Source organism: Paenibacillus piscarius (assembly GCF_022234545.1).
GTDB classification, from domain to species: domain Bacteria; phylum Bacillota; class Bacilli; order Paenibacillales; family Paenibacillaceae; genus Paenibacillus_AQ; species Paenibacillus_AQ piscarius.
This window is the reverse complement of the sequence record NZ_JAIEUI010000002.1, coordinates 343,998-459,340: the sequence shown is the minus strand read 5'-3', so window position 1 is coordinate 459,340 and position 115,343 is coordinate 343,998. Positions and strand designations below refer to the sequence as shown.

Sequence of the window (115,343 nt, the reverse complement as noted above, 5' to 3'; positions counted from 1 at the left end):
TTGGGAGCGGCAGAAGGTTAGAATGTGGTGCACTAATGCACCTGAATCCGGCGAAAGTCGGCCGGAGCCCGGAATGAGGAGCACTAGTGCACCCGAATCCGGCGAAAGTCGGCGCAAAGATCCGCCGCCTCCTAATCGCCCCAATCCCGCCAATAGTCCGCCGAATCCCACCGATAGAGCAACCTAAACCCAGCCCGTCCGGCCAAGTTGTGTCTACAATATGGCAGAATCCCCAGCCCAAAGATAGCGCTTACTTTAATAATTTACAAAACCCCTTTATTACTTTCATAAAAACAAAAGCGCTTTCAAAGCCGCTATGATGAGTGTGTAGAAGAGTTAAGGAGGTTAGGTTAATATGCAAAAAGCAATTCAGGCTCCACTGTCAGTACCGGAGCAGCAGGTTCAACCGGAAGCTGAGCAAAGCTTCGTCCAGAAGGTCCTGCACTTGAAGGTGGGGGTCATTCCGCTCCCGCTGTATGTGGTCTTTGCACTCATCATTTTTGCGGCATCGGTGTTAGGTGAACTGCCAAATGATATGATCGGCGGCTTTGCAGTCATTATTGTACTCGGGGTACTGCTAAGCGATCTCGGCTTCAAGCTTCCCATTCTCAAGAATATCGGCGGTCCGGCGATCCTCTCGTTGATGATTCCATCGTTCCTGGTGTTCTGGAATGTGCTCGACCCTTCGGTGCTCGAATCGGTCAACACGCTGATGAAGACATCGAACTTCCTCTACCTGTACATCTCGATTCTGGTAGCCGGAAGCATTACGGGGATGAACCGAACCACGCTTATCAACGGATTCATCCGCATCTTCATTCCGATGATGGCCGGAACGATCGCCGCCGTAGCTGCGGGCATGGGCGTAGGAATGCTGCTCGGCTACAGCGCACACCGGACGTTGTTCTACATCATCGTGCCAATTATCGGCGGCGGCGTCGGTGAAGGGATTCTCCCGCTGTCCATCGCATTCTCGCAGATTCTTGGCGGCGAATCCGGTTCATATGTAGCGCAGATGATTCCGGCGGCGGTCATCGGCAACGTGTTTGCGATTATCGGTGCAGGGCTGCTTAAGCGGATGGCTGACAAAAATCCGTCCATCACCGGTAACGGTGTACTCGTGAAGGCGAAGGACGGCCAGAAGCTGGCCGGCAGCACGTATGACAGCATGAAGCCTGACTTCCTGCTGATGGGTGCGGGCTTGCTGTTCGCCTGCGGCTTGTTCATCACCGGACATCTGCTGTCGCCGTTCGTCGGCATTCCCGGACCGATCCTGATGATCTTTGCAGCGGCGCTGCTGAAGATTTCGAAGCTGCTGCCTGCCAAAATTGAACAGGGTGCTTATCAGCTCTACAAGCTGGTCTCCGGTACTTTAACCTGGCCGCTGATGGTTGGCCTCGGGATGCTGTACATTCCGCTGAAGGATGTCGCGGCCCTGATCTCGCTTCCTTATATTATTGTCTGTGCTACCGTGATTGTGGCGATGACCATCACCGGTTACTTTACCGGCAAATGGGTCAACATGTATCCGGTCGAAGCGGCGATTGTCACCGGATGCCGCGGCGGCCTCGGCGGAACTGGCGATGTAGCGATTCTGTCGGCCTCCGGTCGCATGGAGCTGATGCCATTCGCACAGATTTCCACCCGGATCGGCGGAGCAATTACGGTGGTAGTAGCCACGCTGCTCATCGCTGTATGGGGCGGCTAAGCAGGCGCGTCTCAGCAGCAGACGATTCACTTGAATCACATGAAATCGCCTTCAATCGTGTCTAAATCATGGACAATTCGCAGATGTCAGCTTTTGTATTGCCAATCGGTTCATTATCGCGGAGAATGACTACAGAAGCATAGAAAACGAAGAGTTGAGGGGCTGCAAGCGGGCCTGGAAGGGTTCCGTATGCCGGAAGCTCCGATGAATATAATGAAGATAAGTGAAATATGGAACTAGCGGTGAACCAGTTGAACGGAGGAGATCATCATGGAATTATTAGAAGAAATCATGCTGCTGCACAAGGGCGGCAAGCTGGAGACAACTCTGAAGAACCCGATCCGGTCCAAAGAAGACCTGTCCAAGGTATACACCCCGGGAGTAGCGAAGGTCTGCCAGGCAATTGCCCAGGATCAGGCACAGGCGTATGAGCTTACCACGAAAAAAAATACGGTAGCTGTCGTATCCGACGGAACCGCTGTGCTGGGACTTGGCGACATCGGCCCGAAGGCGGCCATGCCGGTAATGGAAGGTAAAGCGGCACTCTTCAAGCAGTTTGCGGATGTGGACGCTGTGCCGATCTGCCTGGACACCAAGAGCACGGAAGAGATTATTGCCATTGTTAAGGCGCTGGCCCCAACCTTCGGCGGCATTAACCTGGAGGATATCTCCTCCCCGCGCTGCTTCGAGATCGAGAGCCGGCTGAGAGCGGAGCTGGACATTCCGGTCTTCCATGATGACCAGCACGGGACGGCGATTGTGGTCACGGCCGGACTGTTGAACGCGCTGAAGGTCTGCGGCAAGGATATTAAGGATGTGAAGATTGTAGTTAACGGCATCGGTGCAGCAGGGATTTCTGTCTCCAAAATGCTGCTGCACGCCGGAGCCGTGAACCTGATTGGCGTGGACCGGGAAGGCGCAATCAACCGGCTGGCCGAGTATGAGCGCAGCCACTGGAGCGATTATGCCCAGATTACGAATCCTTATATGGAAATCGGAAGTCTGTCCGATGTCATTAAGGGTGCAGATGTCTTCATCGGAGTCTCTGCACCGGATGTGCTGAAGCTCGAAGATGTGCTGAACATGGCCAAAGACCCGATTGTGTTCGCCATGGCGAACCCGACCCCGGAGATTGATCCTGTGATTGCCGCGCCGCATGTAAGAGTGATGGCGACTGGCCGCTCCGACTTCCCGAACCAGATTAACAATGTACTGTGCTTCCCGGGAATATTCAGAGGGGCGCTGGACTGCGAGGCTACAGACATCAATGACGATATGAAGCTGGCAGCAGCAGAGGCCATTTCCTCAGTGATTGACCCGGCCGAGCTGCATGAGAATTATATCATTCCCGATGCCTTCGATCCGCGCGTGGTCGAGAGAATCCGCATGGCTGTAGCCGAAGCTGCCTTCAAAAGCGGCGTAGCCCGCAAAAACCTGATGGTTGGCATTAACTGATACAGATACGGACTTAGACACAGATAAGCAAGCACACTATATGCACACTTAAGGCAGGCTCACGGATGAGCCTGCCTTTTTTTGTAACTGATGGAGTTGTCCCCGCCCCCACCCCCACCCCCACCTCAAGAAGCCTGCTCAAACTGGCTGTTATACAGCTCCGCATAGAAGCCGTTCTTCGCCAGCAGTTCATTATGGCTGCCGCTCTCCAGGATGTCGCCGTCCTTCAGCACAAGGATCACATCGGCATTCTTGATCGTGGACAGCCGGTGGGCAATGACGAAGGAGGTCCGGCCTTCCATCAGCTGGTCCATCGCCTGCTGGATCAACAGCTCGGTCCGGGTATCCACAGAGCTGGTGGCTTCATCCAGAATGAGCATCGGCGCATCCTTCAGCATGGCGCGGGCGATGGTGAGCTGCTGCTTTTGTCCGGCAGACAGATTGATCTTGTCGTTCAGAACGGTGTCGTACCCGCCGCTTAAGGTCTGAATGAAGTGATGCAGGCCCACAGCCTTACACGCTTCCTCCAGCTTAATGTCCGTAATATTCTGCTGATTATAGACCAGATTCTCGCGGATCGTGCCCTCGAACAGCCAGGTATCCTGCAGCACCATGCAGAACTGGTCATGAATATTCTCTCTGGTCAGGCTGCTGATTGGCATATCATCAATATAAATCTCCCCGCCGGTCAGCTCATTGAACCGGGTCAGCAGATTCACAAGCGTGGTTTTGCCTGCACCGGTTGGACCGACGATGGCTACCTTTTGCCCGGGCGCGACTTCTGCCGAGAAATCCTTGATCACCAGCTTCTCCGACCCTTCATAAGCGAATTTCACCCCGTCGAACCGGACCTTGCCTTGGGCAGCAGGCAGCTTCTGCGTTTTGCCGCTCTCATCGGCCATTTCCGCTTCTTCCAGGAATTCAAATACGCGTCCTCCGGCGGCGGAGGCGAGCTGCAGATTCTGCGCCGCCTGGGCGATCTGCGACAATGGCTGGGTGAAATAGCGCACATACATAATGAATGCGACGATCACCCCGAAGGAGATGGTGCCCTTCAGCGTCAGCACCGCGCCCACGATACAGACGGCGACGTAGCCGAGATTCCCGATGAAGTCCATCAGCGGCTGCATCAGCCCGGAGAGAAACTGGGCCTTGAACGCGCTTCTCTTCAGCCCCTCGTTCAATTCCTGGAAGGTGCCCTGCATCTGCGCTTCGCCGTTATAGGCTTTTACCACCTGATGTCCGGTATAGACCTCTTCGACATGACCGTTGATTTTCCCCAGATATTCCTGCTGCCCGGCAAAATACTTCTGCGATTGCTTCATAATCACCGTAATCAGGGCAAAGCCGGTGATAGTCGCTGCGATAGCGGTCAGGGTCATTACGACATTCGTGCGCAGCATCAGAATCATCGAGCCGGTGAACATGGCTGCCGCAGTTACGATCATCGCCACACTCTGGTTCATCGCTTGCCCGATGCTGTCCACATCGTTCGTCACCCGGGAGAGAATATCCCCTGTAGCGGATTTGTTGTAGTAGGAGAGGGGGAGGCGGTTTATTTTGTGCGCCAGATCGGTTCGTAACCCCTTCGTGACCTTCTGGGTCACATAAGACATGATCAGCCCCTCAGTAAGTGACAACACCCAACTGATGCCGTAAATCACAGCAAGGGTCAAGCCAATGGCGGCAATCCCCTGCATATCGATCCCGCCTGCGATACCAGCCGTAATCTTGTCGGTAATCTCCGCCAGCATCTCCGGGCCGAGCAGCGTCAGCACCGTTCCGCCAGCCGCGCTCAGCAGGGCAATCGCCATGACCGGAACATATTTGCGGCAATAGCGGAGCAGCTTGCTCCAGGTGTTCTGTCTTGTGTTCTTAGTTCGCATTAGGCAAGCTCCTCCTTGGTCAGCTGGGAATAAGCAATCTCCTGATAGACGGGGCAGGTCTGCATTAATTCGTCATGGGTGCCTTTTCCGGCGATCCGCCCTTCTTCGAGCACAATGATCGTGTCGGCGTCCTTGATCGTCCCGATGCGCTGGGCTACGATCAGCTTTGTCGCGCTTCGGGCGTCCTTCTTCAGCCCGCTGCGCAGCTTGCGGTCGGTCTTGTAGTCCAGCGCCGAGAACGAATCGTCGAAGATGAGCAGCTCCGGCCGCCGGGCGATCGCTCTGGCAATAGATAAACGCTGCTTCTGTCCGCCGGACAGATTGGAGCCGCCCTGCGCGATATGGGCATCATAGCCGCCCTCCAGCTTGTCCACGAACTCTGAGGCTTGCGAGGTGTAGGCGGCATCTGTGATATCCGATGAGAGAATCTCCCCGGAACCGGAGCCCTTCCCGCCAAAAGCAATATTAGACGCAACCGTCCCGCCAAACAGCACCGCCTTCTGCGAGACATAGCCCATGATGCTGCGCAGCATCTGCTGGTCATATTCCTTGACATTGATCCCCTTGATCAGCACCTCGCCTCCGGTAGCATCGTAGAAGCGGGGGATTAGGTTGATGAGTGTGCTTTTGCCGCAGCCTGTTGATCCGATAAAAGCCACCGTCTCCCCGCGCTTCACCGTGAAGCTGATGTTCCTAAGCACCTCCTCCTCCGCACCAGGGTACTTGAAGCTGACCTCCCTGAACTCCAGCTCCGTCTCACTATCCGCAGGGAAGCGGGTAACCGGTCCGTTCTTCAGGCGGGGTGCCGTCTCCAGCACCTCCTGAATGCGCACAGCCGATACCTGGGCCCGGGGCAGCAGAATGAAGATCACAATCAGCATCATAAAAGCCATCACCACCTGCATCGCATACGATGAGAACACGATCATATCCGAGAACAAGCCCAGCCGGGCAGGCACATCTGCGGCCTGGATAAGCAAGGCCCCGATCCAATAGATCGAGAGGCTGAGTCCGCTCATGATCAGCGAGATACTTGGCATCAGCGTGGTCATGACATTGTTCGCGAACAGATTGGTGCGGGTCACCTCGTCGTTCACAGCAGCGAATTTCGCTTCCTGATACCGTTCGGCATTGTACGCCCGGATCACCTGGAGACCGTTCAGATTCTCTCTGGAGGCCCGGTTCAGGTTGTCGGTCAGCTTTTGCAGCTTGGTGAATTTAGGCAGCGCCAGCGCGATGCTGACGGCGACGAGCAAGACCAGCAGGCCAACCGAGACACCTGTGGCGAGCGACCATTGCCAGCTTTTCCCCGTAATCTTCAGAATCGCCCAGACGGCAAGGATAGGGGCCTTGACCAGCATCTGCAGGCCGATCACAATCAGCATCTGAACCTGGGTGATATCATTTGTGGAGCGGGTTATCAGGCTGGGTGTGGAAAAGCTGCTGATCTCCTCCATCGAGAAGGACTGCACCTTGTCGAACAGTTTCGCGCGCAGTCTTGCAGACAAGCCGGAGGCAATCCGGGCGGCAATCCCGGCCACCACGATGGAGGTGGCGACGCTGCCGAGCGCGCATAACAGCATCCAGGTACCGGCGGTCAGAATCTCGCGCAGCTCGCTGCCCGGAGTCTGCACCAGCCGGGTAATCTCGCTCATGTAGCCGGGCAGCTCCAGATCCAGCCACACCTGCGCGCTAATGAACATCAGGCTGATGGCAAATAAGAACCATTCTCCGCGCTCCAGATTCTTCAGTATTCTCAGCATAAGAATGACTCCTTTACGTTAGGTTGCTGTAATCGTAAGGGAGAATGATAAACTGAACATTAACTTTGCGGGCTGTGCGGCTGGTTATGGAGATGGGAAATCGGGTAATGAACGGGAGATTTATGAAGCCGGATTGTCCAAAAGTACATAATTATAGAAAGCGGAGTGAACACAATGAGCGAAGAAGTGGAAGCGATCGGCTGGGATGCCATCGAGGAACAGATGACGAGACTGTACGGGGAACAGAAGCCGAAGCATTATGCGGCTATGCTGCCGTATTCGCTGGGGGGCAATGATCCGCTGAACGGAATCAGCGCGTATGAAGCGGAGCGGCCGTATCCGCATTGGCATTTCGTGACCTTCGGCTTCTCCGAGCTGTTCGAGAAGGAGTCCGAGGACCCTGAATACAGCGGCTACGGCTTCGAGCTGACCTTCCGGCTGGCGCGCAGCCCCGGTGAGCAGGAGCCTCCCGCGTGGGCGATTAATCTGCTGCAAAACATGGCCAGATATGTATTCTCCAGCGGCAACGTCTTCGCCTCCGGCCATCATCTGGACGCGAATGGTCCCATCTGCCTGGGGGCAGATACGCAGTTGACGGCGCTGGCCTTCACCGATGACCCGGAGCTTCCCGCCATTGATACACCTAACGGCCGGGTAGAATTCCTGCAGATGGTGGGAATCACCGCAGAGGAGCTGGAAGCGATGATGACCTGGAATACGAACGCCTTCCTCCAGGCCAGCCAGGATGTGCTGCCATTGCATATCACCGATCTTGCCCGGGATTCACTGCTCCGGTTGCCGGCGATCCAGGAGGCGGTGCGCCAGGGGATAACGCGTGACGGTTCGAAGACAGGTATGCTGTATGTGGATGAACTGGGCTATGAGCCTGCCAAAAACCGGCTGCTGGGCGCAGCCCCAGCCGTCCTGACTATCGGTGCTCGGCAGGCACCGGTCATTGCCAAGCTGCTGCGCGGCCGTCTGCTGAAGGGCGTGCCGCTGACGCTGACCAGCAGGCAGCTGCAGGTGATGCTGGAGCCGAGACCACAAAATGAGAGTGTGGTCAACCCGGAATTCGTCAGCATCGGCCTCACAGACGAGGCGGTCCTGGAGCTGGAGACAAAGCTCCAGCCCAAGGAGGGTGAGTTCCGGCTGTCCGCCGCCAAAGACCTGAAGATACAGATCCGCAAGACGTACATCAAGGATCAGGAGGGCAATGTCGTCGAGGTTATCGGCTGACCGGTGCTGACGGAAGCTGTGTGGAAGCGGGGAGCAGCAGCGTGAAGGTGGTCCCCTCACCGGGAGCACTGTCACAGCGGATGCTCCCGCCGTGCAGCTCTGTGATTTTGCGGACAATAGACAACCCCAGCCCGTTCCCGGAAGCTGTATGCGTATCGTCCTGCTGATAGAACTTGTCGAAGATCCGGGGCAGAGCGTCCGGGCTGATGCCCGCGCCGTTATCCTGGAAAATGAACTCCATCCAATCCCCTGTATGCCTCATTGACACCCCAATCTCCCCATGCTCCGGAGTGAACTTGATCGCATTGTCCAGCAGATTGAGCCAGACCTGATTCAGCAGCTCTTTGTTCCCGTATAACATATATTCCTTGATGTTGGCTTGAAAAGAAAGCTGCTTCTGCTCGATTCGGGAATGCAGCAGCAGAATACACTGGCGGAGCTGTTCTCCGGCATTGAAGGACTCACGGTCGGTCAGAATTCTCTGGGCCTCCACCTTGGATAGGTTCAGGACATTCGTAGCCAGTGAGGCGAGGCGGGTGGATTCCTCAATGATAATGTCCAGATATTCATCCCGTTCTTCCTTGCTTAACGCGTCATCCTTAAGAATCTCCGCGAAGCCCTTAATCGACACAATTGGGGTGCGGAACTCATGCGAGAAGTTGTTCACGAAGTCCGTCCGCAGCAGCTCAATGCCGCCCAGCTCATCGGCCATCCGGTTGAAGTTGGCGGAGAGCAGCTTGAATTCCGGCGGCTTCTTCAGCTCCAGGCGGGTGGAGAAATCCCCTGCCGCCAGCCTTTCGGTTGCATCGATGAAGCTGCGCATTGTTCTCAGCATCTGGCGGCTGGCGAAGATCGAGGCGACGGTGCCGACGATCAGACAGGCAAGCACGATGATGAGGGTTAGGATTCTAATGTCCTGGAACACCGCTATATTCAGCACCCCAAAGGCGGTTAACAGATAGAGCAGAACTCCGGTGGTCAGCACAATATAGAGGAAGATTACAAATACACCGGCCGAAAAATACAGCGGATTCCCGACCCGCTCTCTCAGCTTCCTGATCATGTCCGCACCGCCTTATAGCCGAGTCCCCGGACGGAGACCAGCTCGAACTCGGGATACGTATCGAACCGCTTGCGCAGCCGGTTGATATGCACATTTACCGTTGTATCTGTTGATTCGCTGTCCATTCCCCAGATTTCGTCCATGAGCTGGATGCGGGTGAAGATCCGCTCCGGGTAGGATAACAGCTTATATAGAAGATAGAATTCCTTCTGCGGCAGCGTCTGCTTATCCCCGCCCCGGGTCACAGTTAACGTATCATAATCCAACTGAACCTGTCCGATCACCAGCTTGCGGGCGCTCGCGATCTGCGAACGGCGCAGCAGTGCCTGGATTCGCAGCAGCATCTCCTCGGTATCTACTGGCTTGGTCATGTAGTCGTCGGTTCCGAGCCGGAAGCCTTTCTTTTTATCTTCAGGGAGCAGCTTGGCCGTCACCATCAGCAGCGGAATCCGGCTACCCGCCTGCTTAAGCTCTTCAGCGAAGGCGTACCCGTCCATCTCCGGCATCATAATATCGAGTATAATCAGGCCGATGTGCCGGACTTCAAGCACCTCAAGGGCCTCGATACCATTTCCGGCGGTGACCACTTCGTAGCCTTCGCGCCGCAGGACGGCATTCATCAGCTTCCTGATATGCTTATCATCTTCTACCACAAGGATCGTTATCATAGGTTCACTCCATCGCTTGCCGTATTTCACCGCTTCTGCCCACCATTCTAATAGAAAGAGGGGCAGAAGACAAAATCTTTAGCTTATCTTTAGGCCGGGTTTAGTCTGAATTAAGATTCAGTGACTATATTAATGAGAATAGGTTGACCGCTCAAAATATAGAAACGGGAGTCGATTATGGCCAAACTGAATCTGTTCATCCGTATCTGCATCGCCGTGCTGCTGGTGCTGGGTATTATCTATGTCGGCACACTGGTGAATTTTATTTTCACGCCGGTGATTTCATTGTTTAATGTAGTGATTATTCCGTTAATGCTGGCGGTGTTCTTCAATTATCTGCTGCGGCCGCTGATCGATTATCTGGCCTCCCGCAGACTGAACCGGACGCTGGCTATTCTGCTGGTCTATCTGGTCATTGGGATTCTGCTTCTTGTGTTCACGGTGGGCGTCTGGCCTTCCCTGAGGGACCAGCTCGTGCATCTGGTCAATAATATGCCGGGCGTCCTCAGAGCGGTGGGCGACCAGTTGAACAAGCTGGAGAACAGCGATTTGCTGTCGAAGCTGATCCCGGAGGATATGAATCTGGCCAGCCAATTAATGGAATATTTGAACAAAGGCTTCTCGCTGGCTACGGGGTATGTGACGGGGCTGTTCTCTTTTGTATCCAACTTCGCCATTGTGCTGTTCACGTTCCCGATCCTGCTGTTCTACATGCTGAAGGAGGGCGGGAAGTTCGGCGGCCGGCTGGTGAGCTTCATTCCACGGCGTTACCACGAAGAAGGTGTGGGAGTGGTGGCGGAGATCGACGGCGTGCTGAGCAGCTTCATTGTCGGCCGGGTGCTGGTGAATCTGGCGCTGGGCGTCCTGATGTATCTCGGCTTCCTGATCATTGGCCTGCCGTATGCGCTGATCCTGACTCTGATCGCCGTCATCATGAATTTCATCCCGTTCATCGGGGCGATTCTGTCGACGATCCCTATCTTTATCTTCGGCCTGATCGAGTCGCCGTCCACGGCCATCTGGTCGATTGTGGTCGTGCTGGTCGCGCAGCAAATTCAGGATAACCTGGTGGCTCCTTATATTTTCGGCAAAAGCATGGACATCCACCCGATCACGACCATCCTGCTGGTCCTGGCCGGGGGCGACTTCGGCGGCATTATCGGCATCCTGATCATTATCCCGGTCTACATGATCCTGAAGATCATTGTGACCAAGATCTACGAGCTGTTCATCCGCAAACGGTGGGAGGACGAGCCGGAGCCGGCGGTGCCTATGGGACCGCCAGCGCCGGAACCGGGGCCGCAGCCGGAGGCATGAGTAATTGACACGGCAGGGAGCTGCCAGAAAAGGACCGGAACCGCCGTTGTGGCGTTCCGGTCCTTTGTTTGTAAAGACGAGATACAGTATGCTGGTGCGCGGGCCAAATGTAATCGAAAAACCGATCACATTCTACTGAGCTTACTCCCGCATCAAAAACGCCCGCGTCCGCTCCAGCTTCGGGTTGCCGAAGAGCTCCTCCGGGGTGCCTGCTTCGGCAATTTCGCCGTTGTCCATGAAGAAGATGCGGTCGGCGACATCGCGGGCGAAGCTCATCTCATGCGTGACGATCATCATCGTCATGTTCTCCTCGGCCAGCTGGCGGATGACGCGCAGCACCTCACCGGTCAGCTCGGGATCAAGCGCCGAGGTCGGCTCGTCGAACAGCAGGATCTCCGGGCTCTGCATCAGTGCCCGGGCGATAGCAACCCGCTGCTTCTGTCCGCCGGACAGGGTGGAGGGGTAGACATCAGCCTTGTCGGCCAGGCCCACCTTGGCGAGCAGCTCCCGGCTTGCCGCCTTAATCTCCTGGACGCTTTTCCGCTTCAGGGTTCGCGGGGCCAGCTCCAGATTCCCCCGCACCGTCAGATGCGGGAACAGATTGAAGTGCTGGAACACCATGCCCATGCCTGCGGTGATGTCCTTAATCGCAGCGCCGCTGGCATAATGGCCGTTCTCGACCAGTGCTTGTCCGCTGATGCGGATGCTTCCCTTGGTCACCTCTTCAAGGTGGACCAGACTGCGCAGCATGGTGCTTTTGCCGGAGCCGGAGGGCCCGATCACTGCAACCACCTCTCCAGGCTTCATATCGAAGCTTATATTTTTCAGCACACTTAGGCTGCCGAACGATTTCTGCAGTTGCGAGACTTCTATTATATTACTCATGCTGCTCATAGCCATAACAGCCTTTCTACTCGAATTTGAAACGCTTCTCCAGCGCCTTGAAGAACAACGTCAGCACCAATGTCATCAGCAGATAAATTATCCCCGCGACGACAAAAGGAACGACAGTGAAATCACGGTTCACCGCCGTTTTGGCGAAGTTCAGCAGCTCAGGCACGGCCACGGCATACAGCAGTGCGGTGTCCTTGACCAGCGTAATCGACTCGTTAGCGACCGCAGGCAACGCTACGCGGAACATCTGGGCCAGAATGACCTTGCGCAGCGTCTGCCATCTGCTAAGCCCGAGCACCTTGGCGGCTTCATGCTGGCCTTTGTCGATGGAGAGCAGGCCGCCCCGGAAGATCTCGGCGAAGTAAGCGCCGTAGTTCAGAATGAAGCCCAAGGCAGCCGCCACGAAGCGGTCCATAACCAGATATTGCCCGATCACGGGAATCTGCGGCAGGCCGAAGCAGAAGAAGAGCAATTGCAGCAGCAGCGGTGTGCCGCGCATGACGTAGATATAAGTATGGGCGATCCAGGCCAGCGGCTTGAACCGGCTTTTGGCCATCAGGGTGACCGCCATTCCGAGCGGAATGGACAACACGATCACGATGAGGAATAGCAGCACTGTGGTGCGTGCGCCTTCCAGCATCGGCCCGGAAATCTGGATAATATAATCGATATTCATGGCTTAACCGGCTCCTAAACGAACAATCTGTTGTTGGTTCACCTGACAGGTTAGTCGTGACTCCAGAGAATATTTGGACTTCCGGCCGCTGTTGTCCCCAGATTTCTTGATTAAAACCGCTGTTCGCGGATGAAATCCGGTGACTGCTGATGCTTCCGAAGCGAGCTTTCCTGCGGAAAGCTTTCAGGCGGACGCTACCGCTCCTACAGTTCCCAAATTCCCCTCCGCCACTTTCCCTGTCAGTTTAATTTCAATCAGCTAGTTCAATACTTTGTTCTCTCCGAACCATTTGGTGGAGATGTCGGCGGCGGTGCCGTCGCTGTTCAGCTCGTCCAGCGCTTTTTGCAGCTCATTCAGCAGGGCTTCATTGCCCTTCTTGATCCCGATACCATACTGCTCAGGGGCCAGCGATTCTTCCATCAGCTTGTAGGTATCCGGCTCCTTGGCTATGTAGTATCTGGCGACTACCTCATCGATGACCACTCCGTCCACACGGCCGGACTTCAGGTCGGTCAGCGCCAGCACATTATCGGTGTATTCGGACACGCCCTTCAGCGAAGCCTTCACCGGATTCGCTTCCAGGGCATCGGCAGCGGAGGAGAGGCTCTGCAGTCCGACCTCTTTGCCGGCCAGATCCTGAAGCTTGGTCAGCGAAGAGCCTGCCAGCACGACAACCACCTGGCTGTTCTCCAGATACGGCTTGGTGAATAACACCTTCTCTTTGCGCTCATCCGTAATCGTGTATCCGTTCCAGATCATATCAATCCGCCCGCTGTTCAGCTCGGATTCTTTGGCTGACCAGTCGATCGGCTGGAAGGTGACTTCCTTGCCCATTTTCTCAGCAGCCGCTCTGGCATAGTCAATATCGAAGCCGACAATCTCGTTCTTATCATCCCGGAAGCCCATCGGCGCGAACTTGTCGTCGATTCCGATCACCAGCTTGCCGTCCTTGTTCCCGGAACTGGAGCAGCCGGACAGCATGGCGACAGCCAGCACTATTAATAGTAGTAACCCTAATCCTTGCTTCTTCATCTCTCTAATCCTCCTAGTAGATTGCGTGCCGCATCCGTTGCTTTAGTTCGTTAATACGTTATCAGGCTATCATAATAGCATACCATGTGAGCTTATGTCGATAGAGTTCATAGAGACAGATGTGTCCAAAATAAATCCAATTCGCCCGCTCACGCCATACGCAAACCGCCCCCATCCCTACAGGAGCAGAGATGAAGGCGGTTACCTGAAACGGCTGGGTTAGTGTATCAGCTTACGTCTGTGTTCCACTAGTATTGCGTATTACCCGATTGACTGGTCTTGCCCGAGGCAAAGCCTTTGAATAGGGTAGGGACATTGCGGTAGCGTGTGTTGGTAATTTTGGCGGCGCTGCTGCTGCTGTCTGTACGGAAGATGGAGTCCTTCACATTCGAGATGTCGGAGCTGTCCAGCGTGAAGTTGACGGTGAAGGAGGTACCACCGTTCTGGCGGGCCAGCTTGCCGATGTCATCCGCCCTGAAATTCTTGATATTGATCGTGCCCGCAGCGTTGATCTGGAACACTTTATCGTAGGCTTTGTACGCACCTCCGCCGGTAATATTGACGGTGCCGGACGCCTTCAGCGTCAGGGCATCCTCGCCGACATCCAGCCAGGTCACATTGGAGATGGTAGCGTTGCCGTAACAGTGCACCCCGTCTGCGCCGGGAGCGCCGATGATTACATTTTTGAGCGTAGCATTCTTCTCCAGCCGGAAGATCGGCTTCTGATTCTCGGCCTGGCTGCCGTCTCCAAGCGTATTCGGGTTGGCGACGAACGTCTGGCCATTACCGTTATACGTCTGCCCTGCCGGAACGACAATCGTCGTACTAACCACAATCGGCGAGGCAGCAGAGGCCTTGGGAGGTGCAGCAACATAGAACGAGGACAGCAGGACAGCCGACAGGAGCAAGCTCATTACCTTTTTCAAAAACATTCCGCCCTTCAACATATAGTAATGGGTCCGGTTCGCCGGACCTGCCGGGAACAGAGCAGATGTGCACCTCTGCCTGCACCCGATATATAGGATATTCGGAACACGTGTGCATAGAACAATTTCCTTGTTATGAAATCAATTACCATATTTTCGACACAATTAGGCGCGGGTGGGCAGCAGGTCCAATAAGGATAACTGCCGGTGGAGGGGAACAATGGTAGAATAACAGAATAGCAGAAATGGAGGCGATCAGATTGACTCAGGAAGAGCTTATCAACGAGATCATGGATGAACAGATGCAGCGGGAGAAGGAAGACAAGGTCCGCAAGTACAAGGTGCTGAATGCCTATGTCCGCAAAGGGCAGACGGTAATGGCGGGGTCCTCGCTGATGGAATTTTTTCCGATTAATGAATTGCAGCAGACGCTGGAGAGGCAGACGATCATCTACAATCGCGGCATTGCCGGGTATGTGACCCGGGAGTTGTTGGGCGCAATGGAGGAATGTATCTTCGAGCTGGAGCCGGCGAAGCTGTTCATCAATATCGGTACCAACGACATCAGCTCTGCGGACGGGGAATACGAGCTGGAGAAGCTGCTGGCGAACTATAATGAAATTCTGACGGAGATCGGGAATAGACTGCCGGAGTGCAAGGTGTATGTCATGGCCTATTATCCGGTAAACGCCAAGGCCGATTTTCCCGGCATGGATCAGGCGGCGAAGGACAGTTACTTCCGGACCAGAACGAATGTGTCTCTGCTGGAGGCGAACCGGGCTGTGGAGCAATTAGCGTTGAAGCACGGCTATGCGTTCATTAATGTGAATGACGGGCTGACGGATGCCGAAGGGAATCTGAAGGAGGAGTACACGATGGACGGGGTTCATATGTACGGGAACGGGTACTCCGTGGTGCTCGATAATCTTAAGGCGTATTTGTAAAAAGGCAAGAGCAGAGCGGCAGGGCCTTCTGCCTTGCCTGATTCCATCAGAGCTCAGATCAGCTCCTGCCGCCGCTTTAAATACACAAACAGTACAACGCCCGCTACGGAGCAGACGGCTGCGCATAAGCCGATGAAGCCGTACCCGGCCTGAAGGCCGCGCAGCAGTCCGAGGGCGGTGGTGCGGCCATACATGGCTTTGACGGCCTCGATGACCCAGCCGATCATGTAGTTGCCGATGACGCTCCCGAGGCCCATGATGGTCACCACGAAGGTGATCGCGGTGTCGCTTCCCTTCGGGTAACGGCGGGCGATGAAGGCCATCACGGTAGGGTAGATGATTGCAATTCCTGCGCCGGATACGGCGAACAGGACGGCGAGGCGCTCCCCGCCCGCCAAGGCGGCGAAGGTGCAGACTGCGGAGAAGCCCGAGAAAATGATCAGCGACAGCACGAACCCGATCCGGTCCGTCAGCGCACCGAGCAGCAGCCGTCCGAGGGAGAACAGCAGGAAGAACGCCGACAATAAGCCGGAGGCCCGGACGGTGTCCCAGGCGTAAGCTTTTTCCAAAAAGTTCACCAGCCAGCCGCCGACCGCCAGCTCCGAGACCACGCCGAAGGTGAGGATCATCACCATCATCCACAGCGCCGGATCACGCATCAGCGTGCGGAAGGAGGTGCGGTCTTCGTGCGGCAGATCATCTCCGGGATAGGTGCTGCGCAGCGCGGTTATAATCGGCAGCAGGCAGAGCGACAGCATGACCAGATACATGCCCCGCCAGTCGAGCACATGCCCGTAGACGCTCAGTGACATCACCCCGGTCGCCAGCAGCGGCGCTACGGTCGAGCTTAATCCATAGAAGAAGTGGGATAGGTTCATCATTAGCCCGGTGTTTTTGACGAAAATACGTGCTCCCAGAATCGCCAGCCCGATCTCCAGCATCCCGTTGCCGATATACATCAGGAAGTAGGAGGAGGCGAACAGCGGATAGGTATGCGACAGGAAGATCAGCACCCCGGAGAGCACCATGGAAGCAAATGAAATAATAGTGACGGCCTTAATGCCCCATTTGCGGACCAGAATCGCGGTGAAGGAGCAGGCGATCAGATAGCCCAGAGCGTTCAGCGAGAGCAGGGTGCCGAGCTGTCCTTCATCTAACTGGAAGGCGAGCTGAATGCGCGGGATGGCGGGCCCTTTAATATTTTCTGAGATGCCAAATACCACAAAGCCCAGGAAAATAGTCACAAGCTGCATAATATAGACGGTGCCCCGTTTCTTGCCGGGTGTGCTGGCGGAATTGCCGGGTTGATCGTTCACAATAATATCCTCCTGGGTCATAATTCAGGCAATAAGTGCATTGTAGTCAGTTTCCGGTGAAAGGGCAAGAGGTAATTATCTCGTCGTATAACGCATTAAAAGCTCCTATTGGCAGGGTTCACTGACTTCCCTTCCAATACGAGCCTATAATTATGATTAAGTGAAATTCAACTGCATTGTTGCGTGATACTCAGGTTCAGGAGATTTTGACGATAGTGATCATTGCATAATTTGGAGTTCTTCCATCATAGGTCCCGGTTAGCATCGTAACACTGACATTACCGCCATTGCTAACGGCAATTTTGTCGTTGGCGTTTAAGGAGAAAATCTCTAACATGGTAACAGAATCAGAGGAACTTGCATATGCGATCGACCTGCTTACAGCTGATGGTCCAGGCCCGCTCATGAACTCAAACACTCCGTCCGTACCACTTGCAATAAAAACAGTACACGTTACTTGATAAATCCCATCTGCAGGAACTGTAAAATCTTTTGATGTGGCATCCCATGTAATACCAAGAGACTCAACTGGTGTGGCGAAATTGATTTTTTCATTTGAAGCAAGAATAACGGCTATAGCGGGAGAATCTGCAAAGCTAACGGCGTAAGCTGTTGAAAGGGTACCCGTAGCTCCGGTGACTCCTGTAACGCCGGTAAGTCCGGTTACACCCGTGAGTCCGGTGACGCCGGTAAGTCCAGTGACACCCGTGAGTCCGGTTATGCCTGTCATCCCAGTGATGCCAGTAGGCCCGGTATGGCCTGTAGCCCCTGCCCCTGAGCCTGCTGGTCCTGTTGATCCTTGTGGACCTGTTGATCCGGTAGCACCCGTTACTCCTGCTCCGGTGGGTCCAGTCATTCCAGGAGGACCTTGCTCTCCGGCAGGTCCTGTCGCTCCAGTAGCTCCTTTCTCTCCGCCGTTACCATCTCCAAGCAGTTCTTCAGAGACTAAGCGGTGTGCGGTTACCAGCTCACCTGTACTACTCTTGCCCCATACCGATATTTGGACAGGTTCAATCATATCGAAAAGATTATCAGGTGTTACAAATATAAATTCAAAACTATTAAAATCTGCGTAATAATCCTTCGTAATGACTTGATTCTCAGCAATAAAGAGTACTTCGTTAACATACATGACTCTGGCTCCTGTATTTAGATAAAACCCCTGAATGGATACTGAGGAAGCCGAGATATCATTGTTGTTAACAATTTTAACAGTAACCTGCTGAGTGGGCCTCGTCCCGTTAACCGGATTATTTTCGATCGGTCCTGTTGATAAAATGGCCATTCCTTTATCACTTCCAGTCTGTATATTTGGATTTTGTTTCAGGACACCTGCTGAGTCAGCGGCATAATCAATGATTACTATAAGCCTATTCAGGCTTCACGATTCGGTGCAGATTTAGGAGCAGGAGTGGCTATAAGCTATAAACTGACATATGAATAACATAATCAAAAACTTACTTTATAAAGGAAAGCGATCAATGAACGATCAGCCAACCTCTAGAGTAGAGGCAGCGGAATACTATCGCAGCTCGCTCGGTGTCCGCAGCTTGACCTGCTTAAATACACGGTTGAAGGTGCGGATGTTGGTGAAGCCGCATTCCAGGGCGATGTCCAGAATGCTTTTGTCGGTGGCGAGCAGCAGACGTTCCGCCTGGTTGACGCGGATGCTGTTCAGGTAGGCGACGTAGCTCATGCCTGAGATGCTTTTGAAGAAGCGGGAGAAATAGAATATGCTCATGTTGGCGTGCCTTGCGGCGTCGGCCAGGGTGATGGGCTGCATATAATGGACGTCGAGATATTCCAGCACCTCCTGCATGATCTTCATATTCGTAATCCGCCGCTTATCCTTGTGGGGATCGATGATATCCAGCGGCATATGCCTCAGAATGAGGGCACACAGCTCATGCAGCAGCCCGGTCATTAACTGCTCGTGATACGGAAGCTTGCGGGTCCGCTCCTCCAGCAGTTCCTGCATGATCGTGTGCAGCCGGCCAAGGACAAGCTCTTCTTCAGGACTGGACGGGGTGTTCTCCAAAAAAGGGGACTCCAGCCGCATATTCAGCGGCCACCCGGCCGGATACCCGATCAGCGAAGGGTTGAAAATAATCATCAGCAGCTTGGACTCGCTATTCTTGCTGTCATAATAATGGATATCGCCGCTGCTGCACACGGCCATGTCCCCGGCGCTGAGCACCTTCGTCTCCGAATTGATCCCCATGCGGATCGAACCCTCCAGCACATAGACGATCTCCAGATCGTTATGCCAGTGGGCCAGGAAATCGATATTGTGGCTGACGAAGGCGGTGAAGGGGAACGCGGACCCGTAGGTTCTGTTCTCATGAAAAGCTCTCATACCTGCTCCTGTTCTCACCATTCCCTGATTATCAGGAAGCGGTTTCAATGATTACCTGCTTTTAGGATGATGCAATCTTAAATTTAGCAAAAAATGACCACTCCTACAAGCAAAATGGCGAGATGGACTGCCCGCTATGGATTACAATGTTGACAAGAAGATTTCTGCACAACAAAGGAGAACGTGTTATGACTAAGAAGGCACTGATTGTAAAAGGCGGATGGGACGGACATGAACCGAATGAGGTGGCGGCGATTTTTGCCGGTGTCCTGATGGAAGAAGGCTTCGAGGTGGAGGTATCCGATACGCTGGACAGCTTCAACGATGCAGAAGCGCTGAAGGCGCTGGATCTGATTGTACCGGTATGGACCATGGGCGAGATCAAAGGGGAGCAGGTGTCAGCAGTGCTGGCGGCTGTCGCATCGGGCGTAGGGATTGCCGGCTGCCACGGCGGAATGTGCGACTCCTTCCGTAATAATACAGAATGGCAATTTTTGACCGGATCGCAGTGGGTGGCCCACCCGTTCAACGACGGAGTGGATTACGAAGTGAACATCGTGAAATCCGGCTCCAGCCCGATTGTCGAAGGAATGCATGACTTCAAGGTGAAGTCCGAGCAGTATTATCTGCATGTGGACCCGGCTGTGGATGTGCTGGCGACCACAACTTTTGTGATGAGCGAAGGGGAGCATTCCGCTAATGGAGTGATCACGATGCCGGTCGTCTACACGAAGAGATGGGGACAGGGCAAGGTATTCTATAACTCGCTGGGGCATCACGCGGATGTATTCGATATCCCGGAAGCCAAGGAACTGATGCGCAGAGGTTTCATATGGGCCGCAAAATAAACAATCCGGGACAAGGTGGGAAACAGCGTGCGTAAAGTAAAAGTAGGGATTGTCGGCTGCGGAAATATCAGCGGCATATATTTCGAGAATTTGACCGGAACGTTCGTGAATACGGAGGTCTATGCCTGTTCCGACCTTAATCTGGAGCGGGCTCAGCAGGCCGCCGAGCAATACGGGGTGCCGAATGTCTGGACGACAGCCGAGCTGCTGGCTTCCGAAGAGATTGAGATTGTGGTCAACCTGACCACGCCGAATTACCATTTCGATGTGTGCAAGCAGGCGCTGCTGGCCGGCAAGCATGTCTATGTGGAGAAGCCGCTGTCGCTGACGCTTGAGCATGGAACCGAGCTGGTGGAGCTGGCCAAGGAAAAAGGGCTGTTCATCGGCTGCGCGCCAGACACCTTCCTGGGAGCGGGTCTCCAGACCTGCGCCAAGCTGATTGCGGACGGTTACATCGGCGAGCCGGTGGCGGCAACCGCCTTCATGCTCTGCCACGGGCATGAGAGCTGGCACCCGGACCCTGAGTTCTATTATCAGGCGGGCGGCGGCCCAATGTTCGATATGGGCCCGTATTATCTGACAGCACTCGTATCCTTGCTGGGTCCGGCGACTACCGTATGCGGTATGACTAAGACTTCGTTCCCTACGCGGACGATTACGAGCGAGAAGAAGTTCGGCAAAGTGGTGGAGGTCGAGGTGCCTACTCATGTCGCTGGAACGATTCAGTTCGCCAGCGGTGCAGTAGCTACGATGATTACGAGCTTCGATGTCTGGCACAGCACGCTGCCGCGGATTGAAATCTACGGCTCGCTGGGCACCCTGATCGTACCGGACCCGAACACCTTCGGCGGTCCGATCCTGCTCCGTCCGGCGCACAGCGCGGAATTCCGCGAGATTCCGGTGGTCCACAGCTATTCTGAGAATAGCCGGGGTATTGGCGTGGCCGATATGGCCCGCTGTATCGAGACCGGGGAGACCCCGCGCGCGAACGGCGAGCTGGCGAACCATGTGCTGGAGATGATGCACGCCTTCCACACCAGCTCTGACTCCAAGCGCTATGCGGAGCTGACCACCACCTGTGAGCAGCCGAAGCTGCTGCCACTGGGCTTGGTTAAGGGGTATTTGGAGTGACTTTGGATTAATAGACAATTTGGAGTAACAGACAAGAGATAGCAGCACCTTTTGGCAGCGTTCTGTCCCCGGTAGCGGGGGATGGGGCGCTGTTTGTGCTGGTTTGGGACGTCCGATTTTCCTGGCCCGCATCCGCTTTTAAAATTCCCCGCTCGTCCACCTGTTTGAACTTGTATATACAGGTTTAATGAACAGCAACAAAACTTTTACTCATAATGGCGGTGTGGCTGTAAGTTCTCATATTGTTGGCGTGGCTGCAAGCATCCGTGCTGGCGATGCGGCAGGAACGTACAAAAACTGCGGAGGTGATGGGATTGAGCGAGTCCCGGCAAGCGGAGTGGTGGCACCGGTCTACGGTGTATCAGGTGTACCCCAAGAGCTTCAATGATACGACAGGGAGCGGAACGGGTGACATCAGAGGGCTGACGGAGAAGCTGGATTATCTGCAGCAGCTGGGCATCGACATTGTCTGGCTGCAGCCGGTCTATGTCTCGCCCGGACATGATAACGGTTACGATGTGGCCGATTATGAGCGGATCAACCCGGAGTTCGGTACGATGGAGGATTTCGAGGAGCTGGTGCAGGAGCTGCACCGGCGCGGCATGAAGCTGATGACGGATATTGTGGTCAATCATACTTCAACGGAGCATGAATGGTTCAGGCAGGCGATCTCCAGTAAGGAGAATCCTTACCGCGATTATTATATCTGGCGGGACCCGGCCCCGGATGGAGGCCCGCCGAACAACTGGCAGTCGAAGTTCGGAGGACCGGCCTGGCAGCTGGATGAGACGTCCGGCCAATATTATCTGACCCTGTTCGACAAGACCCAGGCGGATCTGAACTGGGAGAATGAACGGGTCCGCCGTGCGGTGAACGAGATGATGCTGTTCTGGGTAGGCAAAGGCGTGGACGGCTTCCGCATGGACGTCATCAACCTGATCTCGAAGGACCAGCGGTTCCCGGACGATGACGGAAGTGTGCCGCCGGGAGACGGACGGAAGTTCTACACTGACGGTCCCCGGGTTCATGAATTCATCCGGGCGATGTATGACGAAGTGTTCGGCCCGCATCAGATGGTTACGGTCGGGGAGATGTCCTCGACAACACTTGCGGAGTGCATCCGCTATTCCAATCCGGAGCGGCGGGAATTCTCGATGACCTTCAATTTCCATCATCTGAAGGTGGATTATCCCGGCGGCCGCAAGTGGGAGCTGATGCCTTATGATTTTGAGGCGCTGAAGCGGCTGTTCAGCGATTGGCAGACCGGGATGCAGCAAGGTGGGGGCTGGAATGCGCTTTTCTTCAATAATCATGATCAGCCGCGCGCACTTTCCCGGTTCACAGACGATGGCACTTACCGCGAAGAGAGTGCCAAGCTGCTGGCGACCACGCTGCACGGGCTTCAGGGAACGCCTTATGTCTATCAGGGCGAAGAGATCGGGATGCCCAATCCGAGATGGAGCAGCATCCGGGAATTCCGCGATATTGAGTCGCTGAACATGTACCGGATTCTCTGTGAGCAGGGAACAAGTCCTGAGGAGGCGCTGGCCGTTCTGCAGGAACGTTCCCGGGATAACGCCCGGACACCGATGCAGTGGGACGACAGCCCGAACGCCGGCTTCACCGCCGGCACGCCTTGGATTAAGGTGGATGAGCGGTACAAGGAGATCAATGTGCGCCAGGCGCTGGAGCGGCCGGATTCGATCTTCCATCATTACCGCAAGCTGATCGCGCTGCGCAAGACCTATGGCATCTTCAGCGAAGGCCTGTACCGCAGGCTCGACGAAGAACATCCTGAGGTGTACGCGTATGCGCGGACAACCGGCGGTGAGGCGCTGGTGGTGGTCTCGAACTTCAGCGCGAAGCAGCTCACGTTCCGGCTCCCGGATCAACACTGGGCGGACCTAAGCGCCTTAGGCGAGGGTAAGCTCCTGATCGGCAATACCGGGGAAGAGCCTGCTTTTGCCCAAGAAATATCCCTAAGTCCTTATGCATCATACCTGTGGCTGATCAGCCGGGCCTAGAAGAGACCGAAATTGCGGGAATGTACTTCGGACGTATTTTTGACGTTGAGCATGAGCCCCGTGGAGTAAAGAATGTATTCAGTTCGTAGCGAATCATCAGGGATAAGTGTATTCTGTGCAACTAAAAACAGTCAAATGGAAGGCTTTCCTGATCTAACTGCAGTCTGTACAACTATATTTGCCCGAATGGGCGAAAATCCAGGTATAGAGGCAGTTTAATTGCACGAATTACAGCTAAACAGAGATTCGGCGGCATCTCCGAGGATTTAGTTGTACAGATTGCAATTAAGCCTGCTCCATTCACCCTAGTTAAAGTAATTTTCACCAGTTGACATCAGATGGGCTACTAAGCCTTCATCAACTATAAAAGGAGTGAGAATATGGCGATAGACCGCAAGCAGGTGGAGGATATTGTCCGGGCGGTAGGCGGCAAGGAGAATATCGAGGTAGCGACGCATTGTGTTACCCGGCTGAGGTTCTCGCTCTATGACGAGAGCAAGGTGGATGCGGCCGCGCTGGACCGCAATGAGCTCGTCAAAGGGCAATTCTCGTCCCAGGGGCAGTTCCAGATTGTGATTGGACCGGGAACGGTCGAAAAGGTATATGATGAGATGATTGAAATCACCGGCGGCGCCCGCTCCTCCAAGGATGAGGTGAAATCGGCCGCCGCCCGCAAGCAGAACCCGCTTCAGCGGGCGATTAAGACGCTGTCCGATATCTTCATCCCCATTCTTCCGGCTATCGTCACAGCGGGCCTGCTGCTGGGGATCAATAACCTGTTGACGGGACCGGGTATCTTCTTCAAGGACTCGCTGGTGGATGTCTATCCGCAGTGGAAGGACATTGCCGCCATTATCAACACCATTGCCAGCACGGCGTTCACCTTCCTGCCCGCGCTAATCGGTTGGGCGGCTGTGACCCGCTTCGGGGGCAGCCCGCTGCTCGGGATCGTGCTTGGTCTGATTCTGGTTCATCCGGATTTGTTAAGCGCTTACAGCTATGCCAACGCTTCTACGGAAGGAACTGTTCCGGTCTGGAACCTGTTCGGCTGGCATCTGGAGCGGATCGGTTATCAGGGGCAGGTGCTGCCGGTCCTGGTGTCGGCGTACCTCTTGGCCCGCATCGAGAAATTCCTGGATAAGAGGGTGCATGATTCCGTCAAGCTGCTGGTGGTTGCGCCGGTGACGCTGCTGATTACCGGATTCCTGGCCTTCACAATTATCGGCCCGGTGACATTCGGTATTGCCAATGCCATCACTTCAGGCCTAGTGTATATATTTGATCACTTCGCGATTCTGGGCGGCTTGATCTATGGCGGATTCTATTCTCTGCTCGTGATAACGGGGATGCACCACACCTTCCTGGCCGTTGACGTTCAGCTGATCGGCAGCGAAGGCGGCACCTTCCTGTGGCCGATGCTGGCACTCTCCAACATCGCTCAGGGGGCCGCAGCTCTGGCCATGATGTTCGTGGCCCGAGAGCAGAAGACCAAGGGTCTGGCTGTAACCTCCTCGGTCTCTGCCTTCCTCGGAGTCACGGAGCCGGCAATCTTCGGGGTGAACGTGCGCTACAAGTATCCGTTCATCTTCGGGATGATCGGTTCCGCAGCGGCCGGGATGCTGCTGACCATCAATCAGGTCCGTGCTACCTCCATCGGGGTAGGGGGCATTCCCGGCTTCCTGTCGATCTTCCCGAACCAGTGGGGTGTGTTCTTCATCGGGATGGCTATTGTACTAGTCGTGCCGTTTGGAGCTACGGTGCTGTATGGCCGCGCCGCCGTGCGGCGCGCCGCGAAGCAGGCAACGGCTGAAACACAGGTGGCGGCCGCCACGACGGACAGCAGCCGGGAGCTGAACAGCCGCAGCTCGGTTCAAGGCTCACAGGAGCCGGTCAACATTCTGGAGCTGGCATCACCTATCAGCGGAACGGCCGTGCCGCTGGAGCAGGTGCCTGATCCCGCTTTTGCCGAGAAGCAGATGGGGGAAGGAATTGCCATAGAGCCTGCCGAAGGTAAAGTGTATGCTCCGTTTGATGCGACAGTAGCCCATGTAATCAAGAGCAGGCATGCGCTGATTCTGGAGCATGCAAGCGGCGTGCAGGTGCTGATCCATGTCGGGATCAACACCGTGTCGCTCAAGGGCAGCGGGTTCACTACCCGCAAGAATATCGGTGATCAGGTCCGCGCCGGCGAGCTGCTGCTGGAATTCGACATGGAGGCTATCCGCGCCGCAGGTTACCCTCTGATTACACCGGTGATTATTCCGGCGGGGCAGGAGATGGTGGAGCGGATTGAAGAGCACAGCGGACCGGCCACTGCGAAGCAGACCTCCATTCTGACGATTCACCTCAAGGACTAAGCCGGGCCGGACAGACAGGAAGACCAGGAGAGAGAGCAGCCCTGCAGGGCTGCTCTCTCTGTAAGGAAGGCGATGAACGATGAGAGAGAATAAATTTCTGCAGATCTATGCGGAATACAGCGGGCAGATTCAGTCCGGGGAGCTGGTGCCCGGAAGCAAGCTGCCCTCCGAGAGTGAGCTGGCGGAGGCTTACAGCACTTCACGGGAGACGGTGCGCAAAGCGCTGAATCTCCTGTTCCGCGAAGGGTACATCAATAAAATCAAAGGCCGCGGCTCCTTCGTGCTCGATATCGCCCGGATGGAATTTCCGGTCACGGGGCTGATCTCCTTCCGGGAAATGTCCGAGCTGCTTGCCGTCCCCGCCCGGACGCTGGTTGAGGAGACCGTTCTGGCGCCGGCCGGTGCTTATGCGGCAACACAGCTTCAGCTTGCGGAAGACGCGCAAGTCTGGAGGGTGATCCGTGCCCGGGAGATTGCAGAGGAACGGATCATTCTGGACAAAGACTATTTTCGCGCCGACCTTGTCCCCTTTTTAAGCAAGAGTATTGCCGAGGGTTCGATCTACGACTATCTGGAGCAGGAGCTGGGGCTGAAGATCAGCTATGCCAAAAAGCAGATCACGGTGGAGCCGGTGACGGAGGAGGATCGGCGTCTGCTTGACCTGAACCAGGATACGCATATTGTCGTGGTGCGCACCTACGTCTATCTGGAGGATACTGTACTGTTCCAGTATACCGAGTCCAGACACCGGCTGGACAAATTTCAGTTCGTGGAATTCGCCAGAAGGGTAAGGCGGTAACAGGGGCCCAGTTCCATCAGGCGAAGCCGGATAATCCTTAAATTAGACTTGTCCATCCTGAAGTTAAGCTATACTATGAACAGAGCTGATAGATTATCAGTCCAGTTAATCGTTGAACTTAATCATAGGAGTGGACTGGGTGTATACTGTCGTAATATTGGATGATGAAATTCCAGCTCTGGAAATGCTCGAAAGTCTGGTGAGCCGTCATGAGAGCTTCAGAATCACAGCCACCTTCACTAGTCCGGCAGAGGCGCTTGAACAACTGCCCGGGCTGCTGCCGGATTTAATTTTTATGGATGTCGAAATGCCGCAGATGAACGGGCTGGATCTTGCCCGGAGAATCCGCGAGGTGTCGGAGCATTCCCACATTGTCTTCACCACCGGTCATACGCATTATGCCGTCCGGGCCTTCGATGTGCAGGCTATGGATTTTCTTGTGAAACCGATTACTCCAAAAGCGGTAAATCGGGTATACGAACGGCTCGCCAGACAGCAGTCCTACCAGAGAAAGCCGGAGCGTCCGGCAGCCGATACCATAGTGCCGGTTACGGCCCCAACAGTCACGGGATTCGGCCGGCTGGAGGTACGGGATGCTGCAGGAGAACTGATTCAGTTCCCGACCCGCAAAGCGGAGGAGCTGTTTGCCTATCTGCTCTGCCATCCGAACCGTGAAGCTGATAAATGGATGCTGGCCGATCTGCTCTGGCCGGATATGGACGGAGAGCGGGCATTGCGCAGCTTACATACGGCCATCTACAGAGTGAAGCGGGTGATGGAGTCCGCTGGTCTCCCCATGAGAATTATGAAAACCTCAGAGGGCTATACTCTGCATACAGAAGCTTTTGTCTATGATATTCTGCAGTACGAGCAAGCCGGACCGCTTCTGATGGGAGAGCACCCGGAGCTGGAGCAGCTGGACCGGCTGTTTGGCCTTTACAAGGGGCCGCTGCTTCATGGCAAGCCTTATGTCTGGAAAATTTCGCTGGAAGAGAAGCACCGGCTGGTGTATGAGAAAATCGGCCTGAGGCTGATCAGCCATGCAGTGTCCAGCGGGGCCTATGAGGCAGCGGAGGAACGGTTCTATGCCTGTCTTTTGGCGGATCCGCTGAATGAAGAGTTCTACCGCTTGCTGCTTGCGTTATTTCCTGACATGGAGCAGAGACAGCGTATCCAGCAGTTATATACCCGGCTGCTTGAGGATCATTCCTGAAATACAACTCAACCGAAGTGCGAAGCAGGGCGTTCACAAATTGTGCGCTCTGCTTCTTTTTTTTGCATTTCCGCTAGAACTATCGACATTTTTCGATCATTTGTGAGAATTTTGTGAGAATGATTTGGTTTTATATGTATATGCTTGCATTTCAATTACTAAGAATGGAGTGAGACAATGAAGCATAAGAAACTGCTCGCACGGTTAATGGTGCCGGCAATGATCCTGTCTATGTTTCCTGCACCCTTGGCAGTACATGCAGATTCAGCAGACTGGGGAGCTAGGGCTGCCTATGGCGGGGAAGGCGGAACTGAGCTTTTCCTGGGGGGCAAATTCATTGAACTCGGGATAAGCAACTGGGGGAATTTCGGCACGAAGGGCAATAAGCCCGCTAACTTCCGTGGTACGAATTCCAGACCGAATCTGGGAATGAGTGCCGATCATGACGGTTATGGCACAGGCAAGGACCTGCCGGTCGATTACTATTTGCCGGGCACCCCTGAAGAACGCTTCGCGGTAGGCTACCAGATCGGCGGAAATACATATGCCAAGTCTAATTCGGCGTTGATGAATATCAAGGATATGCCGACCACCGTTGTAAATACCTCGCAGACCGATAAAGGCATTCTAAGTGCGACTACGGTATCTACTTGGGCGGGCACCATGGAGATTAAGCAGGTCATCAGCTTTGAGGAGAATCAGAAGTTCTACCGCAATGATGTGACCATTACCAACCTTACCGATAACAATTGGGACGGGGCGCGGTATATGCGCACGATGGACCCGGATAATACGGTCGATCAAGGAGGTGAATATGTCACTTCTAATATTGTGACCCATACCTTCGAAGAGGACCGCGCTGCAGTCGTGAAGGCAAGTACTTTTAGTGATAATGATCCGCTGTACAAGGCCTTTGGTTCAAGAGCCCCAATCTTCTTCTATTCCAGCGATCCACGGGCTAAGGCTTCCGTCTTCGGGTTCAGCAACAATAACCCCTATGCTCCGGAGGCGTACAACAGTCCGAGGGCGAAGAACGTGGAAGTCAAGGCAGATGCGGGGATTACCATGACCTGGGATTCCGGTACGCTGGCTCCGCACGCGAGCAAGAAATTCACCTATTACACAAGTCTGGATGAGCGGGATTTCAGTGAAGTCATTTCAGACATTGAGCTGGATGAAGGCGCCAGCACCGAGCTGGTAGAAGCTAAGGCGAATGATGGTACGGTTGTCGGCAACCAGAAGGTGAAGATTGTCGGTGCGACCTTAGTTGAACCGATTGATCGAAGCCATATCCGCATTAACAACTTGCCGGAGGGGCTTGACTTCGCTGTAACCCGGCTGAGTGATACGGAGCTTAATTTCACGCTGACCGGTACGGCGGTTGAACACGGCAAGGATGCGACCACGAAGAACCTGTCCGTCACAGTCGATAAGGAGAATCTGCTGGGAATCTCCTCCGGCCTGACGACCAAGACCTTCAGTGTAACGTTCAGAGACCCTGCCACGCTTAGTGTGAACAAAGGGGTTGTATCCGAAGCCGTCTACGGCACAGGTGAGATCACCGAGACACTCGGCGTGACGTTGACTGGCGGCAAATTCGCCGAAACGGTTGGTGCAGAGGATGTGCAGATCCATGGTCTTCCAGCCGGTCTTGGCACAGAAGTGACCCGAGTCTCTGATACGGAGCTGGAGGTCAAATTCACCGGTGCAGCAACAGTGACCGGCGATGTCTATGGAGCTTATGTGACCGTAGCCTCCGGTAAGCTTGAGGGCAGTCCGGCGGATCTCAGCACGAATACCTTCAAATTCGACTTCCTGGATAAGGAACCTTATCTGGTTGTCAAGACACCGCTGCTCTATGAATCTGATCAGAATGACGGCACGATCGGGGAATCGCTTGTGCTGGAGCTGAAGAACGGTTCATTTGATGAATCAGTTGTAGATGCTATTGAAGCGGTGAATTGGCCGCCGGGACTGACACCGGGCAAGATTACGGTGGACAGCCCGAATCAGATTACGATCGCAATTGCGGGCCGCGCTTCCAGCCACAGGACGGCTGACAGCGTAGACCGGGCAGAGGTCAGTGTCGCAGGTATTCCATCGGGAACCTTTGCCATACTATTCCGCTCCCCGCCTGCAGCCATTACGGCATCTCCTGATGTGATTCATGATGCGGGTGACGGCTCCGCCGCAGAGACACTGACAGTAACCCTGCGTAACGGCACATTTACTGAAGAGGTCGATGGCGGAGTTCATGTCAATAATATGCCTGAGGGTCTAAGCTTCAATGTAGTGCGTGTAAGCGGCACTGTTCTGGAGATTCATTTCACCGGCCAGGCGGCTGGAAAATACGAGGCCTCAGCCTTTGCTTCGGTCACAATAGATCCGTCTGTTATTGTAGACGGTGTTAAGTCAGTGACCTCTAATAACGTGGATCTGCAGTTGCCAAGTGCAGGTGTGTTGCTGAAACGCGATATGGAGGCATTGACCTGGGATATGATCCGTAAGGACAATCTTGAGCAGACCTCCGTATCTACGGGATTGAATCTTCCGCTAAAAGGAACGGGCGGCAGCACGATCACATGGAAATCCACCAATGAAACGGCTGTAGCTGCTGATGGTACGGTGACAAGACCGGCATTCAATACAGGGGACCAGCCGGTTACATTGACAGCAGTGCTCAAGAATGGGACACTCGAGCTGACGAAGACCTTTGAGCTGATTGTCAAAAAACAGGCCGGCACCGACAAACAATCGGTAACCGAGGATACTTATCTGCTTACCTGGAACACGATCCGCGAGGAGAATGTGAAGCAGGAATCCGTAACCTCTGCTGTGTATTTGCCGAAGAATGGCACAAATGGCAGTACGATTTCCTGGACTTCCTCCAATGAAGGGGTTATCGGCACAGACGGTACTGTAACGGCACCTTCCTATTCAAAGGGGGACCAGACGGTAACCCTGACCGCGGTCATCCGCAAGGGAGACACGGTGCAGACTAAGGAATTCGTGCTTACGGTCACCAAGCGTCCGATATCAGACGAAGAGTCTGTAGAAGAGACCTTGGCTCAACTGAACTGGAACATGATTCGGAAAGATAACGAGAAGCAGGAGAATGTTCTGACGAATCTTGACTTAATTACGGACAACAGCAGCGGCAGCACGATCACCTGGACTTCCTCTCTGGATTCAGTTATTAGTCCGGATGGAAGCGTGAAGCGCCCTGCTCATGGTGATGGAGACCAGAAGGTTACTCTGACCGCCACAGTGACCAAAGGCGGTGTGTCCTATCAGAAAGAATTTGTAGTGACCGTTAAAGCACAGCAGGAAAGTATCGGTGATCAGCTTGATGAAGCTATGAAGCTGCTGAGAATCGGATATCAGGGACAGGATACAGCCAAGAGCGTTACGCAAGACGTTGAGCTGATTTCGAAGGGCTATTACGACACTGAGGTCGTATGGACCAGCCACCGCAGCGATATTGTCAGCAGCACCGGCGAAGTGCAGCGTCCGCTGAAGGATACAGTAGTCCGGCTGACGGCACGTGTGGCGAAGGAAGGCTTCTTCCGGGAGCAGGATTTCTACATTACTGTCAAAGGAACGGCCACAGTTGACCTTCCTCAGGATGAAGTCAGTGTCAAGATCGGGTACGCACCTGGTGATTCAGAGGAGTCTGTAACCCGTAATCTATTCTTGCCGAAGACAGGTGAGACCGGCTCAGTCCTGACCTGGACTTCGAGTAAACCGGATGTTCTCACGAATACTGGCCGGATTAAGAGACCCGGACCCGATGAAGAGGATGTGACGGTAGAGCTTACGGTCCAGCTGGCAGACCCGGACCGTCCGGGCGAGACACTGGTCAAGACCTTTACGATTGTTGTCAAAAAGCTCAGTGACCAGGAAGCGGCTGAGGAAGCAGCCAGAACTACAGGAATTAATGCGGCTGCAACCTTTGCTGAAGGAGATACCTGGGAGAGTGTAACCGAAGCCTTCTTATTGCTGCAGACCGGTAAATATGACACGAAGATTACCTGGACCTCAAGTGTGTCTTCAGTAATTGCCATCCAGCAGGATGCGGAACAGGCCAAGGGGAATGTTACTCTTCCGTCCCAGGATACGAATGTCCTTCTTACCGCAACCTTCACCCGGAATGGTAAGAGTGCGGTCAAGCAATACCTGCTGATTGTTAAGGCGAAAGGCGTGGTTAAGGAAGGGGCTGTCCGCGAGGCAACATCCAGACAAGCCGGACTGTCTACTCCGAATGACGGCAAGCCGCTGGAGCAGGGCGTAACGATCCTTAGAACGAACCTGTCAAATGGTACGAAGATTGATACCATTGTGATTGATGAGAGCGAAGTATACAACCTTGTGGAAGGCGTGAATCCGAATGATCCGGATGCAGCCAACCGCAGTGTAACTATTACACATGTGGATGATCCGGCTGCACTTGCAGATGAGATTGCCGTGGAGATTCCTTCAACAGCCGTTTCGATTCTTGCCGGACGCAAGGCTTCACTGGATATCGTAACAGCACTTGGCTCAATCCATCTGGATGCAGCCAGCCTGGCACAGCTGGATACGAGCGCTACAGACCTGTACTTCCGGATCGTACCCGTGAAGAATCTGCAGGCGAAGGCGAATGTCCAGAGCAATGCAATCCTTAATGGGACTTCCAAGCTGTCACTGGCCAGTGACAAGACACTTCAGAATCTTGGTTCACCGCGTGAAATTGAGACGAACTACAGCAAGATCAATACCAAGATTCAGCTGCCGTTGTCCGAGTTCGCGGAGCAGATTCCGCTGCAAAGCTCCGGAGTGCGCGATGCCTTCCTGAACAGCTTAAGAGTATATGTTGAGCATAGCGACGGAGAGATTGCTGTGTACACTCCAGAGATTGTGTATAATTCCGGCGGCGAGCCTGTGGCGCTGGAGATTCAGATTAACAAATTCAGCACCTTCCAGATTGTACGGATTACAGACAAGGCAGCGGAGCCGGTGAAACCAGCCGAACCCGCACCAACAGCAGCACCATCATCTGCTCCTTCCGTCAAAGGTGAGACGGTTCCTAAGACTACTGTTGAACTGACTGCAGAGCAAGTGAAGGAATTGCAGAACAAAGGCGGCGAGATTGTAGTAGAGTCTGGCCTCGGAACAGTCAGATTGGATGCCGCTGGGATCGATCTGGCAGCGGTTAGCAAGCAGCTTGGACTCCAGAATGACATGCTGGATGGCATTGTCATCAGTGCTGAACTGTCAGCCTCCGCTTCTGACAGCCTGGAGGGCTTCAAGCTTGCAGCTGCGAAGCAGAAGGTGCAGCCTGGCAATATGCTGGTGAACCTCTCCGTTAAGGCGAAGTATCAAGGTCAGACCGTACAGGTAGCCAGCCACGGCTGGGCGAAATATACGATTCAAGTACCGCAAGACATGAAGATTACCACTGGCGTACTATACCGGGATGGTAAAATCTATCATCAGCCAACTTATGTAACCATCACAGATGGACGTTACTACGCTACGATCAACAGCCTTGAAAGCGGCGATTTCGGTCTGATCTGGAATCCGCTCGAATTCGCGGATGTGGCGAAGCACTGGAGCAAGCCGCATGTGAATGATATGGGCTCAAGACTGGTAGTCAGCGGAACGAAGGCAGATGTCTTTGAACCGCAGCGGGCAATCACACGGGCAGAATTCACAGCGATGCTGGCCAGAGCGCTTGGTATTGTTACGCATGGGGAGCAGCCGGTTTCATTCAGCGATGTTACCGCAGGCGGATGGTACGCGCTTGAGCTTCAGGTCGCACTAGAGAATGCCCTGATCACCGGGTATCCGGACGGAACCTTCAGACCAGGCAACAACATCTCCAGACAGGAAGCGATGGCGATTGTCAGCAGAGCGATGAGCATCACAGAGCTGAAATCTTCGCGCAGCGAAGAGCAGGTTCAGCAGCTGCTGAAGTCCTTTGCCGATTCCGCATCGGTAGCGGGCTGGGCGGTTGCTAATGTGAAGCTGAATCTGTCGGCCGGCATTATTCAGGGCAGAGACGAGCAGCGTCTTGCGCCGAACGAGAATATTACCCGTGCCGAAGCATCAGCGGCGATCCGCAGATTGCTGATTCAATCGAATTTGATTAATCCTTAAGTACAAGCATCACGTAAGGAATTGATAAGCAAGACCAGAGCCGTCCTTCAAGCCAGACTCATGGCTGAGGGCGGCTTTTTGCTGTGCAGAGAAGCTCTGTTTCAAAGTTTGCGGCCTGTGATCAAACTCAGCAAAAAATGTCCACCCGCGTTAGCAAAATGGCGAGCAAACGGTGCTTATTTCCAGTACAATCGGATGTATGCGGGAATTGTACATTTTTTCGGGGGAAGATCTTTAGTATGCGCATAGGAAAGACCCATCGGGGCCTGTACAATAACACTAGTGATTGTAAACGCTTGCTTTGATTTCAGAGGGAGGGTACGATGCATTCCATGAATTACCGTAATCCCGTAATCGCCGGATATTATCCTGACCCCAGCGTCGTCCGGGTTGGTGAAGATTTCTATCTCATTAACAGCTCATTTGAATATTTCCCGGGCGTGCCGATCTTCCACAGTAAGGATCTGATCCACTGGACTTCGCTCGGGCATGTGCTGAACCGGCCGTCCCAGCTGGATCTGCGGACGACGAAGAGCTCGTCGGGTATCTACGCGGCGACGATCCGTTATCATGACGGGCGCTTCTACATGATTACAACCGATGTGCGGGGAATCGGCAACTTCTTCGTCACCGCCGACAAGCCGGAAGGGCCCTGGAGTGATCCGGTTCTGCTGCCCCACGGTGGGATTGACCCTTCTCTGTTCTTTGACGATGACGGACGCGCCTATGTCACAGTGCAGAACGGTGCAGGCTATGAATCGCATATTATTCAATATGAGATTGATCCGGTGTCAGGCGAAGTGCTGACGGATCCGGTCAACATCTGGAGCGGGGATGACGGCCCGTGGGTTGAAGGCCCTCATCTGTACAAGATCAAGGGTGTCTACTACCTGATGACCGCCTCCGGCGGCACAGCCGGCGATCACCGCGAGATTATTGCCCGCGGCAGCAGCCCATACGGCCCCTTTGAGGACAAGCCGGAGCCGATCCTGACCCACCGGGGACTGAAGGACCACCCGGTCCAGTGCCTTGGACATGCCGATCTGGTGGAGGATACGTCCGGACAGTGGTGGGCGGTATTCCTGGCCATGCGCCCGGTAGAAGGCCGTTATTCCCCGCTGGGCCGGGAGACCTTCCTGGCTCCGGTCACCTGGACGGAGGACGGCTGGCCGATGATTGATAACAATGAAGGCACCGTCATTGCTGCTGAGGAGTCCAGCCTGGACAGCCAGGTGGTGCGCCTTACGCCGGAGAACGGCTTCGGGCTGGAATGGGCATTTCTCCGCGCCTATGAGGCGCAGCGCTATTCCTGGACGGAGCGCGAGGGAAGCCTCACCGTGCACGGGAATGCCTACACGCTGGACGATGAAGCGCCCGCCGTGTTCGCGTGCCTCCGCCAGCAGCATCACCGGATGGAGACAGGCGTCAGCCTTGACTTCATGCCGATGACCGAAGGCGAGCATGCGGGGCTGGCTGCGCGACTGAACAACCGTGGCTATCTCTTCTGGGGACTGGCCTGCCGTGACGGCCGCCGGGTGATGGAGCTTGCCGTTAAGAACGGGGAAGACCGGCAAGTTCACCAGTATGAGGTGGACGGTCAAGGCCCCGTTCAGCTTCGCCTCCGCTGCGATGGCCATCATTACCACTGCTCCTACTCGGCAGATGGGGTGTCCTGGCAAGAAGTCCCGGAGACGGTTCATGTATCCGTCCTGTCCCCGGAGGTCAACGGCGGCTTCACCGGCGTCTGCCTCGGGCTGCACGCCTCGGGTAACGGCACAGAGAACGCCAGCCCTGCTTATTATGAAGGATTCTATTATTCCAATACCAAAGGAGATGCCTTATGAACCAGCAACACCCACCTAAGCCTCATCAACCGATCGTAACTCACATCTATACTGCGGACCCGTCCGCTCATGTCTATGAAGGCAAAATCTATATCTATCCTTCCCACGATCTAGACCATGATGAACCCAGCAATGATAACGGCGACCAGTACAAGATGGAAGACTATCATGTCCTCTCGATGGACAGCTTCGATTCCCCGGTAGTTGATCATGGTGAAGCGCTGCATCTGAGAGATATTCCTTGGGCCTCCAAGCAGCTCTGGGCACCGGACGCCGCTTATAAGAATAACACCTACTATCTGTTCTTCCCGGCCCGCGACCATGACGGCATCTTCCGCCTGGGAGTGGCTACCTCGGAGTCTCCGGCAGGCCCGTTCACGCCGCAGCCGAACTATATGGAAGGCAGCTTCAGTATCGACCCGGCCGTACTGGTGGATGACGACAACCAGGCGTATATCTACTTCGGCGGACTCTGGGGCGGCCAGCTGGAGAAATGGCAGACCGGCAGCTTCGTAGCGGACGCCGAAGGACCGGCTCCTGACCAGCCGGCGCTTGGACCGCAAGTCGCACTGCTTAGCGACGACATGCTGTCCTTCCAGGGCAAGCCTGCCGAGATCTCGATTGTCGATGAAGACGGCAACCCGATTCTGGCCGGGGACGAGGAACGCAGATATTTTGAAGGCCCGTGGATGCATAAATATAACGGCGATTACTACCTGTCCTACTCGACAGGAACCACGCATAAGCTTGTGTATGCAGTCGGCAAGAACCCGATGGGACCGTTCACGTTCAAGGGCGAGATCCTGTCACCGGTCATCGGCTGGACGACTCACCACTCGATCGTACAGGTTGAAGACAAGTGGTATCTGTTCTACCACGACAGCTCCTTGTCCGAAGGCGTCAACCACAAGCGCTGCGTGAAGTATTGCGAACTGAAATACAACGAAGACGGCACGATCCAGAAGATCAATCCTTATCCGGATGCGGAGTAAGCTGGCGGATAGATTAGCAGAGTAGATAGGGATAATAGATGAGGCTTAACATGAGGCAGCTCCTGACGGGGCTGCTTTTTTGGCGTGGCAAGGGTGAGGAGGGCAGATGTAATCGGAAAATCGATTACATTGAGCAGGTGCGGGGAGTATGAGGCGGATGTAATCGAAAAACCGATTACAATGTGCAGGTGTGAGGGGAGTGTGGCGAGATGTAATCGGAAAACCGATTACATCGCTCAGTAGCGGGGTGCGTGGGCCGAATGTAGTCGAAAAACCGATTACAATGAGCTGGAGCGGGGGGATGAGCCGGATGTAGTCGAAAAACCGATTACATTGAACGAGCGCGGGGGCTTAAGGCGTGAAGAGATGTTAGTCGGGTCCGGCGATAAGGGATACAGTTGGATTTTCTCCACTTGCTGCTTGAGGAATGGGGCGTTTCAGATCATTAGTTGGAAAAATGGCACTTAATTCCTGCTAATGCTCCCCAAACAGCGAAAGTGCCAATTTTAGTTGTTATTTTTCCACTTGTTTCCTGAAATCTGTCCGAAAACGGAAAATTAAGATACGTTTGTCCACTTGTTTTCCGCAAGACCTGCGGTTGGAGGGTAGTAGGTGGAGCAGAGCAGCAGAGGAAGAGGCATAGGGTAGCAATCAGCAGACAGTATGAGGAAGAGGCATAGGTAGTAATCAGCAGAGTAACTAGTCAGCACAGCCAGCCACTAATAGAGTAAGTAGCCAACAGAGTTAGCAACCAATAGAGTCATCCACCAATAGAGTTGTCCACCAATAGAGCAACCAGCCAGCAGAGCCACCCCTCATCTCCCATTACGCAGACGCCCACTACACTTCCGGACCTGCAACAACATACTTTTCCTTTAATTTGACCAGCAAATCTTTAATTTAGCTTCTAGTAGTCTCCACACGAGCTGCTATATAGTAACGTTGATAACTATCACCCAGAAGGAAGATTCAGCCAGTTGTTATGAATGCGTTCTCATTAATCCAAAGAATGAGGAGAGTGAATCATGGTAGATACATCCAGGACAAACAGAATTCGTAAGCTGACTTCAGCGGTATTAGGCGCAGCACTGCTGGTGACCCTGCTGCCGCAGACGGCGATGGCCGGAGACACCTGGCCGTTCAAGGGCGAAAGCGCACACGGGGCCAATCAGCCAAGTGTACACGGCTATACCAGCCAGCACATTGCAGACTGGAGTCCAGAGCGAGATCAGGACGCGGCGCTGCTGCGCTCCCGGGTTCCGCTGCAGCAGCGGATTGCCCCTTTCCAGCAGACCCAGGCCAATCCGGCGCTGAACCCGGCGGTGCAGATGATGAATGTGGCGGGCGATTACGGCAATGCTTTTATTGAGAATGCCCCGTACACCAACAAGTTCGCGCAATACCACTTCAACTTCTGGCAGTACATTGACTATTATTCCTACTGGCATGGAACAGCAACAGCGTATACACCGCCGGAATACTACGACGATCTGGCCCAGTCCGACTGGCAGCAGAAATGGTTCGAGTTCGGGATGCTGAACATTCCTAATCCTACCTATACGGATGCCGCGCACAAGAACGGGGTGCTGTCGCTGGCCGGGGTGTTCTTCTCGAACAATGACCGCGGGCAGCAGACGTATAAGCAGATGATCGTGAAGGACGCGAACGGGAAGTTCCCGGTGGCTGAGAAAATGATTGAAATGGCTGAATATTTCGGGTACGACGGGTATTTCATCAATCAGGAGGAGCAGAACCCGAATGTGGCGACGGCGGATATTCCGGATTATATTGCCTTCATGAAGGTGCTTCAGGAGGGTGGCCTGTATGTGCAGTGGTATGATTCTCTGAATACCGCCACAGGCTCCAATACCTTCGCCAGAACCTTCAATAATAATAATATTTCGATGCTCTATGATAAAGCGGCGGGCAAGCCGGTCTCGAATTCGTTCTTCTTCGATTACGGCATGGGCAGCTCACAGATCACTTCGGCTGCCAATTATCTGAATACCTTCAATGCGGCTCAGGGGACAAGCTACAATCTCTTTGAGAACAGCTTCGCAGGCCTTGAAGCCGGCCGCGACCGCTTCAAGAGCGTGCAGGGCTCAGCGCTGAGCAGCAAGCTGTCCGGGGGAATTCCACGAACCAGCCTGGCAACGCTAGGTGCAGACTTCGTTCATGCCGGCCTGGATGAGGATATGAATCAATCCTGGCCGGTCTCGAAGCGCACGGATAACAAATACCAATGGATGACGAACCTGCGCGAGCAGCTATGGTGGTCAGGGCCGCAGGTGAATCCGAAGAATACAGCGGTATCCTCCTCCAACACGGCAGCCGACGTATATGCAGATAACCGTTACTGGCCGGGGATCGCTTCAGTCATTGCCGAGCGCTCGGTGGTGAAGGATTCCAACTTCTATACCAGCTTCAATACAGGCCATGGCCTTGCTTATTACAAGAACGGAGTGTTATCCAGTGCAGCGGAGTGGTCGAATATGAGCCTGCAGGATGTTCCGGTCACCTGGCAATGGTGGCAGGATACTACAGGCAACCGCCTGAATGTGGACTTCGATTATGGTCCGGGTTATGACCAGACCGCCAATACGCGCATGAATTACCAGCAGCTTGGCGGTTATGACGGCGGCAGCTCACTGGCGGTAAGCGGGAATCTGAACAGCGAGAACTTCCTGCGTCTCTACAAGAGCAGTCTTGCCGTGAAGGCCAATTCCAAGCTGTCCGTCGTATACAACAAGCCGTCGGCAGACGATGCCTCTGTGCTGAGCGCAGGGCTCATCTTCCGCGACAACCCGAATCAAGTGGTGAAGGTTCCTGTTGCAAACAGCGGCAAGAAGACAACGGGCTGGACCACGGCCGAGCTGAACCTCGGCGCATATGCCGGACGGGAGATTGCCGCCTTCGGCCTGGTGTTCACCCCCGGATCGGGTGCAATTCCGAAATACCAGATCAACATTGGCCAGCTGCGCATTCATGACGGCTCGGCGGTCAAGCCAGCGGCTCCTGCCGGTCTGTCCATTGCTCAGGCCCTGTCCGGCACGGATGAGATGATCGTGAAATGGAGTATGGATACCGATTACAGCAAGGTGAAGCAATACAATGTATACGTGAATGATATCTTCATGGGCGGGAAATATGATGAGTCCTTCTATATTAAGAAGCTTCCGGCTAAATCCGGTATTCTGAAGGTGGCGGCTGTTGGAGCCGATGGACTGGAAGGCGATGCGGCTACGCTGCCGTTTGACCTGAATAATGCGGTGTCCAAAGTTACTGCCGAGTCTGCAGCGAATGGAGACTTCCTGGTGAAGTGGACCAATCCCGCCGCCGCTCAGGGCAATATTAAGGTTACAGTGAAGTCGGTGAACTGGACGACCACGCCGCAGCCGGTATCCAGAGAGTTAACTGTGCCGCAGGGTGCGGCCTCAGTGCTGTTCCAGAATATGCCGGTCAACGGAGATGAGTACACAGTAACCGTTCAGGCCGGAAATACCGATAAAATAACCTATAACGGAACGTTCACCGACAAGGTGTCCGAGCCTTATGCAGAGAACTGGTCCTGGAACGGCAATACGCTGAACCTGCCGATGCCTAGTACCCGTGACTGGCGGTATATGTACATTAACGAAGACGGACAGAGCCGGTCGTTCCCGGTCACCTATATCTCCGGTGCTGCGGGCATGAAGCCGATGATTATCCGCGGCCGCACGACTAAGGCTGCACTGAGCTTCACCTCTACCGCAGCAGTAGTTACAGTGGTCATGGAGGATTACAGCGGCAACAAGTCACAGCCTGTATACCTTAGAGGCCAGCCAACGCCGTAAGGCGCAGGCAGGGAATAGATACAGCCAATTCTGCACAACATACACAAAGCGCTCACCTCCTGCCACCATTCGCAGGGGGGAGCGCTTCTTGTGTAAAGGAGGTGAATGATGCGAAGCCTTTCGCTGTACCGCAAATATTTTAAAGACAATATGTTTCTGCGCTTCACGCTGATCGTGTCCTGTATCTTCATAGCTACCATTATCGCCTTCTCTTATCTGGTGCTGCTGTTGATCTCGGATTCGGCGGTGCAGCGCCAGATGGATATCCAGCGCAAGAGTATGGAGAGCGTCAGCAATTATGTGGAGAACAAATATCAGTCCGTCCAGGACATGCTCCGTGATGTGTACCGGGACGCGAGTCTGGCCAGTAATACGACCTTCCTGCTGGAGAATCCGTTAAGCGATTATATCGAGCACCGGCTGGACCGCTTCCTGCTGGGAGAACAGTCTACCTCGAACGCCATCCAGTATTTCCAGAACAAGATTGACGATGATCCCGATATCCGCGGCCTGATCCTGTACAGCGCCAACCAGCAGGTGATGTATTATTACGACAACCGCAGGCAGTTCGAGCGGATCTCGACCAATGCGGCGCATTCTTTTGTCCCGGATTCAATGGTTCTGGGGGAGGAGAGTGTCGTCTCGGTTCCGAATATCTGGGTGCTGAAAAGCATCGGTATGCCGGCAGCCCCGCTGTTCTCGGTGAAGCTGCCCATCAACAATAAATCCTCGCTGCTCAATATCGGCCAGCTGCTGGTCTACTTCGACTCCGAGGCGATCTGGCAGGCGATGAGTAATTATAAGGAGGATTTCAAGGGCGATATCCTCGTGCTCTCGGCCCAGAATGAAGTGATCTTCGATTCATCGGGTAAGGGGTACGGCCGGAAGCTGCCGAAGCTGCAGGGACTGAACGCCGGCGAGGAGGTTACCGTGGATGGAATGGTCGTCACCAGTCAGACCCAGAGCCAGGCCGGGTATACGGTAGTCAGTATGATCTCGAAAAAAGAGCTGGCCGAGACCTACAGCAGTGCACAGAGCACCATCCTATCCATCGCCCTCGTCTGCATTCTGTTTGCCGTGCTGCTGCCGGCGATGTTCATTTCTAATTTTGCCAAACGGACCCACCGTATTATCCGCTTCACCCGCAAGGTGAAGAACGGGGATCTGAACACCCGGATTGTGGACAGCAAGGAAGATGAATTAGGCCAGATTGCCAAAAGCTTCAACAGCATGTTAGATGAACTCAACCAGTATATTGACCAGGTCTATAAGGCGGAAATCAAACAGAAGCATACGGAGATTGCTACCCTGGAAGCCAGGGTGAATCCGCATTTTCTGTATAATACATTGGAAGTAATCCGGATGCGGGCCATCTCAAGCGGAGCGAAGGATGTGGGCGAGATGATCTACAGCCTCTCGATGCTGTTCAAGTCATATGTCCGTCCGAAGCTGAAATATACGTTCAAGGATGAGCTGGAGGCTTGCCGCCTGTACCTGGAGCTCTTCCGCATCCGGTACAAGGACAGGTTCTCTTATGTGATTGAATGCAATCCGGAGCTGGAGGAGCTTCCTGTACTCAAAATGTCGCTGCAGCCGGTCATCGAGAACTATGTGCTGCATGGCATGCGGACCGGGCAGTCGGATAATGAGATCCGCATCGGGATCACAGCGGAGCCGGAGAACATCCGGGCGTCCGTTACGGATAACGGCAAGGGAATCCCGGAGAAGCGCCTGGCGCAGCTCCGCGAGGCACTGGAGAAGCAAGGCGAGCTATCCGGGTCCGAGTCGTTCGGGCTGCGCAGCATTCATGAGCGGCTGAGACTGATGTACGGCCAGCCTTACGGGGTTGAGCTGGATAGTGAGGAAGGCTCGGGAACAAAGGTTACGATTACTTTTCCCTACCCGCTGAAGGAGGAGAACGCAGATGTATAAGGTGTTTATTGTGGATGATGAGCCGTTCATTCTGAGCGGCCTGCACGATATATTGGACTGGGAGCAGCTTGACCTCACGATTGTAGGGCAGGCGGAGAACGGGCAGGAGGCGCTGGAGCAGCTGCGGGAGAACCCCGCCGATATTCTGATTACCGACATCTCCATGCCGGTAATGACAGGCCTTGAGCTGATCCGCGCTGTCCGCGAATTCCGCCCGGACATGAAGGTGGTCGTGCTGAGCGGCTTCGATGAATTCATGTATGTGAAGGAAGGCCTGTCGCTCGGGATTGAGAACTATCTGCTGAAGCCGATTAATCTGGAGGAGTTCCAGCGGACGCTGGAGACGATTGTGGAGAAGCTGAATGTCACCAGGCTGGATGCGGAGTGGTGGGAATATACGAATTCAGTGCTGAAGGATAATGTGCTGCTGCGCTGGCTGCGGGGGCAGATTGATCCCAAGGAGCGCTCCGAGCGGCTGAATCTGGTTGGCCTGCCGCTTACCAGCCGTTATGTGCAGGTGGCCCTGCTTCAGGTGGAGCCGGCCACGGAGGCTTTCAGGCAAAGGGTGGCCGGTCTGACCGGTGCAGAGGCATCATTCTTCATGTTCTGGGATTCGGACAATGATCTGGTGCTGATACATAACTATGAAGAAGCCTCCGCCGGAGCGGCAGAGATGTCCGTCATGCTGGAGGAGATCACCGGCCTGTGCACCGGCGGGGAGCGGCTGCGGGTGGCCGTAGGCGAAAGAGTCGACGGCATTGACGCCGCGCCGTCAAGCTATGAGCAGGCGAAGCAGGCGCAGGAATTCCTGGAGATCCATCCGGAGCAGAGCATTATCTATTATGAGCAGCTCAAGGACCGGAAGGAGGATCTGCAGGCGGTGCTGCCGGAGGACTGGAGCGAATATGCCAAGCTCATTATGGCCAAGAACCTGGAAGGGCTGTCGGAGAAGCTGGAGCTCTATTTCTCAGCTCCGGGCATGGAAGGGTTAACCCCCGGACTGCTGGAGGAGATGTCGCTGGAATGGATTCTGTTCTTCCGGGTGCTGATCAAGGATATCCGCAGTGAAACCGAGCGCGAATGCATCACTGAAGGGCTGACGGCCATCCGCAGAGCGAATTCGCTGCCCGGATTGTCCGCTGCGCTCCGGCAGACGGCTGCCGGGATCATTGGGCTCTTGGACCGTGAGCTGAAGAGTCCGGTAGTGAACCAGGTGCTGAATTATATTGAGAAATCATACAGTGAGGACCTGTCCCTGAAGAAGCTGGGCTTCATGTTCAATATTCATCCGGTATATCTGGGTCAGCTGTTCCATAAGACGACCGGCGAATCCTTTGCGGAGTATATGAACCGTTACCGGATTGATAAGGCCAAGGAACAGCTCCGCTCGACGAACCTGAAGGTGCATGAAATCGCAAGGAATGTGGGATACTGGGAAATGGGTTACTTCTACAAGCAATTCAAGAAATATGTGGGCATTTCACCGACGGAATTCAAGGGGCTGCTGTGAGGCAGCCCTCTTGTGAATTACAGGAACAGAACATTACAGCCCTTGTAAAAGATCAACAACCTGCCTTTGCGGGTCAGCTTATTTTCTTTATTTCATACCTGAAAAACTATAGTTTCTCTTCTATTTGAAACTGCTTTCATCTTATAAAGTTAAAGTATAGCTTATGGGAACGAAAGCGGGGAATGCCCGGCAGACCAGGATTCCCGGACAGCTAATTAAAAGGGGGTACGGCAAATGAGTAAGAAAAAGAAACACTTCTCCTTGTTGTTGACAACGCTTTTAACCGTTTCACTGGCGCTTAGCGCATGTGGCGGGAACAGTAAGAACAATGCTGGAGGGGAAGCCGCTTCGGGCGGTAACAAAGCCTCGGAGGCTACCGAGAAGCCAGTGGAGCTGATCTGGTACACGATCGGGCCGCCGCAGAAGGATATGGACAAGGTGCTCGCGGAAGTCAATAAATACACACTTGAGAAAATTAACGCCACACTTGATATCAAAATGATCGACTTCGGTGATTACACGCAAAAGATGCAGGTTATGGCTGCTTCCGGTGAGCCGATGGATATCCTGTTCACCTCTTCCTGGGCCTTCGATTACGTGCAGAATGCCCGCAAAGGTGCGTTCCTGCAGCTCGATGACCTGCTGAAGAATCAGGGCAAGGGCATTGTGGACACGATTGATCCGGCCTTCCTGGAAGGCTCCAAGGTAGACGGCCACAACTATGCGATTCCGGCCAACAAAGAGCTTCCGGCGCAAGAGGTATTCCGCTTCAACAAAGAACTGCTCGACAAATACAAGCTGGATCTGACCAGCGTGAAGACGATGGCCGACCTTGAGCCGCTGCTCAAAACCATCAAGGAAAACGAGCCTGGAGTGACTCCTTACGCCATGGTTAAAGACTTCATGCCGGTGATGCCTTTTGACTATGTGATCGAGAAAATGCCGATGGCTGTCTATATGGACACCAAGGACTATAAAGTGGTCAACATCCTGGAAACTCCAGAGATCAAGGAAGCGCTGAGTACGGTCCGCAAATTCTATCAGGCGGGTTACATCTCCCCTGAAGTAGCGACTACAACCTCTGTAGATGACTTGTACAAAGCCGGCAAATGGTTCACCGACCGTGCGTCCACCCAGCCGATGGCCGACAATCTCTGGTCAGCAAGCTACGGATACCCAGTGGTGTCCACACCTGCCAGTCAGCCTTATATCTACAACTGGTCCGTAATGGGCTCCATGCAGGCGATCTCGGCTAACTCCGAGTATCCTGAGAAAGCGATGGAATTCCTGAACCTGCTGAATACCGATCCTAAGCTGCGCAACATGATTGACTCCGGGATCGAAGGCGTACACTACGAGAAGATCAGCGACAACATGATCAAGAACCTCCCGGATGCGAAGAACTACGATATGCCGACGTTCTCCCTGGGTAACATCATGATCAACTATCTGAATGAAGGCGACCCTGAGAACAAATGGGAAGAATTCAAGAAGTTCAATGATGCAGGTATCAATGCACCGCTGCTCGGCTTCAACTTCGATACGTCCAAGGTAACGAATGAAATCGCCGCTGTTCAGAACGTGAAGGAAGAATTCTGGGCACCGCTGATGACCGGATCTGTAGACCCTGAAGAGTATCTGACTAAGGCTAACGAGAAATTGAAGGCTGCCGGTCTGGATAAAATCATTGCCGAAGCTCAAACACAGATTGACGCCTGGAAAGCAGCGAATAACAAGTAGCATTCTATTCAAGATCGGGCGGGTGATTAGACTTGGCCCGATCTTTTTGTAAATATAAGAACTTATCTGTTCCACAAGATAACTTGTTCTTAAATTTCTCGCTGAAACGATACCGTCCTTTTGAAGGACGGCTTACCCGTTTCCGCTTGATCAACGGAAGAATTTTCCGGCATAGGAGGAACTGGGAGTATGGGTAAAATAGGAAAGTCCGCCAAGGATATATTAAGAAACAAAGTGCTGCTGTTTATGGTTCTGCCGGGCACACTGTGGTTTTTGTTCTTCTCTTACCTGCCGATGGCGGGTACAGTTATAGCTTTTAAGGAGTACCGCTTCAGCCGGGATGGCTTCTGGGCCAGCATCATCAACAGCAAGTGGGTTGGCTGGGATAACTTCAAGTTTCTGTTCAGCACCAATGATGCCTATCTGATCACACGCAATACTCTTTTGTATAACATAGCCTTCATTGTCCTGGGCCTGATTCTGTCAGTGCTGATGGCGGTGGTGCTGTCCGAGATTGCCAACAAGAAGCTGGCCAAATTCTATCAGACCGGAATGTTCCTGCCGTACTTTCTGTCCTGGGTTGTTGTGGGATACTTCGCGTTCAGCTTCCTGAGCTCGGAGCGGGGGCTGCTTAACGCCATGTTCGGCAGCAATATTTCCTGGTACTCGGAATCGAAATACTGGCCGTTCATTATTATATTCGTGTTCCTATGGAAGGCCGTCGGCTATAACAGCGTGGTCTATCTCGCCGCAATTATGGGTATAGACAAGTCGCTCTACGAAGCGGCGATGATTGACGGAGCCAGCAAGCTCCAGCAGATCCGCAGCATTACGCTGCCGATGCTGAAGCCGATCATTATCATTATGACCTTGCTTGCGATCGGTAAGATTTTCTATGCCGACTTCGGGCTGTTCTATCAGGTGCCGAGAGATTCGGGGACGCTCTATAGCGTGACCAATGTCATCGATACTTATGTATACCGCGGACTCAAGACTACCGGCGAGATCGGAATGAGTACAGCGGCGGGCTTGTATCAATCGGTGGTCGGATTCATCCTGGTTCTTACCTCGAACTACATCGTGCGCAAATTCGATAAGGACAGTGCGTTATTCTAGGGAAAAAGAAGGAAAGTGAGGTCATCCAAATGTCTGCTAATGCTGTGAAATCACGCGATTTCCACCGGCTGTCGACGGTGTGGAATGTTATTTTCAATATTATCGCCGGGGGCTTTGCCATCCTGTGTATCTTCCCGTTCCTGTTCGTTGTACTGATCTCGTTCACGGACGAAGGGGCGCTGGCGCGGGACGGCTATCAATTAATTCCGGCGAAATGGAGTCTGGAAGCCTATAAATATGTCTTTGGCTCGGGGGATACGCTGCTCCGTTCGTACGGGGTGACGATTGCGGTAACGGTCATCGGTACGATTGTCAGCCTGATGATCATTTCCCTGTACGCCTATGCCATTTCACGTAAAAGCTTCAAATACCGCAATTTCTTCTCCTTCTTCGCCTTCTTCACCATGCTGTTTAACGGCGGTCTGGTTCCGACTTACATTGTAGTCACTCAGATGCTGGGCCTGAAGGACAGTATTTGGGCGCTGGTGCTGCCGCTGGCGGTGAATGCTTTTTACATTATGATACTGCGGACCTTCTATATCACCAGTGTGCCGGATGCGCTGATTGAATCGGCCAAAATCGACGGCGCCGGCGAGTTCCGTACCTTCCTGAAAATCGTGCTGCCGCTGTCCCTGCCGGGTCTCGCTACAATCGGGCTGTTCAGCACCCTGGGCTACTGGAATGACTGGTTCAACGCCCTGCTCTATATCGATAACCCGAACCTGGTGCCGCTGCAATCGATGCTGATGCGGATCGAGACCAGTATGCAGTTCATTCTGCAGAATTCGCAGAACAGCTCGCTCAGCCTGGAAGCGCTCCGCTCCATGCCGCAGGATACCTCGCGTATGGCGATGGTGGTGCTGGCGACCGGGCCCATTATTTTCGCGTATCCGTTCTTCCAGCGTTATTTCATTCAGGGTCTTACGGTTGGGGCGGTTAAGGAGTAGGGTTCTATATAAATTTAAAAGATATTAATGAAAAGTAAGAAGGAGCGGAGGGGAAATTTGGAACTGTAGGAGCGGTAGCGTTCGCCTTTGTCACCGGATTTCCACCGCGAACAGCGGTTTAAATCAAGAAATCTGGGGACAACAGCGACCGAAAGTCCAAATGTTCACCGCAGTGACGACCAAACTTTGAATCGAAATCTTAAATGTATTTTATAGAGAACAAAGGGAGAGAGGGTGGGGCCAGGATGTTATATAGAGACCGTACACAGCCCGTCAAAGAGCGGACGAAGCATCTGCTCGGGCTGATGACGCAGGAAGAGAAGGTCGGCCAGCTGGTGCAGCTGTTCGGATGGCAGACCTATAATCATACAGATGGAACCATTGAATTGACAGAAGACTTCAAACGCCAGATCCGCGAAGGCGGTGTCGGCGCATTATACGGAACCCTGCGGGCCGATCCCTGGACAGGAGTTACGCTGGAGAGCGGGCTGGATGCACGGGCTGGAGCAGAGGCTGTAAATTCGATCCAGCGTTATGCGCTGGAGCATTCCAGACTGGGCATTCCGCTCCTCATCGGTGAGGAATGCTCGCATGGGCATATGGCCATCGGGGCCACAGTATTCCCGGTTCCGCTCCTGATCGGCAGCACCTGGAATGTTGATCTTTACCGGGAGATGTCCCGGGCGGTAGCGCGGGAGACCCGTGCTCAAGGCGGAGCCGTGACTTACTCTCCTGTGCTGGATGTGGTGCGTGATCCGCGCTGGGGCCGGACCGAGGAATGCTTCGGTGAAGATCCGTACTTAATCGGCGAATATGCCGTAGCCTCAGTAGAAGGACTGCAGGGCGACCAGCTTGACAGCAGCTCCAGTGTGGGCGCAACTCTCAAGCACTTCGTGGCTTATGGCAGCTCGGAGGGCGGCAGGAATGCCGGTCCGGCGCATATCGGCAAGCGGGAGCTGCTGGAAGTCGACATGTACCCGTTCCGCAAAGCGGTGGAAGCCGGGGCGGTGTCCATCATGCCGGCCTATAACGAGATTGACGGTGTGCCTTGTACGACGAACCGGGAGCTGCTGGAAGAGATTCTGCGCGGTGAATGGGGCTTCGAAGGCATGGTCATTACCGACTGCGGTGCGATCGATATGCTGGCCTCAGGCCATGATACGGCGGCTGGCGGCGAGGATGCAGCGGTGCAGGCGCTCTCGGCCGGGATTGATATGGAGATGTCCGGCGTCATGTTTGGCGGGTATCTGCTTACGGCGCTGCGCTCCGGGCGGCTCGATGAGCAGCTGGTGGATCAGGCGGCGGCGCGTGTGCTGGAGCTGAAGTTCCGGCTGGGCCTGTTTGAACAGCCGTATGCCGATCCTGATATGGCAGAGCAGGTGATCGGCAGCGCGGAGCATGCGGAGCTGGCACGCAGCGTGGCAGCAGAGGGGATTGTGCTGCTGAAGAATAACGGCATTCTTCCGCTCGCTAAGGACAAGGGCAGGATTGCGGTCATCGGACCGAACGCGGATATCGGCTACAATCAGCTCGGCGATTACACCTCGCCGCAGCCGCGTGACCGGGTGACTACCGTGCTGGCCGGAATCCGGGCCAAGCTTGCCGCTGAGCCGGAGCGGGTTAGCTATGCGCCGGGCTGCCGGATCAAAGACAGCTCCACCGAAGGCTTCGAGCTGGCGCGCAAGGTAGCAGGCGAAGCGGATATCGTTGTGCTGGCCCTGGGCGGGTCGAGTGCCCGGGACTTCGGCGAAGGCAGTATCGATCTGCGGACCGGAGCCTCCAAGGTAACGGAAAATGCGCTTAGCGATATGGACTGCGGTGAAGGCATCGACCGCATGTCGCTGCATCTGTCCGGCGTTCAGCTGGAGCTGTTCAAGGAGCTGAAGGCGCTGGGCAAACCGGTAGTCGTTGTGTATATCAACGGACGTCCCATTGCTGAGCCTTGGATCGATGAGCAGGCGGATGCTATTCTGGAAGCCTGGTATCCGGGGCAGGAGGGCGGCCACGCCGTTGCCGACATCCTGTTCGGCGATGTCAATCCGTCCGGCCGGTTGACCCTGTCACTCCCGGAGGATGTCGGACAATTGCCAGTGTACTATTTAGGCAAACGCTCCCGGGGTGCACGTTATCTGGAAGGTACCTCGCAGCCGCGTTATCCGTTTGGCTTCGGACTCAGCTACACCGAGTTCAGCTATAGCGGACTCCAGGTCCAGCCTGCGGTGATCCGGGCGGGCGGAACAGCTGAGGTTACAGTGGAGGTAGAGAATACGGGCTCCCGCAGCGGTGCGGAGGTCGTGCAATTATATATTTCTGACCTGGTTAGTAAGGTGACAAGACCGGCTAAGGAGCTTAAAGGATTCCGCAAGATCGTGCTGGAGCCGGGAGAGAAGCAGAAGGTGAGCTTCACGCTGAGTGCAGAGCATCTGAGCTACATCGGGCCAGACTATACAGCAGTGGTCGAACCGGGAAGCTTCCGCATCGGTGTCGGCAGGAATGTGAACGACACGCTGAATATAGATCTTACGGTCATGGAGGACTAGAGATGGAGCAGATAAACATCGAACGGATTAACCGGTTCATCCGTGAATGCTCACAGCAGCAATGGCTGGAATACCGGGTGCTTGATGACTGGAAGGTCTTCTCCACTGTCTACCGGCAGCCGGGCCATTATGACGAATCGCAGCCCTACCCGGGCAGTGAATCGTTCGGATTGTTTCCAAGCGTACAAGGGACCACTTATTACTTCCGCACGACCCTGGATATTCCGGCGGACTGGAGTGATCAGGATACCGGGCTGATCTTCCAATCCGGCGGCGAAGGGCTGCTGCGGGTGAACGGAGCCTCACGGCAGGGGCTGGACCGCAATCATACCTATGCTTCCCTGAACCCGGAGACCGGCGGCAGACACCCGGAGATTGAGATTGAGCTGTATGATCCGATCCCTGAGCCGGATGATCCGCTGAATAAGCAGGCGGTCATTCAGCCGCCGGTCCGGTCCATCACCGCCGCACTGGTCAGAGTGAACCTGCCGGTGCAGTCGCTGATGTATACGGTGACCGTGATCCGGGATTCGATGCTTCTGTTGCCGGAGCAGGATTTCCGGCGCGTCCGTATGCTGGAGGCACTGCATCAGGCGATGGATGCTTATGTGAATTTGGGGCCTGACGTTTCGCAGGCTGGCAAGGAGATAGAGACGATTGAGCAGGCGCTGGCCGCGAAGGTGAAGGCCATCGGCGGCAACAGCGAGGGCTTCATTCATATGATCGGGCAGTCGCATATCGATATCGCCTGGTTATGGCCTACCCGGGAGACGGTGCGCAAGACCAGCCGGACCTTCTCGACGGTACATGCCCTGATGGAGGAGTACCCGGAATACCGCTATGCCCAGAGCCAGCCGCAGCTGTTCGCGTATCTGAAGGACAATGATCCTGAGCTGTACATGAAGGTGAAGGCACGGATTCAGGAAGGCCGCTGGGAGCTGGTCGGCGGCATGTGGGTCGAGCCGGATCTGAATATTCCGAGCGGAGAGTCCCTGATGCGGCAGATGCTATATGGTCAGCGGTTCTACCAGGAGGAGTTCGGCCAGCAGTCCGAAATTGAATGGCTGCCGGACACCTTCGGCTATTGCGCCTCCCTGCCGCAGATTCTGAAGCACGGCAAGGTCCGTTACTTCATGACTACGAAGCTTGGCTGGAATGACACGAACGTGTTCCCGTATGATCTGTTCCACTGGGTCGGCATTGACGGGACAGCGCTATTATCTTACATGAATCATGGCGTGAATGAGAGTACACTGCCGAAGGATGTCCACGAGCACTGGCAGTCCTACCGCCAAAAAGCCGTTCACAGCGAGCAAATGCTGCTCTACGGACACGGCGACGGCGGCGGCGGAGTGACCCGGGAGATGCTGGAATACCTGTCGCGCTCGGAGCTGATGGTAGGCCAGCCGGCCTCCGGCTACAGCACGGCGGCGGATTTCTTCGCCGGCATCGAGCAGGCAGCACCGGAGCTGCCGGTCTGGCAGGGCGATCTGTACCTGGAGCTGCACCGGGGAACCTATACGACCCATGCACGGAACAAACGCAATAACCGCAAGGCCGAGATTCTGTACCGGGAAGCGGAGCTGTGGCAGACGCTGGCCGGACACCGGCTGTCACCGCAGCGGCGGGAAGAGGTAGGGCAGGCTCTGCATGAAGGCTGGAAGCTGATTCTGCTGAACCAGTTCCATGATATTATCCCCGGCTCGTCAATTCCCGAGGTCTATGAGACCTCGGATAAGGAATACAAGAACATCTTCGTCCTCGGAGAAAGCAGCCTGAAGTCTGTCATGGAGGCCACCGTAGCGGATATTGATACCCGTGGCGAGGGACAGCCTTATGTCATCCTGAACGGTCTGGGCTGGACCCGGGATGTGGTAGCCGAGCTTGAGGTTGCCTCTGAAGTGGAACCAACTACTGCCGCCGTCTATGACCGGAACGGAACACGGCTTCCGGCAGAGCTGGCTACAGCAGGGAAGCAAGCGGTGCTGCGTGTCCGGGTGCCGGACGTTCCGGCATTCGGTTATGCCACCGTATGGCTGCGGGAAGAGGCGCAGGGTGCGGACGCAGCGGATGCAGGCAACCACTCCATCTCTGCGGTGAACTCCGCAGCGTTCGATGATCGCTGGGAGACCGGCTATTACCGGCTCCTATTCAACGAATTAGGCGAGATCATCAGCCTGTATGACAAGGAAGCCGGGCGCGAGATTGTGAAGTCCGGGGAGGCCCTGAACCGGCTGCATTTCTTCCATGACCGGCCGATTCTATGGGACGCCTGGGACATCGACAGCCGATATGAGGAGCAGCCTGCCGGAGCAGCGGTATTGCTGGAGAAGCGGCTGCTGTCCACAGGTCCGGTCTGCGACATATTGTTCTTCCGCTGGAGCCTCGGAGAGTCGGAAATCGAGCAGGAGCTGATCCTGTACCACGCGGATAAGCGGATCGACTTCAAGACGAAGGTACAGTGGAAGGAAGCCCATAAGCTGCTGAAGGTTGGCTTCCCGGTGGATGTAGTCACCAGCAAGGCCACGTATGAGATTCCGTTCGGCGCACTGGAGCGGACCACGCACCGCAACACCAGCTGGGAGCAGGCGCAATACGAAGTCTGCGGGCACCGCTATGCTGATGTGTCGGAGCATGATTACGGCGTCAGCCTGCTGAACGACTGCAAATACGGCTATGACACGCAGGGTAGCACCATCCGTCTGTCGCTGCTGCGCGCCCCGCGCTGGCCGGATCATTCGGCGGACCAGGGAGAGCATGAATTTACCTATTCGCTCTACCCGCATACCGGGGATTGGCGTTCGGCGCATACCCAGCGCAAGGCCGCTGAGCTGAATCATGCTTCCTATGCGGTAGCCTGCGAGGCAAGTGCAGGGCAGCATCCGTCCACCGGCTCCTTCCTTCCCTATGAAGGGAAGCAGGTGGTGCTCGATACCGTCAAGCTGGCCGAAGATGGACGAGGCAGCATCCTGCGGCTGTATGAATCCGCTGGAGGACGCGAGACCGTGCGGATCCACTGGCCGCTGCCGCACTCGGCTATCTACCTGTCCAATGCGCTGGAGGAAGAGACCGAGTTGCTGCCGAATGAAGGCGGCGTGCTGACGCTAGACTTCCATCCGTTCGAGATTAAGACGATTAAGATTATGAATTCTAATTTAAGCTGAATATACAAATAACAAAAAGCAAAAGGAACGGAGGGGAATTTTGGAACTGTAGGAGCGATAGCGTCCGCCTGAAAGCTTTCCGCAGGAAAGCTCGCATCGTAAGCATTAGCTAGTCACCGGATTTCATCCGCGAACAGCGGTTTAAATCAAGAAATCTGGGGACAACAGCGGCCGAAAGTCCAAACATTCACCGCAGTGACGATAAGCTTTTAGTTAATATCCTAAGTCCAGCTATACCAATAGATTAAGCGATAAGGAGACTACTACCTTGGAACAATTCAGACTTCCCCGCATCGAGATGCCGGAGCTTGCGCTGCCGTCATCCATTCAGGCCGTGCTGGCCGACGCCGAAGCGAAGCTGGCCCACCGGCCCAAGCTGCAGCGGCTGTTCCGCAACTGCTTCCCGAATACATTGGAGACGACCACCAAGCTGCTTGATGACGGAACTACCTTTGTCATTACGGGTGACATCCCGGCCTGCTGGCTGCGCGATTCGGTGGAGCAGGTTATTCATTATGTGCCTTTTGCCGCAGAAGATGCTGACCTCCAGCGGATTATCGGCGGGCTGATCAAGCGACATACCGAGTATGTGCTGATCGATCCTTACGCCAACGCCTTCAATGAATCGGCCAATGACTGGCACTGGAATGCCGCCGATGTGACCGAGATGTCGCCCTGGGTGTGGGAGCGCAAATTCGAGATCGACTCGCTGTGCTTCGTGATCCGGCTGGCCCATGCTTACTGGGAAGAGACGAAGCAGACCGATTTCTTCACCGCCGATTTCAAAAAAATGCTCCGCGTCATCACCGACCTGTTCAAGCGCGAGCAGCATCATGCCGAACAGTCACCGTACCGCTTCACCCGGAACAACGGGATTATCGAGGATTCCATCCGTAACGGCGGTCTGGGGATGCCTGTGAATTACACCGGCATGATCTGGTCCGGCTTCCGTTCCAGTGACGATGCCTGCGATTTCCACTACAACATTCCGGGGAATATGTTCGCTGTAGTGGCGCTGCGGCAGATGCAGGATTTTGCCGAGTGGGTCTTCCGGGATCTGGATTTCCTGGCTGAGCTGAAGGAGCTGGAGCAGGAGGTCGATCACGGCATTAAGCTGTACGGCATCTACCGCCACCCGGAATTCGGGCCGATCTACGCCTACGAGACAGACGGTTACGGCAATTACAGCCTGATGGATGACGCCGGAACGCCTGGCCTGATGTCCATTCCGTACCTGGGTTATCTGAACAACGACGATCCGGTCTATCAGAATACGAGACGCTTCGCGCTGAGCAAGGAGAATCCGTTCTACTTCGAGGGCAAGGCCGCCAAGGGAATCGGCAGTCCGCACACCCCTCCGGGCTATATCTGGCATATGGCCTTGTCGATGCAGGGCATTACGGCAGACAGCAAGGAAGAGCGGCTGGCGGTCATCGCCATGCTGGAAGCCACCGATGCCGATACCGGCTATATGCATGAAGGCTTCCACGCCGACGATCCGTCCGTGTTCACCCGCAAGTGGTTCGCCTGGTCGAACAGCTTGTTCTCGCAGCTTATTTTGCGGGCGCTGAAGGAAGGCATTCTCTAAATATTGAAGTCCAAAACTTCTCTGGAGTCACGGCTAATCCATAACAAAAAAATCATAAGTTCAATATAAATATTTTTCACAGATAAAGGAGACCTGATCATGAGTACAATTATTGGAGAAGCACTACCGAACATCCCTTGGCAGGAGAAGCCTGAGGGCACGAATTCCCCGGTATGGAGATATTCCGCCAACCCGATCATTCCGCGCAACGCCATTCCGAACTCGAACAGTGTGTTCAACTCGGCGGTCATTCCGTTTGAAGGCGGGTTCGCGGGTGTGTTCCGCTGTGATTCGCGGTCGGTCAGCATGGATATCTTCGCGGGCTTCAGTGAAGACGGTGTGAACTGGAAAATCAACCACGAGCCTATCGTATTCGAGGGCGATGAAGAGATCACCAAGCGCGAGTACCGCTATGATCCGCGTGTCTGCAAGATTGATGACCGGTATTATGTGTCCTGGTGCAACGGGTACCACGGTCCAACGATTGGTCTGGCGTACACATTCGATTTCAAAACCTTCCACCAGCTGGAGAATGCCTTCCTGCCGTACAACCGTAACGGGGTGCTGCTTCCGCGCAAGATTGGCGGCAATTATGCGATGCTCAGCCGTCCGAGTGATACGGGGCATACGCCGTTTGGCGATATTTTTTACAGTGAGAGTCCTGATCTGACCTTCTGGGGCAAGCACCGCTATGTGATGGGTACGGTTGACGGTGACGCTTCTGCTTGGCAGTCGAAGAAGATTGGTCCCGGACCGATTCCGATTGAAACGGACAAGGGCTGGCTGCTGATCTACCATGGCGTTATCAACACCTGTAACGGGTTCGTCTACCGCATGGGGGTTGCGCTGCTGGATCTGGATCAGCCTTGGAAGGTAAAAGCCCGCTCGCGCAACTATATCCTCGGCCCGGAAGAGCTATATGAATGTGTGGGCGATGTGCCGAACGTGACGTTCCCTTGCGCGGCATTGACCGATGCGGCTACCGGACGGATTGCCATCTACTACGGCTGTGCAGATACGGTGACGGGACTGGCCTTCACGACTGTGGATGAGCTGATCAGCTATATGGATGAATATCCGCTGGAGATTGAGGGGTAACCGGTTATGACCAAACAACAGACGGCACATATTATCTCGCATACGCACTGGGACCGGGAGTGGTATCTGCCTTATGAGCGCCATCACATCCGGCTGATTCAGCTCGTGGATACTTTGCTGGACACTTTGGAGCAGAACCCGGATTTTCGCAGCTTTTTCTTCGACGGGCAGACGATTATCATCGAGGATTATCTGCAGGTCCGTCCAGAGAACCGGGAGCGGCTCACGCGGCATATTCGGGAGGGCCGGATCTATATCGGTCCTTGGTACATTCTGCAGGATGCGTTCCTCACCAGCCCGGAAGCCAACGTGCGGAACCTGCAGCTGGGACATCAGGATGCGGCAGTCTATGGGGAAGTGTCCAAAATAGGCTATTTCCCGGACACCTTCGGCCTGACCGGACAGATTCCGCAGCTTATGCAGCAGGCGGGCATCACCAACGCCTTCTTCGGGCGCGGAGTGAAGCCGACAGGCTTCAACAATATGGTCTCGGATGACGGCTATGAATCCTCGTTCTCGGAGCTGGTGTGGGAAGGGCCGGATGGCTCACAGGTGCTGGGCATCCTGTTCGCCAACTGGTATTCCAACGGGAATGAGGTTCCGGCTGAGCTTGAGGAGGCCAGCCGCTTCTGGGAGCGCAAGCTGGGCGATGCCCGGCAGTATGCGGCGACCGACCAACTGCTGTTCATGAACGGCTGCGACCATCAGCCGCTGCAGACCGACCTCCCGGAGGCGATCCGCACGGCGGAGAAGCTGCACCCGGAAGTCTCCTTCGTTCACTCGAACTTCCCGGACTATATCAAGGCAGTGGAAGCTTCGCTGGCTGGCCGCAGCCTGTCCACGGTGAAGGGGGAGCTGCGCAGCCAGCGCACGGACGGCTGGGGGACGCTGGTTAATACCGCTTCCGCCCGCGTCTACCTGAAGCAGCTCAACCAGCGCGGCCAGGCCATACTGGAAAAGGTGGCCGAACCGCTGGCCGTTATTGCTAAGCTGCACGGCGGGGAGTATCCGCAGCATCTGCTGGATTATGCGTGGAAGACGCTGCTGCAGAACCATCCGCATGATTCCATCTGCGGCTGCAGCGTGGATGAGGTGCACCGCGAGATGGTCACCCGCTTCCACAAAAGCTATCACACCGCCGAGGGCATCGTAGCGGATAGTATGCAGGCGATCACCGCAGCGGTCGACACCTCCGGCTTCGCCGCTTACAGTGAAGAAGCCCTTCCGCTAGTGGTAACCAATACCAGCGGCTGGAGCCGCACAGGTACGGTAACCGTTGAGCTGGACGCAGCCCGCCAATATCTGCGCGATGGGCTGCCTCTCGAAGAGAATGCCCGGCTGATGAAAGCCGTAGAATTGGCCGGACGGGTCCTGGTCGATGAACAAGGCCAGCAGGTTCCTTGTACGGTAGAGGATCTTGGCCTGTCCTTCGGCTATGATCTGCCGGATGACCGGTTCCGCCAGCCGTATAGCTGCAGCAAGGTGCGGCTGACTTTTGAAGCGGCGGATGTTCCGGCGCTTGGGCTGCGCACCTATGCTTGGGTCCGCCCTGTTGGGGCGGCTGCCGAAAGCACTCCGGCGATGAATTTGCAAGCGGAGGCTTCGCTGGTTCAAGCCGGACGCGTGCTGGAGAACGATACGCTGCGGGTCGAGGTTATGGCTGACGGCTCCTTCACGCTGGAGCATAAGCCTAGCGGCAAGATCTACCGTGACCTTGGTGTCTACGAGAATACCGGTGACATCGGGAATGAATATATGTACAGAGCGCCTGCGGGTGAAGTGCCGCTGACGACTCTCGGCCTTAACGCGGATATCGCTGTTATTGAAGATACGCCATACCGGGCTTCCATCGAAATCAGCCATTCCTGGGAGATTCCGGCTTCGGCCGATGCCCTGCTGGAAGAAGAGCAGCGGGCGCTGGTCTATTACCCGGAACGGCAGGCTAAGCGTAGTGCCGCTACTGTAACCCTTAAGCTGCGGACCGTCTTAAGACTGGAACGCAGCGGCAAAGGCCTGGAAGTGAAGAGCTATATTAATAATATGGCTAAGGACCACCGTCTGCGGATGCTTTTCCCTGCGGATCTGGCCGCAGCTTCCCATCGCGTAGATTCGATGTTCGAGCTGGCGGAACGTCCAAATGAGCCGGCGCCGGAATGGCAGAACCCGAGCAATGCGCAGCATCAGCAGTGCTTCGTGGATGTTACCGGGGAGAATGCAGGTCTCACGGTTGCGAACCTCGGATTACACGAATATGAGATTCTGCGGGATGGCCGCAATACCATTGCCGTTACGCTGCTCCGCAGTGTCGGCGAGATGGGCGACTGGGGCTGGTTCCCTACGCCGGAAGCCCAGTGCCTGGGGGAACAGACCGCAGACATGCTGCTCCTGCCGCATAGCGGGGATGCCGTAACCTCCGGTGCCGCTGCCGCTGCATACCAGTTCCAGATTCCATGGACCTGCGCGCAGGCAGAGGTTCATGCGGGGACGATTCCCGCCGTATATTCGGTTGTTCGCTGGAATGGCGAGACTGCTGCGTTCTCCTCTATGAAGCTTAACAAAGAGCGCGGCGATGTGCTGCTCCGCTGGTTCAACCTGACGGGCCAATCCGGTATACTGGATCTGGAAGCCGCGCTGCCGGTTGCTGCCTTCTATACTTCGAATGTGCTGGAAGTAGAAGGTGAAGAGCTTCCGTCTGAAGGAGCCGCTTCCCTTAAGCTTCAGCTTGGCGGACATCAGATTACAACGGTCGGCATCCGGCTGAACTAATCCTGGAGTAGGTGGGAGGAGTATGAACATGAGTATGGATGAGCCATTAGATCATAACGTCTCCAATAACGGCCCGCTTACCTGTGTACAGCAGCAGATTGCGGCGGTATCCGGGGGACAATGGCGCTTGTCTGCCGGGTTCAAAGCGCGGATTGTGGACAATGCGAGATCGGATAATAACAGTGTTCTGAACGAAACAGTCTTTATGGTTCTGGGTCAATTCTCAGGCATTCTGACCCCCGCTGACCACATCATTACTCTTGTTCACGGGGGCGTGGAACCGCCTGCTTCAGGCGACATCGTCATTGAGCTGACGGATTATGAAGCTACTGGAGAACTGGACAGCCAGGAAGCTTACGTCATTGACATCGGGACGTATGCGAAGATCACCGCCTCAAGTGAACGTGCCGTGATGTATGCTCTGTGGACATTGCTCCAGCGGCTGGCCGATGACGGCTCCGTATCTTGCGGCACCATCACCGATTATCCTGTCATGCCGGAGCGGGCGCTGCATATCGACATCGGCCGCAAATTCTACAGCGAAGACTGGCTCCTGGAGCGGATCAGAGAGATGTCCCGGCTGCGGCTGAATACGCTGCAGCTGCATTTCTCGGAGAATGAGGGCTTCCGGCTGATGAGCGAGAGCCATCCTGAGGTGGTGTCGGAGCAGGCTTTAAGCAAGCAGGAGATGAAGGCGATTATCTATGCCGCCCGGCGGTATCATATCGACATTATCCCTTCGTTGGATTCACCGGGGCATCTGGGCCAGGCCCTCCGGACGCATCCAGAGTGGCTGCTCAAGGATGCAGCGGGCAACCCGGCCCCGGGTGCGCTGGATATTACGAATCCGGCGGCCCGCCGGTTCGTGCTGGAGCTGATCGACGAATATGCCGAGTTATTTGCCGGCAGCCGCTATTTTCATATCGGCGGGGATGAATTCATCAACTTCGCGGAATTCGATAAGTATCCGCAGCTCGCGGAGTATGCTCAGAATGTGCTGAACATCAGCGGCGGCACGGGTGTGGACACGTATATTGATTACCTGAATGAGGTCGCTGAGCATCTGGAGTCGAAGGGCTGGACGGTCCGTGCCTGGAATGATGGCCTGTACCGTGCAGATCAGACCCAGCGTGTCGCGCCTAAGCCATCCATACAAATTACGTATTGGACGAAGTGGCACCCGATGATGGCCCCGGTGGAGGACATTCTTGCCAAGGGTCATCAGGTGATCAACTACAACGATGGCTACTTGTATTATGTGCTGGGCGAGCACGCAGGCTACAAGTATCCGACAAGCGATAAGATCCGCGCCTCCTGGCATCCCGGCCTGTTCCCGAACCGCACCGGCGAAGCCAAGCAGGAATACGCGGGAACCTATCCGCACGAACTCATCGGCACCACCTTCTCCATCTGGAGCGACAAGCCGGAAGCGCAGAGCGAAGCGGAAGTGGCCGCTGGCCTCCGCGGCCCGCTTCGGGCGATGGCGGAGTTAGCTTGGCTGGGGAAGCAGGATGCGGCGGAGTAGATGGCTGTATAGACAGCAGAGTAAACAAATCGTATATTCTTTATGATTGCAGCAACGGATACCGTCCGCTTTGAGGGAGGTCCGTTGCTGTTTTTTGTGTGAATGCGGAAAATCGAACATATTGGGCGTGACGGAGGTGCGAGGGCCGGATGTAATCGAAAAACCGACTACATTTAGTGTGACTGAGGCGCTTGGACCAAATGTAATTGAAAAATCGACCATATTGGGCCTGACGGAGGCTTGTGGCCCAAATATAGTCGAAAAACCGACCACATTGGGCGTGGCGGGGGCGTGTGGTCCCAATGTTGTCGAAAAACCGACCCTATCATTAATGCCTAAATATCTTAAATTCACTTTATATACATTTATGGTAATATAATAGGCAAAAAAGACAGGCGGTGCAGGTGTGCAGAAGATCAAAGTCTATCATTACGACGCATTCAGCAGCATTCCAAACAAAGGGAACCCCGCAGGGGTTGTCCTGGACGGCGAGGGTCTCACGGAGCAGCAGATGCAGGAGATCACAGCGAAGGTGGGCTTCAATGAGACGGCGTTTCCGTTAAAATCCAACCAGGCGGATCTCAGAATCCGCTATTTTACGCCGGGGCATGAGATTAATCTCTGCGGCCACGGGACCATGGCGTTGTTGTATGCCTTGAAGACCAAGGGGATGCTAGGGGACAAGAAAGAGCTGACCATCGAGACCAAGGCAGGCGTCTTGCCCATCCGCATCACAGAAGACCACGGCGGGCTCTATATGACGATGAGGCAGGCCAGCCCGCAGTTTCAGCCTTTTAACGGATCACTTGAGGACCTGGCCCGTTCGATTGGACTCGAACCCGGTGATATAGACGGGACGCTCCCCGTGTTGTACGGCAGCACTGGAACGTGGACCTTACTGGTCCCGATAACCAGCCTTGACGCCTTCAACCGGATGGTGCCGGACAACAAGCGGTTCCCTGAGGTGCTGAAGGAGATGCCCCGCTCGTCGATTCACCCGTTCTGCCTGGAGACGTATGATCCTGAGGCGCATATGCACGCCCGCCATTTCTCCTCCCCCTTCTCAGGGACCATCGAGGACCCGGTGACTGGCACCGCCTCTGGAGTGATGGGAGCCTACTATTCCAGGTACATCAGCAGACAGACCGCTGCGACAGAGCTTGTAATCGAGCAGGGCCTGGAGATCGGCAGGGACGGCAGAGTCAGGGTGTCCGTGTCGGACAACGGCAATACTATAGAAGTGACGGGCAACGCAGTGTATGCGAATGAATTTGATGTGATGCTGTGATCGCCCTCATTCCTGTGATTTGTCAGCTCTCCCCCTTGCCATAATGTAATCCCGCCTGATAGGCCTGTTCCAGCAATGCCTCACGATGTCCGGGAGCGGAACTCGCAGTCTCGTAGAGGAATTCAACCTTGGAGTCTGTGATTCCGCAATAATCGGCAATCCCCACGTTAAGCAGACGGGCGATAGCTTCATCATAGCTGCGCTTTTTCATCTGCGCCTCGGTTACGCCTGCCAGCGCCAGCCATAGCGCACGATAACCCTGCAGATTATTTGTGCCGTAGGCAACCCTGTTGTTCACCACCCGGTCGATATATCCCTTCAGCATAGCGGGCAGATGCCACCACCACAACGGAAACACAAATGCCAGACCGTCATGCTGCCGCATCCGCTCCATTTCCCGCTCTAATTCAGAAGAATAGGGCTGTTCCTCTTCACCTGCGGTCATATGGAGTTCCTCCATTCCTTGCAGAATAGGGTCAAACCCGATCCCATGCAAATCCAATATCTCATATTCATGGCCGGCCTGGCTCAATCCCTCAGCGAAACGGCGGGCAGCCTGGAAGGTCAGGGAATCCTGTCTCGGATGCGATAAGACGATTAATATACTCATGTTAGTGTCTTCACTACCTTTCTTGTTAAGCAGGTTTGTAGCCTTGTTGCTTGGCTGATGCTATTATATACAGGAATCATGCTTACCCGGAAGTACGCACCTTGATGTACTATAGGAAGATATTCGTACCTTAGGAACCTTGAGGTTCCCTACATAATGGAGGCAGACGCAATGACCGAGCAGCGTGAAGATCACGTTCCGAAGAAATACAAAGTTGGCGTTGAGGCGGCGCTGGAAGTGATGGGCGGCAAGTGGAAGCCGTTAATTATCTACCATCTCATGACCGGACAGAAGCGCACCTCCGAGCTGCTGCGGCTCATTCCCGGCATCACCCAGAAGGTGCTGACCGCCCAGTTAAGAGGCCTGGAGAGCGATGAGATTATCTCGCGGAGGATCTACCAGGAGATTCCGCCCAGAGTGGAGTATGAGCTGACGGCCTACGGCTGGGGGCTGAAGCCCGCGCTAGACCTGTTATGCTACTGGGGAGAGGAGCACCTGGACAGGATTCATGGCGACAGGTCCAAGGTGCTGGAGGATTTTTAGGCAGCAGAGATAGAGACAGATGAGAGGGGTTCAGGCATGGAATTTGCAAATATAACGTCATTTATCACGGTGATCAATATCATTCTGGCGTTAGGGTTTCTGTTCATCGAGCGGAGAGAGGCGGGGTATACCTGGGCGTGGCTGATGGTGCTGTTCTTCATCCCGATCCTGGGGTTCATTCTGTACATCTTCTTCGGGCGCAATCTCAAAAAGAAAAACTTCTACAAGCTCTTCCTCGAAGAGCAGGAATATGTGCAGGCGGAGGCGGATAAGCAGCTGGCGGCCTTCGCGGAGGGGGCGGATGACCAGTCGCAGCTGCTGCAGAACTATGCCCAGCTCATCAACATGAACATAAGATCGTCCCACGGGCTTTTGTCGAGCGATAACGAGATTGTGATCTACAGTGACGGCCACCAGAAATTCGCTGCATTGTTCGAGGATATCCGGTCCGCCCGCGCAGAGATCAACATTCAATATTACATCATTCAGCCGGACCACCTGGGCCGGAAGCTAAGGGATATGCTGATCGAGAAGGCCAGGGAGGGCGTGAAGGTGCGTCTGCTATATGATGAAGTCGGCTCGAAGCGGATTTCACGGCATTTTTTCAGAGAATTGCGTGCAGCAGGTGGAGAGGTGGAGGTGTTCTTCCCGTCCCTGATCAAGCCGCTGAATTTCCGCATCAACAACCGGAACCACCGCAAGCTGTGTATTATCGACGGGCGCACTGCATACATAGGCGGATTCAATGTGGGAGATGAGTATCTGGGGCTGGACCAGAAATTCGGCTATTGGCGCGACACTCACCTGCGGATCACCGGCTTTGCCGTCAGCCACATTCAGGGCCGGTTCATTCTCGACTGGCATCAGGCCGGGAAGCATGAGCGCGGGGATTACGGGGAGTTTCAGTTCACCATGACGGAGCATACGGGGACCAGCCCGGTCCAGATTATTACAAGCGGCCCCAATTCGTCCACCGAGCACCTGAAGAATATGTACATTAAGCTCATTTTGTCGGCGAAGAAAAGTGTGTATATCCAGACCCCTTACTTCATACCGGACACCAGCTTCATGGATGCCTGCAAAATCGCCCTGCTCTCCGGAGTCGATCTGCAGATCATGATCCCTAACAAGCCGGACCATCCGTTCGTGTACTGGGCGACCTGGGCGTATGCCGGCGATCTGCTGAATTACGGGGCCAAAATCCTGCTCTACGAGAACGGCTTCCTCCACGCCAAAACGATTGTGGCAGACGGGGAGGTCGCCTCTGTCGGGACGATGAACATCGATTCGCGCAGCTTCCGGCTGAACTTCGAGGTCAATGCCATTATCTATGACCGGCAGATCGCGGAGCAGCTTGAGGATATTTTCCTGAACGATGTCCGGCTGTGCTCGGAGCTTACCCCCGAACGTTATGCGCAGCGCTCGCTGGTGATTAAGCTGAAGGAAGGCATATCGCGGCTGCTGTCGCCTATTCTGTAGAACAGGCGGGCAATCTTTATCTAACGGTGAGGAGGCGGGTAAATGTCTTTTTTAGAACCAACGGGTGCCCGGGATGTTACTCTTTATTTGGCGCACAGGAGGGTCAGTGTCAATAATGAACTGCGGGAGACCTTTCATTCTCACTTGGGGATAGAGATATTGTATATTCACGAAGGACAGGGGACGATCATTGTTAATAACACCGCCTATGAGCTTGTCCCCGGAATGGTGTGTATCTTTCAGCCGTACCAGCTGCATCATGTGAAGCTTGATTATTCGGATAACCGTTCTTTTGAACGTTCAGTTGCTATATTTGAGCCAACGCTGTTTGAATCCTACTTCGAGCAATGGCCTGCCCTTCATTCGTTCTATAAATATATCCATTTAAGTAAATTGGACTCGCCCTGCATATACGGAATTGCGGATTCTGCGGAGCTTAATCGTATATTTCAGAATATGGCAGACCGGTCTGCTTCACTTAAGCAAGGAGACCGGTTAGAGGAAATATCTTTATTTCTGGTCATGTTAATCTCTTTTCTGAAGCGGCATTTAACAGAACAAGAGCGGCAGCATCTGCCTTTTAAGCAGCGTAAGAACCACCAGATCGAGAACCTTTTAACCTGGATCGAGAACCATTACACGGATACTTTTCAGCTTGATGTCATGGCTAAAGATCTTCATTTATCCCCGCAGTATATTTCCCGGTTATTCAAGGACAGCATTGGCATGACTATCACTGAGTACATCTCGGGCCGGCGGGCCCATCAAGCCGTATTGCTGTTAATCAGCTCGGACAAGCCTGTTAATGTGATAGCCGAGGAAGTGGGGCTGACCAACCCATCATATTTTTGCAAAATGTTCAAGTCTCAAATGGGCACAACGCCGCATCAGTACCGGAAAAGATGGAGTGTATAACCCGTGTTACCGGCATTAATTCACTCCTCCCTTATAGTCGCTTCCTGTTGTAATGGTCTGGTCTTCAAAATTCTCTACACTGCTCTTTTTCTCATTGAAGTAGACCGTATTCTTGCGGACGCCTTCAAAAGTATAAAACGGATCATCCGGAAGCAACGGAAACTGGACGATCGCTCCTGTGCAGGCGGCTTTATACACGCCCATTATGAATTCCAGTGTACGGCGGCCGCTGATTCCATCGATCAAGACGGGCGAACCGGTCTCCAGCGCATGCAGAACGTTGTGGATTTGCCCCGTGTGACCTTCATAAGGGATGTCCGGCAGATTATCGTAATATTGTTGAATTCTATTGTTTTGTTCGGTATCCACTCTCGGGAAGCCGTTCGGCAGGGTTACGGAGGTCTTTAATTGCCAAGGGGCAGACAATCGTGCATTCATGCCTTGAAAAATAAGCTGCTGCTCCTCCCCGTGATGAACTACAGAACTGGTCACCTGGCCAAGTGCTCCATCGGGGAAACGGAGAATTGCAATGGAGAGGTCTTCAACCTCGGCATTGTCATGGGCCACATTAGACATACAAGCCTGCAGCTGGCTGGGCCGCCCCATCATCCACAAGAGGGCATCGATATGATGAACAGCATGGTTCAGGGTGCAGCCCCCGCCCTCCTTCTCCCACGTACCCCGCCACCAGAGATCATAATAATTGTGTCCGCGCCACCAGAACGAATCCACCTGGGCATGAAGGATTTTACCTGCTAAACCGCTGTCCAGCACAGCCTTCAGCTTCATCATGGGATTCTTAAAACGGTTCTGTGCAATCACGGACAAGATTTTGCCGCTCCGCCGGGCCGCTTCGTTCATCTCGTCGCATTCTTTAAGTGATGCCGACATGGGTTTCTCAACAATGACATGGCACCCGGCATCAAGGAAGTCAATCGCAATCGGTGCATGGACATAGGGAGGGGTACAAACGGATACAAGATCAATATCCCCGTCGAGCAGCTCTTTGTAGTCCTTAACAATTGTTACGTCGAGTCCGAATTGTCTGGCCTTGGCCTCTGCCTTCTCAGGATAAATATCACATAACGCTACAATCTGGCAGCGCTCCTTGAACTCAAGATAACCGTTAATATGCTCCGGTGAGATGGCCCCTGTTCCGATGATAGCAACCTTTAGCATAGCTTCTCCTCCTCATTATGAAATCACCTTCGTTTCGTGACTACATAATAACGTTAATCAGCGCGGATTTGTCCCGCAAATACATACTAAAAATAACGCTATATTGTACACTTATACAGAAGGAGGAGATGGATATGGCAATGCGGGGCCAATATGTGCTGGCGGATGAGGATACACTGGAGCGCATGATGGGAATGGACGGTTCAGAGCTGATGAATACGCTGGAGAAGCTCATCGAAGGCGGAAGTGAACATTACGATATCGACAAGCTGTGGGAGGAGCTGCATATTGGGCTAACCGGGGTCTCGGCTAGTGAGCCTATAGACGGAGACCGCTTAAGCGAAGCGGTCGTTGGCGTCCATGTGTTCGAGGTCGAGGAGGAGGACGGGTTCTTCGCCTGCACGGAGCAGGATGAGCTCGAAGACATTATTGCGGCGATGCAGCAGGTGGACCTGGACAAGCTGGAGACGGGCGGCGTTGAAGAGGCGCTGAGGCAGCAGGTGAAAAGTGAGTTTAGAGGACTGCTGGACTTCTACCGGAAGGCAGCGGCTGCCGGGAAGCATGTTATTTTCAGCGTAGTGTGAGTCTTGCCGCGCGAAGCGCCGGGCCTTCTCAGGAAGGAGAGGACCCGGTCTTCAGGCGTTTCTGGAGATAATATTTCGTCTGGCCTTCATGGGGGCAGTCCTTGATTTCACCGAAGATGTCATACCCCTGCTTCTGATAAAAATGCGGGGCCTGCCAGCTCATCGTGGTCAACTCGCTTACCTTACAGCCGCGCCCTGCTGCTCTGGCTTCCAGCTCTTCCAGCAGGGTCTTGCCGAGTCCATGGCCTCTGTATTCGGGGTCAACGGCCAGTAAATGCACATTCAGGATATTCCAGACGATATCCCCGGTAATACCGCCAACGAAGACGCCGTTCTCGTAGGCGGCGAGAGAGATCACCTCGCGCTGATAGGGCGGAATGCTGCTGTCCATGCGGCGGCTGTGTTCCTCCAGCAAGCGCGAGATTTCCTGCTGATTCTGTGCAAGGTCAAGTTCAATGATGTTCATGGGTGCTCCTCCTTGTTGATGTAAATTTAACTGGGCATAATTATACAACAAACGAGCCTGCGGATCATTCCGCAGGCTCTGTTCGTTGTAAGGAGTACGGCGGAACTGCCGTCCGTTAGTGTTTCTGTCCGCTCTCCGTATTCAGCTTGGCAATCAGCTTGTCGCCTTCCACGTCAAGGTTTGGCAGCAGGCGGTCCAGCCATTTCGGCAGCCACCAGGCTTTGTCGCCGAAGACGGCCATGACAGCCGGAACAAGCGTCATACGGATGATGAAGGCATCGATCAGAATACCGAAGGCCAGGGCGAAGCCGATCTGCTTGATCATCGCATCAGGGGCGAAGATGAAGCCGGCGAAGACGGACACCATGATAATGCCTGCAGCCAGGACAACCCGGCTGGCCAGATCATAACCATGAATGACGCTGTCCTTGCCATGGCGGCCGTGGACATAAGCTTCACGCATAGAGCTGACCAGGAAGACCTGGTAGTCCATGGCCAACCCGTACAGAATCCCTGTGACCAGAATCGGCATGAAGCTCAGCAGCGGTCCGCCGGTATCGAAGCCGAACAATGAATGCAGCCAGCCCCACTGATAGACAGCCGTGGTCACGCCGAAGGTGGCCAGAATGCTTAGTACGAAGCCGAGTGTGGCTTTGACCGGAACGATAATCGACCGGAAGACCAGCAGCAGAATAATAAGCGACAGAATAACAATGATGCCGACATATACCGGGAAGGCTTCAGCCAGCTTGGAGGACATATCGATATTGATGGCGGTGAAGCCGGTCACGCCCAGATTAATATTGTTGCCGTCCGATAGAGCGGAGGCAGGATCACGCAGCTCCTGCACAAGGTCTCTGGTTGCGGTGTCCGTGGGACCCGTCTTCGGAATCAGGCTGATAATCGCAATATCGCCGGTGGGATTGACACCTAGCGGAGAGACCAGGCTCACATTATCGTGCATTTGCAGTTCTTGAATAAGCTTGCCCAGAATCGGCATGGAAATCTTCTCAGACGGATTCTTCGGCTCAGCGACCAGCAGCAGCGGCCCGTTGAAGCCTTCGCCGAAGCCCTTGGAGATTACATCATAACTCTGGCGGGCCGGCGTATCCAGGTTCGCCGAGGCGCCGGACGGGATGCCCAGCTCCATTTTGCTGACCGGAATGGCAGCTGTTCCTAGCACCAGCACGACGAGAATGATGATGGCCCAGCGGTATTTCACTGTGGCATTGGCCCAAGCGTGCGAGAAGCTGCGCTGCGATTGCTTGGCGGCGGCCGTCTGCTTGGTCCGCGCTTTGGCGGTCACGATCTTCTCGCCGACCAGACCGAGCAGTGCAGGCAGCAGGGTTAACGCCAGCAGAACATTGACTAGTACACTGGCCGCTGCTACAAGCGCCATCGTGGACAGGAAGCCGATGCCGATAACGAGCATCCCGCACAGGGCGATTATAACGGTCAGCCCGGCGAAGAACACCGCGCTCCCGGCTGTTCCCAGTGCCCGGCCGGCGGCTTCCCCGGCGCTGAGCTTCTCATCAAGAATCAGGCGGCGCTGCCGGTTCACAATGAACAGCGAATAGTCGATCCCTACAGCCAGACCGATCATTACGGCGAGAATCGGGGTGATGTCGTTCATCTGGATCAGACTGCCCAGCGCGAAGGCGCCTCCGACACTGATGGCAACGCCGAGCAGCGCGGTAATCAGCGGCAGACCGGCGGCTACCACCGAGCCCAGTGTCAGGAACAATACGATGGCGGCGACGGCAACACCAATCGCTTCGGTAGAGCCGATGGCCGGTATGCTTTTGAGCGAATCGCTTGGAATCGCCTTAATTCCAAAGCCGGACTGTTCAACCTTCGTAACCGTGTCGATGATGTCATCCGGCACATTGGAAGGCAGCGACGTCTGCTGCACGGTGAACTGGAACTGGAACAGGGCGATATTGCCGTCCGCTGACAGCATTACGCCGGGCACCGGCATGCCGTCCGCCATCAGCGGGCCGAACGGGGCCGCCAGGACCGCAGCCGACTGACCAGCGGCAGCAGCGGAAGGATCGGCGGCAGCGCTTTGACCAGCGGCGGCCGCTTGGGCAGCCAGCTCAGCTGGGTTGATGACATACTCCATGTTGTATACATCATTGATTGCTTTCAGCAGCAGCGCGGTGCGCTCCGGCGTATCCAGCCGTTCGTCTTCAGGTGCGGTGAACGCTACACTTGCCTGACCGCCGGCCGCAGCAGGCAGCTCTTTGGACAGCTTATCCAGCACCTTTTGCGACTCGGTGCCTTCAATTTTCATCTCGGAGCTGGACTGAATGCCGTTCACTCCGATAAGGGTGCCGATTACACCGAGTATGATGATCCAGGCCGCAATGAACAACCAGGGCTTGGCATAAGCCGATTTGCCTAAACGGTATAAAAAAGTAGACATGAATGGTTTCTCCTCTGTATCTCTGAATTTAGAAGCCGTTGCGTAAGTATGCAAACATCGAATTCAAATATTGGTCAAACGGCATAGCCCCGGAATCTTCGCTCTGCTGCTCACCCGGCAGCATTACATTCAGCCGTCCGTCCAGAATGGGCACGAAGGCCCCGTAGACGGCACCGACCAGCAGGTGTATATATCCGTCGGCATACCGTCCACGGGTGAACTGCTCCAGCGTCTCCTGGGCGGTGATCTGCAAATGCCGGAAGACATTGAGAATGTAAGGCTCCAGGGACGGATACTGATTCGACAGGGAGACGAACTGCCGCAGCTTATGCAGGAACTCCGAGGTGAATTGCAGCTTCAGCAGATTGTACAGGACATCAAGCGGAGTAGCATCCGGCGGTTGACCGGCCAGCGTGTTATTCGCCTCTTCTTTCTCTTTGGCAGCAATATTGCCAATGAAATAGGCGGCCACCGCTTCTTCCTTGCAGGAGAAGTAATTGGCAAAAGTCCGCCGGGAATACCCCGCCTTCTGGACCACATCGTCAACGATGAAGCCGTCCATGCCGCGTTCAAGTGCAAGCTCGAAGGTGGCTACGGCCAAGGCGTAGGCGGTGGCCTCCTTTTTTTTGTCCCGCAGGTTCAGTTTAGAATTCAAGCTTCAGGTTTCCTCCTTTCTGATGAGAATGCGCTGAATGAGGCGCTGAATAGAATGTGTTGCATTGTATGAGCTAATAGATGAGCTATAGATTATATTATTGCCCAAAGAGCAAGATTGCACAATGAGCAGTGAGTGACGGAAGTGTGAATATTTCAAATTTTATGGATAAAAACGTGTATATAGATTGAGCTAAAAATTTAAGTTAAAGGAAAAGTGGCGGAGGGGAATTTTGGAACTGGAGGAGCGGTAGCGTCCGCCTTTGTATGCGGATTTCAACCCTTAATAACGGGATAAATTAAGAAATCTGCAGAAGGGCAGCGGCCGGAAGTCCAAAACTTCTCTGGAGTCACGGCTAATCCTAAAACCTAAAAATAATTAGTTCAATTTATATAGTTGTAAAAAGGCGAAAGAACGAGTAAATCATCGGCCGCCTAAGAGCGCAGTCGAAGTATGCGCCTTCATTCGTGGGCGGACGGCGGATTTGGCTTCTTTTGCCAACAGCCGCGTTTTACTTTACAGGGCCGCGGGCGTAAGATTCAATCATCAACCGAATGAAATAACACTGTTCTCACGGGTGGCTGAATTCCGTTACGGGAACGGGGGAACCAACGGGTGAAGCGGCTTAAGCGATGCTGCTGCACTCTGGGGTGAATCCTTGCTGTGTGCTATCTAGCGCCAGTAGGGTAGGGCAATCTCGCTGCCCGAATCCGTCAGCTAACCCCGTAAGCCTCGAAGAGAGAGGATGAGCGCCATGATCGATTAACCGACCACGGAGAGCCCTGTTGCTGCTGTGGTCTTTTTGCTGTAAGGGAAAGGGATAAATCCCTTTGATTGCGCGGAAAGTGGGCTGGAAGTGGAAATGAAAGGGATAAATCCCTTTGATTGCGCCGAAAGTGGGCTAGAGGTGGAAATGAAAGGGATAAATCCCTTTGATTGCGCTGGAAGTGGGCTGGAGGTGGAAATGAGAGGGATAAATCCCTTAGATTGCGCTGGAAGTGGGCTGGGAGGCGAAGAGCAGGCACGAGAGAGAGCAAATGAAGAGCACTTATGCACCTGAATTCCGGGAAAGTTGGCTAAACGAGCAAATGAAGAGCACTAGTGCACCCGAATCTAGTGAAAGTTGGCTAAACGAGCGAATGAGGAGCACAAGTGCACCTGAACCACCTTGAGTCCCCGCCCCCAACTAACTAAGTAGCCCAAAGTGGGAATCCTGGCGAAATAGTGACGGTGAGAGGAGTGTGAAATCATTTAACAACACTAATTAGTCAGTTACAGCATCACCACACTATATTGAAAGGAGAGGATTACCATCGCTACTGTATTTATCGTCTGCTTCTGGGCGGGGCTGGTGCTCTTGCTCAGCGGCAGTATTCATGGGCATGGCCTGGCGGGCCATATCCATGCGGGCGGGAGCGATGCTGGAGGGCCAGGTGTGCTGCCGATCCTTCCACTGATGGTGTCGGTTACCGTCTGGGGCGGCACGGGGTACGTACTGACAAGGTTCAGCGGGATGCGGCCGCTGCCTGTGGTGCTGGTCTGCACCATGATTGCCCTGCTGCCGGGCATCCTGCTCTACATGGTGCTGGCCCGGATCATGACCCGGTACGACAGCAGCATGAGCGAATGGGAGTACGATCCGGCAGGCCAGCTCGGCTATATCAGCATCGCCGCAGCGGACGGAGCCGTCGGGGAGATGAAGTATGTGCTGCACGGCACCATGCGCTCCATCGGCGTGCGGGCGGAAGCCGGACAGGAGCTGAGGCGGGGCGACCGGGTGATTATTGTGCGGGTGGAGAAGGGGATCGCAGCGGTAACGCTTTTCGAACGGGAAATGGGACAAATAGAATAGGGAGTGTCGGAGCTAATGTTAATTCTCTACGTAACTGGAGCAATCGTTGTGGTAATTCTGCTGGCCCTGTCCAGCATCGTGACTGCGTATAAGAAGGTACCGCCCAACCAGGCAATGATCGTATACGGCCTCGGCGGCAAAAGAGTGGTGCAAGGCGGCGGGACATTCGTCATCCCCGGCTTCCAGAACAATAAGACCATCTCGATGATGCTGATGAGCTTCGATGTCATTCCGGCGCAGGCCATGTTCTCCCGCCAGGGCATCAAGCTGAACCTGGAGGCCGTCGCCCAGATCAAGATCAAAAGCGACCCAACCGCGATCCTGACCGCCAGCGAGCAGTTCATTGACCGGCCCGAGGAGGACCGCGAGACGATTATCCTGCATTCGGTGGAAGGCCATCTGCGCGGACTGATCGGCCAGCTGTCGGTTGAGTCCATTCTGAAGACCCCGGACGAGATCAACAGCAAGATGCGGGAGACCTGCTCGGAGGACCTCGACAAAATGGGGCTGGAGGTCGTCAGCTTCACCATCAAGAAGATTACCGACGACAAAGGGTACATCGATAATATGGGGGTGCCCGAGATTGAGCGCATCCGCCGCGATGCCAGCATTGCCAAGGCGGAGGCCGAGCGTGACATTCAGATCAAGCAGGCTGAGGCGGAGAAGGAATCCGCCATTGCCAAAGCCAATGCCCATCAGGCGACGATTGAAGCGGGTACGGCGGCCCGGGCGAAGGAATCCCTGTTCGAGAAGGAACTGAATATTAAGCAGGCCGATTTCAAGCTGGAGACAGAAGTGAAGAAGGCGCAGGCGGATCTGGCGTACGAATTGCAGCAGAACAAGATCAAGCAGTCACTGGTCACCGAGCAGGTCAAAATCACCCAGATGGAAGCCGAAGCCAACCGGACCGTCCGCGAGATTGAGGTGGAGCTGAAGCAGAAGGAGCTGGAAGCGACGGTAATCAAGCCTGCTCAGGCAGAGAATCAGGCGACGATCATGAGAGCGGAAGCCGCCAAGCAGCGGCAGATTCTGGAGGCGGAAGCCGAAGCGGCCACGACGACCAAGCGCGGGCTGGCAACGGCGGAAGCAGAGCTGGCCAAAGGAAAAGCGAATGCGGAGATCGTCCAGCTCGCCGGAGCGGCGGAAGCGGGAGCACTGCAAAAGAAGGCCGAGGCGTACAAACAGTTCACGCAAGCTGCCTTGACCGTGGAATTCCTGAAGATTCTGCCGGAGCTGGCCGACAAAATCGCTGCCCCGCTGGCCAAGGTAGACAAAATCACGGTCATCTCTCAGGACGGCGCTTCCTCAGGCGTGAATAAAATTACCGGTGATATTGCGAAAATCATGGCCCAGGTCCCTGAGCTCACCCAGACGCTGACCGGGATGAACGTGACGGAAGCGCTCAGCGGGCTGCTTGGCCGGGGCCAAGAGACGGAATAGAACAAGCCAGCATGTGATAAAAGAGTGCGCCCAGCGCAAAACAGGCTTCAGTCTCCGTTGCAGAGGCTGAAGCCTGTAGTATATCTTGAGCAGCCCTCAGTTAGCGCTGGACCGCTCTCAACCGGTAGGTGCAGCTTGCGTAATCGCCGCGCAGATCGGAGACCACCAGACCCATGTGCATCAGGAAGTCACCGCCGAGCGGTGTCCCGCCAAAGGCGGTCTGGAATGGAGCATCACCACGCCCTTCTGCTGCATCAGCAGCATCTGAAGTGCCATGGCCATGTCCGCTGCTGTCTGCCGCCCCTGTCTCCAGCACATAATTCAGCTCCGGGTTCAGCCCTTTGAGCGTAAGCCGTGAGATCGGCGGATTCGGCTTCGCGAGCACCCGGAAGTAGGCGACGAAGGCCTCGGTCTGATCCTCGCTGACGAACATCCAGGCCGTTTCGCCGCTGCCGCCAAACGGACTCAGCAGGCGGTACATCTCGCCCTGCTGGACCAGGGTGCGGATCTCCTTGTACTGGGCAATCTGCCGGGCTGCCAGCGCAGTCTCAGCCTCGGTGAATTTGGTCAGGTCCAGCTCATAGCCGAAGTTGCCGCTCATCGCCACATCTCCGCGGGTCGCCAGGGAGGTGATGCGGTCTACCTGATGGTTCGGCACGGCAGACACATGTGCGCCCATACTGCTGGCCGGATAGACGATGCTGGTGCCGTACTGGATCGCCAGGCGCTCCACCGCATCGGTGTTGTCGCTGGTCCAGGTCTGCGGCATATAGAACAGCATGCCCGGATCGAACCGGCCGCCGCCGCCCGAGCAGCTCTCGAACAGAATATCCGGGAAGCGTGAGGTCAGGCGCTCCAGCAGGTCATATAGACCGAGCATATAGCGGTGGGCTGTCTCCTGCTGCCGCTCGGGACGGGCACCCGCTGAGGCAATCTCGGTCATATTGCGGTTCATGTCCCATTTGACGTAGCTTATTGGTGCGCTGGAGAAGACTGTGCTGAGCGTCTCATACAGATAATCGCATACCTCCGGGCGGGAGAGATCCAAGATCAACTGGTTGCGGCCTTCTGTACGGCGGCGTCCTGCGGCGTGCAGGCACCAGTCCGGGTGCTTGCGGTACAGCTCACTGTCCGGCGAGACCATCTCCGGCTCCACCCATAATCCGAACTGGAGGCCTTCCTTATTAACCCGGCCTGCCAGATCGGCCAGCCCTTCAGGCAGCTTGCGGCGGTCCTCGAACCAGTCGCCGAGCGAGCTGTCATCCTTGTCGCGCCGTCCGAACCAGCCGTCGTCAAGCACGAACAGCTCAATGCCCAAGGGACCTGCGGCTTTGGCGATGGTGGCGATTTTGTCGGCATCGAAATCGAAGTAGGTCGCCTCCCAGTTGTTGACCAGAATCGGCCGGGCCTGGTCGCGGTAGACTCCGCGGCACAGCCGGGTCCGGTATAGCCGGTGATAGGTGCGCGACATGCCGCCGAGGCCTTCGCCGGAGTAGACGAGCACGGCCTCCGGGGTCTGGAAGGATTGCCCGGGTTCCAGCAGCCAGGAGAAGCCGAACGGATTGATCCCGATGCTTACCCGGGTCTGTCCGAACTGCTCCACATCGGCCGTGGCGCTGAAGCTGCCGCTGTAGACCAGGCTGAAGCCATAGACATCACCCTGGTCCTCATCCGCACCGGAGCGCAGCAACGCCAGGAACGGGTTGGCCTGATGGCTGCTTGAACCGCGGCGGCTCTCCAGGGAGAGGGCGGCGCCGGGGGTAAGAGGGCGGCGCTGGACATGGCGTTCTCTCGCCCAGGCTCCGCTCAAATGCAGCGTATCATACGCGGAATCGGCGAAATCGACCGAGGCGCTAAGCGCCTGCTCCAGCCGCAGCGGAGCATCCCCGTGATGCTCGAAGCGGACGGAGCGGGTGATCGCGCTATGATCCGCGAACACTGTATATAGCAGTCTGACAGTCAGACCCGCGTAATCGTCCTTCAGGGTAAGCTCAAGGGTCTGTGCTTCCGATTCGTTCTCAGCATATACGGCAGGCAGGCCTTCAAGGGCCGGCTTACCCGGCGTAATGGCATAGCCTGCATACTTCAGCTCGGAGATCCGTGTGCCGTCCGCCAGCTGAACCTGGTAAGCCGGACGCCGGAAGTCGCCGCTGCCGTACTGCGGATACTCCTGTGGCAGAGCGTCCAGCGAGAGGGAAGGCTTCCCGGGCAGTGGAGTCGGTGAGAAGGAGGCGCGTTCGCGCAGCTCCAGGACGCCTGCCAGACTGTTATCATGGCGGAGCTTCGCGCCCCAGTAGACATGGGCGGGATAACCTTCGACCAGCTTAATGATGTAGCTGGTGTCTTTGGACTGAAGGTGGAATAAGCCTAACGTCTCATCTGCGTAAATGTTCATTGTCATAATCTCTCCTTGTCGAGTGAGCTGCGGGGACGGCACGGGTGAGCGGGCGGTCCCGGCGGTTGGTGGTTACATAATCAATCTGTTGCCCTACTGAGGCTGCATTCTAGTCCGTTGTTCCGCCGCTGCTCTCCCGGACGATCAGCTTCGTGCCGATGATCGAATGGGAAGGCGCTTCGCGGCCTTCAAACCGCTCAGCGAGCAGTTGAACTGCTGCCTTGCCCATCTGCTCAGGGTAAGCGCGGACCGTAGTCAGCGGAGGCTGCACATAGCCAGCCATCTCAATATCGTCGAAGCCGACGACAGCCATCTCCGCAGGCACCTGTATGCCGCGGTCATGCAGGGCGCGCAGGGCGCCGACCGCCAGCGGATCACTGGCCGCGAAGCAGGCGGTCGGCCGCTTGGTGCCGGACAGCAGCTCGCCCATCATCCGGTAGCCGTCCGCGCTGGTCCAGCTGCCGGTGCGGACCAGCGCGGGATCATAGCAGCCCTGGCTCTGCATCACCCGCATGTAGTGATGCCGCCGGCGTTCGTCTTCATTGGCACCGCCGATGAAGGCAATGTCGCGGTGGCCCAGCGCCAGCAGATGGCCCAGCGCCTGATCGACCGCCTGGCGGAAATGCGTCCGCACCGTGTCATAGTCCGGGCGCTCCAGATACTGGTCCACCAGCACGGTGGTTCCCGGGTCCGGGTGCAGCCTCGCAAGCTCCCCCGGATCGAAGTTACCCCCTACCGCGATGAGGCCATCCCCGGCCCGAAGCGTGGCCTGCGCGTTACGCCCGCGCAGCGTCTGGCCGAGCACAAGGCCAAGCTCCTCACAGCGCAGTTCCACTCCGCGCCGGATCGAGCCGAAGTACGGGTCTTCCCGTTCCTCCTCGGCAGAGCACCAGAGCAGCAGCGTGACAGACTTGCTGCCCAACTCGCTCTCCCGCTTCCGCTGCCGCACCCGGGAGGGCTTGTAGCCAAGCTTCCCGGCCACGGCGAACACCCGGCTGCGCGTGTCCTCACTGACTGCCAGGGACGGGTCATTATTAAGCACTCTGGATACCGTTGCTGCGGATACCCCGGCCTCACGGGCAATGTCTTTGATCGTTGCCAAGCTGCTCACGCCTTTTTAGTTAATAAATTTACTAAATCTTCGCCTTTATCCTATCATCCGCCGGAGGTTCTTTCAAGAGGATTTTTTGAACGCTTACATTTTGCCTGCCGACGCATCAGCATCGTCCTGCCCTGAGGCTGCGCGGACTGACAGGCCGTTATTCATCTTCATTACGCGCTCCCACCGGGCTAAGTGGACTCAGATTCCGCTAATGAGTAACACTCCCCTCGTTTACAGCTCAAAAAGGCAGCATAAGCGCGCCTGAGTCCGCGAAACCACCAAAAGTCTGTTTTTTCACGCAATAGCGTCCTCTGAGTCCGTTACATGCTAAAATATCAATAGCATACAGACGAGCAAATGAAATCGAGGGGAGTGGTGAAATGAATCTGCGGCGGATTTGGATAATGGCTATAACAGGGCTGGCATTATTACTCGGCTCCTGTTCCTCTGAAGCAGCCAGCATCAGCAACAGTGTTAAATTAGCGGAGGAATATTCCATCGGCACGCTTCAGACAGCCATGGAAGATTACATCAACGAGCGGCTCTGGTACTACCCGGAGAAGATAGAGGGCCAGGGGATGAACAAGTTCGATTCCTATATCGGCCAGACCCTCCAGGTGGAGGTCCGTGTATATAAGGATGCTGAGGGCCAAGACAAGCTATATGGCCACACCAACATCGGGGATTGGCTAGTCGTTTTCAAGAGCAAGGACGGATATGTGTATGCAGATGGACAGGTTAGCAGCGGGCCCGAGGGCGGCTGGCCGGGAGATTCCTACGAGACTGCCGGGAGCTTCACGGTCAAGGTGAATCCGCCGCACCAGATTGAGTACGGGGATTCACCGCACAAGCGGGAAGTGGTTGCTGCCATGGACAAGCGGGTAAAGGCGCTCTGTGCAGACTTGACGCATGGAACAGATGCGGCTGACTGGAAGAATGCGCAGGTGTTTGTGGCTGATTTTCATCCCTATGAGGACATGACTACGGCGTGGGTGATCCGGCCTGATGGATATACATGGATCACTGGTGTATTTGCTGAAGAGCAGGAGGGGACATTAACCGGGGGATTAACTGCGGGGTTCGGCATACATAAAATCAAGGACCTGCCGGAGACGGACCCGACCCGGTATGAGTTTGAAACAAGAGTATTGAAGCAGAAGCCCATTATCCAGTTTGTGTGCAATTAGAAGAGAGGCTGCCTATACCGGCAGCCTCTTCCGCTTTTATGAGCAAATAACGTTACCTCATCCCTATCAACCTACGGTACGCTCACCGAATACATGCCCGACAATCAGATCCGCACACTCTTCAGAAGTCTTCTCATGCGTGTTCACCTTGAAGCTATACTTGATGTCACGGGCCATCAGCTTGTGCTGCTCCTCTGACTGGTCTTCACTCCGGTGTTCCCGGGCCAGATTACGCTGGCGGCAAATGTCCAGGGGGCAGAATACTTCCACAATGGATAGCGGGTACCCGCTGAAAATCTCCTTCACCTTCTCATAATGAGGCGCAAGTCCGGGACGTTCCACGATAATGCCGTCAATCAGCACATGCTTGCCGTGATCCGAGAATAATTTCGCAGTATGGTACATCATAATAATCGCTTCACTAAGATACTTCCAGTAATCTTCACGCAGGTAGCGTTCCCCGATCGTCTCTTCAAACAGGTCATTCGCTACCACATAAAAGAATTCCGGCGATCTCGCTTGTATCGCTTCTACGATTGAGGTTTTGCCGGAGCTGGTCACTCCGTTTAGAAATACGATTTGTCCCTGGTTCATTTGCCTTTCCTTCCTTTCATGCTTCGTTTATTTTCTTCCTTCGTTTATTCCCTTCATCTACTCCCCGCCCGCATTCCCCTCAATCTGCTGCATATAATCCCGGGGGGAGAGCCCGGTGACCTTCTTGAACACCTTGCTGAAATAGAAGGCGCTCTCATAGCCGAGCTTCTGGGAGATCTCGTAGATCCGGCCTTCGCCCCGGACCATCATCTCCTTGGCGGCGGTGATTTTGGTCTCTGTGATATACTCAACATAGTTCACCCCGGCGACCTTGGAGAACAGGTGGCTCAGATAGTTGGGGCTGAAGTTGAACACATCGGCGACCTGGTTGAGCGAGAGCTTGGTGCCGAGATTTCTTTTGATATACTCCTGGACATTCTTCACCACTTGTTCCTTATAGCTCTGTCTGCGGGTGGCGAGCATCCGGACACAGCCGTCCCGGAACTGGATGAGCCAGCCGGTAATCTCTTCAATGGTATGCAGCTGATAGATCGCCCGGTAGCCCTCCGGCTCCTGCTCGAAGATCTGCTCCACCATGTTGTCCCCGTCCGCAAGCAGGGAGGTTGCCATATACAGAATGTTGCAGGCGGCATCGGTGGCGGGAACGAGCAGGTCAGGTCGTCCGTCGAAGCTCTCGATCATCCGGGAGATAATGCTGTGCAGGGCGCGGGTATCCATCTCTTCAAAAGCTCTGCGGATCTCCATCCGCGATTCCGAGAAATCAAACAGCAGCTGCTCCTGCAGCGGGGCCTCGCCCTCCGTGAAGAAGACGAAGGAGCGCTCCTTCACGGCGGCAGGCAGCGCCTTCCGGGCAGCGAGATAGCTCCCCTGCAGCAGGAACGGATCTTCCGCAGCGAAGCCGATCGCCCCGATAATCGTCACATTGAAGTAATTATGCAGTACAGAAGCCATATCCGCCAGCAGCTTCTGAATGTCAGGCATCCAGAGCTGCGGGTCCGGGCCCGGCACAGGCAGAATCAGCGCGAAGTTACGCAGATCCAGGCTGGTTACATAGCAGGCGCTGACCGAAGAGAGCGTATCCTTGGCCATCTGTACGGTGCTGGAGCATAAGGCAACCAGCTTATCCCCGCGCGGCGGGACGGTGTCCGGCCCGAGAATGCGGCAGGTACAGACCAGATAGGCCGGCGCGGAGAGGTCCACCTCCAGGTCCTCCTTCTGCAGCAGATACTGGTTCTTGTTCTCGAACAGGCCGCTTAACAGCCGGATGAAGAACTTATCCCGCTGGGCCTGGAGATTGCCGCGGTGGACCAGCTTCGGATAGTTCTCCATCGTCTGGTACTCCTCCAGGATCGCAAGGGCCCGGCGGATCGATTCGGCCAGCGCCTCCGGCGTCAGCTCCAGCTTCACCAGGTAATCGGTGGCCTGGACCTCAATCGCTCCGCGCGCATACTGGAATTCCTCGTAGCTGGTCAGCATGATGAACAGCGGAAGCCGCCCGTACTTACGGCGGACGGAACCGGCGACCTCCAGGCCGCTTTTGATCGGCATTTTGATGTCGCTGATTACAATGTCCGGGCGGAGGGTGTCGATCATCTCCTCCTCCTGTGCGCCATTGTGGGCGATGCCGACAATCTCAATGTTATATTGCTCCCATTTCAGCATGGACTGGAGTCCGATGCAGACCAGGGCTTCATCATCTGCGATTAATAATTTGATCAAGCTCATCACATCCTTGCTCAGTTTGCAGGGCGCCGGGGGGCTATTCTCTCAGCCGGAAGGGAAGCAGCAGCTTCATCTTAGTATAGCGGCCGACCTCGCTCTCAATAGACAAGCCGTAATCCGCGCCAAAAGCCAGCTGCACGCGCTCGTTCACACTGCGCAGCCCGATATTCTCCAGCATTCCCTTCGCCTCATCCCCGGGAACGGTGAGAATCGTGGAGATCTGCTCCTTCTTCATCCCGACTCCGTTATCCTCGATCGTGATGAGGAGGTCAGCGAAGCTGCTTCGCGCCACTCTAATGAAGATGTCGCCCCGGCCCTTGGGCTCGATGCCATGGAAGATCGCATTCTCCACCAGGGGCTGGAGCGTGAGACGCGGAATAAGCCCGCCGAGCAGCGCCTCCTCTTCAATCTCTGTGACCATGGTAACCGTGCTGCCATACCGGTATTTCTGAATCAGGAAATAATCCTCCAGCAGGCTCAGCTCATCCTTCAGCGGCATCAGCCGCCGGGTATCCTTGGCGATGCTGCGGAGCAGCCGGGACAGGGAGGTCGTCATCTCTGCAATGCCGGTGGCGTTCTGGATCGTCGCCATCCATTTGATCGAATTCAGGGTATTGTACAGGAAATGCGGATTAATCTGATTCTGAAGCATCCGGTATTCCAGCTCCTGCTTCTGCTTCTCGTCCGCGAGCCTGCTGTCCATAAGGGCCACGATATCCTGGGACAGGCGGTTAATGCCCCGGCCGACATCGCCCAGCTCGCTGTTCCATTCAATACCCGAGTCCAGCAGGAAGTTGCCCTGGGCGATCTTGTCCATACGCTTCTTCAGCTTCTCCACCGGGAGGCTGATTGTGCGGGTCAAATACAGCGTAATGATCGCGCTTAGGATAAGCACAAGCAGACATACGCCGAGCAGGACGAGAATCCAGATATTGCTCCGTGGCGCGAACTGGTCATTGGATAAGGTCTGCGAGAGCATAACACCGCTGCGTACCGGATACGATACCACGATATGCCTTTCCTCATCATCCTGCAATTTCACCATAGACAGCTCGGTATCTGGGCCGACGGGCTTGTCACTGGTATAGGCTACCGGCTCATAAGGCTCTTCAATGGCCTTAACCTGATCGCCGTTAAGCTGATAATGATGCTCGCCGAGCGTAAGCAGCAGCCGGGAGTGCTCCGGCAGGGCATAGCCCTTCAGCTTGTCCGTAATGACGGACGTACTCGCGAGCAGGTAGACGGTTCCTACCCGGGTAGCTCCCCGGCCATAGATCGGGAACACGAAGGGAATTCCGTAGGAATTGGAGAGCGGGTCCTTAATGACCCGGTCCCATTGCTCTTCAGCCTCATTCGTCAGACCGGTGACTTGACCGATATTATGGATGGTAAGCGGAACGGAGGTGCCGAAATTCTCCACCTGCAGGAACTTTCCGCTGTTATCTGTGGCAATCAGGCGGCGTACATAGCTATAGGAGCGGTTGATCCGCACATCGTCCTGCATCGCATTGAACACATTCAGCGCCTGCTTGGGACTGGCCTCCGGTGAACCGAAATATTCGGTAAGCAGGGTGTTCGTGGACGAGTTGGTGCTGCTGGTCATGGCCAGGGTGGTCAGGTCAATCAGATCCTGTTCAATAATATGGGAGACGAGCTGGAGGTTGAACTCCGTCGCCTGAATCGTTGTTTTGCGCTGATAATACGTAATGAGCTCATAGCTGAACCAGGACAGCAGCGAGGCAATCAGCAGCGCGAAGGCGGTCATGAGCAGAATAATGCGGCTTTTAATAGTAGATTTCCGTACCGTGGTGAACACTCCTTCATCTATAAGTGAACCTGTATAAAGCGTTTTCAATTACCATAGCATATTCCTGCGTTTCAATATAGAGCCGGAGGGAGAAGCTGAGAATTTTACAGGTTTCGGATAAGAAATTACAGGTTCGGAGCAGGCCATGCGGAGAAGAGCACAGAATAGTGAATGAACTGTGTTTGATTTTGCATCCCCATCGGGCTTGAAAAGGCTTACACTGTGAACTAAGGCCGGAGCAACGGATGCCGGCTGCTGAACCATCATCAGAAGATAAAGGGGATAATCGAATGAACTTGAAAAGATTCTGCGGCATGACCCTTGCCACCGCGCTCTCCGTGAGCCTGCTGGCCGGATGCTCCGGCAATAACAACAATAAAGAGGCTGCTGCCACGAACGCACCTGCTTCAAGCAACGCTGCAACCGCTTCCTCCGGGCCGAGCCAGGAGCCGGTAACGCTGAAATGGGCGCTGTGGGATTGGGAAGCTACTGCCTACTACAAGCCGCTGATCGACGCTTATAAGACTGCTCATCCGAACGTAACCATTGAATACGTGGACCTTGGCTCCACCGACTATATGACCATGCTCAGCACCCAGCTCTCAGGCGGGGCGGATCTGGACGTTCTGACAATCAAGGATATTCCGGGCTACTCGAATCTTGTGAAGCAGAATCATCTGGAGCCGCTAAAAACCTACATGGGTGACAAATCGATCGATCCTTCGGTATACGGCGGTACGGTCGAGCAGATCGAAGTGAACGGCGAGGTGTATGCGCTTCCGTTCCGCAGCGACTTCTGGCTGATCTACTACAACAAAGCCTTGTTCGACAAAGCTGGTGTGGATTATCCGACCAACGATATGACCTTCGACCAATATGATGAGCTGGCCCGCAAGATGACCTCCGGCAGCGGTTCGGAAAAAGTATACGGTGCCCACTACCACACCTGGCGCAGCGCGGTTCAACTGTTCGGTATCCTGGACGGCAAGAACACTGTGGTCGGCGGCAACTATGACTTCCTGAAGCCTACCTATGAGCGGATTCTGAAGGAACAGGAAGACGGCATCGTAATGGATTATGCGACCCTGAAGACCTCCAGCACGCATTACTCCGGCGTATTCTACAATAACTCCGTAGCCATGATGAACATGGGCAGCTGGTTCATTGCCACCCAGATCGAGAAGGTGAAGAGCGGGGAATCCCAGTCGAAGGAATGGGGTATCGTGAAGTATCCTCATCCTGAAGGCGTTGAAGCCGGAACGACACTGGGGACGATTACTTCCCTGGCCGTGAACCAGAAGTCCAAGCACAAGGAAGCTGCCCTTGATTTCATGAACTTCGTAACCGGTGCGGAAGGTGCCAAGGTGATCGCTTCTACCGGTACGATTCCTGCGATCAAGAATGACGAAGTTATCAATTCCATTACCTCCATCGACGGCTTCCCGTCAGACGAGAACAGCAAGGCTGCACTGAATACTGTTCAGACCTACCTGGAAATGCCGATTCATGAGAAGAGTGCGGACATTGAAGTCATCCTGAATGAAGCGCATGACAATATCATGACCAAAAACTCTACGATTGACGAAGGCTTGAAGGATATGAATGACCGGGTGGGCCAGCTTTTGAACAATTAAGGTGAACATGTAACGTTAGTGTCCTGAAGGAAGTGCGGGCGGAGGCCCGCCTTCCATATAAATAGAGGACCTCACAGCACTCGTATTAGCAGGCATCGATGTAATTCCCACTTTGCGGGGATGTTATATAAGGTTTGGAGGAGAACGAATGCAGAACGAAACCATATTGCGTACAAATAAGAGCCCAAAAAGCCGGTTGTCGCGCGGACTCCGGGATCACCTGGTCGCGTATAGCTTTATTGCGCCGAACTTTATCGGATTTGCCCTGTTCACCCTGGTACCGATGATCTTTGCCTTTATTCTGGCGTTTGTGAAATGGGACGGGGCCAATCCGATGAAGTTCATCGGGCTGGGCAATTTCTCCCGGCTGATCTCGGATACCACCTTCCACAAAGCCTTGTGGAACACGATTGTCTACACGATCGGCGTCGTGCCGCTGACCATGATTGTAGCGCTGGCGCTGGCAATTCTGCTCAATCAGAAGATCATGGGCCGTAATTTCATGAGAACGGTCTTCTTTTTCCCATATGTGGCATCGCTGGTCGCGGTTGCGGCGGTATGGAACTTCATCTTCAGCCCGACCATGGGTCCGGTGAATAACATCCTTCATCTGATCACCGGCATTCCGCTGGAGGAGCTACCCCGCTGGGCGGCGGATAAGCAGTGGGCGATGTTTACGGTAGTGCTTTTTACAGTGTGGAAAAATATGGGTTATTACATGGTCATCTATCTGGCTGGTCTCCAGGGGATTAACCCGGAGCTGTATGAGGCTGCTGAGCTGGACGGTGCAGGCCCGTGGAGAAGATTCCGCAACGTGACTGTGCCGCAGCTGGCACCAACCACCTTCTTTGTCCTGATGATCCTCGTCATCAACTCGTTCAAGGTCTACGATATCTTCATCAACCTGTTCGCCGGAGCGGATAATCAGCTGAGCGATGCTACACGGGTTATGGTCTATCAGATCTACAACACGGCGTTCCGCTCGCTGGATTACGGATATGCCAGTGCCATGGCGATTGTGCTCTTCCTGCTGGTACTCGGCATCACCATCGTCCAGTTCCGCGGCGAGAAGAAATACGGACAATAGGGGGATCTATTAGATATGGTTGGTAAAAGTAAAGGACTTAAAATCAGCTTAATGGTGCTTGTATATGCCCTGTTGGCTCTGACCGTGCTGGCAATGCTGGTGCCGTATATCTGGATGCTGTCGTCATCGCTCAAGCTGAACAAGGATGTCTTCTCCTTCCCGATGCAGTGGATTCCGGCGAATCCGCGCTGGGAGAACTTCCAGGATATCTGGACCCGGATTCCACTCGGACGCTTCATTTACAATACAGCTAAATTATCGGTTATTGTGACGATTCTGCAGCTGCTGACTTCCAGCTTCGCGGCGTACGCGTTCTCCAAGCTGCATTTCAGAGGCAAAAATGTGATCTTCCTGGGATACATCGCCACGATTGCGATCCCTTGGCAGGCTTACATGGTGCCGCAGTTCATTCTGATGCGCTACATGGGACTGAACAATACCCACCTGGCCATCATTCTGCTGCAAGCCTTCTCGGCCTTCGGCGTGTTCATGATGCGCCAGTTCTATCAGGGGGTGCCGGATGAATTATGTGAGGCGGCCCGGATTGACGGACTGAGCGAATACGGCATTTGGGCGAGAATTATGCTTCCGCTGTCCAAGCCAGCTCTCTCCACGCTGACCATCTTCACCTTCGTCTCTACCTGGAATGACTTCCTCGGGCCGATGATCTATCTGACCGATACGAAGCTCAAGACCATTCAGATCGGTCTGCGAATGTTCATCTCACAGTATTCGGCGGAGTATGGCCTGATTATGGCGGCGAGTGTGGTGTCGATCATTCCGGTGGTTGTAGTCTTCCTGTCGCTTCAGCGGTACTTTGTGCAAGGCGTTGCTGCTTCGGGGATTAAGGGATAACACCCGGGAGCAGAGATTCACTGAGGTTCAGCCTGGCAGTTGCAGCTTTGCGCAGTCTGCCAGGTATTTTTATAGGTCTGCCCAAGTCACTCATTCTTCTAACGACATGTTGAATGCGCTTACTTCATTTAGAAAGAGGAGGATTAATGAATGAATCGAAACAAACGTGTTAAGAAAAGGCTATTCTCCGTGCTCTTATCTACTGCACTCGTAGCCGGAATGTTCCCTACACTAGGTGAGTCTGTAGCATCTGCCAGCGAGACCACTGCTTCTGCGGTCCGGATTCAGCTTGACGGTGAGGACATCAAGGAGGGGAATGTGAACGGGCTGACCTTCAAGGGGTTCGGCGTACTGAGCGGCAACAGTACCAGCGCGCTGCTGATGGACTATAAGTCCGAGCAGCCGGAGGCCTATGCGCAGCTGCTGCAGATCCTGTTCGGGGGCGACCGCCCCTTGATGAACCATGTCAAAATCGAGATGGGCAATGACCGCAATAACTCTACCGGTCCCGACCCTGCGACCATGCGCACGGAGGATGAGGAAGCTAATGTAGCCCGGCACCCCGGCTTCCAGCTTGCGGCCGATGCCAAGGCCGTCAATCCGGCGGTGAAGGTAAGCTTTCTGCGCTGGAATGCTCCAGCTTGGGCTAACAATAACGACAAGATTTATACCTGGTATAAGAAGACCATTCTGGCCGCTTACCGTGAATACGGCTATATGGTGGATTATGTGAATCCCCATATCAATGAGCACGCGCCGGATCTGGCCTGGACGAAGGCGTACGGCGAGAGAGTGAAGTCAGATACGTCAGACTTCAAGGACGAGCAGGAGAAGGAGCTGTACCATAACATCAAGCTGGTCATTTCCGATGAAGTTGGCATCGGCTCCTTCGGCGATGCGCTGGTGAATGACCTGTCCCTGCGCGAAGCTGTAGCCGCTGCCGGGTACCATTACAACACCGATGACGATAGCAAGGGCAATTTCAAGCGGCTGGCGGATGAACTCGACAAGGAGATCTGGAATAGTGAAGCCCAGGCCACCTTCAGTAACTCGGCCTTCCGTCCTCACAATAATATGAAGGACCCTTCGGTGCCCGGGACGGGGATCGGCGGCACCGGCGGACCGCTGGAGATGGGCAACACCATTATTAAGGGCTTCGTGAATTCGCGCCGGACGCATTTCATCTATCAGCCGGCGATCGGCTCCTTCTATGAAGGCGGGCAGTACTCATTCAAGGAGCTGGTCAGCGCCCGCGATCCGTGGTCGGGCTTCATTCATTATGATGCGGGACTGCTGGTTCTGAAGCATTTTAACGGGTTTGCCACAACCGGCTGGGAGAACGAAGACAATACGGCAGGAATCTGGCGTGCTGTTCCCCAGGCGAGCTACACCGGAGCAACCGGCACGAACCCGGTCAGCGGGCGCAACGGAACTCCAAGCTATATGACTCTGGCTTCACCTGACAAGCAGGATTTCTCGACAGTGATCATCAATGACAGCGAGACTGAGAAGATCTACAAGCTCCAAGCCGTCAATATGGCCTATACCGGAAATCCATCCCTGGAAATGTGGGAGACGCGTGCGGCTGAGCAAGGTCAGGCTTTTAACAGCAATTATCTGAAGCCTCTTGGGGATGTCGAGGCAGACAGCAGCGGTGAGTATACCATTCGTGTGAAGCCGTTCTCCATTGTCACGGTCACTACGCTGGATAACCGCAATAAGGAAGGGTTCAGCACACCGCTTCCGGTGGAGGGCGAACGCACCGTGCTGGATACCGATTCTACCGGGTCCGTACAGAATACAGAAGACCAGTGGCTATATGCGGATGACTTCAACTATGGCAACAAGAGCGTTCCCGTGATCGGAGAGGGCGGACAGATTACCGGCGAAGAGAGCTACGTCAGCTCGCGCGGCGGCCCGTATAGCGTCATGCCGCGTTATACGCAGGACCTCAACGGAGCGTTCGAGGGCTACCTGGTCGATGGCACGGATAACTATGTGCTGCGGCAGCAGTTAGACCAGACGACCACCGGCGTAGGCGGGGCCTGGAATGGCGGCGACCCGGTCACAGCCATCGGGGATTACCGCTGGACTAATTACAAGGCGAGCGCCGATGTGTCTTTTGAACAGAATAGCACTTACGGCGGGAACAATTACGCAGCGATTGGAGCCAGATACCAGGGCGGGCCGCAGACGATTAACGGCACCCCTTATGCGCTCAAGTTCTGGTTCGACGGCGGCTGGCAGCTGCTGTCCAGCGGGACCGTGGTGGCCAGCGGCAACGCAGCTGCCGGCTCCGGCGGGGTGAAAATTCCTGACTTCAATACGGCACATGACGCGTGGCACAACATTGCCATTCAGGTGGCTGGGGATACGGTTACTGCCTATCTGGATCAGGTTGAGCTTACAACCTATACCGATCCGAGTCCGAAGCTCTCCGGGCGCGTGCAGCTCGCCAGCGGCTTCTATCACACCCGCTTCGATAATCTGAAGGTGGAGAAGGTAGACGGGTATACCCCCTACTATGCCGAGCAGCTGGATAATCTGGAGATGACGGATCTGGCAGAAGTTCCGGGGGCGAAGCTCGTTTATGAAGGCAATTGGGCCCATGAGAATGGAAAAGGCATGTATGTCTATCATCGTACCCTTTCTACCAGCCAAGGGGCCGGTGCGGTGCTGAAGTATACTTTTACCGGTACAGGTTTTGATATTCTGGGGCCGAACGACGGCTCTGCCAAGCTGGAGGCTGTGGTGGACGGTGAGACTCTGGTAGTCTCAGGTGCTGCTAATGCGGCGAAGGAGCTGTACCAGACCTTCACGCTCCGCGGACTGAAATACGGTGAGCATACGGTGCAGCTCAAAGTGCTGAGCGGGACCCTCGCTGTGGATTCCGTTGCAGTTATCGGCGGGGAAGGAGCAGGAAGCCCGGATACCACCGAGCTTAGTCAGGCGGTGAGTGCTGCGCTTGCGGTCAGCAGGGAAGATGGCTACCCGGAGAAGGACTGGAAGATGTTCACGGATGCCCTGGATACCGCCCAGGCTGCGCTGAATGATCCGGCTTCCTACCGGCTGGACCAGGAAGGGGCAGCACAGCTTGTAGAACGTCTGTCTTCCGCTCTTAATCTGCTGCTGCTCGGAGATGTGAGAGAGCTTGCGTCTATTCCCGACAGGGCTACCTATACAGGGAAGCAGCCTGAGCTTCCGGCTAAGGTAGAGGCTACGCTCGCAGACGGCACAGCCACACAGGTAGCGGTGAAGTGGAATCTTGATGCGGTCCGCTTCGACACTCCATATGAACGGGTAGCGGTCACCGGCACCTATGGTAGCCTGAAGACTATTGCCTATGTGGAAGTGGTTCCTGAGGGGCTGGTGTACTTCCTGGACATGGGTGTTGCCGGGGATGGCGACACTCCGCCGTATACAGCCATCCGGGATTTCGCCGGCGACAGCCTGCTGAATCGCAAGGCAGATCAATTGTCCACAGGAGATACGGTATGGGGACATACGAATACAGGCGCTAACTATAGTGTCAAAGGGCTTGGCGGTGCTGTAGTCACTACAGATAAAGCCCAGACCGGAGTGTACGGCTCGAATACGAGGAATACGCCGCTGGTCTACAACCTGCCTCTAAGTGCTGGCAAATACACGGTTACTTCGTATCATCTGGACTGGTGGAATAACGGGAGCCGGACGATGGATATTACCCTCAGCTATCCTGATGCTGAGGGAAAGATCGTGACCGAGACGGTGAAGACCGGCCTGGTTGCCGGTGCAGGCGGGGCTGGTGTTCAATATACGTTCACGCTGCCGGTCAGCGGTACAGTGAAATATTCGGTGAACAATACGTTCAGCCAGGCTTCGCTGATCAGCTATCTGGCTGTGGCGAAGGACTTGGTCAGCGCGGCCAATGAACAGGCTGTGCTTGAGGCGAAGAGTATCATTGAAGGAGCGGCTTACAGCGTCAAGATGGCGCAAGCGAATGATGAAGAAGCTGTCCGGGTCTGGCTGCAGCAGACCCTTAGCGGGCTGCCGGGGTTCAGCGATACCGGGGTTACCTTGGGCGACATTAGCTTGTCTGCATTCCAGGCAGCCGTTGAGGATACAGAGGGCAGCTTCACTTTCTCGGTAACGCTGAATAAGGGGGAAGCAAGAGCAGACAGCACGGCCAGCGGTAAGATCACGCTCCCGGAACTGGATACGGTTCCGCCGGTGATTACGCTGACGGGCGATGCAGAAGTCAAGCTATCGCTGGGTGCGGAGTACACTGATGCGGGCGCTACCGCTTATGACGATCAGGACGGGGACATCACAGACCGTATAGTGACCACCGTGACCAGTGATGTGTATAACTTGACGGAGCTGGATACGGCGCAAGCGGGAGAATATATCTTCCATTATAATGTCAGTGATACCGCAGGCAACGCAGCCGCAGAAGTGACAAGAAAGGTGACGGTGAGTGAAGAGGAGCAGCCGCCGGTGGAGCAGCCGACTCCGACGCCAACACCATCGCCGGAACCGTCAGCCACACCTGCTCCAACAGATGAGCCGGTATGGATTCCGGCACCGGCTGTAACACCAACACCGAAACCGGCGGTAACGCCGTCCCCGTCTCCGCAGACGGAGAAGGTGCTTCATCAGGATGATTTCAAGGCTCCGGCAGACCGAATGATAACCGTTCAGCTTACGGACGATACTGAATCCGTGCTGCTGCCTGCAGGAGTCACAAGCATGACAGGCACGAATACCTTGCGTCTTGCCTGGAATACAGTTGCTGTTGATCTGAGCCCGGATGCCCTGAAGAGCGTCCTGAATACCGTTGCTGGTGGTGGAGGGCAAACGGAGGGAGCGGCCATCAGACTGTCGGCGGTGAAGTCAGACGCTGACAGCTTCCAGCAGCGGATCAATGATCCGGCGGTCAACGGGTCTGTACGGCTAACAGCGGCAAGCGGGGTCATCAGCTTCAGCCTGGAGGTTGTAGCTGCGGACAGAAGCTCCGTACCGGTGACGGCGTTTGCCAAGCCGCTGACTGTGACCTTCGCAGTAGATTCTAAGGCGAATCGTGACCTGCTTGGCGTCTACCATATCGCTGCCAGCGGAGCAGTGGAATATGTCGGCGGTAAGCTGGTGGATAGTAATCGTAAGCTTGCTGCTGAAGTGATGCATTTCAGCCAGTACGCTGTGCTGGAGTATGATAAGAGCTTCACCGATGTCAGCAGCGGCCACTGGGCAAGCCCGGTCATTAAGTCCATGGCTGCGAAGCATATTATTGAGGGGATGCCGGGTGACCGCTTCGATCCGCAAGGGGAAGTGTCAAGAGCGCAATTCGCCGCGATGATTACTCGTGCGCTTGGCCTTAAGACAGCAGGCCCAGCTGCATCGTCCTTCACCGATGTGGATGCCAAGGCCTGGTATGCTGAAGCGGTTGCCGCTGTGAATGAAGCGGGCATTGTGTTTGGACGCAGCAAGGACGCTTTTGCTCCGAATGAACTCATTACCCGCGAGGAGATGGCGGTCATGGTCGTCCGTGCGTATGCCACCCTGCCGGAAAGCCAGATCAGTGCTGACCTGTCAGGAGGCCAGGGGGATAGCATGGCGGCAAGCCTGTTCAGCGATGCCGCCCGGATTCAGAACTTCGCGAAGAATGCAGCCGTTACCGCCGAGCAGGCAGGTCTGATCCGTGGGCGTGGCAATCAGCAATTCGCACCGCAGGCGGCTATGACCCGTGCCGAGAGCGCGCAGGTCCTTGCTAATCTGCTGGGACATATGTAACTTCAACTAACGATTTAAGTCAAACAGAGAAGCGGTTCTCCCATATCCGGAGAACCGCTTCTCTGTGTATATACTGCTAGTCAAGTACATTATTGGGACTGATCGTGATAATTGTAAACAATATTCCTGACTATGGTGTCGTCTCCCCCAATGGGGATAGCGCTTAGAGCTGTTGCAGTTCCCAGATTAATCGGACGAACTGCATTAATTTCGCCCACATAGGCTTTGTTGTCTGCGTAGATCGTCATATCGCCGACAATATTCAGCGGAACTAATTCAGATTGGAAATAGTCTGTATTGATGATTTGCAGCCCGCCCGTCGGAAGATCTACGGGTTGAATGGTGACGGCAACATACTTTTGCGAAAGCGAAGTACGGATTTTATCCTGGCCATTGTAACTGGGGAATTCCGAGTAGTGTTCAGCGGTGATACGGCCAGACGAATTAAGTTTCAGATCCACAAATTCATTCAGAAATTTGCCTTCTCCCTGTAAGGTGCTATATAGAAATTTGTTGTTCAGATAGATTCCGGATGCCGTATTACCCAGTAAGGCTGTCGTTGCAGACACGGAATGATAAGGTTTGAAATTGGTAACATATCCAACCGTCCCGAACGTAATGAGGTTTTGTCCGTCCGGGTGAACGGCCAAGGGATTGCGTGTCTGATCAAACTTGAGCTTCGGATAAAGTGGCTCATGGTCAAGCGGATAAGCCTGATCATTATCAATATCAATGACGATAACATAATCTCTTTCACTGTCACTCTTACAGGCAACATAGACATAGGGGCTATTCTTATTGCTCGCGAAGGCGAAAGGCTTGCCTGGATTGCTCGGGTTCAATGAATTGATAGACACGGTCTTGATCAATTTATTTGTGACTCCATCGACTATGGTAACGGTGCCGTCATCATAGCTGGCTGCATAGGCTTTTTTACTATTAGTCGTTACGAAGACAGCAACGGGTTTGGCACCAACAGCAACTTCAGTTATAGGGGTGAAATTATCCGTACGATAGATGATGAGTTTATTCAAGCGGTCATCTGTTACGTAGAGCTTATCCCCTGAGGGACTCAAGCTTAAAGCGCTGGGACTGAGGCCTGCCGGAATCCTTTTGTCAATCGAATCCAGTCTGGGATTAATAAGAGCGATATAACCGCCTTTATTGCCAGTTACATAAGACACATAGACATAATTAAGAGCGTGGAGTAAATCTCTGCGTTGGCTTGCCTTACTGGTACTCATAAATAAGCTCCCCTTACTCAAGATTGATTCGTATAATTGGAATAAATGTTCCTGATCTCAACGTTACCAAGATCGATAGGGAACTGGGCTGTTGCACTCTCCAGGTCAATCGGACGAATCGCGTTGATTTCTCCTACATAAGCCTTGGAGTCTGCGAAGAAGGCCATATCACCGACCAGATTAAGTGCAACTAATCTTGAACTCAAACGCTTGACATCGATGATTTGCAGACCACCCGTCGGGAGATCCGTGGGTTGAACGGTTACGCCAATATACTTCTGTGTAAGAGAAGTACGGATTTTATCCTGGCCTCTGTAACTGGGGATTTCTTTGAATCCATCATTGGTAATATTTCCATTCAGATCAATGGCCAGGTTCTCAAATACCTTCAGATAGTTTCTGTCGTCAACGGTGCAAAATAACATTTTGTTGTCCAAATATACTCCAGATGCTGTATTATCTAACATACTTGTCGTGTTATAGATGAATTCTTTAAGATTAAAATGGTTAAGAAAGCCAAAGTTTGCAAGTGTGACCTGTGTGTGGCCATCCGGGTGAACGGTCAGGGGGTTGCGGGACTTGTCAAACGCCGGGAAAACCTGTTCAGGGTCAAATGAATAAGCTTTATCCTCATCAAAATCAATGGCCACAATATAATCTTTTTTCCTGGCACGTTTACAGGCAACATAGACGAAGGGACTATTCTTATTGCCCGCAAAAGCGAAAGGTCTGCCCGGATTATTGTAGTATATTCCGTCCATATGCTCATTTCTAAGCACTGTATTTGTTGCGGTATCGATGATGGTCACATATTCATCTCCATAGTTGGCTACATAGGCTTTTCTGCCGGTAGGCTCTACGAATACAGCAACAGGATTATGATCATCGCAGTACTCAAAACCAACGGGAATCGTACTAACTAGGCTGAAGTTATCCGTACGAAAGACGCTGAGGGTATTCTTGAGGTTATCCGTCACGTACAGCCTCTCCCCAGAGGGATCTGTGCATATAGCGCTAGGACTAACGCCTGTCTGAATCACCTTGATGACCACATCTTTTGTAGCATCAATAACAGCGACATATCCTACATTACGATTAGCTACAAAAGATGCATAGACATAAGGAAAGCGGCTCGTTTTTCTGCTCTGGTCTACCTTATTCGGATACACTGGCGCCCCCCCTTTCAATTAACTTTAGCTCATGGACTCGCCGGTCCCGGCGGACAGACAACCGGTCCGATAAGGCTACAAAAAAGACTGTCCCAAAGTCTATTTCGACTTGAAGAGACAACTCGGTGTTTAATTAAATATGCATTAGAAGGATTGTTTGCTATAACCAGAAATAATATTTTTTAAAGTGAGATAATATCCTCCCAAGCTGATAGGAGGTAAAGCTTTTGCATTTGTCAGATCAATGGGACGAACCCCATTGATTTCCCCCACATAAGCCTTGGTGTCTGAGAACATTGTCATATCGCCAATAATATTAAGCGGAACAAACCGGGAAGTATAATCATCTGCATCAATGATTTGGAGACCTCCTGTCGGATAATCCGTGGGCTGAATGGTGACGCCAACATACTTTTGCGATGGCGTAGTTCGGATTTTATCCTGGCCTTTGTAGCTGGGGATTTCAAAGAATTGTTCTTCGGTGATATCTCCAGTCATATCGAACACCAGGTTCTCAAATACCTTCAGAAAGTCTCTATCCCCTCGCATGGTACAGAATAACTTAGTGTTATCCAGATAGATCCCTGATACCGTATTGTCTAGCAGACTTGTTGACTTGTAATTAGTAGTACCAGATTCTTGTTCAAGGAGGTAGCCTATTAAACCAAACGTGACTTGTGTCTGTCCATTGGGGTGAACGGTCAAGGGGTTGTGGTTCTGGTCAAACTTAAGAGGAGTAGGGTAGCTTGGAAAATCAACCATATAATATGAATCAGTCAAAGTATCCATTACGAAAATACAATCACTTCCATCATCACGCTTGCAGGCAATAAGGACGGAATTTTCGAAAAATCTAAATGCAAAGGCGAAAGGGTGGACCTTAAATATAGAACCTGGGTCCAGGTCCACAGTCTTAATTAAACTATTTGTGATGGCATCCACAATGGTAATTGTGCCATCGTCATAGTTGGCAACATAGACTTTATTAATGGTAGGTTCTGCGAAGACAGCAACAGGATTTTTGCCAACAGGAGTTCCGCCTAATATGTTAAAGGTATCTGTACTATAGATGAAGAGTATTTTCCTGTCATCCAATACGTAAAGCTTATCCTCTTTTGGACTCAAGCACATACCCACCGGATTAAGGCCTGTCGATATCCGTTTGATGATCTTATCGGTTGTGGGATCAATGACAGCAACATATCCGCCTTGACTTTGATCGTTATTTACATACGACGCATAGACATAAGGTGAGCCATTTTGTGTAATTCTGTTTTGAATTGCTGTTTGAGTCATATTCATAGATGAAATCCCCTCTCATGTAATTCTGGCTAATGGATTTGCCGGTCCCGGCGGACAGACAACCGGATGAGCAGGCAAACCGGGAATGTCCGGATGTTGCATCAGGTTGTCTGCTATATGGTATGTCCGGATACTCCGGCCCGAGTCATTGAAACGTCATGTAAAAACGAAAAAGGGCACTATATAACATTAGGAGGATTGATTGCTATAACCGGAAATAATGCTCTTGACGGTGATGTCGTATCCCCCAATCTGGATAGCGGGTTGAGGTACCATAGATGCCAAATCAATGGGACGCACAGAGTTCTGTTGACCCACATATACGCTGGAGTCTGAGGGAAACGTCATATCACCGACAACATCAAGCGCAATGAACTCGTAATTCAAACTGGCCACATCAATGACTTGCACACCGCCCGTTGGGAGATCCGTAGGTTTAACAGTGACACCAATATATTTTTGCGTACGCGAAGTACGAATAATATCCTGTGCTTTGTAACTGGGTACCTCTATGAAATTCTCATACGTGATATTTCTATTTGAATCGATAGCCAGATTTTTAAATACTTTCAAATAGCTCTTGTCTTCGCGTGTGGTGCAGAATAACATTCTGTTGTCCAGATAGATCCCGGAGACCGTATTGTCCAGCAGACTTATCGAGTCATACAAGCCAACCGGACGATCTCCAAAATAGTTAAGCATACCGACTTCTCCAAGCGAAACCAGCGTGTGCCCATCCGGGTGAACCGTTAAGGGATTGCGGGTGTCTCCAAAGGTGATATCCTCTTCGAAGTCAAGCGGATAAGCCGTATCATCCTCAAGGCTTAAAGCAACAAGATAATCTTTTGCGTTGTCACGCTTACAGGCAACATAGACATAGGAACTTTTTTCATTGCATGTAAAGGCGAATGGTCTGCCGAGAATGCCTGGTTGCAGAGTGAACATATTCACATTTTTAATAATCCTTAAAGTGACAGTATCTATAATGCTCACGCTGTGTTCACCATAGTTGGCTACATAAAGCTTTTTACCACCCGGCTCTACGAAGACAGCAACTGGATCGGGACTGCTTGAAGTACCAACTGCGATTCCGGCGAGAAATAGAAAGTCATCTGTGCGAAAAATCATAACCCTTTTCAGGCGGTTATCTGTAACGTAAAGCCTTTCTTCAGAGGGGTCTGTACACATAGCGGTAGGATTAAAGAATGAGGTAATCCGTTCAATTATCTGATTGCGAGTACAATCAATAACAGCGATTGCCCCGTTTCCACGGTTATTTTCATAAGACACATATACATAGGGAAGACCGTGGATCACAATCCGGTTTTTATTTGTCGTATTTGTGTTCATAGATGAGTTCCCCTTTCGTATGGTTCTGGATCATGGACTCGCCGGGCCCGGCGGACAACCCACAAGGCGAGCAGGAACGCCAACTTTTGTCCGGATGCGACATTTTGAAGGCCTAATATATTTTATTCGTTTATTTTGCAGATAGAACCGCCAGAAGGTCTGATAAGTCCACAAAAAAGAGCTGCTCCAATGTCGCGTTCGACTTAAAGAGACAGCTCAATGCTTCGATTACATAGGCATTAGGAGGATTGATTGCTATAACCGGAAATGATTTTCTTCACGATGATGTCGTTTCCACCGATGTCGATAGCGGGAAGAGCCGTTGCCGTTGCCAGATCAATTGGACGAACCGCGTTGATTTCGCCCACATAGGCCTTGCTGTCTGAGAAGATGGTCATATCGCCGACAATGTAAAGCTCAACCAATTTGGAACTTAAACTATCTACATCAATGATCTGCAGACCTCCTGTCGGGTAATCTGTGGGATGAACGGTGACGCCAATATACTTTTGTGTACGCGAAGTACGGATGAGCTCTTGGCCTTTGTAGCTGGGGACTTCTTTGAAATTCTGATAGGTAATGTTTCCATTTGCATCTATAGCCAGGTTCTTGAATACTTTCAGAAAATTTCTTCCTTCTCGCATGGTGCAGAATAACAGTTGGTTGTCCAGATAGACCCCGGACACCGTATTGTCCAGCAAACTTGTTGATTTGTACGCAATCTTATTAAGAGCAACATAATCAAGGACCCCAACATTTGCAAGCGAGACCAGTGTGTGTCCATTCGGGTGAACCGCCAAGGGGTTATATCTCTTGTCAAATACGGGTTCCGGGTATACCTCCTCAGGATCAAGCGGAAACACCCCATCATCATTAACGTCAAGGACAACCACATAATCTCTTGCATTGTCCCGCTTGCAGGCAACATAGACAGAGGCGCCATCCTTGCTGCTTGCAAAGGCGAAAGGCTGACCTAAATTGTTTTCATCTACTGCATCCATATCTACATTGGCAATAAATCTAAAATTGACGGCATCAATAATGGTAACATTACGGTCTCCATAGTTGGCGATATAAGCTTTCCTGCCGCTAGGCTCAACGAAGACAGCAATGGGTTCGGGGCTGCTTGAAGTGCCAACGCGGATTGAAGCGAAAGCTACAAAGTCATCTGTATTATAAATAAAGACCCTTTTCATAGATTCATCTGTTACGTAAAGCTTCTTTCCAGAGGGATCTATACACATCGCAGTCGGATTTAAGCCGATCTGGAGTCGATTGATGATCCGATCTTGGGCAGGATCAATAACAGCGACAGCTCCACCCTTAAAGCCAGTTGTGTAAAGCGCATAAACATAAGGAAAAAGGTCGTCACGTATCTGATTGCATTGGTTGGCTTTATTCGTATGCATAAAATAAATCCCCTTTCATATGGTTCTGGATCATGGACTCGCCAGGCCCGGCGGACAGACAACCAGATGGGCAGGCGCGCCGGGTATATCCGGATGCCCCATCTGGAGGTCTGTTATAGTATATGGCTACAAAAAGGGCATAGGATAACCTTTCACCTTAGAAGTATGGATTCCTAGCAGTAGATTGATTACTGTAACCGGAAATAATATTCTTCACGGTGATGCTATCGCCCCCCATATCGATAGCAGGTAGAGCGGTTGCGGTTGCCAGATTAATGGGACGAACCGCATTGATTTCGCCCACATAGGCCTTGGTGTCGGAGAATAATGTCATATCGCCGACAACGTAGAGTGGAATGAACTCGGAACTCAAGCGCTCGGTATCAATGATCTGCAGACCACCCTGCGGGAAATCAGTGGGTTGGACGGTAATGCCAACATACTTTTGCGAAGGCGAGGTCCGGATTTTATCCTGGCCTTTGTAACTGGGGAGCTCTATGAATTTATCGTAGACAATGTTTCCATTCAAATCAAAGGTCAGATTCTTTAATACTTTCAGAAAGTTTCTTTCATCTCGTAAAGTACAGAATAGCATTTTGCTATCCAGATAGATTCCGGATACCGTATTGTCCAGTAAACTTGTCGGAACATAAAGAAAGTCATAGTCACTTAAGTAATAATTGAGGTAGCCAATCGGTCCAAGTGTAATCAGGGTCTTGCCATCCGGAGCAACGGTTAGGGGGTTATGGTTCTGGTCACCCGGTGTTAACTCAAGCCCAACAAGTGCGTCATTATCAATATCCATTGCGATGACATAACCGCTCTGATCGTCGTCCCTCAGGCAGGAAATATAGATAAAGCGGCTATTCTTATTGCTTGCAAAGGCGAAAGGGCGGCCATTTGACTTGTCAGGTGTATCCATGGAGACGGTCTTAATAAAGGCATTCGTAGAACCATTAATAACGGTAACGGTGCCATCGTCATAGTTGGCTATATAGACTTTTTTACCGGTAGGCTCTGCGTAGACAGCAACAGGTGTGGCACCAAGATAAACCCCGTTTAACATAATAAAGGTCTCTGTACTATAGATATAAAGTACGCTGACGTCCACCACATAAAGCTTATCCCCCGAAGGACTTAGGCACATCACAGTGGGATTGTGGCCTCCCTGAAGCCGTTTGATGATCTTATCGGTTCCAGGATCAATAACGGCAACATATCCTGTAGTAGGATTATCATTTAATACATAAGACGCATAGACATAAGAAAAGCCGTCGCGAGTATTGCTGTTTGGATGTCCTGTTCGATTCATATTCATTAAGAAAATCCCCTTTCCTGAGGAACTGGCTAATGGACTCGCCGGGCCCGGCGGACAGACAGTAAGAAGAGCAGAACGCCAACTCTTGTCGGAATGCGACAATTGGAGGTCTGCTCTATTTTATTCATTTATTTTGCAGATAGAACCGCCAGAAGGTCTGATAAGTCCACAAAAAAAGAGCTGCTCCAAGTCTATTTCGACTTAAAGAGACAGCTCAATGCTTCGATTACATAGGCATTAGGAAGATTGATTGCTATACCCGGAAATGATTTTCTTGACGTAGCTGTTGCTTATCCCGATGTCGATAGCAGGTAGAGCCGTTGCCGTTGCCAGATCAATCGGACGAATCGTGTTGATCTCGCTCACGTAGGCCTTGGTATCTGAGAAGATGGTCATATCGCCGACATTGTTAAGCTCAACAAATTTGGAACTTAGACTATCTACATCAATGATCTGCAGACCTCCTACCGGATAATATGTGGGTAGAATGGTGACGCAAACATACTTTTGAGTCTGCGAAGTGCGGATGATATCCTGGCCTCTGTAGCTGGCAATTTCTTTGAAACTATCGTAAGTAATGTTTCCATCAGAATCAATGGCCAGGTTCTTAAATAATTTCAGATAGTTTCTGTCATCTACGGTGCAGAATAACCATTTGTTATCTAGCGAGACCCCGGATACTGTATTGTCTAGCAAGCTTATCGAGTTTGGCGTGCCAGGAACGTCATACACCAGGTTGATAAGGGATCCAGTCAACCCAAATGCAGCCAGAATGATTGAACCCTGGGCAATGTCGATTGGGTAAGCAGCCAAGGGGTTATGAGTTACGTCAAAGCTATAGTCACTGGTTTCAAGAGTCTCTATAATTACACCACCAGCTTCAATGTCGACAACAGAATCGGTGAAATTGTCACCCTTGCAGGCAACAAAGTTAGAATTGGAAGCAAAACCGGAATTGTCAGTGCTTGCAAAGGCGAAAGGCTTGCCTGTGCCTATATCCTCAGTGTAATACTCATAGCTGTCAATATCAATTATAGTTACACTGTGTTCTGTATAGTTGGCTACATAGGCTGTTGTGCCACTAGGGTCTACGAATACAGTAACCGGACCAGGGTTTTTTGTAGTCCCAACGCGTATTGGGGAAGTGACTAAGCTAAAGTCACTTGTTCGATAAATATTGACTGTATACATGAAGGCATCCAATACATACAGATTCTTTCCTGAGGGATCTATACACATAGCCGTCGGGTTTATTAAGCCCGGGATCCGTCGGATGATCTTATCGGTAGTAGGATCAATAACAGCAACAGCTCCAGAATTAGAGCCAGTTGTATAAAGCGCATAGACATAAGGAAAAAGGTCGTCACGTGCCTGTTTGCATTGATTGACATTATTCGAATGCATAGAAATAGCCCCTTTCATGTCTTTCGGCCTAATGGACTCCCCGGGCCCGGCGGACAGACAACCGGATGGGCAGGCGCGCCGGTTTGTTTCCGGATGCCGCATCAGGTTGTCTGCTGTATGTTATGTCTGAATGCTCCGGCCCGAATAGTCCTAATGTCCAATAAAGCCACAAAAAGGGCAAAGCTTACCCCTTCACCGCTCCCGCCGTAAGTCCGCTAACAATGTACTTTTGGCAGAAGATATACAGAATTAGCACGGGAAGAGAGGTTAATACCAAATCCGCGAAGATCAGGTTCCAGTCCCGGCTATACTTACCGTAGAAATTGTATACCGAGAGCGGCATCGTCCAGTCCGAGCTGTCGGTCAGGAAGTAGAGCGGGATGGTGATGTCGTTCCAGACGGACATGAACACCATAATGGCTACGGTGGCGTTGACCGGGACGATCAGCGGGGTGACTATTCTGAAGAACACCGAGAATGTATTGGCCCCCTCCAGAAAAGCGACCTCATCCAGCGCCTTAGGAATAGACCGGATGAATCCGCTGTACAGAAACACGCTGAACGCTGTATTCAGCGAGGCGTAGATCAGGATGACGCTGGTGATGCTGCCGTAGAAGCCCATCCACTGCACAACACGGATCGTGGTGATCGTGGACATCGGCGCGATCAGGCCCATGAAGAAGAACATATACAGGAAGCCAGACATTTTGGTCTCACGGCGGACCAGAATGAACGAGGCTGCCGAGGAGGTGAAGATATTCAGCACGGAGGAGACGCTGGTAATCAGCATCCCGTTCAGGAACGCGCGTCCCAGGCCGCCTTCGCGGAACACCTCCGCATAATTGGAGAATTGCCATTGCTCCGGGAGCCGAAGCGTGAACTTCAGCACCTCGGAGCTGGTCATGAAGCTGCCGAACAGCATGATCAGGAGCGGCAGGATAATCAGCAGGGAGGCCAGAAGCAGCAGCCCTTCGACGATATAGTTGCGCCAGGCCATTTTGCGTGTGAAGCTCACTATTCGGACACCTCCTTGCGCCGCATGAAGATCAGCAGGGGAATGGCAATGATCGTTACGGCAGCGAACAGCAGCGTATTCACGGCGGTACCCAGCCCCCAGCTTCCTTCGCCGAAGGAGCGGAGGATGATCGTGCCGACCACCTGGGAGGCATTGCCGGGCCCCCCGCCGGTGAGCACGAACACCTCGGAGAACACCTTGAGGCCGCCGATCAGCGTCAGCATCAGATTGATGTTAATGGCAGGGAGCAGCAGCGGCAGAGTAATGCTGCGGAAGCTGCGCCAGGAGCCGGCGCCGTCAATGGTGGCGGCCTCATAGTACTCCTTCGAGATCGACTGGAGTCCGGCCAGATAGATCGCCATCTGGAAGCCGGTATGCTGCCAGATGGAGACGGCGGCAACGGTCCAGATGACAATTGCCGGATTGGTGAGCCAGGCCTGGCTCAATGATGATAGCCCTACCGCCTCGAAGATGCGGTTAATCGTCCCATCCGAGCGCAGCATGGGGGTGAATACGATGCTGATTACCAATACGCTGAGGATCGAAGGCGAGTAGAAGACCGCCCGCAGCAGGTTTCTGGTTTTGAGCCGCATGTTCAGGCCTACCGCCAGCGCGATGCCGAGCAGATTTTTGCCGATAACCGTAACCACTGCGAAGATGGCCGTATTCTTGATGGCGAGCAGCAGGGTGCGGTCGGTGAAGATCCGCTCGAAGTTATCCCAGCCGATGAACTTGATCGCTTCGCGGTCCAGCCGCCAGTCCGTGAAGGAATAGTAGAGCCCGGCCAGCGCAGGCAGCACGAAGAAGATCGAGTAGATCAGCAGCGCAGGCCAGATCAAGTAATACGCGTATAGCTTTTTGGATACATTCATGTCCTCACACTCCTAGAAGCCTTCTACCCCTTTATCCTTCATGAGCTGGCTGAATTTCTCATCCCACGCTTTAAGTACTCCCTTGGCGTCCAGGCCGCCGGCGAACTCATCCTGAAGCAGACGGTACAGCTCGCTGCGGTCCACGATCATGTAAGCGTCGGTGGTCAGCGTGGTTTTCTTCGGGGTGATGTATTGATCCACAATCTCCTGCTTGTAATCCGGCAGCTTCGGTGTTGTGACATCGCTGAAGTTGGAGACGGAGCCTTGGCTGTCCACCATCTTCTGGGCGACCTCCTTGCTGGCGAGGAACTCCAGGAACTGCTTCGCTTCGGCCATATGCTTAGCCTTCTTCGGAATGAACAGCTGTCCGCCGAGCGGGCTTGCCCCAAGATTCGCATCCTCTGAAGACGGAATTGCGAACAGGCCCAGATGCACATTCGGGTCCTTCTCAGCCACATTCACAATCAGCCAGTCGCCCATGAACATCATCGCCGTTTCCTTGTTCAGGAATTTGCCTACAGCCATATCGTAGCTGTCGCTGAGAATGTCCGTGTTGGTGTAGCCCTTCTTGTAGACCTCATACTGCTGCTCCAGGAAGGTGGCGAATTCAGGGATATCGGACCACTTCTTGCGGCCGGCGTTAATGTCATCGAACAGCGTTGGATCATTCTTGGCTGCCCAATCGGCAAAAGCCGCTGCCGGCCAGATATTCGCCGCCCAGTTATCCTTGAACGGCATGAAGACCGGTGTAATTCCGCTGGCCTTGATCTTCTCGCACACGGCCAGGAATTCCTCGTAATTCTTCGGAATCTCCAGGCCCAGGTCTTTAAAAATATCCTTGTTATAGACGACGCCCTGCATCCCGGTATCCTGGCTGTAATGGAAGCTGTAAACATGATCGTAAGCTGAGAGTACATCCTTGTTCAGCAGCCGGCTAACCCAAGGCTCGTTATCCAGAATCTCGAAATTGCGCTCCAGATTAAGGTCGGTGGTGGCACTGGCGAGATTGTATTGAATCAGATCAGGCACCTCGTCGACCGCCAGCTTGGTCTGGAGTACGGTGGCGGTTTGCTCCGCCGGAAGCAATTGAAGATTTACTTTGATATTGGTTTTCTGCTCGAACTCATCCAGCACATCCTGGGCCACGAACGCTGAGTCCTGTGAGCTTTTGGAGATGGCCAGCTCGATGGTTACCTTTTTGCCGCTGCTTCCGCCGCTATTAGCTCCGCCCCCGTTGTCTGTGGCCTCGGCATTGTTCTTGCCCGGATTGCCGGAGCCGCAGGCCGCCAATGCCAAGGTCATGATTCCGGCCAGCAGGCCCGTTGCGATTTTCTTGCTTGTGGTACTCATCTGATCGCCCCCGTAGTGTGATTTAGTGTGGATTGAATCCGCTTGCATGTTTGATTATAGAGTGCAGACTACCTGAGGTACATGTTTGTGCTTGACTCTTTCTGTGTAATATCCTGAACTGCGGAACGGCTTGTCTTTTGGCCCGATTGGTTGTAAAGTAGGCAGCATCCTAAGGTTCAGGGAGGGTCCGGCTTGGCTACCATCTACGACAAGTTACGCAAGGGCAGGGTTCAGGCCAGTCTGCAAACCAAGTTCTTTCTTACCTTCATGCTGCTGCTGCTGTTTGTACTCGGCTGCTTCCTGGTCTATGTGAATTATATGGTTATCCGGCCGCTGAAGGAGAAGACGGAGGACGAAATGAAGCTGGCTGCCGTCAATGTCAGCGATCAGCTTAATCTCTATATCAACAACCAGAACCAGCTGTCCCAGCGGATTCTGTCGAACAAAGAGGTGTTCACCCTGCTGTCCGCCGGGGATTACTCACAGCTTACCCTTGAAGGGCTGACCCGCAGCCGCAGGCTGAAGGAGCTGATGTTCCAGGCGCTCGGACCAAGCCTCAATATCGAAGATATGATTATCTATGATCTGAAAGGGGACGGAATTGCCTCTTACATCGGATATGCCAGCAACCCGGCCTCCCTTCGGCCGTTTCTCGCGGAGAGCGGCAAGCTGGCGACCTGGAATGCAAGCGGTTACGCGTTGTACCGGCAGGGGGCGGATACGATCTCTTTTGTGCGGGCCATTATGAACCAGAACGGGCAGGTGTTCGGCTATCTGGCGGTCCGGCTGGACCCGCGGTATCTGAACCGGGCAGCGGGGGGAGTGTCCGGCGGTAAGGTCTATATTATGGATCAGGAGCAGCGGCTGGTCGCCAGCTCTCCGGTTCTTACAGAAGGTGAGAAGGCCCCTGCCTTCGCAGTACCTTACTCTAAATCTGCATCCGGCAGCGGAATCTATCTCAGCAGCAGCGAGGATTATGTTGCCTATCACCAGTCTGCCGAGACGGGCTGGACCACGGTTGTCGTGAACCCCAGGAATGTGGTGCTGGGTCCGGTCAATTCAGTGAAATATATCTCCATTCTGCTGATTACAGCGCTGATTCTGTTCTCGTTCATCTTCATATACTTCTCGACTAAGAATCTGCTGCTGCCGATCCGCAAGCTGCGCAGCCAGATTCTGCGGATCAATTACAGCAACCTGAACATGAAGACGGATGCCCGTACCCACAATAATGAGCTGATCCAGCTAAATGACGCTTTTCAGGAGCTGCTGGAGCGGCTGCAGGAATCAATCGAACGGGAAAAGCTGGCCTTGCACGAAGAAGTGAAATCGCGGAATTCCGCACTACAGGCCCAGATTGCCCCGCATTTCATTCATAACGTGCTGTATCTGATCAGTATTGCCGCCCAGGAAGGCAAGAATAACGTGGTGACGGAGATGTGCAAGCATCTCTCGGACAGCCTGCGCTATATAGTCTCTTCGCCTTACCAGCATGTCACATTGACCGAGGAGCTGAAGCATACCCAGCACTATTTGTCGCTGATTCAGCATAACTTCGAGGATGACCTGGAGTGGGAGATCGATGCGGATGAAGGTTTTGACGGGATTGAGCTGCCCCGGCTGGTCCTTCAGCCGTTCGTGGAGAATTGTATTGAACATGCGTTCAGGAATACAGACCCTCCTTGGAGAATCCAGGTGCGGGTGAAGGTGTACAACGGCCTGTGGGCCATTGAGATCCGGGATAACGGGGAGGGCTTCGCGCCGGGTAGAATCAGGGACATTCTTGATCATATTCAGGAATCGGATTCCGGGGTGTACGAGCTTCAGCATCACACTTCCGGGATCGGCAACATGGGGATTGTGAACACGGTGAACCGGCTCAAGCTGATGTACCGGAACCGGCTGTTCTTCAACATCTATAACCACTCTGACGAGGAAAAAGGAGCCACGGTCCAGATTATCGCATCCATGAGCAAAGACTTCTACTAGAACCGGGAGGGACAGCCATGTATACCGCTGTTATTGCAGAAGACAGCAAGCCGATTCTGCGGAATATTGAGGTCCTTATGCACTCCACGGAGCTGCCTGTGCAGATTGCCTTCACGGCATCGAACGGATTGGATGCACTGGAATACATCCGCGCACATCCGGTGGATATCCTGCTGACCGATATCCGCATGCCTAAGCTGGACGGACTGGCGCTGATCGGGCAGTGCCGTGAGGTGAATCCGGCGCTTAAGGCGGTGCTGATCAGCGGCTACAGCGACTTCGAGTATACGCGTAAGGCGCTGAACCTGCAGGTATTTGATTATCTGCTGAAGCCGGTGGAGCGGCAGCAGCTTGCTGAAGTGATGCAGCGGCTGGTCGCCCATCTGGAGGTGCAAGGGGGCGGCAGGAAGGGATTGCCGGAGGTGTTGGCCGCTTCAGAGCAGCGGCCTAAGAGCAGCGAGGAGCTGTTCCGGCAGCTGGAGCAATATTTGCAGCAGCATCTGTACTCCCAGCTCTCCATAACAGAGGTGGCGCTACAGTTCCATGTCAGCCCGTCCTATGTCAGCCGGATCTTCAAACGGCATTCGCAGCGGACCTTCGTGCATTTCTATATGCAGCTCAAGATTACCGAGGCCTGCCGGCTGATCGCGGCCAGACCTGAGCTGAAGGTCAAGGAGCTGTCGGAGGCGCTGGCCTTCGCCGACCAGCATTATTTCTCCAAGGTGTTCAAGGAATACACGGGCGTTAGTCCGAGCGAGTATAAGGAGGGCCGGGGCAGGTAGGTTTGAACTTAAAAACTTGAGTTAAGGGAAAAGTGGCGGAGTCACGGCTAATCCCAATACATCATGATCATTAGTTCGGATACAAGGACGGCAGTGCTGCTGAGGGGGCGTTGCCGTCTTTACTTTCCATATCTACCCGGCGGGATACCTGTGATGTTCTTGAACGTGCGGATGAAATTGGCATAATCGTTGAAGCCGGACAGATAGCAGGTATCGGACACGGAGGTTCCGGTGGACAGGAGCTGCTTGGCTAAGGCGATTTTTTTGAGCAGGACATAACGGTAGAGGGTGCCCCCGGTCTGCTGCTTGAACAGATGGCTGAGATAATATTTGTCCAGGTTCAGCTCGCCCGCGATATGCTCCAGCGTTAGCTTCAGGTGCAGGTGGTTATCGATATAGCTCATGGCCGACTGGATGTGGGGAGAGATGAGGCTGGGCACGGCAGAACGGGTGCGGCTGTACAGCTCGTTGACCATGACCAGGAGCTGGATCAAATAGGTTAGCGCCAGCACCTCGCTGCCGTACTGCTTGTTCTCCAGGGCAGAGATTAGCAGGGAGGCCAGCTTGGTATACTCCGTGAGCAGCGGCTCCTCCATCTGCGCCAGATTATTTTCTCCCGGCTGGCGGTTCTGGAAGCACGCGAGCAAATTCGTGGTCGCCGTACAGAACGGATAGACCAGCGGGGCCTTGAAATGAATTGTGAGCCGCTCATAAGGCTGGCCTGTGCGGTTGATAATCTTGTGAATCTCGTGATTATTGAACAGCAGGACGTTGCCCCGCTGCAACGGATAGCTGTACTGGTCCACGAAGCCGTTCACGCTGCCGCCGAGGAACAGGAAGATTTCATAGTGGTCATGGATGTGGAAATCCCGGGTCGGCGAGATCGGGGAATTGCCGATGCCGGCCAGAATATCGCCGTCGAATTTCTCGTAATACCGGTTATGCTTCATGGCCGCTTCCTCTCTTTCTGTAGAACGCAATATTCGCAATAAATCGTTAATATTCGCAAAGACATTGCAATAATATCACAATACACTAGAGATAGAAATGCATGGATTGGAGGAAGATCAGCGTGAACAAGCAGGAGCTTATGGCCATCGTAGAGGATATGAAACCCGCTGACTTAAGTCTATATTATCCGCAGGGGGATGGGGCGGCTTTTTGGACCGGAGCATTGGCTTCGGGAGCCTTGCAGGCAGACATCGAAGAGATCCGTGCGGAAGCGCGCAGGCTGGACGGGCAGCCTATTCCGGTACTGACATACAGCACCTTTACCCTATATGCGCGGACCGGCTCGCGGCTGGAGTATGAACGGCTCTATTTTGACCGGCGGAGAAGATTGAATACGTTTGCACTCTTGAGCCTGCTGGAGCCGGAGCGGGCAGACTGGCTGGAGAAGCTGGGTGACATTGTCTGGGCCATTTGCGATGAATATACCTGGTGCGTTCCCGCCCATCTGCCCGCAGCACCGGAGGCGTCCGGGATTGACCGGCATATTGACCTGTTCTCTGCGGAGACGGGCTTTGCCTTAAGTGAGATCCTGGTGCTGCTTGGAGACCGGCTTGCCCCGCTGCTTAAGGACCGGATACGCCAAGAGGTGCAGAAGCGTATTTTCCGGCCGTTCCTTGCGCATGGTCCTTATTTCTGGGAGACCTCTACACATAATTGGGCGGCTGTCTGCGCAGGTTCGGTTGGGGCTGCTGCCCTGCTGCTTGTGGAGGATGACTCCATGCTGGCAGATATTCTGACGAAGACAGAGAGCAGTATGAATTATTATCTGCAAGGCTTCGGGGATGACGGCGCGTGTCAGGAGGGATTGGGCTACTGGAATTACGGCTTTGGCTATTTCACGTATTACAGTGACTTGCTTCGCGCAAGAAGCAGGGGCAGATTAGACTGGTTCAAGCAGGAAAAGGTGGCGCGGATCGCCCGCTTCCAACAGCAATGCTTCATTGACGGCAGCTATGTGGCCAATTTCTCGGATTCGCAGCCCCGGGTGAAGGTACATATGGGCCTGTCCCATTATTTGACCGAAGCCTGTGACGGTGTGCTGCGTCCGCCGTCTGGGCTGCGCGCTCCGTTCACGGAGGACCATTGCAGCCGCTTCGCCCCGGCGCTCCGCAACCTGCTCTGGGTGAGAGCGGGTAAGGAGAAAGAGGCATGGGAGGCAGGCAGCCGTTATTTGCCCGACGCCGCCTGGCTGGTGTCGCGGCATGTGTCCGCAGCCGGGGCCTTCGGCTTCGCCGCCAAGGGCGGGCATAACGACGAGCCGCACAACCACAATGATCTCGGCCAATTCATTCTGAGCGGCCGGGGCGAGATCTTCGCAGCCGATCTGGGCTGCGGGGAGTATACGGCCGATTATTTCGGCGCGGGACGTTACGGATATGACTGTAATGGTTCGCAGGGCCATTCGGTGCCGGTCATTGACGGCCAGTATCAGGGTGCCGGGCGTGAGTTCCGCGTTGTGGTGCTTCATGCTTCGGCGGAGGAAGAGCGGGATGAGCTGACGCTAGAGCTGGCCGGGGCGTATCCGGTCAGCGGGCTGAAGTCCCTGGTGCGTTCGCTGATCTGGCATAAGGAAGAGCGGCCAAGACTGGAGCTGACCGACACCTGGCAGTATGATGGGACACCAGCAAGCTGGACGGAGCGGTTCGTCACCTGGCGCAGGCCGGAGCTGCTTCATCCCGGTAGCGTGCTGCTGCCCGGGGAGACAGCGGGTAACGGCGCTGTGGTTGCCTATGACCCGCAACTGGTGCAGCTTGAGATCAATGCTCATGTATACAACAATCATTACGGCCGGGAGACGCCGTGGCATAGTCTTGATTTCCACGTTCTGCGGCCGGAGGCAGAGGGTGTGCTAAGATTTACGTTTCAATTTCTGTAGACAGGTGAACGGCCGTAGAGCCGAATATTTGTGACAAAGGCGGGATTGGATGATGAACGGAATGACACAGCAGGAATGGGTAGAAGAAGCCTGGAACCAGGCGCTGGCCAAAACCAAGCGGAACAGCCAGCGGATCGGTGCAGCCTTCCCGCACGCCAGCCAGGGAGGCAAGTATGTGCTGGAGGTCCCAAGCTGGTGGACCGCCGGCTTCTGGCCGGGAATGCTCTGGCAGCTCTATGCCGGGAGCGGGGCCGGGGACGGCGGCTTAAAGGCCATTGCCGAGGACTGCGAGCAGCAGCTGGATGAGGTACTGGACGGTTATGGGAAGCTGGACCATGACCTGGGCTTCATGTGGCTGCTGACCAGCGTAGCCAACTACAAGCTGACGGGCGCGGAAGCTTCGCGCATCCGTGGGCTGAAGGCGGCAAGCCATCTGGCCGCCCGCTTCAACCTGAAGGGCCGGTATATCCGGGCCTGGAATCCCTGGCACGAAGGCGAGGATAACAGCGGAGTGGCTATTATAGATTGCAGCATGAATACAAGCCTGCTGTTCTGGGCTTCGGCGGTAAGCGGGGACCCGCGTTACCGGCATGTTGCCGAGGCGCATATGGATACGGTGCTGGAGCATTTCATCCGGCCGGACGGCTCGGTCTATCATATTGTCAACTTCGACCCGGAGACCGGCGAAGTGCTGGAGAAGCGCGGCGGGCAGGGCTACGCGCCGGAATCGGCCTGGTCACGCGGGTCGGCCTGGGCGCTCTACGGGCTGGCACTGGCCTATCATCATACCGGCAAACAGAGCTACCTGGATGCTTCCAAGCAGGTCGCTCATTTCTTCATCACCCGTCTGCCCGAGGACCATGTACCGCATTGGGATTTCCGCGCACCGGGAGCAGTAGGGGAGATCCGCGATACCTCTGCCGGCTCCTGCGCGGCCAGCGGCCTGCTGCTGCTGGCCAGTCAGGTGGAGGCGTCCGAAGCACATGTCTACCGGAACGCCGCCCTTAGCATCACCGAGTCCCTCTACCGCAATTACGGCACCTGGGACGATGACGGGGAGGAAGGGCTGCTGCTTCACGGCACCAGCAACTACCCGGAGAACCGGAACATCGATGTTCCGCTGATCTACGGTGATTTCTTCTATGTCGAGGCGCTGGCGCGGATCAGAGACGCCGGGCCGTTCTATTGGGAGTAGGAGGGATGATGAGTATGAATGCTAATGCATCATTGCCGCAGCGGCGGTTACCGATTGCTGACAATCCGCTGAAGACCCGGGAAGACCTGCGGACAGCGCTGGGACAGCTTACGGGGCCGCTCCGCCCATTCTACAGCAGTGGAGGCGCGAGACTGGAAGTTGGCGCTGCGGGAGCGAGTTATCCGGCAGCGATTGCCGGTATGGAAGGCTTCTCCCGGGTGCTGTGGGGATTGATTCCATTGCTCAGCGGAGGCGGGGAGAGTGACTTATGGGCCTCCGTGCTGGACGGCATCCGGCATGGGACTGATCCTGAGCATGAAGAGTACTGGGGAGAGGTGCAGGACTACGACCAGCGGCTGGTAGAGATGGCCGCCTTCGGCTTCGCGCTTGCCAGTGCGCCGGAGCATATCTGGGCTCCGCTCACTCCCAAGGAGCAGGAGCATCTCTATCGATGGCTGAACCAGATTAACAGCCATCCTTGTTATGACTGCAATTGGCTGTTCTTCAACGTGCTGGTCAATATCGGGTTCCGGCATATCGGCCAGCCATATGATGCTGTTCAACTGGAGAACAACCTGCAGCGGATGGATGCCTTCTATCTGGGGGAGGGCTGGTACAGCGACGGCATTGACGGCCACTGCGATTATTACGGCCCTTTTGCTATCCATTATTATTCACTGATGTACGCCAAGCTGATGGAGCATGATGACCCTGAACGCTCCCGCAGGTTCAAGGAACGTGCCCGGCTGTTCGCCGCCGGGTTCATGGGCTGGTTCGCGCCGGATGGCGCTGCGCTGCCATATGGACGGAGCCTTGCCTACCGGTTCGCCCAGTCCGCATTCTGGAGCGCCTTCGCCTATGCGGGAGTTGAAGGCATTCCGGCCGGTGTAGTCAAGGGCATCGTGCTGCGCAATCTGCGCTGGTGGTTCAGCCAGCCGATCTTCGATGCCACAGGCGTGCTGACCGTCGGCTATACGTACCCGAATCTGGTCATGGCCGAGAATTACAATTCGCCAGGCTCACCATATTGGGCGTTTAAGACCTTCCTGCCGCTGGCGCTCAGCGCAGAGCATCCGTTCTGGAATGAAGCGGAGCTGCCGATGCCGGAGCTGCCTGCGGTGATGGTGCAGAACCCGCCGCATCTGGTCCTGGTCCGCGAGCCGGCTTCCGGGCATATCGCAGCCTTCAACAGCGGGCATCTATACACCAACGAGCATACTCATACCTCGGCCAAATACGAGAAATTTGTTTATTCCACGGGCTTCGGCTTCAGTGTGCCGCGGGCTGAATGGGGATTATCGCAAGGAGCCTTTGATTCCATGCTGGCGCTAAGCGAAGGCGGGGACAATCTGTACCGGGTGCGCCGCCGGAACCGGGAGACGGAGATCATCGACAATGTTCTGCGCTCCGTCTGGCAGCCTTGGGCCAACGTTGAGGTCAGTACATGGATCGTGGCCGGCTTGCCCTGGCATATCCGTATTCACCGGATTGAGACGGGCCGGGCGCTAGATGTTGCCGAGGGCGGCTTCGCGCTGGGGCAGGAGACGGAGCTGGTGCAGCAACTGGATGAGTTGAAGGCGGCGGCAGCGACCCCATGGGGCACAAGCGCCATCAGGGGGCTGAAGGGCTATACGAAGGCTCATCTGATCTGGCCGAATGCCAACACGAACCTGCTTCATCCCCGGACCGTGCTGCCTACCTTGACGGCATCGCTGGAGCCTGGAGTTCACTGGCTGGCCTCTGCGGTATACGGCGACCCCTCAGCTGCGCTGCCGGCAGACGGGGCAAGGTCGCCCGGCCTGGTGCTGGAGCAGACCCCTGAAGCCTTGCTGAAGGTTAAGTTTGATGGAGGGCGTATTATTGTGCTGACATCTGGTGGGGGAGAGATCAACATTCCGGTGCAATAGCACAGCATCGGCTTCTTAGCCACATCATACAAGCAGGCCAGCAGCTTCTCCTTTGGAGTGGCTGCTGGCCTTTCAAGGTTCATAGACCAAAATGTATGTTAAAAACCGAACACAATTGGGCTGGATGCGGCGCGTGAAGCAAATGTATGTTAAAAACCGAACACAATTGGACTGGATGCGGCGCGTGAGCCAAATGTATGTTAAAAACCGAACACAATTGGGCTGGGAGCGGCGCATGGAGCAAATGTATGTTAAAAACCGAACACAATTAGACTGGGAGCGGCGTGTGAAGCAAAATGTATATTAAAAATCGAACACAATTAGTCTGGGAGCGGCGCATGGAGCAAATGTATGTTAAAAACCGAACAGAATGGGACTGGTTGCCCGCGTGAACCAAATGTATGTTAAAAACCGAACACAATTGGACTGGGAGCGGCGCGTGGAGCAAATGTCAAAAACCGAACACAATTGGACTGGATGCGGCTGGTGGACCAAAATGTATGTTAAAAACCGAACACAATTGGACTGGATGCGGCGCATGGAGCAAATGTATGTTAAAAACCGAACACAATTAGCCTGGATGCGCTTCGTGAGGTGCAGAAGTACACCCGAATCTGCCGACTGCGGCCTAATCGAGCCAATGAGGAGCAGAAGTGCACCCGAATCTAGCGACAGCGGCCCGTCCGAGCCAATGAGGAGCACTAGCACACCTGAATCTACCGAATGCGGCCCAATCGAGCCAATGAGGTGCACAAGTGCACCTCATTCCAGCGAAATCCACTTTAATTTAACCATCCCTCCGCCAGCTTCACCATCTCTTCCTTGGTGAAGAACTGGCCGCTCATGTCATTGATCTCATAGTGGATCAGCTCCCGGCTGCCCGGAATCTCCGTTGACCATGCCAGGCTGTTGCCGCCTGCATAACGGGTGTAGAGCATCTCCTTACCGGAGACGGTCAATTTCTCTGCGGTGAAGCTGACTTGTTCATCCACGTATTGTGTCATCGGGCCGTTAGTTCTGCTGATGTGTACAGTGACTTCCTGATCACCTTTGCGGTAGTTGGCTGTAAGGCTCTGCATCTGATCAGACAGCTCAACCGGCAGCATAGCATAATCCTTGCCCGATTGCTCAGCCTGCTGGCGCAGCTTCTCCGCTGTTGCTGCCGCTTCCTCCGCTGCCGGAGGATGGAGCAGATTTACCGGCTGGAAATAGACTGAAGCATTTTCAAAAGCGTACCCGTCCCCTATCTCCGTTGCCAGTGCTACCTTTTGCCCCGCTAGCTTAGCCTGCAACGCCGAAAGATCGCTATACAGAACTGGCTTCGACCGGGTATCTGTCACGCCTTCCGGGTTGTGGGGGAGGACGTAGAAGATCGCCGCCATGCCTTCAGCCAGCAATTGCTCTCCCAGTTCACGGCTGTAATCAAGCCGCTGGATTTCTTCCTCCTGTACCTTAGGGAATGATACGGCAGGCTTCACCTGAAGTGTAACCTCCCCTTGCTTATTATTTAGACTCTGATAGTGGACAGCGGCGAACCCTGAAGATGCGGTGATCAGCAATCCGGTCATCACCAGCACCCCGACCTTGTATTTCATGAAGAATCTCTCCTTTCGATTTCTTTCCGTATATAGCTGCCGCATGACACGGCTATGCAAATCGACTTCTCCCACCTTGGTCTTAAGAAGGATTTCTTTCAATTCCGTTTCTTCGTAAGGCAGCATAATGATCTTCCCCTTTCGCATCAGCATAGTATTTGCGGAATTTTTTGGCGCTCCGTTCATATTTTTTGCGCAGCCTTGTACTGCTCTGATGAAGAATCAGGCTGATATCCTGATAGCTCATCTCCTCCACACTGCGCAGAATCAGCAGATTCCGCTCCTCCGCCGACAGCATCGCCATTGTGCGCTGCACCTTCTCATCCGGGTACATCGCTTCAATCTGCTGATCCACCGGCCGGTACTGCTTCTCATCCTGATAAAAGAGGTTCAGCACCCCGCTAAGCTTCCGTCTGCGGAGCACATCAATGCACTGGTGGTAAGCGATCTTGTACAGCCAGGCCGGAAAAGGCACCTTGGTATCGTAGGACGACAAGGAACGGTATGCCTTAAGGAAAATCTCCTGCGCACTGTCCTCAGCTTCAGGATAGGCGCCGAGCATATGATAGCAGTAGAGAATAATCGGCTTCTGGTAATGGAGCAGGATCTGCTCAAACTCATCGATGTCGCCGCCAAGCACCTTGTTGATCAGTCTGTGTAT

General features: G+C 54.2%; 77 protein-coding genes and 1 riboswitch (1 of these 78 only partly in view). Of the genes, 43 read left to right on the top strand and 34 right to left on the bottom strand.

Going from position 1 to position 115,343, the window contains the following annotated elements:
- The first annotated feature begins 355 nt into the window (after positions 1 to 355).
- On the top strand, positions 356 to 1,708 hold the full coding sequence (locus tag K1558_RS05565) for a 2-hydroxycarboxylate transporter family protein (RefSeq protein ID WP_238650397.1): 1,353 nt from the start codon (positions 356 to 358) through the stop codon (positions 1,706 to 1,708).
- Positions 1,709 to 1,978: 270 nt separating this feature from the next.
- Positions 1,979 to 3,163, top strand: a complete 1,185-nt coding sequence (locus tag K1558_RS05560) for an NAD(P)-dependent malic enzyme (protein ID WP_238650396.1) — start codon at positions 1,979 to 1,981, stop codon at positions 3,161 to 3,163.
- A 125-nt stretch (positions 3,164 to 3,288) separates the two neighbouring features.
- Here K1558_RS05560 and K1558_RS05555 read toward each other — a convergent pair whose 3' ends face one another.
- Both K1558_RS05555 and K1558_RS05550 read right to left on the bottom strand, forming a co-directional pair.
- The gene (locus K1558_RS05555) at positions 3,289 to 5,049 is read right to left on the bottom strand and encodes an ABC transporter ATP-binding protein (protein WP_238650395.1); all 1,761 of its coding nucleotides are present in this window, start codon (positions 5,047 to 5,049) and stop codon (positions 3,289 to 3,291) included.
- Positions 5,049 to 6,812 carry an ABC transporter ATP-binding protein gene (locus K1558_RS05550; RefSeq protein ID WP_238650394.1) on the bottom strand — a complete coding sequence of 588 codons (1,764 nt, stop codon included), beginning with the start codon at positions 6,810 to 6,812 and terminating at the stop codon, positions 5,049 to 5,051. Before K1558_RS05550 ends, K1558_RS05555 begins: the two co-directional genes overlap by 1 nt.
- Positions 6,813 to 6,986: 174 nt before the next feature.
- Here K1558_RS05550 and K1558_RS05545 point away from each other — a divergent pair, with 174 nt between their 5' ends.
- Positions 6,987 to 8,048 (top strand): suppressor of fused domain protein, encoded by a 1,062-nt coding sequence (locus K1558_RS05545; RefSeq protein WP_238650393.1) that lies wholly within the window; start codon positions 6,987 to 6,989, stop codon positions 8,046 to 8,048.
- Here the strand turns inward: K1558_RS05545 and K1558_RS05540 are convergent.
- Positions 8,038 to 9,111, bottom strand: coding sequence for a HAMP domain-containing sensor histidine kinase (locus K1558_RS05540; protein ID WP_238650392.1), 1,074 nt, complete (start codon positions 9,109 to 9,111; stop codon positions 8,038 to 8,040). The two genes, K1558_RS05545 and K1558_RS05540, sit on opposite strands and share 11 nt — an antisense overlap.
- Positions 9,108 to 9,779, bottom strand: coding sequence for a response regulator transcription factor (locus tag K1558_RS05535; protein WP_238650391.1), 672 nt, complete (start codon positions 9,777 to 9,779; stop codon positions 9,108 to 9,110). Before K1558_RS05535 ends, K1558_RS05540 begins: the two co-directional genes overlap by 4 nt.
- A 177-nt stretch (positions 9,780 to 9,956) precedes the next feature.
- On the opposite strand from K1558_RS05535, the gene K1558_RS05530 reads away from it, so the two are divergent.
- Positions 9,957 to 11,096, top strand: a complete 1,140-nt coding sequence (locus K1558_RS05530; protein WP_238650390.1) for an AI-2E family transporter — start codon at positions 9,957 to 9,959, stop codon at positions 11,094 to 11,096.
- Positions 11,097 to 11,237: 141 nt separating this feature from the next.
- Here K1558_RS05530 and K1558_RS05525 read toward each other — a convergent pair whose 3' ends face one another.
- The 4 genes from K1558_RS05525 to K1558_RS05510 form a co-directional block, all read right to left on the bottom strand.
- Complete coding sequence (locus K1558_RS05525; protein WP_274528432.1) at positions 11,238 to 11,981, bottom strand: amino acid ABC transporter ATP-binding protein; 744 nt, start codon at positions 11,979 to 11,981, stop codon at positions 11,238 to 11,240.
- 25 nt (positions 11,982 to 12,006) lie between these two features.
- On the bottom strand, positions 12,007 to 12,666 hold the full coding sequence (locus tag K1558_RS05520; protein ID WP_238650389.1) for an amino acid ABC transporter permease: 660 nt from the start codon (positions 12,664 to 12,666) through the stop codon (positions 12,007 to 12,009).
- A 258-nt stretch (positions 12,667 to 12,924) separates the two neighbouring features.
- A complete protein-coding gene (locus tag K1558_RS05515) occupies positions 12,925 to 13,698 on the bottom strand; it encodes an amino acid ABC transporter substrate-binding protein (protein ID WP_238650388.1) in 774 nt (257 codons plus the stop codon).
- A 248-nt stretch (positions 13,699 to 13,946) separates the two neighbouring features.
- Entirely contained in the window at positions 13,947 to 14,630 is a 684-nt protein-coding gene (locus tag K1558_RS05510; RefSeq protein ID WP_238650387.1) for a pectate lyase, read from the bottom strand.
- A gap of 254 nt (positions 14,631 to 14,884) precedes the next feature.
- Between K1558_RS05510 and K1558_RS05505 the strand changes: the two genes are divergently transcribed.
- Entirely contained in the window at positions 14,885 to 15,568 is a 684-nt protein-coding gene (locus tag K1558_RS05505) for a GDSL-type esterase/lipase family protein (protein ID WP_238650386.1), read from the top strand.
- A gap of 53 nt (positions 15,569 to 15,621) precedes the next feature.
- Here K1558_RS05505 and K1558_RS05500 read toward each other — a convergent pair whose 3' ends face one another.
- From K1558_RS05500 to K1558_RS05490, 3 genes are all read right to left on the bottom strand, one after another.
- Positions 15,622 to 16,821, bottom strand: coding sequence for an MFS transporter (locus tag K1558_RS05500; RefSeq protein WP_238650501.1), 1,200 nt, complete (start codon positions 16,819 to 16,821; stop codon positions 15,622 to 15,624).
- A 259-nt stretch (positions 16,822 to 17,080) separates the two neighbouring features.
- Complete coding sequence (locus tag K1558_RS32670) at positions 17,081 to 18,169, bottom strand: collagen-like domain-containing protein (RefSeq protein WP_274528391.1); 1,089 nt, start codon at positions 18,167 to 18,169, stop codon at positions 17,081 to 17,083.
- A gap of 237 nt (positions 18,170 to 18,406) precedes the next feature.
- On the bottom strand, positions 18,407 to 19,240 hold the full coding sequence (locus K1558_RS05490; protein ID WP_238650385.1) for an AraC family transcriptional regulator: 834 nt from the start codon (positions 19,238 to 19,240) through the stop codon (positions 18,407 to 18,409).
- 188 nt (positions 19,241 to 19,428) lie between these two features.
- Between K1558_RS05490 and K1558_RS05485 the strand changes: the two genes are divergently transcribed.
- From K1558_RS05485 to K1558_RS05380, 22 genes are all read left to right on the top strand, one after another.
- On the top strand, positions 19,429 to 20,088 hold the full coding sequence (locus K1558_RS05485; protein ID WP_238650384.1) for a ThuA domain-containing protein: 660 nt from the start codon (positions 19,429 to 19,431) through the stop codon (positions 20,086 to 20,088).
- A 27-nt stretch (positions 20,089 to 20,115) separates the two neighbouring features.
- On the top strand, positions 20,116 to 21,219 hold the full coding sequence (locus K1558_RS05480) for a Gfo/Idh/MocA family protein (protein WP_238650383.1): 1,104 nt from the start codon (positions 20,116 to 20,118) through the stop codon (positions 21,217 to 21,219).
- Positions 21,220 to 21,533: 314 nt separating this feature from the next.
- Positions 21,534 to 23,243, top strand: coding sequence for an alpha,alpha-phosphotrehalase (gene treC, locus K1558_RS05475; protein WP_238650382.1), 1,710 nt, complete (start codon positions 21,534 to 21,536; stop codon positions 23,241 to 23,243).
- A 380-nt stretch (positions 23,244 to 23,623) separates the two neighbouring features.
- Entirely contained in the window at positions 23,624 to 25,600 is a 1,977-nt protein-coding gene (gene treP / locus K1558_RS05470) for a PTS system trehalose-specific EIIBC component (protein ID WP_238650381.1), read from the top strand.
- A 79-nt stretch (positions 25,601 to 25,679) separates the two neighbouring features.
- Positions 25,680 to 26,399 (top strand): trehalose operon repressor, encoded by a 720-nt coding sequence (treR, locus tag K1558_RS05465; RefSeq protein WP_238650380.1) that lies wholly within the window; start codon positions 25,680 to 25,682, stop codon positions 26,397 to 26,399.
- Positions 26,400 to 26,538: 139 nt separating this feature from the next.
- Positions 26,539 to 27,612 carry a response regulator gene (locus tag K1558_RS05460; protein WP_238650379.1) on the top strand — a complete coding sequence of 358 codons (1,074 nt, stop codon included), beginning with the start codon at positions 26,539 to 26,541 and terminating at the stop codon, positions 27,610 to 27,612.
- A gap of 177 nt (positions 27,613 to 27,789) precedes the next feature.
- Positions 27,790 to 33,750 carry an S-layer homology domain-containing protein gene (locus K1558_RS05455; RefSeq protein ID WP_238650378.1) on the top strand — a complete coding sequence of 1,987 codons (5,961 nt, stop codon included), beginning with the start codon at positions 27,790 to 27,792 and terminating at the stop codon, positions 33,748 to 33,750.
- 323 nt (positions 33,751 to 34,073) lie between these two features.
- Positions 34,074 to 35,594 (top strand): glycoside hydrolase family 43 protein, encoded by a 1,521-nt coding sequence (locus K1558_RS05450; protein ID WP_238650377.1) that lies wholly within the window; start codon positions 34,074 to 34,076, stop codon positions 35,592 to 35,594.
- Positions 35,591 to 36,586: a glycoside hydrolase family 43 protein gene (locus K1558_RS05445; protein WP_238650376.1), complete on the top strand. Its 996-nt coding sequence runs from the start codon at positions 35,591 to 35,593 to the stop codon at positions 36,584 to 36,586. The genes K1558_RS05450 and K1558_RS05445 overlap by 4 nt, the downstream gene beginning before the upstream one ends.
- 1,025 nt (positions 36,587 to 37,611) lie before the next feature.
- Positions 37,612 to 40,419, top strand: a complete 2,808-nt coding sequence (locus K1558_RS05440; RefSeq protein ID WP_238650375.1) for an endo-beta-N-acetylglucosaminidase — start codon at positions 37,612 to 37,614, stop codon at positions 40,417 to 40,419.
- Positions 40,420 to 40,524: 105 nt separating this feature from the next.
- Complete coding sequence (locus K1558_RS05435) at positions 40,525 to 42,351, top strand: sensor histidine kinase (protein ID WP_238650374.1); 1,827 nt, start codon at positions 40,525 to 40,527, stop codon at positions 42,349 to 42,351.
- Positions 42,344 to 43,861, top strand: a complete 1,518-nt coding sequence (locus tag K1558_RS05430) for a response regulator transcription factor (protein ID WP_238650373.1) — start codon at positions 42,344 to 42,346, stop codon at positions 43,859 to 43,861. Before K1558_RS05435 ends, K1558_RS05430 begins: the two co-directional genes overlap by 8 nt.
- A gap of 234 nt (positions 43,862 to 44,095) precedes the next feature.
- Positions 44,096 to 45,601, top strand: coding sequence for an ABC transporter substrate-binding protein (locus K1558_RS05425; RefSeq protein ID WP_238650372.1), 1,506 nt, complete (start codon positions 44,096 to 44,098; stop codon positions 45,599 to 45,601).
- 189 nt (positions 45,602 to 45,790) lie between these two features.
- Entirely contained in the window at positions 45,791 to 46,717 is a 927-nt protein-coding gene (locus K1558_RS05420) for an ABC transporter permease (RefSeq protein ID WP_238650371.1), read from the top strand.
- A gap of 29 nt (positions 46,718 to 46,746) precedes the next feature.
- A complete protein-coding gene (locus tag K1558_RS05415; protein WP_238650370.1) occupies positions 46,747 to 47,664 on the top strand; it encodes a carbohydrate ABC transporter permease in 918 nt (305 codons plus the stop codon).
- A 245-nt stretch (positions 47,665 to 47,909) separates the two neighbouring features.
- Entirely contained in the window at positions 47,910 to 50,204 is a 2,295-nt protein-coding gene (locus K1558_RS05410) for a glycoside hydrolase family 3 N-terminal domain-containing protein (RefSeq protein WP_238650369.1), read from the top strand.
- A gap of 17 nt (positions 50,205 to 50,221) precedes the next feature.
- Entirely contained in the window at positions 50,222 to 53,368 is a 3,147-nt protein-coding gene (locus K1558_RS05405; protein WP_238650500.1) for an alpha-mannosidase, read from the top strand.
- A 268-nt stretch (positions 53,369 to 53,636) separates the two neighbouring features.
- A complete protein-coding gene (locus tag K1558_RS05400) occupies positions 53,637 to 54,956 on the top strand; it encodes a glycoside hydrolase family 125 protein (RefSeq protein ID WP_238650368.1) in 1,320 nt (439 codons plus the stop codon).
- Between the two features lie 99 nt (positions 54,957 to 55,055).
- Positions 55,056 to 56,054 carry a glycoside hydrolase family 130 protein gene (locus tag K1558_RS05395; RefSeq protein ID WP_036731574.1) on the top strand — a complete coding sequence of 333 codons (999 nt, stop codon included), beginning with the start codon at positions 55,056 to 55,058 and terminating at the stop codon, positions 56,052 to 56,054.
- 6 nt (positions 56,055 to 56,060) lie between these two features.
- Positions 56,061 to 58,820, top strand: a complete 2,760-nt coding sequence (locus K1558_RS05390) for an alpha-mannosidase (RefSeq protein ID WP_238650367.1) — start codon at positions 56,061 to 56,063, stop codon at positions 58,818 to 58,820.
- 28 nt (positions 58,821 to 58,848) lie between these two features.
- Complete coding sequence (locus tag K1558_RS05385; RefSeq protein ID WP_238650366.1) at positions 58,849 to 60,345, top strand: beta-N-acetylhexosaminidase; 1,497 nt, start codon at positions 58,849 to 58,851, stop codon at positions 60,343 to 60,345.
- A gap of 406 nt (positions 60,346 to 60,751) precedes the next feature.
- Complete coding sequence (locus K1558_RS05380; RefSeq protein WP_238650365.1) at positions 60,752 to 61,633, top strand: PhzF family phenazine biosynthesis protein; 882 nt, start codon at positions 60,752 to 60,754, stop codon at positions 61,631 to 61,633.
- Positions 61,634 to 61,655: 22 nt separating this feature from the next.
- Here the strand turns inward: K1558_RS05380 and K1558_RS05375 are convergent, their stop codons facing one another.
- Complete coding sequence (locus tag K1558_RS05375) at positions 61,656 to 62,243, bottom strand: NAD(P)H oxidoreductase (protein ID WP_238650364.1); 588 nt, start codon at positions 62,241 to 62,243, stop codon at positions 61,656 to 61,658.
- A gap of 171 nt (positions 62,244 to 62,414) precedes the next feature.
- Here K1558_RS05375 and K1558_RS05370 point away from each other — a divergent pair, with 171 nt between their 5' ends.
- From K1558_RS05370 to K1558_RS05360, 3 genes are read left to right on the top strand one after another with little or no spacing between them, the layout of a single operon-like run.
- Positions 62,415 to 62,786 carry a winged helix-turn-helix transcriptional regulator gene (locus K1558_RS05370; RefSeq protein ID WP_238650363.1) on the top strand — a complete coding sequence of 124 codons (372 nt, stop codon included), beginning with the start codon at positions 62,415 to 62,417 and terminating at the stop codon, positions 62,784 to 62,786.
- 36 nt (positions 62,787 to 62,822) lie between these two features.
- Positions 62,823 to 64,265 (top strand): cardiolipin synthase, encoded by a 1,443-nt coding sequence (cls, locus tag K1558_RS05365; protein ID WP_238650362.1) that lies wholly within the window; start codon positions 62,823 to 62,825, stop codon positions 64,263 to 64,265.
- Positions 64,266 to 64,307: 42 nt separating this feature from the next.
- A complete protein-coding gene (locus K1558_RS05360) occupies positions 64,308 to 65,180 on the top strand; it encodes an AraC family transcriptional regulator (RefSeq protein WP_238650361.1) in 873 nt (290 codons plus the stop codon).
- A 15-nt stretch (positions 65,181 to 65,195) separates the two neighbouring features.
- Here K1558_RS05360 and K1558_RS05355 read toward each other — a convergent pair whose 3' ends face one another.
- Positions 65,196 to 66,359: a Gfo/Idh/MocA family protein gene (locus tag K1558_RS05355; protein ID WP_238650360.1), complete on the bottom strand. Its 1,164-nt coding sequence runs from the start codon at positions 66,357 to 66,359 to the stop codon at positions 65,196 to 65,198.
- Positions 66,360 to 66,493: 134 nt separating this feature from the next.
- Between K1558_RS05355 and K1558_RS05350 the strand changes: the two genes are divergently transcribed.
- Complete coding sequence (locus tag K1558_RS05350) at positions 66,494 to 66,943, top strand: DUF1877 family protein (RefSeq protein ID WP_238650359.1); 450 nt, start codon at positions 66,494 to 66,496, stop codon at positions 66,941 to 66,943.
- A gap of 28 nt (positions 66,944 to 66,971) precedes the next feature.
- Here the strand turns inward: K1558_RS05350 and K1558_RS05345 are convergent, their stop codons facing one another.
- The 3 genes from K1558_RS05345 to K1558_RS05335 all read right to left on the bottom strand — a co-directional run bounded on the left by K1558_RS05345 (position 66,972) and on the right by K1558_RS05335 (position 70,489).
- Positions 66,972 to 67,409: a GNAT family N-acetyltransferase gene (locus K1558_RS05345; RefSeq protein ID WP_238650358.1), complete on the bottom strand. Its 438-nt coding sequence runs from the start codon at positions 67,407 to 67,409 to the stop codon at positions 66,972 to 66,974.
- 115 nt (positions 67,410 to 67,524) lie between these two features.
- Positions 67,525 to 69,834, bottom strand: a complete 2,310-nt coding sequence (locus K1558_RS05340) for an MMPL family transporter (protein WP_238650357.1) — start codon at positions 69,832 to 69,834, stop codon at positions 67,525 to 67,527.
- 28 nt (positions 69,835 to 69,862) lie between these two features.
- Positions 69,863 to 70,489, bottom strand: coding sequence for a TetR/AcrR family transcriptional regulator (locus tag K1558_RS05335; protein WP_238650356.1), 627 nt, complete (start codon positions 70,487 to 70,489; stop codon positions 69,863 to 69,865).
- Positions 70,490 to 71,058: 569 nt separating this feature from the next.
- Positions 71,059 to 71,236, top strand: a riboswitch (cyclic di-AMP (ydaO/yuaA leader).
- Between the two features lie 559 nt (positions 71,237 to 71,795).
- On the opposite strand from K1558_RS05335, the gene K1558_RS05330 reads away from it, so the two are divergent.
- Entirely contained in the window at positions 71,796 to 72,341 is a 546-nt protein-coding gene (locus K1558_RS05330; RefSeq protein WP_476641281.1) for an NfeD family membrane protein, read from the top strand.
- Positions 72,342 to 72,356: 15 nt separating this feature from the next.
- Positions 72,357 to 73,781 carry a flotillin family protein gene (locus tag K1558_RS05325; protein WP_238650354.1) on the top strand — a complete coding sequence of 475 codons (1,425 nt, stop codon included), beginning with the start codon at positions 72,357 to 72,359 and terminating at the stop codon, positions 73,779 to 73,781.
- 100 nt (positions 73,782 to 73,881) lie between these two features.
- Here K1558_RS05325 and K1558_RS05320 read toward each other — a convergent pair whose 3' ends face one another.
- Positions 73,882 to 76,176 (bottom strand): alpha-galactosidase, encoded by a 2,295-nt coding sequence (locus K1558_RS05320; protein WP_238650353.1) that lies wholly within the window; start codon positions 76,174 to 76,176, stop codon positions 73,882 to 73,884.
- Between the two features lie 109 nt (positions 76,177 to 76,285).
- Entirely contained in the window at positions 76,286 to 77,278 is a 993-nt protein-coding gene (locus K1558_RS05315; RefSeq protein WP_238650352.1) for a LacI family DNA-binding transcriptional regulator, read from the bottom strand.
- A 404-nt stretch (positions 77,279 to 77,682) separates the two neighbouring features.
- Here K1558_RS05315 and K1558_RS05310 point away from each other — a divergent pair, with 404 nt between their 5' ends.
- Positions 77,683 to 78,465 (top strand): hypothetical protein, encoded by a 783-nt coding sequence (locus K1558_RS05310; protein ID WP_238650351.1) that lies wholly within the window; start codon positions 77,683 to 77,685, stop codon positions 78,463 to 78,465.
- A 66-nt stretch (positions 78,466 to 78,531) separates the two neighbouring features.
- On the opposite strand, the gene K1558_RS05305 is transcribed toward K1558_RS05310, so the two are convergent.
- Genes K1558_RS05305 through K1558_RS05295 form a run of 3 tightly spaced genes read right to left on the bottom strand, consistent with a single transcriptional unit; the run spans position 78,532 to position 82,597 of the window.
- Entirely contained in the window at positions 78,532 to 79,059 is a 528-nt protein-coding gene (locus K1558_RS05305; protein WP_238650350.1) for a phosphotransferase-like protein, read from the bottom strand.
- A gap of 57 nt (positions 79,060 to 79,116) precedes the next feature.
- On the bottom strand, positions 79,117 to 80,739 hold the full coding sequence (locus K1558_RS05300; RefSeq protein ID WP_238650349.1) for a response regulator transcription factor: 1,623 nt from the start codon (positions 80,737 to 80,739) through the stop codon (positions 79,117 to 79,119).
- Positions 80,740 to 80,779: 40 nt separating this feature from the next.
- Entirely contained in the window at positions 80,780 to 82,597 is a 1,818-nt protein-coding gene (locus K1558_RS05295; protein WP_238650348.1) for a sensor histidine kinase, read from the bottom strand.
- A 242-nt stretch (positions 82,598 to 82,839) separates the two neighbouring features.
- On the opposite strand from K1558_RS05295, the gene K1558_RS05290 reads away from it, so the two are divergent.
- The 4 genes from K1558_RS05290 to K1558_RS05275 all read left to right on the top strand — a co-directional run bounded on the left by K1558_RS05290 (position 82,840) and on the right by K1558_RS05275 (position 91,894).
- Positions 82,840 to 84,183 carry an ABC transporter substrate-binding protein gene (locus tag K1558_RS05290; RefSeq protein WP_238650347.1) on the top strand — a complete coding sequence of 448 codons (1,344 nt, stop codon included), beginning with the start codon at positions 82,840 to 82,842 and terminating at the stop codon, positions 84,181 to 84,183.
- 148 nt (positions 84,184 to 84,331) lie between these two features.
- Positions 84,332 to 85,270, top strand: a complete 939-nt coding sequence (locus K1558_RS05285) for a carbohydrate ABC transporter permease (RefSeq protein ID WP_238650346.1) — start codon at positions 84,332 to 84,334, stop codon at positions 85,268 to 85,270.
- 15 nt (positions 85,271 to 85,285) lie between these two features.
- Positions 85,286 to 86,125: a carbohydrate ABC transporter permease gene (locus K1558_RS05280; protein WP_238650345.1), complete on the top strand. Its 840-nt coding sequence runs from the start codon at positions 85,286 to 85,288 to the stop codon at positions 86,123 to 86,125.
- Between the two features lie 150 nt (positions 86,126 to 86,275).
- On the top strand, positions 86,276 to 91,894 hold the full coding sequence (locus K1558_RS05275) for an S-layer homology domain-containing protein (protein ID WP_238650344.1): 5,619 nt from the start codon (positions 86,276 to 86,278) through the stop codon (positions 91,892 to 91,894).
- Positions 91,895 to 91,983: 89 nt separating this feature from the next.
- Here the strand turns inward: K1558_RS05275 and K1558_RS05270 are convergent, their stop codons facing one another.
- The 10 genes from K1558_RS05270 to K1558_RS05225 all read right to left on the bottom strand — a co-directional run bounded on the left by K1558_RS05270 (position 91,984) and on the right by K1558_RS05225 (position 104,327).
- A complete protein-coding gene (locus tag K1558_RS05270; protein WP_238650343.1) occupies positions 91,984 to 93,138 on the bottom strand; it encodes a YncE family protein in 1,155 nt (384 codons plus the stop codon).
- 17 nt (positions 93,139 to 93,155) lie between these two features.
- Positions 93,156 to 94,307 carry a YncE family protein gene (locus K1558_RS05265; RefSeq protein ID WP_238650342.1) on the bottom strand — a complete coding sequence of 384 codons (1,152 nt, stop codon included), beginning with the start codon at positions 94,305 to 94,307 and terminating at the stop codon, positions 93,156 to 93,158.
- Positions 94,308 to 94,451: 144 nt separating this feature from the next.
- The gene (locus K1558_RS05260) at positions 94,452 to 95,609 is read right to left on the bottom strand and encodes a YncE family protein (RefSeq protein WP_238650341.1); all 1,158 of its coding nucleotides are present in this window, start codon (positions 95,607 to 95,609) and stop codon (positions 94,452 to 94,454) included.
- 189 nt (positions 95,610 to 95,798) lie between these two features.
- Positions 95,799 to 96,959, bottom strand: coding sequence for a YncE family protein (locus K1558_RS05255; RefSeq protein ID WP_238650340.1), 1,161 nt, complete (start codon positions 96,957 to 96,959; stop codon positions 95,799 to 95,801).
- Positions 96,960 to 97,198: 239 nt separating this feature from the next.
- Complete coding sequence (locus tag K1558_RS05250; RefSeq protein WP_238650339.1) at positions 97,199 to 98,368, bottom strand: YncE family protein; 1,170 nt, start codon at positions 98,366 to 98,368, stop codon at positions 97,199 to 97,201.
- Between the two features lie 157 nt (positions 98,369 to 98,525).
- Positions 98,526 to 99,686 (bottom strand): YncE family protein, encoded by a 1,161-nt coding sequence (locus K1558_RS05245; RefSeq protein WP_238650338.1) that lies wholly within the window; start codon positions 99,684 to 99,686, stop codon positions 98,526 to 98,528.
- A gap of 237 nt (positions 99,687 to 99,923) precedes the next feature.
- On the bottom strand, positions 99,924 to 101,090 hold the full coding sequence (locus tag K1558_RS05240) for a YncE family protein (protein ID WP_238650337.1): 1,167 nt from the start codon (positions 101,088 to 101,090) through the stop codon (positions 99,924 to 99,926).
- Positions 101,091 to 101,274: 184 nt separating this feature from the next.
- Complete coding sequence (locus tag K1558_RS05235; RefSeq protein ID WP_238650336.1) at positions 101,275 to 102,105, bottom strand: carbohydrate ABC transporter permease; 831 nt, start codon at positions 102,103 to 102,105, stop codon at positions 101,275 to 101,277.
- Positions 102,105 to 102,977: a carbohydrate ABC transporter permease gene (locus tag K1558_RS05230; protein WP_238650335.1), complete on the bottom strand. Its 873-nt coding sequence runs from the start codon at positions 102,975 to 102,977 to the stop codon at positions 102,105 to 102,107. The genes K1558_RS05235 and K1558_RS05230 overlap by 1 nt, the downstream gene beginning before the upstream one ends.
- Before the next feature lie 12 nt (positions 102,978 to 102,989).
- Entirely contained in the window at positions 102,990 to 104,327 is a 1,338-nt protein-coding gene (locus tag K1558_RS05225; protein WP_238650334.1) for an ABC transporter substrate-binding protein, read from the bottom strand.
- A gap of 192 nt (positions 104,328 to 104,519) precedes the next feature.
- Here K1558_RS05225 and K1558_RS05220 point away from each other — a divergent pair, with 192 nt between their 5' ends.
- The gene (locus K1558_RS05220) at positions 104,520 to 106,316 is read left to right on the top strand and encodes a cache domain-containing sensor histidine kinase (protein ID WP_238650333.1); all 1,797 of its coding nucleotides are present in this window, start codon (positions 104,520 to 104,522) and stop codon (positions 106,314 to 106,316) included.
- Positions 106,317 to 106,333: 17 nt separating this feature from the next.
- Positions 106,334 to 107,098 carry a response regulator transcription factor gene (locus K1558_RS05215; RefSeq protein ID WP_238650332.1) on the top strand — a complete coding sequence of 255 codons (765 nt, stop codon included), beginning with the start codon at positions 106,334 to 106,336 and terminating at the stop codon, positions 107,096 to 107,098.
- Positions 107,099 to 107,217: 119 nt separating this feature from the next.
- Here K1558_RS05215 and K1558_RS05210 read toward each other — a convergent pair whose 3' ends face one another.
- A complete protein-coding gene (locus K1558_RS05210) occupies positions 107,218 to 108,048 on the bottom strand; it encodes a helix-turn-helix domain-containing protein (protein WP_238650331.1) in 831 nt (276 codons plus the stop codon).
- A gap of 122 nt (positions 108,049 to 108,170) precedes the next feature.
- Between K1558_RS05210 and K1558_RS05205 the strand changes: the two genes are divergently transcribed.
- Genes K1558_RS05205 through K1558_RS05195 form a run of 3 tightly spaced genes read left to right on the top strand, consistent with a single transcriptional unit; the run spans position 108,171 to position 113,087 of the window.
- Positions 108,171 to 109,985, top strand: coding sequence for a heparinase II/III family protein (locus tag K1558_RS05205; RefSeq protein ID WP_238650330.1), 1,815 nt, complete (start codon positions 108,171 to 108,173; stop codon positions 109,983 to 109,985).
- Between the two features lie 52 nt (positions 109,986 to 110,037).
- Positions 110,038 to 111,180, top strand: coding sequence for a YyaL domain-containing protein (locus K1558_RS05200; protein ID WP_238650499.1), 1,143 nt, complete (start codon positions 110,038 to 110,040; stop codon positions 111,178 to 111,180).
- A gap of 14 nt (positions 111,181 to 111,194) precedes the next feature.
- Entirely contained in the window at positions 111,195 to 113,087 is a 1,893-nt protein-coding gene (locus K1558_RS05195) for a DUF2264 domain-containing protein (protein ID WP_420800406.1), read from the top strand.
- Between the two features lie 782 nt (positions 113,088 to 113,869).
- On the opposite strand, the gene K1558_RS05190 is transcribed toward K1558_RS05195, so the two are convergent.
- Positions 113,870 to 114,682 carry a hypothetical protein gene (locus K1558_RS05190; protein WP_238650329.1) on the bottom strand — a complete coding sequence of 271 codons (813 nt, stop codon included), beginning with the start codon at positions 114,680 to 114,682 and terminating at the stop codon, positions 113,870 to 113,872.
- 82 nt (positions 114,683 to 114,764) lie between these two features.
- Positions 114,765 to 115,343, bottom strand: the 3' portion of a protein-coding gene (locus K1558_RS05185) for an RNA polymerase sigma factor (protein WP_238650328.1). It continues 15 nt past the right edge of the window; 579 of the gene's 594 nt are visible here — the last part of the coding sequence; its start codon lies off the right edge, out of view — the gene reads right to left on this strand; it ends in the stop codon at positions 114,765 to 114,767.

Coding starts and splice junctions, on each gene's coding strand:
- K1558_RS05225 (WP_238650334.1), bottom strand. CDS start 104,327: ATGAGTACCACAAGCAAGAAAATCGCAACGGGCCTGCTGGCCGGAATC.
- K1558_RS05230 (WP_238650335.1), bottom strand. CDS start 102,977: ATGAATGTATCCAAAAAGCTATACGCGTATTACTTGATCTGGCCTGCG.
- K1558_RS05355 (WP_238650360.1), bottom strand. CDS start 66,359: ATGCTAAAGGTTGCTATCATCGGAACAGGGGCCATCTCACCGGAGCAT.
- K1558_RS05500 (WP_238650501.1), bottom strand. CDS start 16,821: ATGCAGCTTGTGACTATTTTCCTGGGCTTTGTGGTATTTGGCATCTCA.
- K1558_RS05210 (WP_238650331.1), bottom strand. CDS start 108,048: ATGAAGCATAACCGGTATTACGAGAAATTCGACGGCGATATTCTGGCC.
- K1558_RS05350 (WP_238650359.1), top strand. CDS start 66,494: ATGGCAATGCGGGGCCAATATGTGCTGGCGGATGAGGATACACTGGAG.
- K1558_RS05385 (WP_238650366.1), top strand. CDS start 58,849: ATGAGTATGGATGAGCCATTAGATCATAACGTCTCCAATAACGGCCCG.
- K1558_RS05420 (WP_238650371.1), top strand. CDS start 45,791: ATGGGTAAAATAGGAAAGTCCGCCAAGGATATATTAAGAAACAAAGTG.
- K1558_RS05555 (WP_238650395.1), bottom strand. CDS start 5,049: ATGCGAACTAAGAACACAAGACAGAACACCTGGAGCAAGCTGCTCCGC.
- K1558_RS05280 (WP_238650345.1), top strand. CDS start 85,286: ATGGTTGGTAAAAGTAAAGGACTTAAAATCAGCTTAATGGTGCTTGTA.
- K1558_RS05390 (WP_238650367.1), top strand. CDS start 56,061: ATGACCAAACAACAGACGGCACATATTATCTCGCATACGCACTGGGAC.
- K1558_RS05415 (WP_238650370.1), top strand. CDS start 46,747: ATGTCTGCTAATGCTGTGAAATCACGCGATTTCCACCGGCTGTCGACG.
- K1558_RS32670 (WP_274528391.1), bottom strand. CDS start 18,169: ATGGCCATTTTATCAACAGGACCGATCGAAAATAATCCGGTTAACGGG.
- K1558_RS05190 (WP_238650329.1), bottom strand. CDS start 114,682: ATGAAATACAAGGTCGGGGTGCTGGTGATGACCGGATTGCTGATCACC.
- K1558_RS05290 (WP_238650347.1), top strand. CDS start 82,840: ATGAACTTGAAAAGATTCTGCGGCATGACCCTTGCCACCGCGCTCTCC.
- K1558_RS05435 (WP_238650374.1), top strand. CDS start 40,525: ATGATGCGAAGCCTTTCGCTGTACCGCAAATATTTTAAAGACAATATG.
- K1558_RS05565 (WP_238650397.1), top strand. CDS start 356: ATGCAAAAAGCAATTCAGGCTCCACTGTCAGTACCGGAGCAGCAGGTT.
- K1558_RS05490 (WP_238650385.1), bottom strand. CDS start 19,240: ATGAGAGCTTTTCATGAGAACAGAACCTACGGGTCCGCGTTCCCCTTC.
- treR (WP_238650380.1), top strand. CDS start 25,680: ATGAGAGAGAATAAATTTCTGCAGATCTATGCGGAATACAGCGGGCAG.
- K1558_RS05530 (WP_238650390.1), top strand. CDS start 9,957: ATGGCCAAACTGAATCTGTTCATCCGTATCTGCATCGCCGTGCTGCTG.
- K1558_RS05520 (WP_238650389.1), bottom strand. CDS start 12,666: ATGAATATCGATTATATTATCCAGATTTCCGGGCCGATGCTGGAAGGC.
- K1558_RS05450 (WP_238650377.1), top strand. CDS start 34,074: ATGCATTCCATGAATTACCGTAATCCCGTAATCGCCGGATATTATCCT.
- K1558_RS05260 (WP_238650341.1), bottom strand. CDS start 95,609: ATGAATATGACTCAAACAGCAATTCAAAACAGAATTACACAAAATGGC.
- K1558_RS05445 (WP_238650376.1), top strand. CDS start 35,591: ATGAACCAGCAACACCCACCTAAGCCTCATCAACCGATCGTAACTCAC.
- K1558_RS05375 (WP_238650364.1), bottom strand. CDS start 62,243: ATGAGTATATTAATCGTCTTATCGCATCCGAGACAGGATTCCCTGACC.
- cls (WP_238650362.1), top strand. CDS start 62,823: ATGGAATTTGCAAATATAACGTCATTTATCACGGTGATCAATATCATT.
- K1558_RS05320 (WP_238650353.1), bottom strand. CDS start 76,176: ATGAACATTTACGCAGATGAGACGTTAGGCTTATTCCACCTTCAGTCC.
- K1558_RS05305 (WP_238650350.1), bottom strand. CDS start 79,059: ATGAACCAGGGACAAATCGTATTTCTAAACGGAGTGACCAGCTCCGGC.
- K1558_RS05440 (WP_238650375.1), top strand. CDS start 37,612: ATGGTAGATACATCCAGGACAAACAGAATTCGTAAGCTGACTTCAGCG.
- K1558_RS05285 (WP_238650346.1), top strand. CDS start 84,332: ATGCAGAACGAAACCATATTGCGTACAAATAAGAGCCCAAAAAGCCGG.
- K1558_RS05345 (WP_238650358.1), bottom strand. CDS start 67,409: ATGAACATCATTGAACTTGACCTTGCACAGAATCAGCAGGAAATCTCG.
- K1558_RS05310 (WP_238650351.1), top strand. CDS start 77,683: ATGGCTATAACAGGGCTGGCATTATTACTCGGCTCCTGTTCCTCTGAA.
- K1558_RS05410 (WP_238650369.1), top strand. CDS start 47,910: ATGTTATATAGAGACCGTACACAGCCCGTCAAAGAGCGGACGAAGCAT.
- K1558_RS05215 (WP_238650332.1), top strand. CDS start 106,334: ATGTATACCGCTGTTATTGCAGAAGACAGCAAGCCGATTCTGCGGAAT.
- K1558_RS05250 (WP_238650339.1), bottom strand. CDS start 98,368: ATGCATACGAATAAAGCCAACCAATGCAATCAGATACGTGACGACCTT.
- K1558_RS05425 (WP_238650372.1), top strand. CDS start 44,096: ATGAGTAAGAAAAAGAAACACTTCTCCTTGTTGTTGACAACGCTTTTA.
- K1558_RS05270 (WP_238650343.1), bottom strand. CDS start 93,138: ATGAGTACCAGTAAGGCAAGCCAACGCAGAGATTTACTCCACGCTCTT.
- K1558_RS05485 (WP_238650384.1), top strand. CDS start 19,429: ATGACTAAGAAGGCACTGATTGTAAAAGGCGGATGGGACGGACATGAA.
- K1558_RS05510 (WP_238650387.1), bottom strand. CDS start 14,630: ATGTTTTTGAAAAAGGTAATGAGCTTGCTCCTGTCGGCTGTCCTGCTG.
- K1558_RS05245 (WP_238650338.1), bottom strand. CDS start 99,686: ATGAATATGAATCGAACAGGACATCCAAACAGCAATACTCGCGACGGC.
- K1558_RS05525 (WP_274528432.1), bottom strand. CDS start 11,981: ATGAGTAATATAATAGAAGTCTCGCAACTGCAGAAATCGTTCGGCAGC.
- K1558_RS05275 (WP_238650344.1), top strand. CDS start 86,276: ATGAATCGAAACAAACGTGTTAAGAAAAGGCTATTCTCCGTGCTCTTA.
- K1558_RS05340 (WP_238650357.1), bottom strand. CDS start 69,834: ATGTCTACTTTTTTATACCGTTTAGGCAAATCGGCTTATGCCAAGCCC.
- K1558_RS05535 (WP_238650391.1), bottom strand. CDS start 9,779: ATGATAACGATCCTTGTGGTAGAAGATGATAAGCATATCAGGAAGCTG.
- K1558_RS05430 (WP_238650373.1), top strand. CDS start 42,344: ATGTATAAGGTGTTTATTGTGGATGATGAGCCGTTCATTCTGAGCGGC.
- K1558_RS05200 (WP_238650499.1), top strand. CDS start 110,038: ATGAACGGAATGACACAGCAGGAATGGGTAGAAGAAGCCTGGAACCAG.
- K1558_RS05540 (WP_238650392.1), bottom strand. CDS start 9,111: ATGATCAGGAAGCTGAGAGAGCGGGTCGGGAATCCGCTGTATTTTTCG.
- K1558_RS05325 (WP_238650354.1), top strand. CDS start 72,357: ATGTTAATTCTCTACGTAACTGGAGCAATCGTTGTGGTAATTCTGCTG.
- K1558_RS05560 (WP_238650396.1), top strand. CDS start 1,979: ATGGAATTATTAGAAGAAATCATGCTGCTGCACAAGGGCGGCAAGCTG.
- K1558_RS05255 (WP_238650340.1), bottom strand. CDS start 96,959: ATGAACACAAATACGACAAATAAAAACCGGATTGTGATCCACGGTCTT.
- K1558_RS05240 (WP_238650337.1), bottom strand. CDS start 101,090: ATGCATTCGAATAATGTCAATCAATGCAAACAGGCACGTGACGACCTT.
- K1558_RS05360 (WP_238650361.1), top strand. CDS start 64,308: ATGTCTTTTTTAGAACCAACGGGTGCCCGGGATGTTACTCTTTATTTG.
- K1558_RS05370 (WP_238650363.1), top strand. CDS start 62,415: ATGACCGAGCAGCGTGAAGATCACGTTCCGAAGAAATACAAAGTTGGC.
- K1558_RS05395 (WP_036731574.1), top strand. CDS start 55,056: ATGAGTACAATTATTGGAGAAGCACTACCGAACATCCCTTGGCAGGAG.
- K1558_RS05545 (WP_238650393.1), top strand. CDS start 6,987: ATGAGCGAAGAAGTGGAAGCGATCGGCTGGGATGCCATCGAGGAACAG.
- K1558_RS05550 (WP_238650394.1), bottom strand. CDS start 6,812: ATGCTGAGAATACTGAAGAATCTGGAGCGCGGAGAATGGTTCTTATTT.
- K1558_RS05515 (WP_238650388.1), bottom strand. CDS start 13,698: ATGAAGAAGCAAGGATTAGGGTTACTACTATTAATAGTGCTGGCTGTC.
- K1558_RS05195 (WP_420800406.1), top strand. CDS start 111,195: ATGAATGCTAATGCATCATTGCCGCAGCGGCGGTTACCGATTGCTGAC.
- K1558_RS05455 (WP_238650378.1), top strand. CDS start 27,790: ATGAAGCATAAGAAACTGCTCGCACGGTTAATGGTGCCGGCAATGATC.
- treP (WP_238650381.1), top strand. CDS start 23,624: ATGGCGATAGACCGCAAGCAGGTGGAGGATATTGTCCGGGCGGTAGGC.